104 protein-coding genes (2 of these 104 running past the window's edge) are annotated in these 114,307 nt (G+C 63.8%); 60 read left to right on the top strand and 44 right to left on the bottom strand.

Annotation, left to right across the window (positions count from 1 at the left end; translation table 11 throughout):
- A protein-coding gene (locus tag KLP42_RS17885; protein WP_252193072.1) for a LacI family DNA-binding transcriptional regulator crosses the window boundary here: on the bottom strand, window positions 1-925 show its 5' portion. Its footprint begins 128 nt before the window's first position; the window shows 925 of its 1,053 coding nt (coding positions 1-925); the start codon lies at window positions 923-925; its stop codon lies beyond the left edge, outside the window.
- A gap of 244 nt (window positions 926-1,169) precedes the next feature.
- Here KLP42_RS17885 and KLP42_RS17880 point away from each other — a divergent pair, with 244 nt between their 5' ends.
- The 12 genes from KLP42_RS17880 (at window position 1,170) to KLP42_RS17825 (ending at window position 15,159) form a co-directional block, all read left to right on the top strand.
- The gene (locus KLP42_RS17880) at window positions 1,170-2,246 is read left to right on the top strand and encodes an ABC transporter ATP-binding protein (protein ID WP_215568309.1); all 1,077 of its coding nucleotides are present in this window, start codon (window positions 1,170-1,172) and stop codon (window positions 2,244-2,246) included.
- A 105-nt stretch (window positions 2,247-2,351) separates the two neighbouring features.
- Window positions 2,352-3,584, top strand: a complete 1,233-nt coding sequence (locus tag KLP42_RS17875; RefSeq protein ID WP_215568308.1) for an ABC transporter substrate-binding protein — start codon at window positions 2,352-2,354, stop codon at window positions 3,582-3,584.
- 199 nt (window positions 3,585-3,783) lie between these two features.
- On the top strand, window positions 3,784-4,653 hold the full coding sequence (locus KLP42_RS17870) for a carbohydrate ABC transporter permease (RefSeq protein ID WP_215568367.1): 870 nt from the start codon (window positions 3,784-3,786) through the stop codon (window positions 4,651-4,653).
- Between the two features lie 3 nt (window positions 4,654-4,656).
- Window positions 4,657-5,511, top strand: a complete 855-nt coding sequence (locus KLP42_RS17865) for a carbohydrate ABC transporter permease (RefSeq protein WP_215568307.1) — start codon at window positions 4,657-4,659, stop codon at window positions 5,509-5,511.
- 5 nt (window positions 5,512-5,516) lie between these two features.
- Window positions 5,517-7,253, top strand: coding sequence for an L-arabinonate dehydratase (gene araD / locus KLP42_RS17860; protein ID WP_215568306.1), 1,737 nt, complete (start codon window positions 5,517-5,519; stop codon window positions 7,251-7,253).
- A gap of 11 nt (window positions 7,254-7,264) precedes the next feature.
- The gene (locus KLP42_RS17855) at window positions 7,265-8,071 is read left to right on the top strand and encodes an HpcH/HpaI aldolase family protein (protein WP_215568305.1); all 807 of its coding nucleotides are present in this window, start codon (window positions 7,265-7,267) and stop codon (window positions 8,069-8,071) included.
- A gap of 10 nt (window positions 8,072-8,081) precedes the next feature.
- Complete coding sequence (locus KLP42_RS17850) at window positions 8,082-8,966, top strand: SMP-30/gluconolactonase/LRE family protein (protein WP_215568304.1); 885 nt, start codon at window positions 8,082-8,084, stop codon at window positions 8,964-8,966.
- Window positions 8,967-8,977: 11 nt separating this feature from the next.
- A complete protein-coding gene (locus KLP42_RS17845) occupies window positions 8,978-9,742 on the top strand; it encodes an SDR family NAD(P)-dependent oxidoreductase (protein WP_215568303.1) in 765 nt (254 codons plus the stop codon).
- An 11-nt stretch (window positions 9,743-9,753) separates the two neighbouring features.
- Window positions 9,754-11,745 carry an alpha-glucosidase gene (locus tag KLP42_RS17840; protein WP_215568302.1) on the top strand — a complete coding sequence of 664 codons (1,992 nt, stop codon included), beginning with the start codon at window positions 9,754-9,756 and terminating at the stop codon, window positions 11,743-11,745.
- A gap of 2 nt (window positions 11,746-11,747) precedes the next feature.
- Window positions 11,748-12,518, top strand: coding sequence for a TSUP family transporter (locus KLP42_RS17835; protein ID WP_215568301.1), 771 nt, complete (start codon window positions 11,748-11,750; stop codon window positions 12,516-12,518).
- A 233-nt stretch (window positions 12,519-12,751) separates the two neighbouring features.
- Complete coding sequence (gene glpK, locus KLP42_RS17830; protein ID WP_215568300.1) at window positions 12,752-14,245, top strand: glycerol kinase GlpK; 1,494 nt, start codon at window positions 12,752-12,754, stop codon at window positions 14,243-14,245.
- A 92-nt stretch (window positions 14,246-14,337) separates the two neighbouring features.
- Window positions 14,338-15,159, top strand: coding sequence for an HpcH/HpaI aldolase family protein (locus tag KLP42_RS17825; RefSeq protein WP_215568299.1), 822 nt, complete (start codon window positions 14,338-14,340; stop codon window positions 15,157-15,159).
- Here the strand turns inward: KLP42_RS17825 and ocd are convergent.
- Window positions 15,153-16,229, bottom strand: a complete 1,077-nt coding sequence (gene ocd / locus KLP42_RS17820) for an ornithine cyclodeaminase (protein WP_215568366.1) — start codon at window positions 16,227-16,229, stop codon at window positions 15,153-15,155. The two genes, KLP42_RS17825 and ocd, sit on opposite strands and share 7 nt — an antisense overlap.
- Before the next feature lie 21 nt (window positions 16,230-16,250).
- On the bottom strand, window positions 16,251-17,171 hold the full coding sequence (gene rocF / locus KLP42_RS17815; protein ID WP_215568298.1) for an arginase: 921 nt from the start codon (window positions 17,169-17,171) through the stop codon (window positions 16,251-16,253).
- Window positions 17,172-17,292: 121 nt separating this feature from the next.
- Between rocF and KLP42_RS17810 the strand changes: the two genes are divergently transcribed.
- From KLP42_RS17810 to KLP42_RS17800, 3 genes are all read left to right on the top strand, one after another.
- Window positions 17,293-17,730: an Lrp/AsnC family transcriptional regulator gene (locus KLP42_RS17810; protein ID WP_215568297.1), complete on the top strand. Its 438-nt coding sequence runs from the start codon at window positions 17,293-17,295 to the stop codon at window positions 17,728-17,730.
- A 96-nt stretch (window positions 17,731-17,826) separates the two neighbouring features.
- The gene (locus tag KLP42_RS17805; protein WP_215568296.1) at window positions 17,827-18,438 is read left to right on the top strand and encodes a TetR/AcrR family transcriptional regulator; all 612 of its coding nucleotides are present in this window, start codon (window positions 17,827-17,829) and stop codon (window positions 18,436-18,438) included.
- 57 nt (window positions 18,439-18,495) lie between these two features.
- Window positions 18,496-20,094: a GMC family oxidoreductase gene (locus KLP42_RS17800; protein ID WP_215568295.1), complete on the top strand. Its 1,599-nt coding sequence runs from the start codon at window positions 18,496-18,498 to the stop codon at window positions 20,092-20,094.
- Between the two features lie 73 nt (window positions 20,095-20,167).
- Here the strand turns inward: KLP42_RS17800 and KLP42_RS17795 are convergent, their stop codons facing one another.
- Window positions 20,168-20,773: a LysE/ArgO family amino acid transporter gene (locus tag KLP42_RS17795; RefSeq protein ID WP_215568294.1), complete on the bottom strand. Its 606-nt coding sequence runs from the start codon at window positions 20,771-20,773 to the stop codon at window positions 20,168-20,170.
- A 98-nt stretch (window positions 20,774-20,871) separates the two neighbouring features.
- Between KLP42_RS17795 and KLP42_RS17790 the strand changes: the two genes are divergently transcribed.
- Window positions 20,872-21,795 (top strand): LysR family transcriptional regulator ArgP, encoded by a 924-nt coding sequence (locus KLP42_RS17790; RefSeq protein WP_215568293.1) that lies wholly within the window; start codon window positions 20,872-20,874, stop codon window positions 21,793-21,795.
- Between the two features lie 324 nt (window positions 21,796-22,119).
- On the opposite strand, the gene KLP42_RS17785 is transcribed toward KLP42_RS17790, so the two are convergent.
- The 3 genes from KLP42_RS17785 to KLP42_RS17775 all read right to left on the bottom strand — a co-directional run bounded on the left by KLP42_RS17785 (window position 22,120) and on the right by KLP42_RS17775 (window position 24,472).
- On the bottom strand, window positions 22,120-23,058 hold the full coding sequence (locus KLP42_RS17785; RefSeq protein WP_215568292.1) for a MerR family transcriptional regulator: 939 nt from the start codon (window positions 23,056-23,058) through the stop codon (window positions 22,120-22,122).
- Between the two features lie 420 nt (window positions 23,059-23,478).
- Window positions 23,479-24,303 carry a p-hydroxycinnamoyl CoA hydratase/lyase gene (locus KLP42_RS17780; RefSeq protein ID WP_215568291.1) on the bottom strand — a complete coding sequence of 275 codons (825 nt, stop codon included), beginning with the start codon at window positions 24,301-24,303 and terminating at the stop codon, window positions 23,479-23,481.
- Window positions 24,293-24,472, bottom strand: coding sequence for a hypothetical protein (locus KLP42_RS17775; RefSeq protein WP_215568290.1), 180 nt, complete (start codon window positions 24,470-24,472; stop codon window positions 24,293-24,295). Before KLP42_RS17775 ends, KLP42_RS17780 begins: the two co-directional genes overlap by 11 nt.
- Before the next feature lie 151 nt (window positions 24,473-24,623).
- On the opposite strand from KLP42_RS17775, the gene KLP42_RS17770 reads away from it, so the two are divergent.
- The 8 genes from KLP42_RS17770 (at window position 24,624) to KLP42_RS17735 (ending at window position 32,815) form a co-directional block, all read left to right on the top strand.
- Window positions 24,624-25,127, top strand: coding sequence for a MarR family winged helix-turn-helix transcriptional regulator (locus KLP42_RS17770; RefSeq protein WP_215568289.1), 504 nt, complete (start codon window positions 24,624-24,626; stop codon window positions 25,125-25,127).
- 187 nt (window positions 25,128-25,314) lie between these two features.
- The gene (locus tag KLP42_RS17765; RefSeq protein WP_215568288.1) at window positions 25,315-26,061 is read left to right on the top strand and encodes a FadR/GntR family transcriptional regulator; all 747 of its coding nucleotides are present in this window, start codon (window positions 25,315-25,317) and stop codon (window positions 26,059-26,061) included.
- Window positions 26,062-26,096: 35 nt separating this feature from the next.
- The gene (locus tag KLP42_RS17760; protein ID WP_215568287.1) at window positions 26,097-27,071 is read left to right on the top strand and encodes a sialic acid TRAP transporter substrate-binding protein SiaP; all 975 of its coding nucleotides are present in this window, start codon (window positions 26,097-26,099) and stop codon (window positions 27,069-27,071) included.
- A gap of 63 nt (window positions 27,072-27,134) precedes the next feature.
- Window positions 27,135-27,707 (top strand): TRAP transporter small permease, encoded by a 573-nt coding sequence (locus tag KLP42_RS17755; protein WP_215568286.1) that lies wholly within the window; start codon window positions 27,135-27,137, stop codon window positions 27,705-27,707.
- A 4-nt stretch (window positions 27,708-27,711) separates the two neighbouring features.
- Window positions 27,712-29,118 carry a TRAP transporter large permease gene (locus KLP42_RS17750; RefSeq protein WP_215568285.1) on the top strand — a complete coding sequence of 469 codons (1,407 nt, stop codon included), beginning with the start codon at window positions 27,712-27,714 and terminating at the stop codon, window positions 29,116-29,118.
- The gene (locus KLP42_RS17745) at window positions 29,118-30,176 is read left to right on the top strand and encodes an L-idonate 5-dehydrogenase (RefSeq protein WP_215568284.1); all 1,059 of its coding nucleotides are present in this window, start codon (window positions 29,118-29,120) and stop codon (window positions 30,174-30,176) included. The genes KLP42_RS17750 and KLP42_RS17745 overlap by 1 nt, the downstream gene beginning before the upstream one ends.
- A 9-nt stretch (window positions 30,177-30,185) precedes the next feature.
- The gene (uxuA, locus tag KLP42_RS17740) at window positions 30,186-31,412 is read left to right on the top strand and encodes a mannonate dehydratase (protein WP_215568283.1); all 1,227 of its coding nucleotides are present in this window, start codon (window positions 30,186-30,188) and stop codon (window positions 31,410-31,412) included.
- Between the two features lie 2 nt (window positions 31,413-31,414).
- Window positions 31,415-32,815 carry a mannitol dehydrogenase family protein gene (locus KLP42_RS17735; protein WP_215568365.1) on the top strand — a complete coding sequence of 467 codons (1,401 nt, stop codon included), beginning with the start codon at window positions 31,415-31,417 and terminating at the stop codon, window positions 32,813-32,815.
- Window positions 32,816-32,847: 32 nt separating this feature from the next.
- Here the strand turns inward: KLP42_RS17735 and recQ are convergent, their stop codons facing one another.
- Complete coding sequence (gene recQ / locus KLP42_RS17730) at window positions 32,848-34,710, bottom strand: DNA helicase RecQ (RefSeq protein ID WP_215568282.1); 1,863 nt, start codon at window positions 34,708-34,710, stop codon at window positions 32,848-32,850.
- A 62-nt stretch (window positions 34,711-34,772) separates the two neighbouring features.
- Here recQ and KLP42_RS17725 point away from each other — a divergent pair, with 62 nt between their 5' ends.
- The gene (locus tag KLP42_RS17725) at window positions 34,773-35,348 is read left to right on the top strand and encodes a DUF1349 domain-containing protein (protein WP_215568281.1); all 576 of its coding nucleotides are present in this window, start codon (window positions 34,773-34,775) and stop codon (window positions 35,346-35,348) included.
- A gap of 49 nt (window positions 35,349-35,397) precedes the next feature.
- Here the strand turns inward: KLP42_RS17725 and KLP42_RS17720 are convergent, their stop codons facing one another.
- The 5 genes from KLP42_RS17720 to KLP42_RS17700 all read right to left on the bottom strand — a co-directional run bounded on the left by KLP42_RS17720 (window position 35,398) and on the right by KLP42_RS17700 (window position 40,786).
- Window positions 35,398-36,249, bottom strand: coding sequence for a dipeptide ABC transporter ATP-binding protein (locus tag KLP42_RS17720; protein ID WP_215568280.1), 852 nt, complete (start codon window positions 36,247-36,249; stop codon window positions 35,398-35,400).
- Complete coding sequence (locus tag KLP42_RS17715; RefSeq protein ID WP_215568279.1) at window positions 36,246-37,097, bottom strand: ABC transporter ATP-binding protein; 852 nt, start codon at window positions 37,095-37,097, stop codon at window positions 36,246-36,248. The genes KLP42_RS17720 and KLP42_RS17715 overlap by 4 nt, the downstream gene beginning before the upstream one ends.
- A gap of 2 nt (window positions 37,098-37,099) precedes the next feature.
- Complete coding sequence (locus KLP42_RS17710; RefSeq protein WP_215568278.1) at window positions 37,100-38,008, bottom strand: ABC transporter permease subunit; 909 nt, start codon at window positions 38,006-38,008, stop codon at window positions 37,100-37,102.
- Window positions 38,009-38,023: 15 nt separating this feature from the next.
- Entirely contained in the window at window positions 38,024-39,028 is a 1,005-nt protein-coding gene (locus tag KLP42_RS17705; RefSeq protein ID WP_215568277.1) for an ABC transporter permease subunit, read from the bottom strand.
- Between the two features lie 162 nt (window positions 39,029-39,190).
- Window positions 39,191-40,786, bottom strand: coding sequence for an ABC transporter substrate-binding protein (locus tag KLP42_RS17700; RefSeq protein WP_215568276.1), 1,596 nt, complete (start codon window positions 40,784-40,786; stop codon window positions 39,191-39,193).
- Between the two features lie 587 nt (window positions 40,787-41,373).
- On the opposite strand from KLP42_RS17700, the gene KLP42_RS17695 reads away from it, so the two are divergent.
- The 7 genes from KLP42_RS17695 to KLP42_RS17665 all read left to right on the top strand — a co-directional run bounded on the left by KLP42_RS17695 (window position 41,374) and on the right by KLP42_RS17665 (window position 51,302).
- The gene (locus KLP42_RS17695) at window positions 41,374-42,441 is read left to right on the top strand and encodes a LacI family DNA-binding transcriptional regulator (RefSeq protein WP_215568275.1); all 1,068 of its coding nucleotides are present in this window, start codon (window positions 41,374-41,376) and stop codon (window positions 42,439-42,441) included.
- A gap of 179 nt (window positions 42,442-42,620) precedes the next feature.
- On the top strand, window positions 42,621-43,889 hold the full coding sequence (locus tag KLP42_RS17690; RefSeq protein ID WP_215568274.1) for an ABC transporter substrate-binding protein: 1,269 nt from the start codon (window positions 42,621-42,623) through the stop codon (window positions 43,887-43,889).
- Between the two features lie 103 nt (window positions 43,890-43,992).
- The gene (locus KLP42_RS17685; RefSeq protein ID WP_215568273.1) at window positions 43,993-44,889 is read left to right on the top strand and encodes a carbohydrate ABC transporter permease; all 897 of its coding nucleotides are present in this window, start codon (window positions 43,993-43,995) and stop codon (window positions 44,887-44,889) included.
- Window positions 44,886-45,707 carry a carbohydrate ABC transporter permease gene (locus tag KLP42_RS17680; RefSeq protein WP_215568272.1) on the top strand — a complete coding sequence of 274 codons (822 nt, stop codon included), beginning with the start codon at window positions 44,886-44,888 and terminating at the stop codon, window positions 45,705-45,707. The genes KLP42_RS17685 and KLP42_RS17680 overlap by 4 nt, the downstream gene beginning before the upstream one ends.
- A 9-nt stretch (window positions 45,708-45,716) precedes the next feature.
- Complete coding sequence (locus KLP42_RS17675) at window positions 45,717-47,960, top strand: glycoside hydrolase family 2 protein (protein ID WP_215568271.1); 2,244 nt, start codon at window positions 45,717-45,719, stop codon at window positions 47,958-47,960.
- A gap of 14 nt (window positions 47,961-47,974) precedes the next feature.
- Window positions 47,975-49,057 (top strand): ABC transporter ATP-binding protein, encoded by a 1,083-nt coding sequence (locus KLP42_RS17670; protein ID WP_215568270.1) that lies wholly within the window; start codon window positions 47,975-47,977, stop codon window positions 49,055-49,057.
- A gap of 217 nt (window positions 49,058-49,274) precedes the next feature.
- Window positions 49,275-51,302: a putative bifunctional diguanylate cyclase/phosphodiesterase gene (locus KLP42_RS17665; RefSeq protein ID WP_215568269.1), complete on the top strand. Its 2,028-nt coding sequence runs from the start codon at window positions 49,275-49,277 to the stop codon at window positions 51,300-51,302.
- A gap of 390 nt (window positions 51,303-51,692) precedes the next feature.
- Here KLP42_RS17665 and KLP42_RS17660 read toward each other — a convergent pair whose 3' ends face one another.
- The 6 genes from KLP42_RS17660 to KLP42_RS17635 form a co-directional block, all read right to left on the bottom strand.
- The gene (locus KLP42_RS17660) at window positions 51,693-51,839 is read right to left on the bottom strand and encodes a DUF1127 domain-containing protein (protein WP_215568268.1); all 147 of its coding nucleotides are present in this window, start codon (window positions 51,837-51,839) and stop codon (window positions 51,693-51,695) included.
- Between the two features lie 208 nt (window positions 51,840-52,047).
- Complete coding sequence (locus KLP42_RS17655) at window positions 52,048-52,707, bottom strand: helix-turn-helix domain-containing protein (RefSeq protein ID WP_215568267.1); 660 nt, start codon at window positions 52,705-52,707, stop codon at window positions 52,048-52,050.
- A gap of 143 nt (window positions 52,708-52,850) precedes the next feature.
- Window positions 52,851-54,158, bottom strand: a complete 1,308-nt coding sequence (glnT, locus tag KLP42_RS17650; protein ID WP_215568266.1) for a type III glutamate--ammonia ligase — start codon at window positions 54,156-54,158, stop codon at window positions 52,851-52,853.
- 82 nt (window positions 54,159-54,240) lie between these two features.
- On the bottom strand, window positions 54,241-55,569 hold the full coding sequence (locus KLP42_RS17645; RefSeq protein WP_215568265.1) for an FMN-binding glutamate synthase family protein: 1,329 nt from the start codon (window positions 55,567-55,569) through the stop codon (window positions 54,241-54,243).
- A gap of 14 nt (window positions 55,570-55,583) precedes the next feature.
- Window positions 55,584-56,270, bottom strand: a complete 687-nt coding sequence (locus KLP42_RS17640; protein ID WP_215568264.1) for a GltB/FmdC/FwdC-like GXGXG domain-containing protein — start codon at window positions 56,268-56,270, stop codon at window positions 55,584-55,586.
- 1 nt (window position 56,271) lies between these two features.
- Complete coding sequence (locus tag KLP42_RS17635) at window positions 56,272-57,177, bottom strand: class II glutamine amidotransferase (RefSeq protein ID WP_215568263.1); 906 nt, start codon at window positions 57,175-57,177, stop codon at window positions 56,272-56,274.
- A 240-nt stretch (window positions 57,178-57,417) separates the two neighbouring features.
- Between KLP42_RS17635 and KLP42_RS17630 the strand changes: the two genes are divergently transcribed.
- From KLP42_RS17630 to KLP42_RS17570, 13 genes are all read left to right on the top strand, one after another.
- On the top strand, window positions 57,418-59,733 hold the full coding sequence (locus KLP42_RS17630; protein ID WP_215568262.1) for a bifunctional salicylyl-CoA 5-hydroxylase/oxidoreductase: 2,316 nt from the start codon (window positions 57,418-57,420) through the stop codon (window positions 59,731-59,733).
- Between the two features lie 7 nt (window positions 59,734-59,740).
- Window positions 59,741-60,526, top strand: coding sequence for an SDR family NAD(P)-dependent oxidoreductase (locus KLP42_RS17625; protein ID WP_353844889.1), 786 nt, complete (start codon window positions 59,741-59,743; stop codon window positions 60,524-60,526).
- A gap of 22 nt (window positions 60,527-60,548) precedes the next feature.
- Window positions 60,549-60,968: an acyl-CoA thioesterase gene (locus KLP42_RS17620; protein ID WP_215568261.1), complete on the top strand. Its 420-nt coding sequence runs from the start codon at window positions 60,549-60,551 to the stop codon at window positions 60,966-60,968.
- On the top strand, window positions 60,961-61,356 hold the full coding sequence (locus KLP42_RS17615) for a RidA family protein (RefSeq protein ID WP_215568363.1): 396 nt from the start codon (window positions 60,961-60,963) through the stop codon (window positions 61,354-61,356). Before KLP42_RS17620 ends, KLP42_RS17615 begins: the two co-directional genes overlap by 8 nt.
- A 32-nt stretch (window positions 61,357-61,388) precedes the next feature.
- The gene (locus KLP42_RS17610) at window positions 61,389-61,814 is read left to right on the top strand and encodes a cupin domain-containing protein (RefSeq protein WP_215568260.1); all 426 of its coding nucleotides are present in this window, start codon (window positions 61,389-61,391) and stop codon (window positions 61,812-61,814) included.
- A complete protein-coding gene (locus tag KLP42_RS17605; protein ID WP_215568259.1) occupies window positions 61,814-62,662 on the top strand; it encodes a fumarylacetoacetate hydrolase family protein in 849 nt (282 codons plus the stop codon). The genes KLP42_RS17610 and KLP42_RS17605 overlap by 1 nt, the downstream gene beginning before the upstream one ends.
- Before the next feature lie 2 nt (window positions 62,663-62,664).
- Window positions 62,665-63,456 carry an SDR family NAD(P)-dependent oxidoreductase gene (locus KLP42_RS17600; RefSeq protein ID WP_215568258.1) on the top strand — a complete coding sequence of 264 codons (792 nt, stop codon included), beginning with the start codon at window positions 62,665-62,667 and terminating at the stop codon, window positions 63,454-63,456.
- A gap of 176 nt (window positions 63,457-63,632) precedes the next feature.
- Window positions 63,633-64,562, top strand: a complete 930-nt coding sequence (locus KLP42_RS17595) for an ArsR/SmtB family transcription factor (RefSeq protein ID WP_215568257.1) — start codon at window positions 63,633-63,635, stop codon at window positions 64,560-64,562.
- Between the two features lie 123 nt (window positions 64,563-64,685).
- Complete coding sequence (gene arfA, locus KLP42_RS17590) at window positions 64,686-66,197, top strand: arabinosylfuranosidase ArfA (RefSeq protein WP_215568256.1); 1,512 nt, start codon at window positions 64,686-64,688, stop codon at window positions 66,195-66,197.
- A gap of 7 nt (window positions 66,198-66,204) precedes the next feature.
- Entirely contained in the window at window positions 66,205-67,275 is a 1,071-nt protein-coding gene (locus KLP42_RS17585; protein WP_215568255.1) for an ABC transporter ATP-binding protein, read from the top strand.
- 85 nt (window positions 67,276-67,360) lie between these two features.
- Window positions 67,361-68,635, top strand: a complete 1,275-nt coding sequence (locus tag KLP42_RS17580) for an extracellular solute-binding protein (RefSeq protein ID WP_215568254.1) — start codon at window positions 67,361-67,363, stop codon at window positions 68,633-68,635.
- 73 nt (window positions 68,636-68,708) lie between these two features.
- Window positions 68,709-69,593 (top strand): carbohydrate ABC transporter permease, encoded by an 885-nt coding sequence (locus KLP42_RS17575; RefSeq protein WP_252193070.1) that lies wholly within the window; start codon window positions 68,709-68,711, stop codon window positions 69,591-69,593.
- Complete coding sequence (locus tag KLP42_RS17570; RefSeq protein WP_215568253.1) at window positions 69,590-70,417, top strand: carbohydrate ABC transporter permease; 828 nt, start codon at window positions 69,590-69,592, stop codon at window positions 70,415-70,417. Before KLP42_RS17575 ends, KLP42_RS17570 begins: the two co-directional genes overlap by 4 nt.
- A gap of 155 nt (window positions 70,418-70,572) precedes the next feature.
- Here KLP42_RS17570 and KLP42_RS17565 read toward each other — a convergent pair whose 3' ends face one another.
- Genes KLP42_RS17565 through KLP42_RS17550 form a run of 4 tightly spaced genes read right to left on the bottom strand, consistent with a single transcriptional unit; the run spans window position 70,573 to window position 73,959 of the window.
- A complete protein-coding gene (locus tag KLP42_RS17565; protein ID WP_215568252.1) occupies window positions 70,573-71,838 on the bottom strand; it encodes an ABC transporter substrate-binding protein in 1,266 nt (421 codons plus the stop codon).
- A gap of 1 nt (window position 71,839) precedes the next feature.
- On the bottom strand, window positions 71,840-72,886 hold the full coding sequence (locus tag KLP42_RS17560) for an aldo/keto reductase (RefSeq protein WP_215568251.1): 1,047 nt from the start codon (window positions 72,884-72,886) through the stop codon (window positions 71,840-71,842).
- Window positions 72,887-72,890: 4 nt separating this feature from the next.
- Window positions 72,891-73,235, bottom strand: a complete 345-nt coding sequence (locus KLP42_RS17555) for a TIGR04076 family protein (protein WP_215568250.1) — start codon at window positions 73,233-73,235, stop codon at window positions 72,891-72,893.
- 10 nt (window positions 73,236-73,245) lie between these two features.
- Window positions 73,246-73,959 (bottom strand): GntR family transcriptional regulator, encoded by a 714-nt coding sequence (locus KLP42_RS17550; protein ID WP_215568249.1) that lies wholly within the window; start codon window positions 73,957-73,959, stop codon window positions 73,246-73,248.
- Window positions 73,960-74,057: 98 nt separating this feature from the next.
- On the opposite strand from KLP42_RS17550, the gene KLP42_RS17545 reads away from it, so the two are divergent.
- From KLP42_RS17545 to KLP42_RS17525, 5 genes are read left to right on the top strand one after another with little or no spacing between them, the layout of a single operon-like run.
- Window positions 74,058-74,861, top strand: a complete 804-nt coding sequence (locus KLP42_RS17545; RefSeq protein ID WP_502941312.1) for an ABC transporter ATP-binding protein — start codon at window positions 74,058-74,060, stop codon at window positions 74,859-74,861.
- Window positions 74,858-75,601 (top strand): ABC transporter ATP-binding protein, encoded by a 744-nt coding sequence (locus KLP42_RS17540; RefSeq protein WP_215568248.1) that lies wholly within the window; start codon window positions 74,858-74,860, stop codon window positions 75,599-75,601. The genes KLP42_RS17545 and KLP42_RS17540 overlap by 4 nt, the downstream gene beginning before the upstream one ends.
- Window positions 75,598-76,509, top strand: coding sequence for a branched-chain amino acid ABC transporter permease (locus tag KLP42_RS17535; protein WP_215568247.1), 912 nt, complete (start codon window positions 75,598-75,600; stop codon window positions 76,507-76,509). The genes KLP42_RS17540 and KLP42_RS17535 overlap by 4 nt, the downstream gene beginning before the upstream one ends.
- Window positions 76,506-77,477 carry a branched-chain amino acid ABC transporter permease gene (locus KLP42_RS17530; protein ID WP_215568246.1) on the top strand — a complete coding sequence of 324 codons (972 nt, stop codon included), beginning with the start codon at window positions 76,506-76,508 and terminating at the stop codon, window positions 77,475-77,477. Before KLP42_RS17535 ends, KLP42_RS17530 begins: the two co-directional genes overlap by 4 nt.
- On the top strand, window positions 77,474-78,952 hold the full coding sequence (locus KLP42_RS17525) for an aldo/keto reductase (RefSeq protein WP_215568245.1): 1,479 nt from the start codon (window positions 77,474-77,476) through the stop codon (window positions 78,950-78,952). The genes KLP42_RS17530 and KLP42_RS17525 overlap by 4 nt, the downstream gene beginning before the upstream one ends.
- 56 nt (window positions 78,953-79,008) lie before the next feature.
- On the opposite strand, the gene KLP42_RS17520 is transcribed toward KLP42_RS17525, so the two are convergent.
- Complete coding sequence (locus tag KLP42_RS17520) at window positions 79,009-80,040, bottom strand: L-idonate 5-dehydrogenase (RefSeq protein WP_215568244.1); 1,032 nt, start codon at window positions 80,038-80,040, stop codon at window positions 79,009-79,011.
- A 15-nt stretch (window positions 80,041-80,055) separates the two neighbouring features.
- Window positions 80,056-81,003: a 2-hydroxyacid dehydrogenase gene (locus tag KLP42_RS17515; RefSeq protein ID WP_215568243.1), complete on the bottom strand. Its 948-nt coding sequence runs from the start codon at window positions 81,001-81,003 to the stop codon at window positions 80,056-80,058.
- Window positions 81,004-81,090: 87 nt separating this feature from the next.
- On the opposite strand from KLP42_RS17515, the gene KLP42_RS17510 reads away from it, so the two are divergent.
- The 5 genes from KLP42_RS17510 to KLP42_RS17490 all read left to right on the top strand — a co-directional run bounded on the left by KLP42_RS17510 (window position 81,091) and on the right by KLP42_RS17490 (window position 84,721).
- Window positions 81,091-81,846 carry an SDR family oxidoreductase gene (locus tag KLP42_RS17510; protein WP_215568242.1) on the top strand — a complete coding sequence of 252 codons (756 nt, stop codon included), beginning with the start codon at window positions 81,091-81,093 and terminating at the stop codon, window positions 81,844-81,846.
- The gene (locus tag KLP42_RS17505; RefSeq protein ID WP_252193069.1) at window positions 81,815-82,351 is read left to right on the top strand and encodes a gluconokinase; all 537 of its coding nucleotides are present in this window, start codon (window positions 81,815-81,817) and stop codon (window positions 82,349-82,351) included. Before KLP42_RS17510 ends, KLP42_RS17505 begins: the two co-directional genes overlap by 32 nt.
- The gene (locus KLP42_RS17500; RefSeq protein WP_215568241.1) at window positions 82,348-83,235 is read left to right on the top strand and encodes an NAD(P)-dependent oxidoreductase; all 888 of its coding nucleotides are present in this window, start codon (window positions 82,348-82,350) and stop codon (window positions 83,233-83,235) included. Before KLP42_RS17505 ends, KLP42_RS17500 begins: the two co-directional genes overlap by 4 nt.
- Window positions 83,232-83,564, top strand: coding sequence for a hypothetical protein (locus KLP42_RS17495; RefSeq protein ID WP_215568240.1), 333 nt, complete (start codon window positions 83,232-83,234; stop codon window positions 83,562-83,564). The genes KLP42_RS17500 and KLP42_RS17495 overlap by 4 nt, the downstream gene beginning before the upstream one ends.
- Before the next feature lie 140 nt (window positions 83,565-83,704).
- On the top strand, window positions 83,705-84,721 hold the full coding sequence (locus KLP42_RS17490; RefSeq protein WP_215568239.1) for a LacI family DNA-binding transcriptional regulator: 1,017 nt from the start codon (window positions 83,705-83,707) through the stop codon (window positions 84,719-84,721).
- A 64-nt stretch (window positions 84,722-84,785) separates the two neighbouring features.
- Here KLP42_RS17490 and KLP42_RS17485 read toward each other — a convergent pair whose 3' ends face one another.
- The 9 genes from KLP42_RS17485 to KLP42_RS17445 all read right to left on the bottom strand — a co-directional run bounded on the left by KLP42_RS17485 (window position 84,786) and on the right by KLP42_RS17445 (window position 94,821).
- A complete protein-coding gene (locus tag KLP42_RS17485) occupies window positions 84,786-85,766 on the bottom strand; it encodes a DctP family TRAP transporter solute-binding subunit (RefSeq protein ID WP_215568238.1) in 981 nt (326 codons plus the stop codon).
- Between the two features lie 15 nt (window positions 85,767-85,781).
- A complete protein-coding gene (locus KLP42_RS17480) occupies window positions 85,782-87,062 on the bottom strand; it encodes a TRAP transporter large permease subunit (protein WP_215568237.1) in 1,281 nt (426 codons plus the stop codon).
- Window positions 87,059-87,547: a TRAP transporter small permease gene (locus KLP42_RS17475; RefSeq protein ID WP_252193068.1), complete on the bottom strand. Its 489-nt coding sequence runs from the start codon at window positions 87,545-87,547 to the stop codon at window positions 87,059-87,061. Before KLP42_RS17475 ends, KLP42_RS17480 begins: the two co-directional genes overlap by 4 nt.
- A 269-nt stretch (window positions 87,548-87,816) precedes the next feature.
- Window positions 87,817-89,703 (bottom strand): bifunctional sugar phosphate isomerase/epimerase/4-hydroxyphenylpyruvate dioxygenase family protein, encoded by a 1,887-nt coding sequence (locus KLP42_RS17470; RefSeq protein ID WP_215568236.1) that lies wholly within the window; start codon window positions 89,701-89,703, stop codon window positions 87,817-87,819.
- Window positions 89,704-89,705: 2 nt separating this feature from the next.
- The gene (locus tag KLP42_RS17465; protein WP_215568235.1) at window positions 89,706-90,557 is read right to left on the bottom strand and encodes a shikimate dehydrogenase family protein; all 852 of its coding nucleotides are present in this window, start codon (window positions 90,555-90,557) and stop codon (window positions 89,706-89,708) included.
- A gap of 6 nt (window positions 90,558-90,563) precedes the next feature.
- A complete protein-coding gene (locus KLP42_RS17460; RefSeq protein ID WP_215568234.1) occupies window positions 90,564-92,102 on the bottom strand; it encodes a tripartite tricarboxylate transporter permease in 1,539 nt (512 codons plus the stop codon).
- 6 nt (window positions 92,103-92,108) lie between these two features.
- On the bottom strand, window positions 92,109-92,630 hold the full coding sequence (locus tag KLP42_RS17455; RefSeq protein ID WP_215568233.1) for a tripartite tricarboxylate transporter TctB family protein: 522 nt from the start codon (window positions 92,628-92,630) through the stop codon (window positions 92,109-92,111).
- A gap of 126 nt (window positions 92,631-92,756) precedes the next feature.
- Entirely contained in the window at window positions 92,757-93,752 is a 996-nt protein-coding gene (locus tag KLP42_RS17450; protein ID WP_215568232.1) for a Bug family tripartite tricarboxylate transporter substrate binding protein, read from the bottom strand.
- Between the two features lie 142 nt (window positions 93,753-93,894).
- Window positions 93,895-94,821 carry a LysR family transcriptional regulator gene (locus KLP42_RS17445; protein ID WP_215568231.1) on the bottom strand — a complete coding sequence of 309 codons (927 nt, stop codon included), beginning with the start codon at window positions 94,819-94,821 and terminating at the stop codon, window positions 93,895-93,897.
- Window positions 94,822-95,117: 296 nt separating this feature from the next.
- Between KLP42_RS17445 and KLP42_RS17440 the strand changes: the two genes are divergently transcribed.
- Window positions 95,118-96,989 (top strand): adenine deaminase, encoded by a 1,872-nt coding sequence (locus KLP42_RS17440; RefSeq protein WP_215568230.1) that lies wholly within the window; start codon window positions 95,118-95,120, stop codon window positions 96,987-96,989.
- Window positions 96,990-97,085: 96 nt separating this feature from the next.
- Here the strand turns inward: KLP42_RS17440 and KLP42_RS17435 are convergent, their stop codons facing one another.
- The 4 genes from KLP42_RS17435 to KLP42_RS17420 form a co-directional block, all read right to left on the bottom strand.
- Window positions 97,086-98,156, bottom strand: coding sequence for an ABC transporter ATP-binding protein (locus KLP42_RS17435; protein ID WP_215568229.1), 1,071 nt, complete (start codon window positions 98,154-98,156; stop codon window positions 97,086-97,088).
- Between the two features lie 7 nt (window positions 98,157-98,163).
- Window positions 98,164-98,952, bottom strand: a complete 789-nt coding sequence (locus tag KLP42_RS17430; protein WP_215568228.1) for an ABC transporter permease — start codon at window positions 98,950-98,952, stop codon at window positions 98,164-98,166.
- 4 nt (window positions 98,953-98,956) lie between these two features.
- On the bottom strand, window positions 98,957-99,784 hold the full coding sequence (locus KLP42_RS17425; RefSeq protein ID WP_215568227.1) for an ABC transporter permease: 828 nt from the start codon (window positions 99,782-99,784) through the stop codon (window positions 98,957-98,959).
- 190 nt (window positions 99,785-99,974) lie between these two features.
- Window positions 99,975-100,943: an ABC transporter substrate-binding protein gene (locus KLP42_RS17420; protein ID WP_252193081.1), complete on the bottom strand. Its 969-nt coding sequence runs from the start codon at window positions 100,941-100,943 to the stop codon at window positions 99,975-99,977.
- A gap of 598 nt (window positions 100,944-101,541) precedes the next feature.
- Between KLP42_RS17420 and repA the strand changes: the two genes are divergently transcribed.
- The 3 genes from repA (at window position 101,542) to repC (ending at window position 105,284) form a co-directional block, all read left to right on the top strand.
- The gene (gene repA, locus KLP42_RS17415; protein ID WP_215568225.1) at window positions 101,542-102,729 is read left to right on the top strand and encodes a plasmid partitioning protein RepA; all 1,188 of its coding nucleotides are present in this window, start codon (window positions 101,542-101,544) and stop codon (window positions 102,727-102,729) included.
- 72 nt (window positions 102,730-102,801) lie between these two features.
- Window positions 102,802-103,785: a plasmid partitioning protein RepB gene (gene repB, locus KLP42_RS17410; RefSeq protein WP_215568224.1), complete on the top strand. Its 984-nt coding sequence runs from the start codon at window positions 102,802-102,804 to the stop codon at window positions 103,783-103,785.
- Window positions 103,786-103,946: 161 nt separating this feature from the next.
- Window positions 103,947-105,284: a plasmid replication protein RepC gene (gene repC / locus KLP42_RS17405; RefSeq protein WP_215568223.1), complete on the top strand. Its 1,338-nt coding sequence runs from the start codon at window positions 103,947-103,949 to the stop codon at window positions 105,282-105,284.
- Between the two features lie 34 nt (window positions 105,285-105,318).
- Here repC and KLP42_RS17400 read toward each other — a convergent pair whose 3' ends face one another.
- The 4 genes from KLP42_RS17400 to bglB form a co-directional block, all read right to left on the bottom strand.
- On the bottom strand, window positions 105,319-106,389 hold the full coding sequence (locus KLP42_RS17400) for a Gfo/Idh/MocA family protein (RefSeq protein ID WP_215568222.1): 1,071 nt from the start codon (window positions 106,387-106,389) through the stop codon (window positions 105,319-105,321).
- Window positions 106,386-107,408, bottom strand: a complete 1,023-nt coding sequence (locus tag KLP42_RS17395; RefSeq protein ID WP_215568221.1) for a Gfo/Idh/MocA family protein — start codon at window positions 107,406-107,408, stop codon at window positions 106,386-106,388. The genes KLP42_RS17400 and KLP42_RS17395 overlap by 4 nt, the downstream gene beginning before the upstream one ends.
- 268 nt (window positions 107,409-107,676) lie before the next feature.
- The gene (locus KLP42_RS17390) at window positions 107,677-108,957 is read right to left on the bottom strand and encodes an ABC transporter substrate-binding protein (RefSeq protein WP_215568220.1); all 1,281 of its coding nucleotides are present in this window, start codon (window positions 108,955-108,957) and stop codon (window positions 107,677-107,679) included.
- Window positions 108,958-109,081: 124 nt separating this feature from the next.
- A complete protein-coding gene (gene bglB, locus KLP42_RS17385) occupies window positions 109,082-110,200 on the bottom strand; it encodes a beta-galactosidase BglB (RefSeq protein WP_215568219.1) in 1,119 nt (372 codons plus the stop codon).
- Window positions 110,201-110,389: 189 nt separating this feature from the next.
- Here bglB and kdgR point away from each other — a divergent pair, with 189 nt between their 5' ends.
- Window positions 110,390-111,196 carry a DNA-binding transcriptional regulator KdgR gene (gene kdgR / locus KLP42_RS17380; RefSeq protein ID WP_215568218.1) on the top strand — a complete coding sequence of 269 codons (807 nt, stop codon included), beginning with the start codon at window positions 110,390-110,392 and terminating at the stop codon, window positions 111,194-111,196.
- Window positions 111,197-111,221: 25 nt separating this feature from the next.
- Here the strand turns inward: kdgR and KLP42_RS17375 are convergent, their stop codons facing one another.
- Both KLP42_RS17375 and KLP42_RS17370 read right to left on the bottom strand, forming a co-directional pair.
- A complete protein-coding gene (locus KLP42_RS17375) occupies window positions 111,222-112,376 on the bottom strand; it encodes a catalase family protein (protein ID WP_215568217.1) in 1,155 nt (384 codons plus the stop codon).
- Window positions 112,373-114,307 carry the 3' portion of a xanthine dehydrogenase family protein molybdopterin-binding subunit gene (locus KLP42_RS17370; protein WP_215568216.1) on the bottom strand. It continues 333 nt past the right edge of the window, so only the last 1,935 of its 2,268 coding nucleotides appear in the window; the start codon falls outside the window, past its right edge — the gene reads right to left on this strand; its stop codon occupies window positions 112,373-112,375. The genes KLP42_RS17375 and KLP42_RS17370 overlap by 4 nt, the downstream gene beginning before the upstream one ends.

Below are 114,307 nucleotides of genomic sequence, written 5' to 3'. Positions count from 1 at the left end.
GGATGGTGGTAAGGGGCGGATTGCAGGCGGCGCTGAAGCTGAGATCGCCGAAGCCCACCACCGCCAGCCTGTCCGGCACGGCAAGGCCGAGCCGCTCGCATTCGAACAGCACGCCCAGCGCCACATGGTCGTTCGAGCAGGTCACCCCGTCGGTGGAGGGGTGCTGCTGCAGTGCCTCGGCAATCAGCATGGCGCCGACCTCCGCCGAAGCGGGTGCCGGATGCTGGATGACATCCACGCAGACACCGGCCTCCTGCGCCGCCGCAATGAAGCCGTCGCAGCGCAGCCGCGCACGACGGTCCTCGTGCATGCGCGCCCCGAGATAGGCGAGATGCCGCCGGCCCTGCTGGATCAGATGGCGCGCGGAGGCCGCTCCCACCTGCTGGTGATGAAAGCCGATGGCCGTGTCGATCTGCGGCCCGCCGAGTTCCCAGATCTCGATCACCGGCACGGTGGTCTTGCTCAGCATGCGCCGGGTGGCATCGCTGTGCGAGAGGCCGGTCAGCACGATGGCCGCCGGCGCCCAGGACAGCGCCGTGCGCACCAGATCCTCCTCCTCGCGCTCGTCATATTCGGTATGGCCGAGGATCACCTGCAGACGCTCCCTGCGCAGCGCCGCCTGCATGGCAGACACCGTTTCGGCGAAGAAGGCGTTGCGCACCGACGGCACGATGATGGAGACGGCGCGCGACGATGCCGCGGCAAGTCCGCCTGCCACAAGGTTCGGCACGTAATTGAGTTTGTCGATGGCCCGTGCAATCGCACTGCCGGCGCTTGCAGATACCGCCTCCGGCCGACGCAGGTAGAGCGAAACGGTCGAAGGCGAAACCTTGGCCAGTTCCGCCACGTCGGCCATGGTGATGCTCTGCATCTTGCGACGGCGTCGCACCGGACGCTCGTGTTCCGGCCTGATCTGGTCTGCCATGTCTCCCCCACGTAGCGCTACGATGGGAAAATCTACTCTTTTCCCCGTGTGACAGCAATCGGATTTTCCACAATATGTCACGTACTTGATGTAAAATAACGCTAATTTCCGCGATAGGCATGCCATTCTGCACTTCGTTTCTCGAAAAACAGATAGGGCATTGCATTTATCAATCGTAGCGCTATGATCCGCGCCATTGGAATGCGGCAGGGGGAGGATCGCCCCTTGTGTAGGGGAGGAACGAATGGCGTCTGTCAGCCTTCGCAAACTTGAAAAGAGCTACGGCTCGCTCAAAATCGTCAAGGGTATCGACCTGGACATTCAGGACGGCGAGTTCGTCGTCTTCGTCGGCCCTTCGGGCTGCGGCAAGTCCACGACGCTGCGCATGGTCGCGGGCCTCGAATCGATCAGCGGCGGCGAGATCCGCATCGGCGAGCGCGTCGTCAACAAGCTTGCGCCGCGCGAGCGAGACATCGCCATGGTGTTTCAGGATTACGCGCTTTATCCGCACAAGACCGTGCGCGAGAACATGGGATTCAGCCTGAAGGTGCGCGGCGTGTCCATGAAGGATGCCGAGGGTCGCATCAACGAGGCGGCCGAGATGCTCGGCATCGCGCATCTGCTTGACCGTCGTCCCGGCCAGCTTTCCGGTGGCCAGCGCCAGCGCGTCGCCATGGGTCGCGCCATCGTGCGCCGCCCGCAGGTCTTCCTGTTCGATGAGCCGCTGTCCAACCTCGATGCCAAGCTGCGTGGCCAGGTGCGCACGGAAATCAAGCGCCTGCACCAGCAGATCGGCACCACCATCATCTATGTCACGCATGACCAGGTCGAGGCCATGACGCTGGCCGATCGCATCGTCATCCTGCGCGGCGGCGATATCGAGCAGGTCGGCACGCCGGACGAGGTCTACAACCAGCCGCAGAGCGTGTTTGTCGGCGGCTTCGTCGGTTCGCCGGCAATGAACTTCGCCCGGGCGAAGGTCGATGGCGATGCTCTTTCCTTCGCCAGTGGCGATCGCCTGCCCTTGGCGCAGCTGGCGCGTGGCCGGCAGGGCGCCATGGCCGGTCGCGATCTGATCGTCGGCATCCGTCCGGAGCATTTCGTCACCGTGGCCGATCCGGCCATGACGCTGACCGCGAGGGTTCAGGTCGTCGAGCCGCTCGGCTCCGATACGCTTGTGCATTTCCTGATCGGTTCGGACATGCTGACGGCGCGCCTGCCGCCGGAAATCCGTCCGGAGCCGGGCGCGGAGCTGCATCTCGGCCTCGATCCGTCGAAGGTTCATCTGTTCGATGCCGCAACGGAGCGTGCCATTCACTGAGATCGCGCAGGCCGCGCCAGGGGCCCGGCCTTCGCCGCAAGTCGTCAATGCTCCGCACGCGGGGGAGTTGGAGCCCGCGCAAAGGCTGTCACTCTGGGAGGTTCCATGAAAAAGACATTGCTCACCGGCCTGCTGTTTTCCGCCAGCATGCTTGCCCTGTCGGCTCCGGCGTTTGCCGAAGAGCTGAAGGTCTATATTTCCAGCCAGCACCAGCCGCAGGTCTGGCGCCAGGTGCTCGACAAGTTCGAGGCAGCCAATCCCGGCACGAAAGTGACGATCGAGACCGGCGGCAACACGTCGGAAGCGCAGGCCCAGTACCTCAACACCATCATGTCGGCCAAGGACTCCTCGCTCGACGTGCTGATCCTCGACGTCATCCGCCCGGCGCAGTTCGCCGCGGCCGGCTGGACGAGCCCGTTCGAGGGCAAGGACATGTCGGTTTACCTGCCGGCCTATGCCGAAGCCAATACGGTGGACGGCAAGGTCGTGGCGCTGCCTGCCTTCGCCGATTCGATGTTTCTCTACTACCGCAAGGATCTCCTGGAAAAATACGGCATTGAGCCCCCCAAAACCTGGGACGAGCTGAAGGCGGCCGTCAAGAAGATCAATGGCGGCGAAAACAATGCCGACCTGCAGGGCCTCTCCTTCCAGGGCAAGGCGATCGAAGGCGCGGTCTGCACCTTCCTGCTGCCCTACTGGAGCCAGGGCAAGTCGCTTGTCCAGAACGGCAAGCTGACCTTCGACAAGGATGCCGCCGTCAAGTCGCTGAAGCTGTGGAAGAGCTTCGTTGATGAAGGCATTTCCAAGAAGAACATCGCGGAGGTGGCGACCGACGATACCCGCAAGGAATTCCAGGCCGGCAACGTCGTCTTCGCCGTCAACTGGTCGTACGCCTGGGCACAGTCGCAGGGCAAGGATTCCGCCGTGGTCGGCAAGGTCGGCGTGACGCGTCTCCCGGCCATGGCCGGCGGCGACCAGGCCACCTGCCTCGGTGGCTGGGAATGGGGCGTTTCCGCCTATTCCAAGCATCAGGAAGAGGCCAAGAAGCTGGTGGAATATCTCTCCAGCCCGGAAAGCTCCAAGTTCATGGCAATCAACGGTTCGCTGCTGCCGACCTATCCCTCGCTCTATCAGGATGCCGAGGTTGTGAAGGCCGCGCCGTGGTTTGCCGATGCCAAGCAGGTTGTCGAAACCGCCAAGCCGCGTCCGGTCACGCCGCGCTACAACGAGGTCAGCGAAACGATCCGCACCACGGTGAACGCCGTGCTGGCCGGCGTCATGACCCCGGAAGATGGTGCGACCCAGATCGAGAGCCGTCTGAAGCGCATCCTGCGCTGAAGGCTGCGCCCTCAAACATGACCGGAAGGGGCGCGGTTTTTCCGCCCCTTCCCTCCTGGACATTGAACGGCGCGGCCATTTCCGCTGCGCCGACGGATGTCCGTTGACTGATGACCCTAGCGCCGGAGTTGCGACGGTGACCACCTCCACCCTCACCACCACCCAAAGGATCGAAAAAGAGCCGCCCGCCTGGACCAGGATGCTGGACCTGAGCGACCGGGCGCTGGCCGTTCTGCTTCTGGCGCCGGCCGCGATCCTGCTGTCGCTGATCATCGTCTATCCCGTGGCGCGGCTGGCCTATACCAGCTTCTTTTCCCTGTCGCTGACCTCCGGTCTGCCTGCCGAATTCGTCGGCCTCGAGAACTACCAGCTGATGATCGAGGATCCGGTCTTCTGGGAAACCACCTGGAACACGGTGCTGATCACGCTGATCACCGTGCCCGGCGCGCTGGTGGTCGGCATGGGGCTGGCCCTGCTTGCCAACCTGCCCTTCCGCACGCAATGGCCGGTGCGTCTTTCGCTGCTCATCCCCTGGGCGCTGCCGCTCTCGTTTGCGGGCCTGATCTTCGCCTGGTTCTTCCATTCCGAATATGGCGTGGTCAACGATGTGTTGAACCGCTTCGGCATCGAAGGCGTGATCTGGTTCAACTCTCCGGACCTCGCCTTTGCCGCGATCTGTCTGACGATCATCTGGAAGACCTCGTCCTTCATGGCGCTGATCATCCTCGCCGGCCTGCAGACCATTCCGCGCTCGCTCTACGAAGCTGCGGACGTGGATGGCGCCGGGCGCCTGCGCCAGTTCTTCGAGATCACGTTGCCGCTCCTGAAACCGGCGATCGTCGTTGCGCTGATCTTCCGCACCATCACCGCACTGCAGACCTTCGACATTCCCTACATGATGACCGGCGGCGGCCCCGGCACCTCCACGGCGACGCTCGCCATGTACATCCACCAGAACACCGTCTCCTTCCTCGACCTCGGCTACGGCTCGGCGCTGGCGGTCGTGATGTTCCTGCTCTCCATGTGCGTCACCGTCGTCTACCTGCGCATCATCCGGACCAAGGAGTAAGCCATGAGCCACGTTACTGCTGAAGGCCCCGCATCCTTCTTCTCCGGCAAGCCGCTGCGCTTCATTGCGGCCACCATCCTCCTGGTCAACGGCATGTTCCCGGCGCTGTGGATCCTCTTCACCTCGCTGAAGACCGAAGCGGAGCTGACGGTAAAGCCGATCACCTGGTTTCCGCATGCCCCGACGGTTGCCAACTACATGCAGGCCTTTTCCGACCAGCCGTTGCACATCTTCCTGTTCAACAGCTTCATGGTGGCGTTGTTGTCCACCTGCACGACACTGCTGGTCTCCGTATTGGCGGCCTATGCGCTGGCCCGGCTGAACCTCAAATACCGGGGCCTCATTCTGTCGGCCATCATTGCGGTCTCCACGTTCCCGCTGGTGACCTTGCTGGTGCCGCTCTTCGAGATCATGCGGGCGCTGAACCTGCTCAATACCTGGATCGCGCTGATCCTGCCCTACACGGTGCTCTCGCTGCCGGTCTGTACGCTGATGCTCGTCTCCTTCTTCGAAGGCATTCCGCGCGACCTCGAAAATGCCGCGATGATCGATGGCTGCACGCGGCTTGGCGCGCTTTTCAAGGTCGTCGTGCCGCTCTGCGCGCCGGGTGTCTTCACGGCGGGCATTCTCGCCTTCGTCAATGCCTGGGACGAGTTCCTGCTGGCGCTGTCCTTCAACTCCAATCCGGCGCTCAGAACCCTGCCGGTCGGCATCCAGCTTTATCAGGGCGAATTCGCCTTCCCCTGGCCGGTGATTTCCGCAGCCCTCGTCGTCGGCATCGTGCCGGTCGCGATCCTTATCGTGATCTTCCAGGAGCGCGTCGTCTCCGGCCTCACCGCAGGCGGCATCAAGGGATAACGCGCATGACACGCAGAAAAGAACTGTCCGAATTGCGCAGCCAGCGCTGGTTTGCCTCCGATGACATGCGCGGTTTCGCGCATCGCCAGCGCACCCAGCAGATGGGCATGCGACGCGAGGAGTTCATGGGCCGGCCCGTGATCGGCATCATCAACACCTGGAGCGAGATGAGCCCGTGCCATGCGCACCTGCGCGACCGCGCGGAAGCGGTGAAGCGCGGCGTGTGGCAGGCGGGCGGTTATCCGGTGGAAATGCCGGCGCTTTCCGTGGGCGAGGTGATGGTGAAACCCACCACCATGCTCTACCGCAACTTCCTTGCCATGGAATGCGAGGAACTGCTGCGCTCGCACCCGATCGACGGGGCCGTCCTGCTCGGCGGTTGCGACAAGTCCACGCCCGGCCTGCTGATGGGCGCCTTCTCGATGGATATCCCGGTGATCTATTGCCCGGCAGGCCCGATGGCGAACGGCCAGTGGCGCGGCATCAAGACCGGCGCCGGCACGCATACCAAGAAATACTGGGACGAACTTCGCGCCGGCAATATCACCAAGGATGACTGGGTGGATCTGGAAAGCCGGATGACCCGCTCCGCCGGCACCTGCAACACCATCGGCACGGCCTCGACGATGACCTCGATTGCCGATGCGATGGGCATGACGCTGCCCGGCGCATCCTCCATTCCCGCCGTCGATTCCGGCCATCCGCGCATGGCGTCCGCCTGCGGCGTGCGCATTGTCGAGATGGTCTGGGAGGATCTCAAACCCTCCGATATCCTCAACAAGGCAAGCTTCGAGAACGGCCTTGTCGCCTATATGGCCATGGGCGGTTCCACCAATGCCGCGGTGCATCTGATTGCCATGGCGAACCGGGCGGGTGTCGCGCTGACGCTCGACGACATGTCGGCGATGGCCGCGAAGGTTCCGGTGGCCGCCAATGTCTTCCCCTCGGGCGAATACCTGATGGAGGATTTCTATTTTGCCGGCGGCCTCAACGCGCTGCTGAAGAAGTTCTCGCATCATCTCGATCTTTCGCGGCCGACCGTCAACGGCAGGACGATCGGCGAGAACATCGCCGATGCCGAATGCTGGAATGACGAAGTGATCCGCGATGAGAGCAATCCGGTGGTACCTCTGTCGAAGGGCAAGACGCTGGAAGTGCTGCGCGGCAATCTGGCACCAAACGGCGCGGTGATGAAATCCTCCGCCGCCAACCCGAAATTCCTCAAGCATGTGGGTCCGGCGATCGTCTTCGATGATCCGGCAACGATGAACAAGACGCTCGACAAGCCGGACGTGGACGTGACGGAAGACACCGTCATCATTCTGCGCAATGCCGGGCCCGTCGGCGCACCCGGCATGCCGGAATGGGGCAACCTGCCGATCCCGAAGAAGCTTCTGAAACAGGGCGTGCGCGACATGGTGCGCATCTCGGATGCGCGCATGAGCGGCACGCATTACGGCACCTGCATCCTGCATGTCTCGCCGGAAGCCGCTGTCGGTGGCCCGCTGGCTCTGGTGAAAACCGGCGATCTCATCGAACTGGATGTCGCCGCCGGCACCATCAACATGAAGGTTAGCGACGAGGAACTGGCGGCACGCCGTGCCGAATGGAAACCAACGGCGCGCATCTACGAGCGGTCCTTTGCGGCACTCTACCAGAGCCACGTCAGCCAGGCTGACCAGGGCTGCGATTTCGATTTCCTGAGTGGCCCGGCGAAAGTGCCGGACCCGGTCATTTTCTAAAGGACGAGCCCATGAGTACGCTGAACCCCTTCAAATCCTGGCTCTCCGACAAGACTCGCGCGACGCCGCTCGGCACCTGGCTGATGGCGGCGGCGCCCGCCAGTGCCGAAGCGCTCGGGTACGCCGGCTTCGATTTCCTGGTCGTGGACATGGAACATGTGCCGATCGAAGTCTCCGATCTTGCCCATATCCTGCGTGCCATCGGCTGCACGCCGGCCGATGCCGTCGTTCGCCTGGCCTGGAACGATCAGGTCCTCGTCAAGCGCTGCATGGATGCAGGCGCCCGCACCGTGATGCTGCCCTTCGTGCAGACGGCCGAAGAAGCAAAAGCCGCCGCCTCTTATACCCGTTATCCGCCCCATGGCATTCGCGGCGTTGCTGCCGTTCATCGCGGCTCGAAATTCGGCACGATCCCGAATTACCTGAAGAACGCCAATGACGATGTCTGCACCATCGTGCAGCTGGAAACGCCGGAGGCGATCGAGCGCCTGCCGGAAATCGCCGCCGTGGATGGCATCGACGCGCTCTTTGTCGGTCCGGGCGATCTGTCGGCCGCCATGGGCCATATCGGCAACATCGCGCATCCCGAGGTCCAGGCGCTGATCGAAAAAGCAGCGAAGGACGCCCATGCGGCCGGAAAGCCGATCGGCATTGTCGGCCCGAACCCGGACATGGTGAAGCGCTTCATCGGTTACGGGTACGACTACGCGGCAATTGCCTCCGACATCGCCATGATGACTGGCCGCGCCAATGACTGGCTGGGCCAGATGAAGGGCGAAGCAAAGCCGGCCGCCGCTGCCCCAAGCGCAGCGTATTGAGGAGATCTAGGTGGCAACCGGCTTCGATCTCGTTCTCGATGCGAAATGTGCGCTTGGCGAATGCCCGCTCTGGTCGGTCGCCGAACAGGTGCTCTATTTCGTCGACATCAAGCATAAGCGCATTCACCGTTTCGATCCGGCTGACGGTTCGCTCGGCACCATTGATCTGCCGGAAGAGGTGGGCTGTATCGGCCTGGCAAAGGACGGCGGTTTCGTGGCCGGCTTACGCTCCGGCATCTGGCTGATCTCGTCGACCGGTCAACTGCTGCGCAAGCTGGCGGACAATCCGGAAGACCAGGCGGTGAGCCGCTTCAATGACGGCATGGTCGATCCGGCCGGCCGCTTCATCGCCGGCACCGTGGATGAGACGCGCGAGCGGGGTATTGCCAGCCTCTATCGCTACGACATCCACGGCCTACATAAGATTGCCGGAGAGCTCTTCACGTCGAATGGCGTGGCGTTCTCGCCAGATGGCAAACGGCTCTACCATTCCGATACGCTGCGTTATTCGCTCTACACCTACGATTATGATGTCGAGACCGGCGCGGCGACCAATCGCCAGCTCTTTGCCAGTTTCGGCTCCGAGACAGACAAGGGCCGCCCGGATGGCGGCGCTGTCGATGCTGACGGCTGCTACTGGACCGCACTCTTCGAAGGCGGTCGCGTGCAGCGTTATGCGTCGGACGGTCGGCTTCTCGCCGAATACCCGGTGCCGGCAAAATGCCCGACCATGGTGACCTTCGGCGGGCCGGACATGCGCACCCTCTACTGCACCAGCGCCAGCATTGGCCGGCCGGATGCAGAACGCGCCGAATACCCGCTCGCCGGCGCGCTGTTTGCCATGCGCACGGAAATCCCCGGCCTTCCCAAACCCCTCTTTAATCCCGAAATCTGAGACGAAGCAGAATGTCCGCCTTCTACGATAGCGTCCGATACCAGTCACTTTCCGACCGCCATGTCCTGATCACCGGCGGTGCATCCGGCATCGGCGAGGAAATGGTGAAAGCCTACCGCGCGCAGGGTGCGCGGGTCTCCTTCGTCGACATCAACGAAGAGGCCGGGCGCGCGACGGCGGAGGCGACGGGTGCGATTTTCAAGCCCTGCGACGTCACCGATATCGCAGCGCTTCGCGAGGCCATTGCAGCATTCGAAACGGAAAATGGCGCGATCCAGGTGCTCGTCAACAATGCCGGCAAGGACGACCGCCACGCCATGGATGAGGTCGAGCCGGACTACTGGCGGCGGGCCCTGGCACTCAACCTCGACCACCAGTTCTTCGCCACGCAGGCCGTCGCCAAGGCGATGGCCGCGACCGGCGGCGGCTCGATCATTATGTTCAGTTCGATCTCCTGGATGCGTGGACGCCCCGGCATGGTGGGCTACACCACCTCGAAGGCAGCCATCAACGGCCTGACGAAGACGCTCGCCCGCGAGCTTGGCCCCTCGGGCATTCGCGTCAACTGCATCGTACCGGGCGCCATCGTCACCGAACGGCAGCTGAAGCTCTGGACCACACCGGAGCAGAACCAGCAGTTCATCGACCTGCAGGCGCTGAAATTCCGCCTCGACGCCAGCCATGTGGCGCGCCTTGCGCTGTTCCTCGGCTCTGACGAAAGCAATGGCTGCACGGGTGCCAATTTTGTCGTCGATGCCGGTCTGACCCAGAACTGAAAGTCTTCTTCATGCAACTCGATCTCATCCCCGGCGGCTTCACTCTCTCGCTCGAAGGCCGCGAAATCCTGCGTCATACGGAGGCAGCTCCGGCCCTCTTCGTTGGACGGGGCGAAGAGCGGATGGATATGTATCGCGGCAACTTCGAGATCGAGGACTATGTCGTGGAGCGCACCGCGCTTGGCCATGTCGAGGTTGGCGGCAATCGCGTGGAGTTTGCCGCAGCAAGGGGCCAGGCGCCCCGCTTTGCGTTGACCGTCGATGGAAACCAGCTGCTGACCGAGGCGCTCGATGGCTGCATCAACCGCGTCTGGATCCGCATCCAGGCGGAGGCGGACGAACATGTCTGGGGTGGCGGCGAACAGATGTCCTACTTCGACATGCGCGGCCGCCGCTTTCCGCTCTGGACCTCCGAACCGGGCGTCGGGCGCGACAAGACGACCGAGATCACCTTCAAATCGGACGTGACCGGCAAGGCGGGCGGCGACTACTACAACACCAACTATCCACAGCCGACCTATGTGTCGTCGCGCCGATATGCGCTGCATGTGGAAACGAACGCCTATTCCGTCTTCGACTTCCGCCGCGACGGTTTTCACGAGATCGAAGTCTGGGCGGTGCCGCAGCGGCTGGAATTCTTCGCCGCGCCGACCTTCGTCGATCTCGTCGGCCAGCTGTCGCTGCGCTTCGGACGTCAGCCTGAGCTTCCAGAATGGGTTTATGGCGGCGCGATCCTCGGCCTGAAGGACGGTGAGAATTCCTTTGCCCGCATGGAGAAAATGCGGGCAGCTGGCGTCAAGGTCTCCGGCCTCTGGTGCGAGGACTGGGTCGGCCTTCGCCACACCTCCTTCGGCGCGCGCCTGTTCTGGGACTGGCAGGCAAACGAGACGCGCTATCCCAGATTGCGCGAAAAGATCGCCGAACTGAACAGGGACGGCATCCGCTTCCTCGGCTACGTGAACCCCTATCTCTGCGTCGATGGCCCGCTCTATCCGGTCGCCGACGAGAAGGGATATTTTGCCAAGGGCGAGGACGGTCGCACGGCGCTCGTCGATTTCGGCGAGTTCGATTGCGGTGTCGTCGACTTCACCAATCCGGCAGCCGCTGCCTGGTTTGCGGAAGAGGTGATCGGCAAGAACATGCTGGATTACGGTCTCTCCGGCTGGATGGCCGATTTTGGCGAATATCTGCCGATCGATGTGAAGCTCGCCAACGGCATTGATGCGAAATTGATGCACAATGCCTGGCCGACGCTCTGGGCCGAGGTGAATGCAAGGGCGGTGGAAAGCCGCGGCAAGACCGGTGACGCCCTGTTCTTCATGCGCGCCGGCTTTACCGGCGTGCAGGCGCATTGCCCGCTTTTGTGGGGTGGAGACCAGTCGGTCGATTTCTCGCGCCATGACGGGCTGGTCACCGTCATCTGCGGTGCGCTCTCCTCCGGCCTGCTCGGCAATGCCTATCATCATTCCGATATCGGCGGCTATACGAGCCTGTTCGGCAATGTACGCACGCCGGAACTCATCATGCGCTGGGCGGAAATGGCAGCCTTCACCGCCGTCATGCGCAGCCATGAGGGCAACCGACCGCGTGACAACATCCAGATCGATCAGGATGCAGAAGTGCTTTCGCACTTCGCCCGCATGACGGCGATCTACGTGCATCTGGCCCCCTATCTGAAGGCGCTCTCCGCCGAGGCGGCGCAGACCGGCCTGCCGGTGCAGCGCCCGCTGTTTCTCCATCACGAGGACGACCCGGAAACCTACGCGGTGCAGGATGTCTATCTCTATGGCCGCGACCTTCTCGTGGCGCCGGTCTGGCAGGCCGCCCAGAGCGAGCGCATGGTCTATCTGCCGAAGGGCGAGACGTGGGTCCATGTCTGGTCGGGCGAGGTTTTCGACGGCGGCCAGACGGTGACGGTGCCGGCTCCCCTTGGCCAGCCGGCGGTCTTTGCCCGAAAGGGCGCGGCGCAGGCTGCCCTGTTTGACGGGTTGCGGACGCTATGACCATGGCGACAAGCAGTCTCGCCGTCCTTCTGCTCATCGCAGCCTTCGCCGCCTATACCCAGACGCTGACCGGTTTCGCACTCGGCCTCATCATGATGGGTGGCGTCGGCTTGAGCGGCGTCATCCCGCTGACCGATGCCGCGGTGCTGGTCAGCATCCTTGTCATCGTCAATGCGGTGCAGGTGCTGGCCAGGGGCTGGCGGGACATTGCCTTTCGCCAGTTCGTGCCGGCGCTGGCCGCCAGTCTGCTGTTCCTCGGGCTTGGCTACGGCCTGCTGAACCTGATGGCGGCTGCTTCGCTCGACTGGCTGAAGGTGGTGCTGGGCGTAGTGATCGTCCTTTCCAGCATCCAGCTGTCGCTGAAGCCGGCGCCGCTCGAAACCATGTCGGGGCCTGCCTCTTTCGCCGGCTTCGGCGCCGTGGCGGGCGTGATGGGCGGGCTGTTTTCCACGGCCGGGCCGCCACTGATCTATCACTTCTATCGCCAGCCGCTGAGGCCGGCATCGGTGCGCGAAACGCTGGTGGCGATCTTCGCCATCAACGCGGCGATCCGGCTCGTGATGGTGGCCGGTGCGGGGCAATGGCCTTCCGCCGGCTTCTGGTGGGGATTGCTGGCCGTTCCGGTGGTCGTGCTGGCGACCTGGGCGGCGCGACGCTATCCGCCGCCGCTGTCACCGCTTGCCATGCGCCGCGTTGCCTTTCTGCTGCTGTTCCTCTCCGGTCTGTCGCTGGCCGTTCCCGCCATCCTGAAGCTGACGGCGGGGCCGGTGTGAGTACCGCCGGGGCGGCTGCAAAAGGGGCTTCGAACGAAGAACAACTGTGATACCAAGGGGCAATAGATCGGGAGGACGATGCGACCGAAGGCCGAAGCGGGGCTAGCGCGGCAGAATGCCGGCGCGGCGCGCAGCGGTTCGCCTCGCTCACCCCTGCCCTGTTCTCGCAGGTCGGCCGGAACGACGGCCGGCACTCATGATCTGAATGCCATGACGGAAACGGGATCTGCCGCATGAAGGACTTCATTCTCGCCATCGACCAGGGGACGACCTCCACCCGCTCGATCATCTTCGACCGCACCTACAAGAGCCGCGGCGCAGGCCAGCTGGAATTCACGCAGCATTTCCCGCGGTCCGGCTGGGTGGAGCATGAGGCGGAAGACCTGTGGACGACGACAGTCGAGACGGCCCGGCAGGCAATGGCAGCCGCCGGCGTGACCGCAGCGCAGATCGCCGCAATCGGCATCACCAACCAGCGCGAAACGGCGCTCGTCTGGGACCGCCGCACCGGCAAGGCGATCCACAGGGCGATCGTCTGGCAGGATCGTCGCACCTCCGAGCGTTGCGCGGAACTGCGTGCCGAGGGGCATTCGCAACTGGTCGCCGAGCGAAGCGGCCTCCTGATCGATCCCTATTTCTCCGCCACGAAGGTGGCGTGGCTGCTGGACAACGTTCCCGGCGCGCGGGATGCCGCCGAACAGGGGCATCTCGCCTTCGGCACGGTCGACAGCTGGCTGATCTACAGGCTGACCGGCGGGCGCCGGCACGTGATCGACGTGACCAACGCGTCGCGCACCATGCTGTGCAACATCGGCACCGCCGAATGGGACGAGGATCTGCTGAAGCTCTTCAACATTCCGCGCAGCATGCTGCCGGAGATCCTCAGCAATATCGACGGTTTCGGCGAGACGGATCCCGAAATCTTCGGCGGCGCAATCGCCATCCGCGGCGTTGCCGGCGACCAGCAGGCGGCGGTGATCGGCCAGGCCTGCTTCACGCCAGGCATGATGAAATCCACCTATGGCACCGGCTGCTTTGCCCTGCTGAACACCGGCACAGACCGGGTGGCCTCGAATAACCGCCTGCTCACCACCATCGCCTATCGCCTGAACGGTGAGATCCACTATGCGCTGGAAGGGTCGATCTTCATCGCGGGTGCGGCTGTTCAGTGGCTGCGCGACGGGCTGAAGATGATCGGCAAGGCCTCCGAGACGGCCGTGCTTGCCGCCAAGGCCGATCCCGGCCAGCGCGTTTATCTGGTGCCCGCCTTCACCGGTCTTGGGGCGCCCTGGTGGGACGCGGAGGCGCGGGGCGCCATGTTCGGCATGACGCGCAACACTGGGCCGGCGGAATTTGCCCGTGCGGCGCTCGAATCGGTCTGCTTCCAGACCCGTGACCTGCTGGGGGCGATGCGCAAGGACTGGCCGGGCAATGCCGACACGCTGCTGCGTGTCGATGGCGGCATGTCGGCGAATGACTGGACCATGCAGCGGCTGGCCGACATTCTGGGCGTTGCAGTCGATCGCTCCGCCTCGACGGAAGTAACCGCTCTGGGCGCTGCCTGGCTTGCCGGCCACGGCGCGGGCATCTGGCCGGATCAGAAAGGCTTTGCCGCGGAATGGCATCTGGAGCGGCAGTTCGTGCCCGCCATGGCGGCGAACGAGCGCGCGGATCTGTTGACGGGCTGGGATTCGGCCGTGCGGTGCACGCTGGGCTTCGGCAAGTAGAAAGGGGGATAGGCGGGCGCCGCTTGCGCGGCTATGGTTCCCCCATCCGTTGCCCGGCCGTGCGGCCGGACCTCTGTCTGCTGGAGTGCGCGATGTTCAAGCCCAATCACCTGAAAGCCCGGTTGCTGGCCGGCGAAACCGCCTATGGCTGCTGGGTTGGTGGCGGCACGCCGACCAATGCCGAGATCCTTGGCCATCTCGGCTTCGATTTCCTGCTGTCCGACCACGAGCACGGCGCGGGCGAAACCCGGGAAATCACCGAGGCGCTCCGGGCGATCGAGACCACGCCGACGCCTGCCGTGGTGCGGGTGCCGTGGAACGATCATGTGTTCCTGAAGCGCGTCATTGATGCGGGCGCGCAGTCGGTGATGATCCCTTCCGTCGATACGCCCGAGGCCGGGCGTGAGGCCGTCAGGGCCTGCCTTTATCCGCCGCAGGGCATTCGCGGCTATGCGGCAAGCGTGGTGCGCGCCTCCGGCTATGGCACCGAGCCTGGCTATGTGGAACAGGCCAATGCCAATATGATGGTCATCCTGCAGCTCGAATCCTACACTGCCGTGGAAAATGCGGCCGGGATTGCCGCCATCGAGGGCGCGGACGTGATCTTCATCGGTATCAACGATCTTGCCGGTTCCATCGGGCGGCTTGGCCAGACCGGCCATCCGGAAGTGCAGGCGCTGGCGCGCCGGGCCGAGCGCGAGATTCTCTCAGCCGGCAAGGTGATGGGTACCGTCCCGAATGCCGGCGCCAATGTGCACGAGTTGCTGGAACGCGGCTACCGCTTCATTCCCGGCCCCTATGACGTGGCGCTGCTGCGGGAAGCCGGTTTTGCCGCAATGGCGGAATACCGCACCATTCAGGAGGCCCGTGCCAGGGGCGAGGCGCCGCCGGTTGCAAGCGCCAGCTCCTACTGAGCCGGGGGCTCGCGGCGGGAGGCGGTCAGCGGCTGCCGTCGGAGCAGCATGCCGAACAGATCGCGCGGCTCGTCGGGATCGGCGAGCAGATCGAGCGTGTCGAAGCGCCCGGTTTCGTTGAGCTTGTCGCGGACATAGCGCAGTGCCGAGAAATCCTCGGTCGCGAAGCCGACGCTGTCGAACAGAGTGATCTGGTCGCCGCGCGCGCGGCCGGTGGCGTTGCCCGCAATCACCTGCCAGAGTTCGGTCACCGGGTGGTCGGGCGCAAGTTGCTGGATTTCTCCCTCGATCCGGGTCTGTGGCGGAAATTCCACGAAGATGTCGGAGCGCAGCAGAATGTCCCGGTGCAGTTCCGTCTTGCCGGGGCAGTCGCCACCGACCGCATTGATGTGCAGGCCGGCGCCGATCATGTTGTCGGTCAGAATGGTGGCATTCTGCTTGTCGGCGGTGGCGGTGGTGACGATGTCCGCCCCTTCCACGGCCTGTTCTGCCGAGGCGCAGATCTCGATGGTGAAGCCAAGGCCGGAGAGATTGTCGCGGCAGCGCCGGCTGGCGGCCGGATCGATGTCGTGGAGGCGCAGCCGGTCGATGCCCAGCAACGCCTTGAAGGCGAGCGCCTGGAATTCGCTTTGCGCCCCGTTGCCGATCAGCGCCATGCAGCGAGCATCGCTGCGGGCGAGATGCCGCGCCGCGACCGCCGAGGTGGCCGCCGTGCGCAGCGCCGTCAGGATGGTCATCTCCGTCAGAAGGATCGGATAGCCGCTGTCCACATCGGAAAGGACCCCGAAGGCGGTCACCGTCTGGCGGCCGCTTCTGGTGTTCTTCGGGTGGCCGTTGACATATTTGAAGCCGTAGAGCCGGCCATCGCTGGTGGGCATCAGCTCGATCACGCCGTCGCGCGAATGGGAGGCGACGCGCGGCGTCTTGTCGAAGCTTTCCCACCGGCGGAAATCGGCCTCGATATAGCCGGCCAGTTCCCGCAGGAACCGTTCGGTGCCGATGGACAGCACGAGGTCCATCATGGCTTCGACGCTGACGAAGGGAACGAGGTTCAGGTTCTGCGGCATGATGTCTCCCAGGGGCTGCGGGTTCTAGTAGCTTCGGGTGGGACGATCCATGACCTTGCGGCCCATGAGGCTTGCGGTAAGATCGACCAGCAGGATGGCGGTGCGGCCGCGCTCGTCGAGGAAAGGGTTGAGTTCCACGAGATCGAGGCTTGTCACGAGACCGCTGTCATGCAGCATCTCCATCACCAGATGAGCCTCGCGGAAGGTCGCCCCGCCCGGCACGGTGGTTCCGACCGCCGGCCCGACGGCGGGATCGAGAAAGTCGACATCGAGGCTGACATGCAGCAGGCCGTTGGCGGCCCGCACCTCTTCCAGGAACCCGCGCAACAGGGCCGCCACCCCGTGTTCATCAATGGCGCGCATGTCGTGTACCGTCACATCTGTTCGGGCAAGGGCTGCCCGTTCGGCGGGATCGACGCTGCGGATGCCGAGCATGCAGACATGGGCGGCCGGCACGACGGCAGCGAGATCCGGAAGATAGGGCGAAAAATCCGGCTGTCCGGTGAAATAGGCGACCGGCACACCATGCAGGTTGCCGCTTTGCGTGCTGTCGAGCGTATGGAAATCCGTATGGGCATCGAGCCACAGGACGAAGAGCGGGCGCCCCTCCGCCGCCGCCCGGCGTGCAATGCCGCTGACGGAACCGGCCGAGAGCGCGTGGTCGCCTCCGAGGAAGATCGGCATGCCATCGGTGCTTTCCCGATAGGCCGTTTCGGCGATTGCCTCGATCCAGCCGCGGATGACGGCAAGGTTGCGCACGGCGGGATTCGGATGCGCAACCGTTTCCAGCGGACGCGGCACGAGATTGCCGAGGTCGGATACCCGGTGGCCGAGCTCAGTCAGCGCCCCGACGATGCCGGCGGTGCGAAGCGCGCTCGGTCCCATCTCGCAGCCCAGTTGCGAGGCGCCGTCCTGCAGTGGAACGCCGATCAGTTTGCAATGCATGGCCTGTCTCCTTCATGAACAGAAAAACACGGTGGGGTGGCAGTTCGAAGCCGGTGATTTGTCAATTTCAGCAGGATACTTTACCAATATGGCGGTTATTCCAGCCAAATCGGAGGTTGCCTTGGACGATCTGGACACCCGGCTGATCACACTGCTGCGGCATGATGCCCGCCGCAGCGTCTCCGATCTGGCGATTGCGCTGGGTGTATCGCGTGCGACCGTGCGGGCGCGGATGGAACGTCTGGAAGCCAGCGGCCGCATCCTCGGCTATACCGTCATCCTGCGGGCCGACACGGTGGACCTACCGGTGCGCGGCATCATGATGATCGAGATCGAGGGCCGCGTGACGGACCGCGTCATCAATGCCCTGGGCGGCTTTCCCGAAGTCTCCGAGATCCACACCACCAATGGCCGCTGGGACCTGATCGTGGAACTCGGTGCGGCAAGCCTTGCGGAATTCGACGCCGTGCTGCGGCGCATCCGCCTGGTTCCCGGAATTACGGCCAGCGAGACCAATCTTCTGCTGGCGACGCCGCGCAGCACGCGCGCGCGACTGTGACTGGCCGGCCCTTTGCCAAATATTGCCTTTGCTTATAATGGACGAGGAAGCGCGGCGAGAGCGCGCAACCCGGCAAGCAGCGAGGTCGGCATCGAGATGGAACACAGGTCCGGCAGCAGGCGCGAGGAGAACCGACAGCGCAACCGCGATGCCATCAAGGCCGCGGCATGGACCGTTTTTGCCACCAAGGGGCTCGATGCCTCCACCGTGCGCGATATCGTTGCGGCGAGCGGCGTCTCCATCGGAACCTTCTACAATTACTACGGAACCCGCGAGGCGGTGTTTCACGAGATCCTCGACAATCTGGCCGAGCAGATCCGGCACCTGAGCGGCGAGGCCCGCAGCCGTGAAAGCGAGATCGAGCCGATGCTGGCGCACAGCTATCGCTGCTTCCTCGATTTCATTCTCGGTCTGGAGGGAGCGCTCGATTTCTGCGCCCTCAACCAGCATCACATCCGCGCACGGCTGTTTACCCTGACCGGCACCGGCGGGCTTCTGGGGGATATCGAGGGCGACCTCCTGCGGGTGATGCCGCAGGCCACGTTCTCGCCCAGCGAACGCACGCAGGTGGCCTGTCTGATCGTTGCCAATGCGCTGGAGGTGCTGTTGCAGTCGCGCAACGGCCAGCCGCTCGACGTCGCGGGCACCAGCCGCTTCATCACCCGCCTCATCGTGCGCGGCATCGGCAGCTGGGCCGATCAAAAATAAAATTGACGCATCCGTCATTTTTGCTAACCTTCCATCCAGGTGGGAGGATGCAAGGACATGGACGAGGCGGATTACATCATCATCGGTGGTGGACCGGCGGGTGCCGCGCTGGCTGCCCGCCTCGCGGCGGCCGCGGTGGCCCCGAAGATCATCCTGGTGGAGGCGGGCGGCAGGCGCCCCTCGCTTCTGTCGCGGATACCGGCAGGCATCGCGCTGAGAGTGCCGTTGCGCAATCGCGAGAATTACGCGCTGCAGACGCTGCCCCAGCCGGGCCTGAACGGGCGACGCGGCTATGTGCCGCGCGGCCGCGGTCTCGGCGGTTCCAGCCTGATCAATGCGATGATCTATGTGCGGGGCCAGCCGGAGGACTACGATCACTGGGCAAGCCTCGGCTGCACGGGCTGGAGCTTTGCGGAGGTGCTGCCGCTGTTCCGCCGTGCGGAGGCCAATCGGCGCGGCAGCGATGCCTGGCACGGGGCGGAAGGACCGCTCGCCGTTGCCGATCCTGCCTCGCCAAGCCCGGTCTCGCGTGATTTCATCCGCGCAGCGCGGGCTTGCGGCCTTCGCGAGAACGCGGATTTCAACGGGCCTGACCAGGAAGGCGTCGGCTTCTATCAGGTGCTGCAGAAAGATGGCCGAAGGCTTGATGCGGCCCGAGCCTATCTGGGCGATCCGCCCTACCCCGCGCATCTGCAGGTGCTGACGGAGACGAGAGCGTCGCGCATCGTCCTCGCCGACGGACGCGCCACCGGGGTCATCGTGGAAGGGCCTGCCGGCCAGCGCGCGCTCAAGGCGCGGCGCGAAGTGATCCTCTGCGGCGGCGCGATCGCTTCTCCGCAGCTTCTGATGCTGTCCGGCATCGGACCAGCGGCGCATCTCGCCGGCCTTGGCATTCCGGTGATCCGCGATCTGCCGGCGGTTGGTGAAAACCTGCAGGACCACCTTGATTATACCCTGAACGCGGCGATGCGCGGCCAGGGGCTGCTCGGCTACACGCCGGCAGTGCTTGGCGAGATCCTCCGCGGTGCCCTGCCCTATCTGCGGCACGGGACCGGCATTCTGTCCAGCAACGTGGCGGAAGCCGGCGGTTTCATCCGCAGCAGCCCGATGGCCGACCGGCCGGACCTGCAACTGCATTTCTGCACCGGGCTGGTGGACGATCACGGCCGCCGGTTCCACGCGGCAACGGGTATCGCGCTGCATGTCTGCGTGCTGAGGCCGCAGAGCCGTGGCAGGGTCCGGCTTGCTGCGGCCGATCCCAGGCGACCGGTGGAGATCGATCCGCGTTTCCTGTCCGCTCCCGCCGATCTCGATCTTCTCGTTGCCGGTGTCCGGATGGTGCATCGCATCCTTGCTGCCGAACCGCTGGCGCGCCATCATGGCCGGATCCTCCATCCGGTGGATGTGGCGGACGAGGAGGCACTGCGGGCGATGATCCGCGCCCGGGCCGATACGATCTATCATCCGGTCGGCACCTGCCGGATGGGCGCCGATCCGGCCTCCGTCGTTGATCCGCAACTGCGGGTGCGCGGCATTGCCGGGCTTCGGGTGGCCGACGCCTCGATCATGCCGACGCTTGTCAGCGGCAACACCCAGGCGCCGACGGTGATGATTGGCGAGAAGGCGGCGGATCTGGTGCTTCAGGCCGGATCGTGACCGGCACGACGAGATGGCGCGATCATCCGGCAGCGGGCCTGTCACCGCCGCCATGCCCGCGCCGCAAGAAGGCTCACGCGCCGAAAACCAGCTTCAACGCGATCAGCCACATCACAAGCCCGATCACGGTCTCCAGCACCCGCCAGCTTGCCGGCTTCTGGAATACAGGACGCAACCGGCCCGCACCGAAGCCGAGCGCAAGGAAGAAGATGAAGGAGGCAAGCGTCGCGCCAGCGGCGAAGGCGGCCTCCTCCCCGGCAAAGCGCGTGGAAATCGTGCCGAGCAGTACCACCGTATCCAGATAGACATGCGGATTGAGCCAGGTGAGCGCGAGGCAGGTGGCAAGCGTCGGCCAAAGCCCTCCGCTGGCGGCACCATCGGCCCGCAATGCTGCGGTGGAGTGCCAGGCCGACCACAGGCTGCGGGCGCCGTAGACCAGAAGGAAGGCTGCACCACCCATCCGCATCGCCGGATCCAGCCAGGGCAGAAGCGCGGCGATCTGCCGGAAACTCGTCACGCCCAGCGTGATGAGCAGCGCATCCGAGACCGCGCAGGCAAGGCAGACGGCCAGCACATGCTGTCTCAACAGGCCCTGGCGCAGCACGAAGGCATTCTGGGCGCCGATGGCAAGGATCAGGCTGAGGCCGGTGCTGAAGCCGGTTGCTGCGGCAGTTATCATCGATCCGAGGTCCTCCGTTGACGCAACCTGCCATAGCGCCCGGCGCACTTTCGAGCTACTTAATCCTCCTAACCATGATGAAGCGGAGCTAATGTCTGATGCTGGATTATCCCTCGCTGCGCGCAGTCGCCGCCGTCATCCGCACCGGCAGTTTCGAGCGTGCGGCACGGCTCCTGAATGTCACGCCATCGGCGGTGTCGCAGCGGGTCAGGCATCTGGAGGACCGGCTCGGGACCGTGCTGGTGGTACGCGGCGTGCCCTGCACCGCCACGGAAAGGGGCGCCTGGCTCTGCCGGCACATGGACCAGGTGGCCATTCTGGAGAGCGATCTTCTGGAAAAACTGCCGGCGCTCGACGGCGGCACGGCCGGGACGGGGCCGGTGACGGTGCGGATCGCGACCAATGCCGACAGTCTGGGCACGTGGTTTCTGGAGGCCGTGTCCCGTTTTACCCGCGAGACCGGCTATCTGGTGGACATTGCCGTCGATGATCAGGACCATACGGCCGCCTGGCTGGAACGGGGCGAGGTGCTGGCCGCCGTCACCGGTCTTGCCCGGCCGGTGCCGGGATGCCGCCAGAGCCCGCTCGGTATCCTGCGCTACCGGGCAACGGCGGCGCCTGCCTTTGTTTCCCGGCATTTTCCCCGGGGCGTGACGGCTGAGGGGCTTGCCCTTGCCCCGGCGCTCACCTTCAATCGCAAGGACGGGCTGCAGACCCGCTGGCTGCGCGAGAATGTCGAGTTCGATACGCTGCCTCCCACCCACTGGCTGCCGTCCACGCAGGGATTTGTCGACGCCTGCCTGTCCGGCATGGGCTGGGGCATGAACCCGGAGCGGCTGGTGGCCGATCATCTGGCCGCCGGCCGGCTGGTTGAACTCGTGCCCGATACTCCGGTGGACGTGCCGCTGTTCTGGCAGGTGAGCCGACTGGCCGCCACGCCGCTGGAGGCGCTGAGCCGGCATGTGCTGTCGGTCGCCCGCCTCTCGCTGGCGGCACCGACCGTGCCGGCGATGCCGGATTGATCACTGCGTCCGCGCGGTCGGCGGGTTACGGGCGATCCTGCGCCGCTGCGGGGAGCGCAGCCGGCCTGCGTGAGGACCGCAGGACAATCCATCGTAATCGATGCTTGCTGGGCGGGGCCAACTGGAAACTGCATAGGCTGCGATGTTTTTCGGGCGCCACGATCTTGCCGACCACGCCGGACGTATTTCGATGTCGCCGTGCATGCCCCTGCCTCTCTCCCTGTCCCGGCGCCAGCGCCGGGTTGCCGCAGCACGGATGATCGTGGGCGGCCGGGCCGCCCGGAGTGCAGGAAATGGCGCCTTGATGTCGGAAGATCGGTTGGCTCAGCCGTCAGCGGTCGAGGCGGTGTAGCGGGCAACGAGATCGCGTGCTGCCTCCTCGAAGCTTGCGACATCGGCGAAATACCGTATGCCTTTCATCTGCTTCAGCTCCGCGAAGCCGGGGCCGCCCACCCAGAGTTCCGTGGTGTCGGCAAGCCGGTCGCGAAGATCGGCGAGCCTCGGCTCCAGCACACGCAGCCGCCCATAGAGGCTGCTCAGACAGACGATACGGGCATTCCATGTCCTTGCCGCCTGGGCAATTTCGCTCGCGGGAAGATCCGGACCCAGATAGAGTGCGCCAAGTCCCACCTGCCGGGCCAGAAGGGTGATCAGCATGGAGCCGATTTCATGCTGATCACCCTCCATGGTGGTCACGACGGCCCGCACCGCCATCGGTTCGGCCGGCAGGGCAGCCAGACACCCGGAAAGCATGCCGCGCACCTCGGCCGACGCCATGTGTTCGGCGGCAATCGACAGCGCGCCGTCGCTCCACTGACGGCCGACTTCGCGCATCAGCGGGGCAATCGTGTTCTTGGCGAAATCCGCCGGCCCCTCTTCCTGCAGGTGCTCGGCCAGAAGGCGTCGCATTCGCGGCAGGTCCATCTGCTGGATTGCCTCCAGCAGCGGGGTGAGAGCAACCAGTTTCGCATGGCCGCGGACCAGTGCACGCAGTTCCTCCGGCGGAAGGTCGATGATCGAGCCGATGCGATGCCCGGCATCGGTGCACTGCTTGAGAAGTTTCAGGTGCTCCACCTGTCGCGGCGTGAAGTAGCGGCGGCCGGTTTCGGTGCGGTCGGCCAGGTGCCGCTCATATCGTCGCTCCCAGGCATGCAGCACCAGCTTGCTGATGCCCACCATCCGCAATCCATCTGCCATGCTGATGCGGCGTGCGAGCGTTCCGCCGCCCGCGCCGATTGGCTGTCCCTCTTCGGGTTCCTGCACGCAAACTCCCCCGAACCTCATGCCGATTCCGGTCTAGCTTATTGGGTCGAACGACCGATTCCAGAAAGGGAAGGGTGGTGGCGATCGGCGACTGTCGAGGTCCGCCAAAGCCGTCCATCTTTCCAGCCCCCAAGACGAACCGGTTCAGCGCCTCATAACGTGCCATCGTCAATAAGGTTTCAATGCAACTGTTGAATTTTTCGGAGGCGCGCGGTGCGGGGATGAAGACCCGGTACGAGCGCCGAACCGGGATCGCATTGGGGGTTGCGCAGAGATTGCGCGGAGGTTGGACGGGCGCGCGCCAGTGGCGCGGTGTTCGGCGCCTTGTTGGAACGCCTGTCGCCGCCGGAGGGATCCCCGGCTGCGACGGTTGGTCGGCTCGATGGCAGTCGTGGTTGCCGGGCGGACCGGGCGGCGGCCTTAGCCGCGCGACTTGTCGTAGGCGCCGAGGCCCGGCTTGTAGCTCTTCTCGTCGATGAACTGGCGGATGCCCTCCTTGCGGCCCTGCGGGTCGTAGGAATTGGCCGCCTCCTGGGCGCGCACCAGATAGTCCTCGGCCTCGTCATAGGTCATCACCCCGACGCGACGCACGGCATCCTTGGTCGCCTTCAGGGCCACCGGATTCTTTTCGAGAAGCTTGCGGGCAATTTCCGTCACCCGTGCCTCAAGCTCGGACAGCGGCAGGCTTTCGTTGACGAGACCCCATTCGGCGGCCGTCTTGCCGTCGATCGGTTCGCCGATGAGGGCGTGATACATGGCCTTGCGGAACGGCAGAAGCTCGACCGCCACCTTGGTTGCCCCGCCGCCCGGCAGGATGCCCCAGTTGATTTCGGAGAGGCCGAACTTGGCTTCGTCCGCCGCAAAGGCGAGATCGCAGGCGAACAGCGGGCCGTAGCCGCCGCCGAAGCACCAGCCGTTGACCATGGCGATCGTCGGCTTCTGGTACCAGCGCAGCCGGCGCCACCAGCCGTAGCTTTCGCGCTGCGAGCGGCGCACGCCCTTCAGCCCCTCGCCTTCGCTCTCGCGGAAATATTCCTTGAGATCCATGCCGGCGGTCCAGGCGCTTCCTTCGCCGGTCAGCACCAGCACGCCCACATCCTCGCGGAACTCCAGTTCGTCCAGAACCTCCATCATGGTGCGGTTCAGCGTCGGGCTCATGGCATTGCGCTTGTCCGGACGATTGAAGCGCACCCAGGCGATATTGTCGCGCACTTCGAAGGCTACGGTATCGACATCATTGGCCATTGTCTTTGTCCTTGTTCATCTGTTCGGTTGAGAGGCATCGGGCCATCCGGCTGCCGACGCCCGGCCGGTGACGCAAGCGCCCGGCCTTGCTGACGGGATCGCAACCCGCGCCCGCGCCGCAGTCGACGCTGCGGAACACCGCCTGGCGATCCTTGAAAATATGTTCCATCCCGTGAGACATAGGTCTCGATGTGCGCGTGCCGCTCCTCCCCAGGCTCGGGTCACCCGAAGCGGACCGGATACCGGTCGAGGCCTCGATTGACTGCTATGCTGCATAACAATATTGTCGAGATGAGGAAGCGGCGTCAAGAGGAGAAACGATGGACGAGACAACTTCGCGGCCGGACGCCATGCCGGAGCCGGAAACCGCCGCCGCCCTCAAGGATATCCGGCAGACGCTGAGCCAGCTGGTCGGCTATCACCTGCGGCGTGCCTCCGTCTATGACATGAACGGCGCGGTGGCGGCGCTGGAGCCGGTGGACGCGCGCCCGATCACCATGAGCGTCCTGACCTCGATCGTCGAGCAGCCGGGTCGCACCTCTGCCGATATCTGCCGGATGCTGGCGATCAAGCGCGCCAACATCGTGGGGCTGCTGCAGGCGCTGGAGGCGCGCGGCCTGTTCACCCGCCGCGACGACCCGGCCGACCAGCGACTGCAGCGCCTTTACCCGACGCCGGAGGGGGTCGCTGCGGCGCGCCAGTGGCTGCACCTGGTGCAGGAGCATGAGAACCGCATTCTCTCGCGCCTCTCACTTGCAGAGCGGGCGGAACTGCGCCGGTTGCTGGCCCTGGTCTGGGCCGATGAGCGGGCGGAAGAGGGCTGACGATCTCCCGCGCGACCGCGGTCTCTCGCATCGCCTTTTCGATTGAAGCGTGTCGGTGTCACAGGCAAATGGTGTCACCGTGCCGCCGCTTGACAGAAACGTGATCGGGGGTCTACAACGTGGATATTGGTATGACCACTTGGCCACCTGCCGGCTTACTGCCGGCTGTCACGGGATCGATGGGACGATGATCTTCTCTGCCGTGGAATCGCGCCGCCTGTATCGTCAGGTTGCCGACCAGATGCGAGGCCTGATCGAAAGCGGCGAGCTTGCCGAGGGATCGCGCCTGCCGGCCGAGCGGGAACTGGCGCAGATGCTGGGCGTGTCGCGGCCGACGGTGCGCGAGGCACTGATCGTGCTCGAGGTGGAAGGCTTCATCGACATCCGCATGGGCTCCGGAATCTATGTCAATCCGCGCAAGCGCAGCGGTTTCGACGTGCCGCCGGATGATTTCGAGGGGCCGTTCGAACTGCTGCGCGCCCGCGCCGTGGTGGAATGCGCCGTGGCCGAAGAGGCGGCACGGCTTGCCCAGCCCCAGCATGTGGCGGAACTCGATGCCAATCTGGCAGGCATGGAGGCGGCACTGGATGATCGTCGTGAAGCGCTGGCGCTCGATCGCGGTTTTCATGTGATCGTCTCCGGCATCATCGCCAATGCCACGCTCAACCGCTTCATCGGTGACATCCACGACATGCGCATGACCCCCTATTTCGAAAAGCTCGCCAGCTATTTCGAGAACCGGGAGACATGGCGCGCGGCGATGGAGGAGCACCGGGCCATTCGCGACGCGATTGCCGAACGCGATCCCGTCGCTGCACGGGCAGCGATGCGCGCGCATCTCGACCAATCGCAGATTCGCCTGTCGAAGAGCTTCGAGGAGGATGCCTTCGACAATTCGATACCGGCCGCGTGGAGGCGTGCCGGGGGCGGCTAGCCCGCCCGCCGACTTCAACATGGGAGGAGAGAGTGATGAAGTTCAGACTGACCGCATTTTTGGGAGCAACCGCCGCCATCCTGGCGTCCGCTCTGGCCGCGCAGGCCCAGACGGCGTTGAAATGGGCGCATGTCTACGAAACCTCGGAGCCGTTCCACACCGAATCGGTCTGGGCGGCCAAGGAGATCGAGAAGCGTACCAATGGCCGCTACAAGATCGACGTGTTTCCCGCCTCGCAGCTCGGCAAGGAAGCTGACCTCAACCAGGGCCTGAAGCTCGGCACCGTGGACCTGATCATCTCGGGCTCCAGCTTCGCCGCCCGCGAATATGCGCCGATCGGCGTGACCTATTATCCCTATACCTTCCGCAGCCCCGAGCATCTGATCGCCTACACCAAGAGCGATGTCTTCAAGCGGCTGGCGGCCGGTTACGAAAAGGCCTCCGGCAACCACATCACCGCCGTCACCTATTACGGCACGCGGCACACGACCTCCAACCGGCCGATCAGCAAATGCGCCGACATGGCCGGGCTGAAGATGCGCGTGCCGGATGTGCCGGCCTATCTCGCCATGCCGCGCGCCTGCGGTGCCAACACCACGCCGATCGCCTTTGCCGAAGTCTACCTGGCCCTGCAGAACGGCACGGTGGAAGCCCAGGAAAACCCGCTGACCACCATCGAGGCCAAGAAGTTCTACGAGGTGCAGAAGCACATCGTGCTCACCGGCCACATCGTCGACCATCTCAACACGCTGGTGTCCAAGTCGCTCTGGGCCAAACTCTCGGACGAGGACAAGAAGATCTTCACCGAGGTGACACAGGAGGCCGCCGAGCGCAGCACCAAGATCATCGAGGAGCGCGAGAAGGGGCTGGTTGCCACCTTCAAGGAAAAGGGCATCTCGGTGACCGAGATCGACAAGGCCGACTTCGAAGCCAATGTCCGCCAGAAGGTTGCGCTGAAGGACTTCGGCTACAAGCAGGAAGACTGGGACGCGATCCGCGCGATCAAGTGAGCCGTGCGTGCCGGCGGCCGATGCCGCCGGCACTTCCCTTCACCATTTTGCCGGATATTGATCATGACCAATGAGGTTCACACGCCGGTCACGGCGGAGGAGCTGGCGCATTCCTTCGAGGAGGCCGCGCCGGTTGCCGATATTTCGGGCTATGCCTTCGAGGACTGGGCGGCGCTGGCGATTTTCTGGGTGATGACGGCCTGCGTCTTCCTGCAGTTCTTCACCCGCTACGTGCTGAACAATTCCTATGCCTGGACGGAGGAGATCGCCATCAACTGCCTGATCGGCGTCGTCTTCATCGGCTCGGTGATGTGCGTGCGCGTCTCGCGCCACATCCAGGTGGACGTGCTCTACCACTATCTGCCGCAGGCGCTGGCGCGCGGGCTGGCGGTGATGGTCGATCTCGTGCGCATCGCCTTCTTCGCCTATGCCTGCTGGCTGATGTGGCGCTATGTCTCCATCGTCGCCGACGAGCGCATGGTGACCGTCGATCTGCCGCGCAGCATCGTCTTCTACAGCGTCATGGCCGGTTTCGTGCTCATGCTGCTGCGTTCGATCCAGGTCTTCGTCGAGAACCAGCGCCGCGGCTACTCGGTGCTGGAGCGGCCTGACGCCTTCCTGCCGCAGGAGGACTGAGACCATGCTTCTGCTTGTCGGGTCCTTCATCGGCTTCATGCTGGTCGGCGTGCCGGTGGCCATTGCCATGGCGGTGGCGTCGGTGCTCTACCTCATCTTCTACGGCGTCGCGCCGGATATCATCGCCGCCCAGCGCATGATTGCGGGCGTCGAGAGCTTCCCCCTGCTGGCGGTGCCCTTCTTCATCCTGGCCGGCAACCTGATGAACACGGCGGGCGTCACCGGCCGCATCTATGCCTTTGCCGTGGCGCTGGTCGGCTGGATGAAGGGCGGCCTCGCGCAGGTCAACATCATCGGCTCTGTGATCTTTTCCGGCATGTCCGGCACCGCGCTTGCCGATGCGGCCGGCATCGGCACCATCGAGATCAAGGCCATGAAGGATCATGGCTATCCCGTGGAGGCCGCCGTCGGCGTCACGGCTGCCTCGGCGACGCTCGGACCGATCTTCCCGCCGAGCCTGCCCTTCGTCATCTATGGCATGATGGCCAATGTCTCGATCGGTGCCTTGTTCATGGCAGGCATCGTGCCGGGCGTGGTGATGACGGTCCTGATGATGCTGACGGTCGCGCTGTTTGCCTATCGTCGCGGCTGGGGGTCGGATTCGCCCTTCGAGATCCGCCGCCTGCTCTCCGCCTCGCTGGAGGTGGTGATCGTGCTGTCCTTCCCCGTTGCCGTCTATCTGTTGATGGCGGCCGGGCTGTCGATGAACCTCGCCGTGGGGCTCGCCCTCGTCGTGCTGCTTGCGCTCGACTGGTACTTCGACTTTTCCGCCGTCATGGCGCTGATGACGCCGGTCATCCTGATCGGCGGCATGACCATGGGCTGGTTCACGCCGACGGAAGCGGCGGTGGCGGCCGTTCTCTGGTCGCTCTTCCTTGGCCTCGTCCGCTACCGGACCATGACCTTTGCCAGCCTTGCCCGCTCCACCTTCGACACCATCGAGACGACGGCCTCGGTGCTGTTCATCGTCACCGCCGCCTCGATCTTCGCCTGGCTCCTGACCGTCAGCCAGGCAGCGCAGCTGCTCTCGGATGCCATTCTCAGCATTACTACCAACAAGTGGGTCTTCCTGCTTCTGGTGAACCTGCTGATGCTGTTCATCGGCTGCTTCCTCGATACCATTGCCGCGATCAGCATCCTGGTGCCGATCCTGCTGCCGCTGGTGGCCAAGTTCGGCATCGATCCGGTGCATTTCGGCCTGATCATGACGCTGAACCTGATGATCGGACTCCTGCATCCGCCGCTTGGCATGGTGCTGTTCGTGCTGTCGCGCGTGGCAAAGCTCTCGGTGGAACGCACGACGATGGCGATCCTGCCCTGGCTGGTGCCGCTCTTCGTCGCGCTGCTGCTGATCACCTTCGTGCCGTCCATCACCCTGTGGCTGCCGAAGGAACTGGGGCTGATCCGCTGATGGAGGACAGGGCACGACAGACCCGCGTTGCGCGGCTTCACGACACCCGCGACATCCGGGTGGAAACCATGGCGCTTGCCTCCCCCGGCCCGGGGGAGGTGCTTCTGAAGATGGCGGCCGCCGGCATCTGCGGCTCCGACCTGCATTACTACCAGGACGGCGGCTTTGGGCCGATCCGCGTGCGCGAGCCGATCATTCCGGGCCACGAGGCCGCCGGCCATGTGGCGGCGCGGGGGGATGGCGTCTCGCATCTGGCGCCGGGAGACCTGGTCGCCATCAATCCGAGCCAGCCCTGCGGTCACTGCCGGTTCTGCGCGGAAGATCTTCCCATTCATTGCCTCGACATGCAGTTCATGGGCAGCGCCATGCGGCTGCCGCATGCGCAGGGGCTGTTTCGGGACTGGATGGTCGTGCCGGCCCGCCAGTGCCTGCCGGCCGGCGCACTGGTCAGCCCGCAGGAAGCGGCCTGCGCCGAGCCGCTTGCAGTCTGCCTGCATGCGGTGTCGCGCGCCGGCGATCTTTCCGGAAAGCGGGTGCTCGTGACCGGCTCCGGCCCCATCGGCGCGCTGGTGGTGGCGGCGGCCCGGCATGCGGGCGCCGGGGAGGTGATCGCCACCGATCTGGCCGATGCCGCACTTCAGCGCGCGCTGGCCATGGGCGCGACCGGCATCATCAACGTAGCCGAGCGGCCGGACCTGCTCTCTGCCTACGAGGCCGACAAGGGACAATTCGACGTGGTCTTCGAATGCTCTGCCGCCGAACCGGCGTTGCGGGCCGCGATCGCTACCGTGCGCCCGCGTGGCACCATCGTGCAGGTGGGCGTGACGGGCGATATCAGGCTGCCGCTCAATGCCCTGGTCGGCAAGGAGATCACCATGATCGGCTCGCAGCGCTTCGACAGCGAGTTTGCCGAGGCCGTTGGCCACATCGCCGCACGCCGCATCGACGTGCGGCCCATTCTCTCCCACAGCTTTGCGCTGGAAGAGGCCGATGCCGCCTTCCGGCAGGCGGGCGACCGCACGGTGGCCTGCAAGGTTCAACTGCATTTTCTCTCCTGAGGTTTTCTGATGAGACATACCTGGCGCTGGTTTGGCCCGATCGACCGGGTGAGCGTGACGGATGCGGCGCAGGCGGGTGCTGTCGGCATCGTCAGCGCCCTGCATCACATTCCGACCGGCGAGGTCTGGCCCGTCGAGGAGATCGCCCGCCGTCAGGCGGAGATTGTCGCGGGCGGGCTCGTCTGGGACGTGGTGGAAAGCGTGCCGGTATCGGAAAGTATCAAGACGCAGACCGGCGAGTGGCGCCTGCATGTCGCCAACTGGCAGGAAACCCTGCGCCGGCTGGGGGCGGCCGGCATCCGCACGGTCTGCTATAATTTCATGCCGATCCTCGACTGGACGCGCACGGAGCTGCGCTGGAGCGCCCGCCACGGTGCGAGAGCCATGCGTTTCGACCGCATAGACTTCGCGGCCTTCGACCTGCACCTGCTGCAGCGCCCCGGCGCCGAAGGCGATTACGACGCAGACACGCGCGCCGAGGCAGCGGATCGCTTCGGCGCGATGGACGAGGCACGCCGCACTGCCCTGTCGCGCAATATCGGCGCCGGCCTGCCCGGCTCTGCCGATGGCTACAGCCTGCCGCAACTGCTCGGCCTGCTCGAAACCTATGCCGGTATCGACCGGCAGCGCCTCAAGCGGAATCTCTTCGATTTCCTGGCCGAAGTGGTCCCCGTTGCCGAGCAGGCGGGCATCAACATCTGCGCGCACCCGGATGATCCGCCATGGGCGCTGCTCGGCCTGCCACGGATTCTCTCGACCGCAGAGGATTATGCCGAGATGCTGGCGGCCGTGGATCATCCCGCCAATGGCATGACCTTCTGCACCGGTTCGCTCGGCGCGCGCGCCGATAACGACCTGCCGGCGATGGCGCGCCGTTTCGCCTCGCGCATCCACTTCGTCCATCTGCGCAATGTGCGCCGCGAGGAAGAGCGCACTCCCTGCTCCTTCTTCGAGGACGAGCACCTGGAAGGCGATACGGACATGGTGGCGGTGATCGCCGAACTCCTGGCCGAGGAGGCTCGGCGCAAGGCGGAAGGTCGCACTGATCACCAGATCCCCATGCGCCCGGACCATGGGCAGGAAATTCTCGACGATCTCACGCGCAGCGCGCAGCCTGGCTATCCCGCCATCGGCCGCCTCAAGGGACTTGCCGAACTGCGCGGCATCGAACGCGCCCTCTCCCACCGGGCCTTCGGCCTCGCCGCCACCGGCCAAACCGCATCAGGATTGTCATGAGCATGCAGCCCCTCACCTCCGCCACACCCCTGCCCGCCGGCGTTCTGTCCCCGGGCTTCGACCGGCAGCGGCTGAAGCCCGGCATCGTGCATCTCGGTTTCGGCGCCTTTCACCGTGCCCATCAGGCGGTCTATACCGACCTCGCGCTCGCCGAGGAGTTTGGCGACTGGGGCATCATCGGGGTCAGCCTGCGCTCGCGTCAGGCGGTGGAGGATCTGCGCCGGCAGGACCATCTGTTCACCGTGACGGCGCGCGATGCGAGCGGTCCACAGATGCGCCTTGTTGGTTCGGTCATCGGCGGCATCTCGGCAGCCGATGAGCGCGAGAACCTGCTCGCCCGCCTCGAAAGCCCCGACACGCGGATCGTGACGCTGACGGTGACGGAAAAGGCCTATGGCCTCGATCCCGTCACCGGCGGGCTCGACCTTGCCCATCCCGCCATCGCAGCCGATCTCGCCGATCCGGAGGCTCCAACCGGAGCGATCGGCTTTCTGGTCGAGGGGCTGGCGCGGCGGCGGCGGGCGGGCACCGCGCCCTTCACCGTTCTCTGCTGCGACAACCTGCCGACCAATGGTCGCGTCGTGCGCCGGCTGGTGCTGGACATGGCGACCCGGCGCGACCCCCTCCTCGCGGACTGGATTGCCGCCGAGGGCGCATTCCCCTGCACCATGGTCGACCGCATCGTGCCGGCCGCCACCGCGGAAACGCTGTCGCGGGCGGCCGAACTGCTGGGCGCCGAGGATCGGCTGGCGCTCGATACCGAGCCCTTCCTGCAATGGGTGATCGAGGATCGCTTCGCCAGCGACCGCCCGGCCTGGGAAAAGGCCGGTGCCCTGTTTGTGGAGACGGTCGAGCCCTATGAGAAGATGAAGCTCCGGCTTCTCAACGGCGCCCACTCCATGCTCGCCTATCTCGGCCAGTTGAAGGGTCTTGCCTTTGTGCGCGACGTGATGGCGGTGCCGGAACATGCGGCGCGCGTTCGCCGCCACATGGCAGCCTCGGCCCGCACGCTGGATCCGGTGCCGGGCATCGATCTCGATGCCTATCAGGCGGAACTGATCGCCCGCTTCAGCAATCCGACGATTGCCCACAAGACCAAGCAGATCGCCATGGATGGAAGCCAGAAGATGCCGCAGCGCATCTTTGCCGCCACCGTCGATGCGCTGGCGCATGGTGATCAAGCGGTGGAATTTGCCGAGGCAACCGCGTTCTGGATCGACTACATCCGCACCACCGACCTTCTGGAGGACCCGCGGGCGGACGAGCTTCGCGCCGCCGGTCGCCGCTCGGCCGAGACCGGCTCGCCGGATGCCTTTTTCGCCCTGCCCGGCCTGTTTCCGGAAGCGCTGGTTCAGAATGCCGCCTGGCGGGAGCGTGTGGCGGAAGCGCTGACGAGGATCTGACCGCAGAACGATCAGGTCGCGGCGCTGCCTTGTCAGGCGCCGCCATGCTCCCGGATGAGGTCAAGAAAAGTCTCGCCATAGCGTTCGAGCTTGGAAGGGCCGACGCCGGAAATGCTGAGCATGTCGTCCGGCGTCATCGGGCGTTCCTTGGAGAAGGCGACCAGCGTGGTGTCCGGAAAGATCAGGTAGGGCGGTACGGCAAGCTCGCGCGCCAGCTCCATGCGGGCGGCGCGCAGCGTTTCGAACAGCGCCATGTCGTCGCCCTCGAGCGCCGAGCGGGCATTGGCTGAACTCGCCGAAGCATTGCGGGCAGCCTTGCCCTTGGTCGGGCGGTCGACGCGGAAACGCACCTCCCGTTCCCGCTTGAAGACGGCGCGGGCGGATTCCTCCAGCTTCAACGCGCCGAAGGCCGCATGGTCGACGCTGATCAGCCCCGTCGCCAGCAGCTGGCGGAATACCGATTGCCAGGTCTTGGCCGCGAGATCCTTGCCGGCGCCGAAAACCGGCATGTCCACATGGCCGAAGCGAGTTGTCTTCTCGTTGACGGTGCCGAGCAGCACGTCGATCAGGTGTCCGGTGCCGAAGCGTTCGCCGGTGCGATAGATGGCGGCGAGCGCCTTGATCGCGGCGTCCGTGCCATCCCAGGTTTCGACCGGTTTCAGGCAGGTATCGCAATTGCCGCAGCGGCCGGCATGCGCCTCGCCGAAATGCGCGAGGATCGCCTGCCGGCGGCAGCCCGGTGTCTCGCAGATGGCAAGCAGCGCGTTCAGCTTGGCGCGTTCCACCCGCTTGATGTCGTCGCTCGATCCGCCCTCGTCGATCATGCGTCCGCGCTGGATGACATCGGCCATGCCGTAGGCCATCCAGACTTCCGAGGGCAATCCGTCGCGGCCGGCGCGGCCGGTTTCCTGGTAATAGGCCTCCACCGAGCCCGGCAGGTCGAGATGGGCGACATAGCGAACGTTCGGCTTGTCGATGCCCATGCCGAACGCGACGGTTGCCACGAGGCAGAGATCTTCTTCCTTCAGAAAGGCATCCTGATGCGCGTCGCGCTTCTCCCGCTCCATGCCGGCATGATAGGGCAGTGCCCGGATGCCCTGCGCGTTCAGCCAGTCGGCTGTGTCTTCCACCTTGGCGCGCGACAGGCAGTAGACGATGCCGCTCGATCCCTTGTGGCGCGACAGGAAGCGCAGCAATTGCTGGCGTGGCTGGTCGCGTTCGACGATCTCGTAGGTAATGTTCGGCCGATCGAAGGAGGTGGTAAACACCTGCGCGCCCTGCAGCGCCAGCCGTTCGATGATATCCTCGCGGGTATGCGGATCGGCGGTGGCCGTCAGCGCCACGCGTGGCACGCCGGGATAAAGCCTCGCCAGCTGGCCGAGTTCACGATATTCCGGCCGGAAATCATGGCCCCATTGCGAAACGCAATGCGCCTCGTCGATGGCAAACAGGGCAATCTTCGTCTGGTCGAGCATCTCGCGGAAGCCCGGCGTCACCGTGCGCTCCGGTGTCACGTAGAGCAGGTCGAGTTCCCGGCGGTCGAGCGCGCGCCGCACCGCGACGTAGTCCTCCCGGGTCAGAGACGAGTTCAGCGCCGCAGCCCGCACGCCGAGCTGCTTCAGCGCTTCCACCTGATCGCGCATCAGGGCAATCAGCGGCGAGACGACGATGCCGACGCCCTCCCGGCAGAGCGCCGGGATCTGGAAACACAGCGATTTGCCCGCCCCTGTCGGAAACAGCACCACGGCATCGCGTCCTGCGGTGACCGCGGCGACCACCTCCGCCTGCCGCCCGCGAAAGGCCGTATAGCCATAGACTTCGCGCAGCACTGCGAGCGGATGCCGCAGGCCATCGGTCTCGAAAAGGCGGTCGGTCTCTGTCTGGTGTCGGGGCATGGCTTCGCTTTCGTCACGAGTCAGTGTTTATGTACATCAGCAAACGGCGAGGGAGGAAAGACATGTTCGAGGCCTGCGAATGGCTGAACGTGCCGCAGAACTGGTCCCTAACGGAAAAGGGCCTGCACGTCACGACCGATGCGAAGAGCGATTTCTGGCAGACGACCTATTACGGCTTTGCGCGCGACAGCGGACATTTCTTCGGCCTTGCCCGCACCGGCGGCTTCGCGGCCCAGATGCGGATCCGGGCGCGTTATGACCAGCTCTACGATCAGGCCGGCCTGATGGTGCGCATCGACGAGAACCACTGGCTGAAGGCCGGCATCGAATTTTCCGACGGCGTGGCCTGCCTCGGCAGCGTGCTGACGCTCGGCCAGTCCGACTGGGCGACCGGACCCTATGCCGGCGATCCGTCCGACCTCCATTTACGGGTGACGGTCGATGCGGGCTGGCTGAGGCTGCAATATTCCGCCGATGGCCGGCACTGGCCGCTGATGCGTCTCTCGCCCTTCCCGGTTGCCGAAACCTATCGGGTCGGTCCGATGTGCTGCACGCCGGAACGGCAGGGGCTCGAAGTTCTGTTTTCCGATTTCACGGTGACCGAGCCATCGGGCAAGGATCTGCACGATCTCACCTGAGTGAGGTAGAAGCCGGCGACGGAGGCCGCCGGCTTCCGAAAGGCGTCGATCAGGCGTTCGCCTTCTTGCGTGCGATGCGGGCGCGGATCGACTCGACGTCCGCCCGTGGCGTTGCGGCAAACAGGGTGCGCGTATAGGCGTGGCTCGGTGCCTCGAACACCGCCTCGCGGCTGCCGTATTCCACCGCCTCGCCGTAATACATCACCATCACCTCGTCGGCGATGTACTTCACCACCGAGAGGTCGTGACTGATGAAGACATAGGTCAGGCCGAACTCTTCCTGCAGGTCGGCAAGCAGGTTCAGCACCTGTGCCTGCACCGAAAGATCGAGTGCCGAGACCGGCTCGTCCAGCACAAGAAGCTTCGGGTTCAGCATCAGCGCGCGGGCAATCGCGATGCGCTGGCGCTGGCCACCGGAGAACATGTGCGGATAGCGGTTGTAATGCTCCGGGCCGAGGCCGACCTTGACCAGCATTTCGGTCGCCCGCTCGCGGCGCTCCGCTGCCGACATCTTGGTGTTGATGGCGAGCGGTTCCCCCAGAACATCGCCGATCTTCTGGCGCGGGTTCAGCGAGCCATAGGGGTTCTGGAAGACGATCTGCACCTTGCGGCGCATCTCGGCCGAGAGATGCCCGGGGCGGGTATCGACCGGCTTGCCCTCGATCAGCAGTTCGCCGGCCGTCGGCTGGTCGATGAAGGTGAGGATGCGCGCCAGTGTCGACTTGCCGCAACCGCTTTCACCGACGATGGCGAGCGTCTTGCCGGCGTCGAGCTTGAAGGAAACGCCCTTCACCGCATGCACGACCTTCTCCGGTTTGAAGAGGCCCTGCGGCACGTGGTAGTCCTGCTTGATGTTGCGGATTTCCAGCATGGGAACCGCGTTGTTTTCCGTCGCCGTCATCGTGTGCCTCCGGCCAGTTCGTCCGCCGTCATGAAATCCGAAACCGTGCTCAGGCGCTCGCCGGTGGCATTTTCCGGCAGGGCGGAGAGCAGTGCGCGGGTATAGGCGTTCTTAGGCGCCTCGAAGAGCGAGAGCACGTCGGCCTCTTCCATCTTGCGGCCCTTGTACTGCACGATCACCCGGTCGGCGGTTTCTGCCACCACGCCCATGTCGTGGGTGATCATGATCAGGCCCATGCCGTGTTCGGCCTGCAGCGACATCAGAAGATCAAGGATCTGTTTCTGGATCGTCACGTCGAGCGCCGTCGTCGGTTCGTCGGCGATCAGGAGTTTCGGATTGCAGGCAATGGCGATTGCGATCATCACGCGCTGGCACTGGCCGCCCGACATCTGGTGCGGGAAGTGGTTGAGGCGTTCCGCCGGGTTCGGAAGGCCGACCTGGGTGAAGAGCTCGATCGCCCGGGCACGGCGTTCCTTTTTGCCCATCCCCATGTGGATGCGCAGCACTTCCTCGATCTGGAAACCGACGGTGAAGCAGGGATTGAGGCTGGCGATCGGCTCCTGGAAGATCATCGCCATGTCCTTGCCGATCAGCTTGCGTCGTTCGCCATCGGAGAGCGCGCGGATATCGCGCCCCTGGAAGAGCATGCGGTCGGCGGTGATCTTCGCGGTCCAAGGCAGAAGGCCCATGACGGCGAGCATCGAGACCGACTTGCCGGAGCCGCTTTCGCCGACGATGGCCAGCACTTCGCCCTCGTCGACCGAGAGCGATACGCCGTCCACGGCCTTGAACCAGCCGGTGGCGGTTTCGAATTCGACGGTGAGGTTTTGAATGTCGAGAAGCGCCATGATCAGGACCTCTTCATTTTCGGATCGAGCGCATCGCGCAGGCCGTCGCCCATCAGGTTGATGGCAAGAACGGTGATGAGGATGGCAAGCCCGGGGAAGGTGACGACCCACCAGGCCCGCAGGATGAACTCGCGGGCTTCCGCCAGCATCGTGCCCCATTCGGGCGCCGGCGGCTGGGCGCCCATGCCAAGGAAGCCAAGCGCTGCCGCATCGAGAATGGCGTTCGAAAACGAGAGCGTCGCCTGGACAATCAGCGGCGCCGTGCAGTTCGGCAAAATGGTGCGGAACATCAGGCGGAACGGACCGGCGCCGGAAATGCGGGCGGCGGTCACGTAGTCCCGCGTCAATTCCGCCATCACCGCCGCACGGGTCAGGCGCACGAAATGCGGCTGCAGCGTCAAGGCGATCGCGATCATGCCGTTCGTCAGGCTGGGTCCGAGGATCGCGACGAGCACGAGCGCCAAAAGCAGCGACGGGAAGGCGAGGATGATGTCCATCAGGCGCATGATCACCGTATCGACCCAGCCGCGGTAATAACCGGCGATCAGGCCGACCAGGATTCCGCCGGTGAGCGACAGCGTGGTGACGAAGAGGCCGATGAACAGCGAATATTGCGCGCCATAGATCAGGCGCGAGAGGATGTCGCGGCCGACCGCATCGGTGCCGAGCAGGTAGGTGGCACTGCCACCTTCCAGCCAGGCCGGCGGCACGAGAACGGCATCGCGATACTGTTCGAAGGGCGAATGCGGCGCAATCACGGAGGCGAAGACCGCGACGAAGATAAGTGCGACGAAGACGAAGAGGCCGATGACCGCGCCGCGGTTTTCGGAAAAGTAGAACCAGAATTCGGCGAGCATCTGGCGTCGAAGCGCCGCGCTGCTTACCGGCTGGGCCTTAGTTGTGTCTGCCATGGGATTTCTTCCTTCTTAGTGGCGGATGCGTGGATTGATGAGGCCGTAGAGCACGTCCACGATCAGGTTCACCACCATGATGATGCCGGCAATCAGGAGCAGGCCGCCCTGGATGACGGGGTAATCGCGGCGGAACACGCTATCCACCATCCACTTGCCGATGCCCGGCCAGGAGAAGATGGTTTCGGTCAGGATGGCGCCGGCGAGCATCACGCCGATCTGCAGGCCGATCGTGGTGATGACCGGGATCATGGCATTGCGCAGCGCATGCAGGCTGACGACGCGAAACGGCGAAAGCCCCTTGGCGCGCGCCGTGCGGATGTAATCTTCCGACAGCACTTCCAGCATGGCCGAGCGCGTCTGCCGCGCGATGACCGCAAGCGGGATCGTGGCCAGTACGATCGAGGGCAGGATCAGGTGGCTGACGGCCGAGGAGAACGCACCCTTCTGGCCGGAGAGCAGCGCGTCGATCAGCATGAAGCCGGTCACCGGCTTGAAGAAATACATCAGCGAAATGCGGCCGGAGACCGGGGTCCATTGCAGGATGCCGGAAAACAGGATGATCAGCAGCAGGCCCCACCAGAAGATCGGCATCGAATAGCCGACAAGGGCAATGCCCATCATCGACTGGTCGATGGCCGAGCCGCGCTTGATGGCGGCGATCACGCCGGCGGGAATGCCGATCACCACGGCAATCAGGATGGCGCAGAAGGACAGTTCCACGGTGGCGGGAAAGAGCGCCATGAACTGGGTGAGGATCGGTGTCTTGGAGACGATGGAGGAGCCGAAATCGCCCTGCAGCACGCCGCCCAGATAATCGAGATACTGGACAATCATCGGCCGGTCGAGGCCAAGCTGGGCGCTGATCTGCGCGTGACGCTCCGGAGACATGACCCGCTCGCCGGACAGCAGTGCCACCGGATCGCCGGGCAGCAGCCGGATGAAGGCGAAGGCGATGATCGACACCCCGATGAAGGTCGGGATCAGCACGGCGAGGCGCCGCAAAAGGAAGCCAAACATGGATGGACCTGTTCTTTTTTCTGAGAGCTGGGTCTGGTCGGCCCGCCATTCGCCGGGTCCTCGTCCAGCCCCGGATCGTGCGCCTTTCCCTGAGCGCCGATCCTTGAGGAAAAGCCGCGGAATGTCGCCATTCCGCGGCCTGTCTTTGTCCGGTGAAGCGGATTACTCGGTGATGTCGACGTTTTCGAAGGTGAAGTCGCCAAGCGGGCTCTGGACGAAACCGGTGACTTCCTTGCGCATCGGAACGATCGACAGCGAGTGGTCGAGCGTGGCCCAGGGGGCTTCGCGCTTGAAGACGACCTGTGCCTGTTCGTAGAGCTTGGTGCGCTCGGCCTGGTCGGAGGTGACCTTGGCCTTCTTCACCAGTTCGTCGAACTCCTTGTTGCACCACTGGGCGCGGTTGTTGCCGCCGACGGCATCGCAGCCGAGCAGCGTGTCGAGGAAGTTGTCCGGATCGCCGTTGTCGCCGGTCCAGCCGAGCATGGCGGCACCGTCACGGTCCTTTGCCTTCGAACGCTGCAGGTATTCGGCCCATTCGTAGGAGACGATCTCGACCTTCACGCCGATCTTGGCGAAATCATCCTGGATGATTTCGGCGGCGCGACGGGCGTTCAGCATGTAGGGACGCGAAACCGGCATCGCCCATACCTTCATCGACAGGTCCTTGACGCCGGCATCGGCCAGCATCTTCTTGGCAGCGTCGAGGTCGTAGGTATCGTCTTCGACCTTGTCGTTGTAGGACCACATGGTCGGCGGGATCGGGTTCTTGGCGGGCGTCGCCATGCCTTGGAACACGGCGTCAACGATGGCCTTCTTGTTGATGGCCTTGTTCAGCGCCTTGCGCACTTCCGGCTTGTCGAACGGCGCCTGGGTGGTGTTGTAGGCGAGGTAGGCGACGTTCAGGCCTTCCTGCTCCATCACCTTCAGGTTCGAATCCGACTTCATCGACTTGACGTCGGCAGCGTTCGGATACGGCATCAGGTGGCATTCGCCGGCCTTCAGCTTCTGGTAGCGAACGGCGGCATCCGTGGTGATGGCGAAGACGAGGTCGTCGATCTTCGGTGCCTTGCCCCAGTAGTCGGCGTTCTTCTGGTAGCGGATGACTGCATCCTGCTGATAGCCGATGAAGGTGAACGGACCGGTGCCGACCGGCATCTGGTTCAGCTGTTCCTTCTTGCCGGCCTTGTCGAGGCTGTCGGCATATTCCTTCGACATGATCGAAGCGAACGGCATTGCGAGGTTGGCGAGGAAGGGCGCTTCCGGACGGTTCAGCACGAACTTCACCGTCAGGTCATCGACCTTTTCCACCGACTTGATCAGCTCCGGGAAGCCCATGCCGGCGGCATATTCCCAGGAGGTGCCGGGCACGTACTGGTTCCACGGATTGTTCTTGTTGATCTGGCGATCGATCGAGAAGACGACGTCGTCGGCCGTCAGCGTGCGGGTCGGCTTGAAGAAGTCGGTGGTCTGGAACTTCACGCCCTTGCGCAGCTTGAAGACATATTCCTTGCCGTCCGGCGAGACGGTCCAGCTTTCGGCAAGCGCCGCAACGGGCTTGGTCGTGCCCGGTTCGAACTCGAGGAGGCGGTTGTAGACCGGGTGCGCCGAGGCATCGAAGGTGGTGCCGGCGGTGTAGAGGCCCGGGTCGAAGCCTTCCGGCGAGCCCTCGGAGCAGAAGACGAAGGTCTTGGCGCTCGCGGCGGTGGACAGGAAGGATGCTGCCAGCAGCGCGGCAGCGAAACCGAATTTGTATTTCATGAAGTTGTCTCCCATCGGCCGGAAGGCGGATTCGCGCCCTTGCCGTTTATGTGGATATGGATATGGCGCAGCTTGTACGTTCTTATATTTTCCTTGGGCGCTGGCTCACCAATTGACTTCTGTTTAGCCATGCCAGCGGACGATTCCGGCCGGAATGCCGGGTCCCCCGTTCGCTGACAGGCTTTTCTCATACCATTAGGCCGGGCTTGTAAAGACGGCATCAGCCATCACAGCGGGTCAATAGTACTATTTTTTTGGGTACTTTCCATACCCGAAAAGAATGGTGACGCCGGAGAAATAAAATTTCGCACTCTTCGGCAGTGCAGCAAAAACATCGCGCCAGCCGCGGCCCGGTGAGAATGAAGGATGCCGCCATGACTGAGGGACGGAAGGTTCTGCCGCCGGGGACGCCGCTTGCGGCGTGCCGGTCTGGGGGCGGTCTGAGCCTGTCGGTCTGGGAGAGACCGGAATTTTTGCCGCTGCCGTTCGCCGGGGCTTTCGACATGCGGCTGACTTGCGCTAAGGACAGGATGGGAAAAATTTACTAAATGCGGTGCGGTGCGGTCCGCAACCTGCCGGACAAGACAATGGTGACGATCAAGGAGATTGCGAAGGCCGCGGGGGTTTCTCCTGCCACGGTGTCGCGCGTGCTGAACTATGATCCCTCGCTCTCCATCTCGCCAGCCAAGCGGCAGGCGGTGATCGAGACGGCGGAAGCGCTGAACTACGACACGCCGCGCAATCGCAACCGTGCGCTGGCCGGACCGTTGCAATTGCCGAGCCGGGTGCTGTCCATTCCGCGCATCGCGATCGTGCATTTTCTCGAACCGGCCGAGGAACTGGCCGATCCCTATTATATCGGCGTTAGGCTCGGCATCGAGAACCGCTGCCGGGAAATGCGCATCGAGCCGGTGAAGGTGTTCCATTCGCAGACGCTGGCGGCCGACGCGCTGCTGGAGAGCGTGTCGGGAGTGATCGCGGTCGGACGGCATTCGAGCGCCGAGATCGACTGGCTGTCGCAGCACTGCCAGCATCTGGTTTTTGCCGATTTCGTGCCGCGCCGCGAGACGATCGATCACGTCTGCTGCGATCTCGGCCTTGCCACCCGAAAGATCCTCGACGGACTGTTTACGGCCGGATACCGCCGGATCGCCTTCATCGGGGCGCATGATCCTGTCAGCGCCGATGGCCGAAGGTTCGGCGAGCGGCGCTGCAGCGCCTATATCAACTGGCAGCGGGAGCGCGGACTTTTCGACGCGCGGCTGATGGCGCTGGCCGATCATGGCGACCATGGCCAGAATCTGCGGCTGGAGGTGGGATATGAACAGGCGAAGGTGGTGCTGTCGCAACCCGAGCGGCCGGATGCCCTGATCACTGCCAACGACAACATGGCGATTGGCGCCTACCGGGCCATCCAGGAGGCCGGGCTGTCGGTCCCGGCGGATATTGCGGTCGCCTCCTACAACGATATTCCGGTCGCGCAATTCCTCAATCCGCCGCTGTCCACCATGCGCATCCTCAGCGAGCCGATCGGCGAAACGGCCGTGGACCTGCTGATCGAGCGGATCCAGGGGCGTTGCTACCCCAAGCATGTGGTCATTCCGACCGAAATGGTCTGGCGGGAAAGCTGCCGGCGGCCCGAGGCCGTCTGCTGAGGCGCAGATGCCTCTCGCAGCGGAAAGGGGCGACAAAGGCTCTGGCTGCGCTGCCGCAGCGGCCTTCGCGACTGCAAAAAATATTTAGTAAAAGTTTTCTTGCGTCTGCTCAGTTTTTCCGCTTAGCTCGCGGCTGACGGGGAGGAGTTCCGTCACTGTCGGTTTTCTGGGAGGGAAACATGGATTACGTGACTTGGCGCAGCCATGGCCTGCGCGCAGCCCTTGCGGGTGTGGGTCTGATGGCGGCGGCACCCGCCTTTGCTGCGGAGATCACCATCTGGTGCTGGGATCCGAATTTCAATGTCGCCATCATGCGCGAGGCGGGCGAGCGCTATACGAAGACGCATCCGGATGTGACATTCAATATCGTGGATTTCGCCAAGGCCGATGTGGAGCAGAAGCTGCAGACCGCGCTTGCTTCCGGCACCGCCAGCGCGCTTCCCGATATCGTGCTGATCGAGGATTACGGCGCACAGAAATATCTGCAGTCCTTCCCCGGCGCCTTTGCGCCGATGAGCGACAAGGTCGATTATTCCGGCTTCGCGCCCTATAAGGTCGAGGTGATGACCGTCGACGGCAAGGTCTATGGCATGCCCTTCGATTCCGGTGTGACGGGCCTGTTCTATCGCCGCGACTATCTGGAACAGGCCGGCTTCAAGCCGCAGGACCTGCAGAACATTACCTGGGACCGCTACATCGAGATCGGCAAGGCCGTGGAGGCCAAGACCGGCAAGAAGATGACGACGCAGGACCTGAACAATGGCGGCATGACCCGCATCATCATGCAGTCCGGCAATGCCTGGTATTTCGACAAGGACGGCGAACTGGCCGTGGAAGGCAATGCGGCGCTGAAGGGTGCGCTGGAGGCGCAGGCCAAGATGGTGAAGGCCGGGATCGTCAAGCCCGCGACCGGCTGGAACGATTACGTGAAGGCCTTCACCTCCGGCGATGTGGCCTCCGTCGTCACCGGCGTGTGGATCACGGGAACGATCAAGGCCCAGACCGATCAGTCGGGCAAATGGGGCGTGGCGCCCATTCCGAAACTGGACATCCCGGGGGCTGTCAGCGCCTCCAATCTCGGCGGCTCCAGCTGGTACGTGCTGGCGAAGTCCAAGCAGAAGGATGCGGCGATCGATTTCCTCAATGCGATCTATGCCAAGGATCTGGACTTCTACCAGAAGATCCTGACCGAGCGCGGCGCTGTCGGCTCGCTGATGGCGGCCCGCACCGGCGATGCCTATCAGAAGGCGGATCCCTTCTTCGGCGGTGAAAAGGTCTGGCAGCAGTTTTCCGACTGGCTGGGCAAGGTGCCGGCGGTCAACTACGGCATCTTCACCAACGAACTGGACAATGCGGTGACTGCCAACATGGCGGATCTGACCGGCGGCAAAGCGGTGGATGACGTGATCAAGGCCATCGACGAGCAGGCCAAGCTGCAAATTCAGTGAGATCCGCTGCGGCTTCGCATCGGCTCCTCCCCGGGCATGGCGGTGCACGTGCCGCCTGCCCGGAAGCCTTTGTCCCAAGGCTGACGCCCCACCAGGAACTGCGATGGCAATGGCAAAATCCGGCGGTCTGAAGCGCTATTACAATGTGAACGGCTGGCTGTTCGTCGCGCCTGCGCTGGCGCTGATCGGGCTCTTCATGATCTATCCGATCCTCAACTCGCTGATGCTGTCCGCCTATTCCGGGCGCGGCATGATGATGCGCTTTGCCGGTTTCGGCAACCTCGTGCGCCTCTACAACGATCCGATCTTCTGGAAGGCGCTTTCCAACACCATCGTCTTCTTCATCATCCAGGTGCCGATCATGATCGTGCTGGCGCTGTTGATCGCCAATGCGCTCAACAATCCGCGCCTGCGCTTTTCCGGCCTGTTTCGCACCGCGATCTTCCTGCCCTGCGTCTCCTCGCTGGTCGCCTATTCGATCCTGTTCAAGAGCATGTTTGCAGTGGATGGCGTGGTGAACCGCACCTTCATGGCGCTCGGCCTTATGGAACAGCCGATCAGCTGGCTGACCGATCCGTTCTGGGCGAAGGTTCTGGTGATCATCGCGATCACCTGGCGCTGGACGGGGTATAACATGATCTTTTATCTGGCAGCACTTCAGAACCTCGACCGCTCGGTGGATGAGGCAGCGCGCATCGATGGCGTGCCCTCCTGGGGCCGTTTCCTGTTTCTCACCATCCCTATGCTGAAGTCGGTGATCCTGTTTACCACCATCACTTCCACCATAGGCACGCTTCAGCTGTTCGATGAAGTCTACAGCCTGACCGAAGGAACGGGCGGCCCTTCCAACGAAACGCTGACGCTTTCGCTCTATATCTACAACCTCACTTTCCGCTTCATGCCGAATTTCGGCTATGCGGCCACGGTGTCCTACGTCATCGTGGTGCTGGTGGCGCTTCTCTCCTTCCTCCAGTTCTATGCCGTGAGGGAACGCAAATGAGCCCGCTTCTTGCCCGCAGAACCGCCAGCGCACTGCGTTACCTTCTGCTTTCCTTCGCCGCCTTTCTCTCCGTCTTCCCCTTCTTCTGGATGGTGATTGGCGCAACCAACACCACAGCCGACATCAACAAGGGCAAAGTATCACTCGGTTCCGCCCTTTGGGATAACGTGAACGGCTTCTTCACCGCCGTCGATGTGCCGCTGATCCTCTGGAATTCCACCAAGATCGCCATCTTCGGTACGGCGCTGACCATGCTTGTTTCGTCACTGGCCGGTTACGGTTTCGAGATGTTCCGCTCGAAGCTGCGCGAGCGCATCTACACGGTGGTGCTGCTGACGCTGATGGTGCCGTTTGCGGCGATCATGATCCCGCTGTTCATGCTGATGGCAAGCTCCGGCCTTATCAACACGCATATTGCCATCATCCTGCCGACCATCGCGTCTGCCTTCATCATCTTCTATTTCCGGCAGGCCTCGAAGGCTTTCCCGCGCGAACTGCACGATGCAGCCAAGATCGACGGGCTGAAGGAATGGCAGATCTTCCTGTTCATCTATGTCCCGGTGATGCGCTCCACTTACGCAGCCGCCTTCGTCATCGTGTTCATGATGAACTGGAACAACTATCTCTGGCCGCTGATCGTGCTGCAATCCAACGAGACCAAGACGATCACGCTCGCCATCGCCTCGCTTTCCTCCGCCTACTACCCCGATTACGGCACGGTGATGATCGGCACGATCCTCGCCACGCTGCCCACCCTCTTTGTCTTCTTCGCCATGCAGCGCCAGTTCGTTCAAGGCATGCTTGGCTCGGTGAAATAGGAATACACCATGCGTACAACGACCCTCTTCAACGACAACTGGATTTTCAGCGAAGGCTTTGGCAACGATGCCCTGACCGCCATGCGCGCTGGCGAAGCCGTGCGCCTGCCGCACAATGCAGTGGACCTGCCGTTCAACTATTTCGACGAAAAATGCTATCAGCGCGCCTTCACCTACCAGAAGGTCATCACCTGGCAGCCGGAATTCGAAGGCCGGGAAGTCTCCGTCGTTTTCGATGGCGCCATGGCCGATGCGGAGGTTTTTCTGAATGGCGAGCCGGTCATTGCCCATAAGGATGGCTATACGCCCTTCGAGGCGCGCCTGACCGGGCGGCTGAAACAGGGCGACAACCTGCTGACGGTCAAGATCGATGGCAGTGAAAATCCGGAAATCCCGCCCTTCGGCGGTCGCATTGATTATCTCACCTATGCGGGCATCTATCGCGACGCCTGGCTGAAGATCACGACGCCGGTTTCCATTCGCCACGCGAAGATCGAAACACAGGATACGTTGAGCGCCGCCAAGGGCGTGACGGTGCGCGTCGATCTTTGCAATCCTGCCGAACGGACCTTGTCCGGCACGCTGCATGTGACGCTGAAGGATGGCGAGAAAGTCATTGCCAGTACGTCGCAGCCCGTCAGCGCGGTGCGGCAGACATTCGCCTTCTCTGGCCTGACGGGCCTTTCGCTCTGGGAGCCGGAAAATCCGCAGCTTTATACAGCCGAAATCCGGCTGGAAACGGAAGCAGGCACTGATGAACTGAGCGCCACGTTCGGCTTCCGTACGGCTGAATTCACCGTTGAAGGCTTCAAGCTGAACGGCAAGCTTCTGAAGATCCGCGGCCTCAACCGGCACCAGGCCTGGCCCTATTCCGGCTATGCCATGGGTAGGCGCGCGCAGGAGCGGGATGCGGAAATTCTGAAAAACGACCTCAAATGCAATCTCGTACGCACCTCGCACTATCCGCAATCGCCCTGGTTCCTCGATCATTGCGACCGCATCGGTCTTCTTGTGTTTGAGGAAATTCCGGGATGGCAGCATATTGGCGGCGATGAATGGAAGGCGGAATCCGTGCGCAATGTGGAGCGCATGATTACCCGCGACTGGAACCATCCCTCGATTATTCTGTGGGGGGTGCGCATCAACGAATCGCAGGATTCCCACGACTTCTACGCGGAAACCAATCGTGTAGCGCGTGAGACTGACCCCACCCGCCAGACCGGCGGGGTTCGTTTCATCACCGAGAGCGAATTCCTGGAAGACGTCTATACGATGAACGACTTCTATCTCGGCAGCGAGGAGATGCCGGGCGCCAACCACTCCCGCACGCCCCTGCGGGACCAGCAGGTCTGCACCGGCCTGCCGACCAAGGTTCCCTATATGGTGACCGAGTTCAACGGCCACATGTACCCCACCAAGCGGCATGACCAGGAGCAGCGGCAGGCCGAACATGTAACCCGTCACTTGCAGGTGCTGAATGCCATGTATGGCGACCGCTCCATTTCGGGCGCCATCGGCTGGTGCGCCTTCGACTACAATACGCACAAGGATTTCGGCTCCGGCGACCGCATCTGCCATCATGGCGTGATGGACATGTTCCGCGAGCCGAAATTCGCAGCCTTCGCCTATGCCAGCCAGTGCGAGCCGGACGATGGCGTGATCCTGAAGCCGGTCACCTTCTGGGCGCGCGGCGAGCGCAATATCGGTGGCATCATGCCCTTGATCGTGCTGACCAATTGCGACGAGGTGGAGTTCGTCTACGGCCCGCATCTTCGCAAGCGGGTCGGGCCGGATCGGGAAACCTATCCGCATCTGCCGCATCCGCCGGTCGTCATCGACCGCCGCCATTTCTCGGCGCAGGAACTGGGCAGCTGGGGCATGGCCTGGGAGGATGGCGAAATCATCGGCTATATCGACGGCAAGCCGGTGGCATCCGTGACGTTTGCGGGCGGCGCGGTGCCGACACGGCTCGAGGTTGCGGCGGACGAGGAGACACTTCCCGCTGCCACCAAGGATCAGCTTCGCATTGTGGTGCGGGCGCTCGACCAGATGGGCAATCTGCTGCCTTTCCTCGATGAGCCGGTCAGCGTGCACGTGAACGGCCCGGCAAGGATCCTCGGCCCCGCGACTCTGGTTCTTTCCGGCGGCTCTTCCGGCTTCTGGCTGGAATCGACCGGCGGGACCGGCCCTGTCGAGGTGACCGTTTCTTCGCCGCGCTTTGCCTCGCAGACGATCCGCGTGACGGCGGTCTGAGGAAGGGAGACACCATGGAGGCGCTTTCCCTCAGGGGCATTCGCAAGAGCTACGGGTCGCTCGAAGTCATCAAGGGGGTCGATCTTGCCATAGAGCCGGGGGAATTCACCGTCTTCGTCGGCCCGTCCGGCTGCGGCAAGTCCACGCTTTTGCGCATGATCGCCGGTCTGGAGGATATTTCCGCCGGCGAGCTGACCATCGGCGGCGCGCGGATGAACGACGTCGATCCTTCCAGGCGCGGCATCGCCATGGTGTTTCAGTCCTACGCGCTCTATCCGCACCTCACCGTGCGGCAGAACATGGGCTTTGCCTTGCGGTTTGCGGGTGTTGCCAGGGCGGAAATCGAGCGGCAGGTCATGGAGGCTGCCCGTATTCTGGAACTGGAGCCGCTGCTGGATCGCAAACCGGGCCAGCTTTCCGGCGGTCAGCGCCAGCGCGTCGCGATCGGGCGCGCTATCGTGCGGCATCCGAAAGTGTTTTTGTTCGATGAGCCGCTTTCCAATCTGGATGCGGAACTGCGCGTGCATATGCGTTTCGAGATCGCCAAGCTGCACAAGAAGCTTGGCACCACGATGATCTATGTCACCCACGATCAGGTGGAGGCCATGACGCTGGCCGACAAGATCGTGGTGATGCGGGCGGGCATCGTGGAGCAGGCGGGAACCCCGCGCGCGCTTTACGCCGACCCGGACAACCAGTTCGTTGCCGGCTTCATCGGTTCGCCACGGATGAATTTTCTGCCCGGCGAAATCGTTGCCGGCGGTGGCGACAGCATGATGCTGGGCCTGGAAGGCGTCGATGCACCGCTTCCCCTGCCTGAACTGCGGACTGCCCTTGCGGTCGGCAGGCGGCTTGTCGTCGGCCTTCGTCCGGAGGCCTTTCGCGCCGATGGCGACAGCGTCATGACACTTGCCGTCGAGATGGTCGAATATCTGGGCGGCGAGACGCTGGTGCACGGCCGCGCCACTGCGGCCGGCGACATCGTTACCGCCAAGGCCGGCGGTAATGAGGCATGGGTCGGGCGGGAGCAGGTTCGCCTTGGCTTCCATGCACGTGACCTTCTCCTGTTCGATGGCGAGGGACAGCGCATCCGCTAGCATCTCCTTGTGGAGTGGCGAGCCTTGTCCATCCAAAATTTAGAATGTTCTGGAATAAACGGCCATGCCGCTGAAGACATGTTGCGGGAGCGGCGCCGATTGGTCAGAACTGTATTGGCGCATCTGTTGTCTGTAACGCCAACCGCGCGTCTGTGGTATAAGGTAAAACCGCGTCTGGCGCGGATGAGGGGACAGGCTCAGAAGGACTGCGCAAGGTTTGACGACGCAGAACAACCACACGAACGGCGTTATCACCACTTCCATTGATGAATGGGTGGATGCACATCTTCTTCGGCTGGCGTTTCGCAACAACTTCGCCAATATCAGCGTCAATCTTGCAGCCGCCATCGGCATGTTTCTCGTCGTTCCGGCCTCCTCCGGGCGGGCAACCGGCTTCGGTGCCGTGTGGCTCGCCTCGATCCTGGTGCTGTCGCTGTCGCGCTATGCCCACTCCATCTGGGTGACACGGCGTCTTCGGGAGGAGCCGTTTCTCTTCGGTTCGCAGCAGAGGAGCTATCTGGCCGGCTATGCCGCCGGTCTCCTGATGGCCGTCTGCCTGTGGGGGGCGATGACGGGCGTTGCGATCAGCAGCAACATGACCGAGATCCGCTACGCCGTGCTGGTGATCATTTCCGCCCTTGCGGCGGGCGCCACGGGCATTCTGGCGCCGCAACTGGTGGTCGGGCGCATTTATATTGCCGCGATGCTGCTGCAGGGATCCGCAGCGCTGATGTTCTCGGACCAGCCTCATTATCTGCTGGCCGCGCTCGGGGCGATCTTCACGGTGGTGATGCTCATTTCCCACCGCAACAACCATCAGGTTCTGCGCCAGAGTTTCGAACTGCAGTATCGCAACAACGAGCTTGTGGCGCGCCTCAAGACCGAGCGCAACCTGCTGGAAGAGCTGAATGCGACGCTGGAGACGCGGGTGCGCGACCGCACCGCCGAGCTCAAGGCGCTGGCCGAGCAGGATCCGCTTACCGGCGTGCTGAACCGCAACGGCCTGATGCGGTGGTGCGAGGAGGCCGATGTGGCGGCACGGGAGCGGGGTGCGCCGGACCTCGTGGCGATCTTCATCGACCTCGACCGCTTCAAGCAGATCAATGATGGGCTCGGGCATACGATCGGCGACCGGGTGCTGGTGGAAGTGGCGAGGCGATTGCGGGTGTCGCTGGGTGATCATGGCGCACTTGGCCGCTGGGGCGGCGACGAATTCGTAGCGATCGTCACGGCCCCGCCGGGTCATCCGCTGGACTGGGCCAGCGAGCTGGCAAGCCGGATGCGCTATGCCGTGGAAGAGCCGATCCATGTGGCAGGCCGCCAGCTGCTGATCGGCTTCAGTGCCGGCGTGGCGGTAACGGCCGGGGAGCGCACCAGCATCGGCGATGCCATTCATTATGCCGATCTGGCGGCCGGGGATGCCAAGCGCAAGGGACGCGGGCTGACGCAGGTCTACAAGGAGAAGCTGCTCGCCGAGCAGGAGCGGAATCTCGCAATCTGCCAGGCGCTGAAGACCGCCATTGCCCAGAACGAACTTTCCGTGCTGTTCCAGCCCGTGGTGGCGGCACCGTCACGGGCGGTGGTTGCCTATGAGGCGCTGTTGCGCTGGAACAGCCGCGAGTATGGGCCGATCAGTCCCGATGAGTTCATTCCGATGGCCGAGGATACCGGCGATATCGTGCCGCTCGGCAATTTCGTGCTCGATGCCGCACTCGGCCAGCTGGTGCGCAGCGGCTACCATGCCAATCCGCTGAAGATGGCGGTCAATGTTTCGCTGCGCCAGCTGATTGCGCCCGGCTTCCTGGAGGCGGTGCGCTTGAGCCTCGACCGGCACGCGGTGCGCCCGGCCGATCTCATTCTGGAGGTGACGGAAACGATTTTCGACACCCGCCAGCAGCCGATCATCAGCTTCGTGCTGCATCAGCTGAACTCCTATGGCGTCGAGATTCACATCGACGATTTCGGCACCGGCTATTCCTCGCTCTCGCGCCTGCACGAACTGCCCATTCACGCGCTGAAGATCGATCGCTCCTTCGTCCATGCGCTCGATACGCACGGCACGGCGATCATCGAGGGAACGGCGCTGATCGCCCGCAAGCTGGGCATCCACATCATTGCCGAAGGGGTGGAAACGCCGCTGCAGGCCCGGCAACTGGAAGAGATGGGGATCGAGTACCTGCAGGGCTATCTGTTTGGCCGGCCGAGCCCGAAGCTTCTGGAAAGCCGGCACATCCAGAGTGCCTGACGGGCGCTGTTCATTCCTGACGCATATCCCGAAACGAAAAAGCCTGCCGCGGGAGGAGGTGCGGCAGGCTTTCCGAAAAGAACCGAACAGCGACTGGGAGGAGGAGTGTCGCTGTTCCCCGGGCGCCCCATGGGAGGAGGAGGAGTGGGTTGCCCGGACCCGAAGCGCTTCGGGAGGAGGAGTGTCGCGCTTCGTTGAAATGAGAGATACCCCCGATCGCGCTGCTTTCCTAGGCGCAATGCTGCAGTGCAGCTATGCGGAAAACGCAAACCTTTGCGGTGCTGTCCCGAAGCGGGACGAGTGCTGCCTGCAGAAGGTTGGTACAGACGCAAAACGCCCGCACATGGCGTGCGGGCGTCCGGCGGAGTTTCTGGGAGATGGGCGCGCCAATCAGAGAGCGACCGAAGCGCGAGCGATCCGGTGGATGTCGCTGCGGGCAATGCCGAGATCGTTGAGTTCGCGGTTCGACATGCGGCCGAGTTCGGTCACGGTCTGACGATACTTGCGCCAGTTGTTCAAGGTGCGTGCTACGTTCATGATGATCCCCTTTCCTGAGGTTCGCTTGACGTCAGCAACCCGTTTGGTTCCGGCGTCGTTTGATGTCCCGAATATAAGCGTTTCCTGTGCCTAAAACAGACACGATGCCTCATGTCACCCATGCGTGAAGTGCAATCCTTGGGATGTTCCTGTGCCGATCTGCACCGCGATGCGGCAAAGTCTCCGCCCGGCCCGGCTGGAAACGGAGTCAGCCCTGTTGCGGATAGGAAATGATCGAGAGATAGCGCGCGGGAAGCTTCACCAGAACCTCAGGCCCATGCGGGGCATCGGCATCGAAGAACAGGCTGTCGCCGGGCTCCATCCGATAGAGGCTGTCGCCATGGCGATACACCACCTCGCCCTCCAGCATGTAGAGGAATTCCATGCCGGTGTGCTGGAAGGTGGGGAAGATGTCGGACTCGGCATTCAGCGTGATGAGGTAGGGTTCCACCGTCACGCCGGCGGTGTTGTTCTCCACATAGCCGAGCAGGCTGTAATGGTGGCCGGCGCGTGTGCCGCGCCGTTCCAGATGCACGCCCTCCCCCGCCTTGACGAAGCTTGCGCTCTTCGGCTCCTCGAAGCCGCGGAAGAAGGCGGTCATCGGCACGCCGAGCGCGCGGGAGAGGGCTTGCAGCGTGGTCAGCGACGGCGAGATATTGCCGTTCTCGATCTTGGACAGCATGCCGGCCGACATGCCGGTCGCCGCCGCCAGGTCGGAGACGGTAATGCCCAGCGTCTTGCGATAGGTGCGCACCTCATGGCCGATGGCCATTTCCAGCGTGTTGACGCGCGGCTCGCGCACGGCATGCGGATCCTGCGCCAGCGCGGCTGTCGCGGCGCGGCTGCGCTCGGTGGTGCGCTTGGCCATCGGGTTCCTCCCCTTGTGCGTGCATCCGTCGGGCCAGGCCGAGCGGCCCGGTTGTCCTGCAAGGAGCCCTGCTTAAGCACGCTGCACGTGCAGAGCGCAAGCCCTCATCCCGCCGCGCGCCGCCCGTCCTGTCCGCCCAGACCTCATACATCCAGCGTGTTGTCATGCTCCCAGCGGCTGAAATGGGCGCAGTAGCGGCTCCATTCCCCGTGCTTGAGGGTGAGATAGGCGCTGCAGAGCTCCATCCCGAGGGCTGATTGCAGCGCAGTATCCGCCTCCAGCGCCCTCAGCGCGTCGAGAAGGTTGAGCGGCAGGCGCGGCGCATCCTTCACCAGATGGCCGTCACGATACATGTCGATGTCGTGGTGCGGGCCGGGGTCCGCGCCCGTCTCCAGGCCGCCGAGACCGGCCGCGATGATGACCGCCTGCAGGAGATAGGGATTGACCGCGCCATCCGGCAGGCGCAGTTCGAAGCGGCCGGGGCCTGGCACGCGCACCATGTGCGTGCGGTTGTTGCCGGTCCAGGTCACCGTGTTGGGCGACCATGTGGCGCCCGAAAGCGTGCGCGGTGCATTGATGCGCTTGTAGGAGTTGACGGTGGGATTGGTGATGGCGGCCATGGCGGCGGCATGGCGCATGATGCCGCCGAGGAAGGTCTTGCCCCTGGCCGACAGGCCGAACGGCATGGCGGGATCGGCAAAGGCATTTTCCCGGCCCTGCGCATCCCAGACCGATACATGGCAATGGCAGCCATTGCCGGTCAGCCCCTCGAAGGGCTTGGGCATGAAGGTGGCGCGCAGCCCGTGCTTTTCCGCGACCGATTTCACCATGAACTTGAAGAAGGAGTGCCTGTCGGCCGTCGTCAGCGCATCGTCGAATTCCCAGTTCATCTCGAACTGGCCGTTGGCGTCCTCGTGGTCGTTCTGATAGGGCTTCCAGCCGAGTTCGAGCATGTAGTCGCATATTTCGGCGATTACGTCATAGCGGCGCATCAGCGCCTGCTGGTCATAGCAGGGTTTTTCCGCCCGGTCGAAGCCGTCGGAAATCCGCTCGCCATCTGCGGCGATCAGGAAGAACTCGGCCTCGACGCCGGTCTTGACGCTGAGGCCGAGCCGGGCCGCCTTCTCCACCTGCCGCTTCAGCACCACGCGCGGCGCCTGTTCCACAGACCTGTCGTCCATCACGCAATCGGCGGGGACCCAGGCAACATCGCGCTTCCACGGCAGCTGGATGACGCAGGCCGGGTCTGGCATCGCGAAGAGATCCGGATGCGCCGGCGTCATGTCGAGCCATGTGGCGAAGCCCGCAAAACCCGCGCCGTCCCGCTGCATGCCGGCGATGGCCGCGCTCGGCACCAGTTTGGCGCGCTGGGCACCGAACAGGTCGGTATAGCTGATCATGAAATAGCGAATGCCGCGCTCGGCGGCGAAATCTGCAAGATGCTGTGTCACGTCGTTCCCCTGTTTTTATGGATTGAGACACAATCAGCGATGAAAAAGGCCGCCTTCCCGAGGGAAAGGCGGCCGGCAGTGGTCAGAAACCTCCCTTGCCCGGATACCAGTCGGTGCCGGCCAGCGGCACCTTCGCCATGGCGGCGGCCTCCATCGTCAGCGCGCAGAGATCTTCCGGTTCCAGATTGTGCAACCGGTTCTTGCCGCAGGCGCGGGCGATCGTCTGTGCCTCGAGCGTCATGACCTTGAGATAGTTGGCGAGACGCCGACCGGCCGTGACCGGATCGAGCCGGGCGGCAAGCTCGGGGTCCTGCGTGGTAATGCCCGCCGGGTCCCTGCCTTCGTGCCAGTCGTCATAGGCGCCGGCGGTGGTGCCGAGTGCGCGGTACTCCTCCTCCCATTTCGGGTCGTTGTCGCCGATGGCAACGAGGGCGGCGGTTCCGATCGAGACCGCATCGGCACCGAGCGCCAAGGCTTTTGCCACATCGGCGCCGGAGCGGATGCCGCCGGAGACGATCAGCTGCACCTTGCGGTGCAGGCCGAGATCCTGCAGCGCCTGCACCGCGGGGCGGATGCAGGCGAGCGTCGGCATGCCGACATGCTCGATGAAGACGTCCTGGGTTGCGGCCGTGCCGCCCTGCATGCCGTCCAGCACCACCACATCGGCGCCGGCCTTCACGGCAAGCGCCGTGTCGTAATAGGGACGCGCGCCGCCGACTTTCACGTAAATGGGCTTTTGCCAGTCGGTGATCTCGCGCAGTTCAAGGATCTTGATTTCCAGATCGTCCGGCCCGGTCCAGTCCGGATGCCGGCAGGCGGAGCGCTGGTCGATGCCTTTCGGCAGGGTGCGCATCTCCGCCACCCGGTCGGAAATCTTCTGCCCCAGCAGCATGCCGCCGCCGCCGGGCTTCGCCCCCTGCCCTACGACGATCTCGATGGCGTCGGCCCGGCGCAGGTCGCGCGGATTCATGCCGTAGCGGGAGGGAAGATACTGGTAGACCAGCAGCTCGGAATGGCCGCGTTCCTCGTCGGTCATGCCACCGTCGCCGGTCGTTGTGGAGGTGCCGGCCAGCGTCGCGCCGCGCCCCAGCGCCTCCTTGGCATTGCCGGACAGCGCGCCGAAACTCATGCCGGCAATGGTGATCGGGATCTTCAGTTCGATCGGCTTCCTGGCGAAGCGGGTGCCGAGCACCACCGAGGTCTCGCACTTCTCGCGGTAGCCTTCCAGCGGGTAACGGGAAATCGAGGCGCCGAGGAACAGCAGGTCATCGAAATGCGGCACCTTGCGCTTGGTACCGCCGCCGCGGATATCGTAGATGCCGGTCGCCGCCGCCCGGCGGATTTCCGCCAGCGTGTGATCATCGAAGGTGGCGGACTTGCGCGGCGGGGTCAGCGGATTGTGATAGCTCATGAAAACCCCTCGCCTCAGTATGCGTCGGCATTGTCGATGTGGAAATTGTAGAGCTTGCGGGCGGAGCCATAGCGCCGGAACTCTTCCGGCTTCACGCCGGTGACACCCGCTTTTTCCAGAAGCTCAGCCAGCTTTTCCAGATGCTTCGGCTTCATCCGCTTTTCGATGCAATCGGCGCCGAGGCTCTTCACCGAGCCGCGTACGAAGAGCTTCGCCTCATAAAGGGAATCGCCCAGCGCTTCGCCGGCATCGCCACAGACGACGAGATGGCCGGACTGGCCCATGAAGGCCGACATGTGGCCGATCGAGCCGTGCACGACGATGTCGATGCCTTTCATCGAGATGCCGCAGCGCGAGGCGGCATTGCCCTTTATGACCAGCAGGCCGCCGCGCCCGGTGGCGCCCGCATATTGCGAGGCATCTCCCTCGACGATGACGGTGCCGGACATCATGTTTTCCGCCACCCCCGGCCCTGCCGAACCGTGAACGGTGACGGTTCCGCCGTCATTCATGCCGGCACAGTAATAGCCGACCGACCCATGCACCTCGACCGAAACCGGACTGTCGATGCCCACCGCGACCGCATGATGCCCGCGCGGGTTCACCACCTCGAAGCGGGTGTCGTTCGTGCCCGGCTCCAGCCCGTGCAAGGCACTGTTCAGCTCCCGGAGCGGGGTCGTGGAGAGATCGAAAACGGGCATGTCAGGCGGCCTTCTCGTGATCCCAGAAATAGACGGTGGCAGGCTCCGGCTCCCAGACGCGCGCCGTCTCTATGCCGGGCAGGTTGGCGAGCGCCCGGTATTCCGAGCCGAAGGCGACGTAACGTTCGGTTTCGGCCATCACCGCCGGCTTGCAGGCAATCGGGTCGCGCAGCACGCCGAAGCCGGTCCGGGTGCCGACGACGAAGGTGAAGAAGCCGTCGAGGTCATCGAGCGCGCCGGTCAGCGCCTCGCCCAGATCCTTGCCGGATGCCATTTCGGCGGTGAGATAGGCGGCTGCCACTTCGGAATCATTGTCCGTCTCGAAGGTCATGCCGCCGCGCAGCAGCGCACGGCGCAGATTGTTGTGATTGGAGAGCGAGCCATTGTGCACCAGGCACTGGTCCGGACCGGTGGAAAAGGGATGGGCGCCGAGCGTCGTGACGGCGCTTTCGGTCGCCATGCGCGTGTGGCCGATGCCATGCGTGCCGCCCATGGCCCGCACGCCGAAGCGGGAGATGACGTCGCCCGGCAGACCTACTTCCTTGAAGATCTCGACGCTCTCGCCGGCGCCCATGATGCGGACCGACGGCCGCAAACGGGTGAGCAGTGCGCGAATCTCGCCCTGACGATCCGCGGCGATCTCGATCACCGCATGCGTGTTCTTTTCCGTCACGCGTGCCGGCAGCCCCGCTCCGGAAAGATCGGTGGCCAGATTGGCAAAATCCGCGGTCGGGTTCGGCGATTGTGCCGTGACCTTGGCAAGGCCCGTTGCCGGGGCACCATAGATCGCGATCCCCGCAGAATCCGGCCCGCGGTCCGTCATGGTGATCAGCATGTCCGAAAGAAGCTCCCCCAGCCGGGGTTCGAGGCTTCTGTCCTTGAGGAACAATCCCACAATGCCGCACATCCGCGCTCTCCCTGAAACCGTCCCCCAAGGCGTAGCAGTGCGCCGCAACAAAATCAATCAGGAAGAATAAAAGTTGCCTTTAAGGAATTTAACGCGGCCACTGGCAAAGGCCTTGATGGTCGGGCGCCGGAGGGTCGGACCGGCTGCAGGGCAGTTGACAGGCTCACGGTTCGCAGATACTTTAACCTTAAAATAAATAAGGCCCCTCCGTGATCGAGGGGTATGACCACGGAGGGTGTCATGCGTATCGTCTGCATCGGCGGCGGGCCGGCCGGGCTCTATTTCGCGCTTCTGATGAAGAAGCTGCATCCCGAGCATGAGATCACGGTGGTGGAGCGCAACCGTCCCTATGATACCTTCGGCTGGGGCGTGGTGTTTTCCGATGCCACCATGGTTTCGATGCGCGCCTGGGATCCGGAAAGCGCGGCGGAAATCCAGCAGGCCTTCAATCACTGGGACGATATCGAGCTTCTCTTCAAGGGCACGCGCCAGCGCACGACAGGTCACGGCTTCGTCGGCATCGGGCGCAGGAAGCTGCTCAACATCCTGCAGGCGCGTTGCGAGGCGCTCGGCGTGACGCTGACATTCGAGACGGATGTCGATAGCGACCTCGATTTCCCCGATGCGGATCTGATCATCGCATCGGACGGACTGAATTCCAGGATCCGCAACAGATATGCAGAGGTGTTCGAGCCCGATCTGGTGGTGCGTCCGAACCGCTATATCTGGCTTGGCACCAACAAGCTGTTCGATGCCTTCACCTTCGATTTCCGCAAGACCGACCACGGCTGGTTCCAGGCGCATATCTACAAGTTCGACGAGAACACCTCGACCTTCATCGTGGAAACCACGGAGGAGGCCTATCAGGCCCATAAGCTCGGCGAGATGTCGCAGGAGGAGTCGATCAGGTTCGGCGAGGGCCTGTTTGCCGAGACGCTGGAAGGTTCGTCGCTGATGACCAATGCGCGCCATCTGCGCGGCTCGGCCTGGTTGAATTTCAGCCGTCTCATCTGCGGCAAGTGGAGCCATTTCAACGGCAATTCGCATGTCGTGCTGATGGGCGATGCGGCCCATACCGCCCATTTCGCCATCGGCTCGGGCACCAAGCTTGCCATCGATGACGCCATCGAGCTTGCCAACCAGTTCAATATTGCCGGCCATGGCAAGGAGGCCATTCCGGCCGTTCTCTCGACTTACGAGGAAATCCGCCGCGTCGACGTTGCGCGCATCCAGAATGCGGCGCGCAACGCCATGGAATGGTTCGAGGTCGTCGGACATCGCTATGCCGACACGCTGGAGCCGGAACAGTTCATGTATTCCATGCTGACGCGCTCGCAGCGCATCAGCCACGAGAACCTGCGCCTGCGCGACAAGGTCTGGCTGGAAGGCTATGAGCGCTGGTTCGCCGCCCGGCAGGGGCTCAACGTGAAGGACGGCGAACGCTGCCTGCCGCCGATGTTCACGCCCTACAAGGTGCGTGACCTGACATTGCCGAACCGCATCGTCGTCTCCCCCATGGCCATGTACTCGGCGAAAGACGGCCTCATCGACGACTTCCATATGGTCCATCTCGGCAGTCGCGCGATGGGTGGCGCCGGCCTCGTGTTTGCGGAAATGACCTGCGTCTCGCCCGATGCCCGCATCACGCCCGGCTGCCTTGGCCTGTGGAATGACGAGCAGGCGGCCGGCTGGAAACGCCTCGTCGATTTCGTCCACGCCAACAGCGCGGCCAAGGTCGGCATCCAACTCGGCCATGCCGGGCGCAAGGGCGCAACCAAGCTCGCCTGGGAGGGCATCGATCAGCCGCTGGAGGATGGCGGCTGGCCGCTTCTGTCCGCCTCCGCGCTGCCCTATCTCAAGCACAGCCAGGTGCCGAAGGCGATGGATCGCGCCGACATGGACCGGGTCAAGGCCGATTTCGTCGCCGCCACCCGGCGCGCGGCCGAGGCCGGTGCCGACTGGCTGGAGTTCCACGCCGCCCACGGTTATCTGATGTCATCCTTCCTGTCGCCGCTCACCAACCGGCGCGAGGACGAGTATGGCGGCAGCCACGAGAACCGGGCGCGCTATCCGCTCGAGGTCTTCAAGGCCGTGCGCGAAGCCTGGCCGGCCGACCGGCCGATCTCGGTGCGCCTCTCCTGCCATGACTGGTTTGAAGGCGGCAACACGCCGGAGGATGCGGCGATCTTTGCGCAGATGTTCAAGGAGGCCGGTGCCGATCTGATCGACTGCTCGTCGGGTCAGGTGTGGAAAGAGGAGCAGCCGGTCTATGGCCGCCTGTTCCAGACACCCTTCTCCGACAAGATCCGCAACGAGATCGGTATTGCGACCATCGCGGTCGGTGCCATTTCCGAAGCAGACCACGCCAATTCGATCATCGCGGCTGGCCGCGCCGATCTCTGCGCGGTTGCCCGCCCGCATCTGGCGGATCCCGCCTGGGCGCTGCACGAGGCGGCGAAGATCGGCCTGAAGAGCGTTGCGTGGCCGAAGCAGTACATGTCCGGCAAGTATCAGTACGAGGCGAATCTTGCCCGTGCGGCTGCACCGGCAAAGTGAGGCGACCGTGGGAAAACCGCTTCAGGACAGGCATGTTCTTGTCACGGGTGCAGGGTCGGGCATCGGCGCTGCCATTGCGCACCGGCTGGCGCAGGATGGGGCGCTGCTGACGCTGGCCGGGCGGCGCGCTGAGCCGTTGGAGGCCCTGGCGGCCGAACTCGGTGTGGCATGCGCCATTGCCGTTTCCGGCTTCGACGTTACGGCTCCCGAGGCGATTGCTACGGGGCTGGAGAGGGCGCGGGCAAGGTTCGGCGCCGTCTCGATCCTCGTCAACAATGCCGGCGAGGCGCCGAGCGCATCCTTTGAGAAGACGAGCCTCGATCTCTGGTCGAAGGTGCTGGCGGTCGATCTGACCGGCGTCTTTCAGGTAACGCAGGCGGTTCTGCCGGATCTGAAGGCGCATGGACTGGGTGCTCGCATCATCTCCATCGCCTCGACGGCGGGGCTGACGGGCTATGCCTATGTCTCGGCCTATTGCGCCGCCAAGCATGGGGTTATCGGCCTGACACGGGCGCTGGCGCTGGAGCTTGCCCGCAGCGGCATCACGGTCAACGCGGTCTGCCCCGGCTTCACCGATACACCGATCATTGCCAGATCCATCGAGACGATCATGCAGAAGACGGGGCGCAGCGCCGAGGAGGCGCTCGCCGAATTCACCCGCGCCAATCCGCAGGGACGCCTTGTCGCGCCCGAGGAAGTGGCCGACAGCGTGGCCTGGCTCGCCTCGCCGGGCGCCTCTGCCGTGACCGGGCAGGCGATCGCGATCGCCGGCGGCGAGATCATGGCCGGATAACAGGAAAAGCGGAAGAAACCCCATGCCCTTCACCATGTCCAAGCCGATGCGGTTCGGCGATTGCGACCTGACCGGGATCGCCTATCACCCGGCCTATCTGTCCATGCTGGTCGATGTGAACGAGGCGATGTTCGCCTCCTTCGGCATCACCTGGAAGGAACTGATGTTCGAGCGCCGTCTCGGGCTGCCGACGGTGACCCTGAACCTGCAGTTCATGAAGCCTGCCGTCTATGGCGACGTGCTGGATTTTAGCGTGCATGTGCGCGCAATCGGCCGCGCTTCGCTGGACCTCGAAACCGTGGTGACCGTCGAAGGCGAGACCATCTGGACGGTGCGTCAGCGCATCGTGATGACCTCGCTCGACACCCACAAATCCCATCCGTGGCCGGACGATGTGCGTGCCGGCCTGACGCGCTATCTGGAGCCCCATCATGATGCATGAAATCATCCAGCCCGAGGGCTGGGCAAAGCCCATCGGCTATTCCAACGGGATCAGCGCCCGGGGCCGCATCGTGCAGGTGGGCGGGCAGATCGGCTGGGATGAACAGTGCCGGTTCCATTCCGACGACTTCGTCGATCAGGTGCGCCAGACGCTGACCAATATCGTCACCGTGCTGGCGGCTGCGGACGCGAAGCCGGAACATCTGATCCAGATGACTTGGTACTTTACCGATCGCGACGCCTATCGCTCGCGCATGCGCGAGGTCGGCGAGGTCTACCGCGCCATCATCGGCCGGCATTTCCCGCCGATGGCCGCCGTGCAGGTGGTGGCGCTGATGGAAGACCGCGCCAAGGTCGAGATCCAGGCGCTCGCCGTCGTGCCGGACTGAGCGCCGATACCCATCAACCAGAGGAGGAAGACATGAATACCAAGGTTATGCCCGTCGTGACCCGCAAGGGTCAGGAGGACAAGGGAACCGGCCAGTCCGGTGGCTGCGTGCGCGTTTCCGGCGTCGGTCCGCAGCACACGCCGGCCACGAAGATCTGGTTCGGCAAGGTGTCCAACGAGCCAGGCTACCGCTCCTATCCGCATCACCATGGCGAGGCCGAAACCGGCGGCTATGTGCTGAAGGGCAAGGGGCGCATCTATTTCGGCGAGAACTGGCAGGAGTATCTCGACATGGAAGAAGGCGACTTCATCTTCGTGCCGCCGAACTGGCCGCATATCGAGGTCAACATGTCGACCACGGAAGAACTGGTCTGGCTGACCACCCGCACGCCGGACAATATCGTCGTCAACCTGCCCGACGTCGATGACTCGATCCTCGTTGGCTACAGGCGCGCCTGATGAAACTCCTCCGTCATGGTCCGGCGGGCGCCGAAAGGCCCGCCCTTCTCGACACGGACGGCAAGATCCGCGATCTCTCCGGGGTCGTCGCGGATATCGCCGGCGAAACGCTATCCGACGAGGGGCTCGCGCGGCTGCGCGCCATCGATCCGGCGAGCCTGCCCGAGGTAAAGCCCGAGCGCATCGGCGCCTGCGTCGCCCGGCCCGGCAAGTTCATCTGCGTCGGCCTGAACTATGCCGACCACGCGAAGGAAACCGGCAAGGCGCCACCGGAGGAACCGATCCTGTTCATGAAGGCCACCTCTGCCGTGGTCGGTCCGAATGACGATATCGAGATTCCGCACGGTTCGCAGAAAACGGACTGGGAGGTGGAACTCGGCGTCGTGATCGGCACGCGCGCCAAATATGTCTCCGAGGACAAGGCGCTCGAACATGTGGCAGGCTACTGCGTGGTCAACGACGTGTCCGAACGCGCCTTCCAGTCGGAGCGCGGCGGCCAGTGGACCAAAGGCAAGAGCCATGACACGTTCGGCCCGACCGGCCCCTGGCTGGTGACGCGCGACGAGGTGGCGGACCCGCAGAACCTCGCGCTCTGGCTCGACGTGGACGGTCTGCGCCGGCAGACGGGCTCCACCGCCACGATGATCTTCGGGGTTGCTCATCTCGTCAGCTATATCAGCCAGTTCATGACGCTGGAGCCCGGCGACATCATCGCCACCGGCACGCCGCCCGGCGTCGGCATGGGCATCCGCCCCGAGCCGGTCTTCCTGAAGCCCGGCCAGGTCATCACGCTCGGCATCGAAGGTCTGGGCAGCCAGCGTCAGACGACCATCGAAGCGAGGGACTGACCATGGCCGATCTTGCAGGCAAACTCGCCATCGTGACCGGCGGCGCGCGCGGACAGGGCGAGGCAGAGGCCCGGCTCCTGTCGGCGAAGGGTGCGGCCGTGCTGGTGGCGGACGTGCTGATCGCCGAAGGCGAGGCGCTGGCGGCCGAACTTCAGGCGGCGGGCCGGGAGGTGCGTTTCCTGCCGCTCGACGTTTCCGAACCGAAAAGCTGGGCGTCTGTCGTCGAGGCGGCACGCGACTGGAAGGGTCGCATCGACATCCTCGTCAACAATGCCGGCATCATCAATCGCACGCTGGTGGAGACGACGGTGCTGGAGGCCTGGGAGCGGGTGCTGAAGGTGAACCTCACCGGCGCCTTCCTCGGCATTCAGGCGGTGGCCCCACTGATGGTGGAGAGCGGTGGCGGCTCGATCATCAACATCTCGTCGAACAGCGGCTTTTCCGGCCATTACGATCCGGCCTATACGGCGAGCAAATGGGGCCTGCGCGGCCTGACCCGCAGTGCCGCCATGGAGTTTGCCACGAAGGGCATTCGCGTCAATGCGATCTGCCCCGGTCTCGTGGTGACCGGGTTGAACGCCGGCAGCCCGCATCTGAAGCCGATGATCGGGATGACGCCGATGAAGCGCAGCGGCAGGCCGGAAGAAATCGCCGAACTGGTGCTGTTCCTTGCTTCGGACGCTTCCCGCTTCATCACCGGCGAGGACTTCGTCATTGATGGCGGCTTCACCGCGGGGGCGGCCTACCGGCGCGTTGCCGTGGAGACCGGCATCTACAGGGACGAGACCAGCTGAGCCCCCTGCCGGCGGACGGATCCTGTCCGCCGGCGATCATCGGCCGGGCGCGCTGCGGGCCTTCTCCGCCGGCAGCGAAAAAAGCGATTGCCCCGTGCACAGCTGATCGACAGCGGCCATCCGATCCATTAAATCAGATAGTTCGATACACATCTGTCTGGGCCGGATAACAACGCATGACCCCCAATTTTCTGCTGATCGATGCCGAGAAGGAATTCGATGTCCTGAAGGCCGCCGCCTCGCTGGTGCGCGTCCAGATCCTCAAGGTGCTGCATGAATCCAACGGCCTCAATGTCAACGAGATCGCCGAGCGGCTGCAGCAGCCGCAATCTTCGATTTCCGCCAGCGTGGCGGTGCTGGAGGCGGCCGGACTGGTGCGCACCGAAACGCGTAAGGCCCGCAAGGGCAGCCAGAAGATCTGCTTTGCCACCTGCGACGAACTGATCATCTCGTTCCACAAACCGGAAAAGGCGGCGGATGCCAATCTGATCAGCGTGTCCATGCCGCTCGGCCTCTATACCCAGAGTTCCGTCACCGCGCCCTGCGGCATCTGCTCGCCCGACGGCATCATAGGCCTTCTCGACGTGCCAGATACCTTCATGGACCCCGACCGGATGAAGGCGGCGCTGCTCTGGTTCACCTCCGGATATGTGGAGTACCAGTTTCCCAACAATGCCAAGATCCAGGGCCGCACCATCGAGGAGATGGAGTTTTCCATGGAGGTGAGTTCCGAAGTGCCGGGCACGCACAGCAACTGGCCCTCGGATATCACGCTATCGGTCAATGGTGTCGAACTGGGCGTCTGGACCTCGCCCGGCGATTTCGGCGACAAGCGCGGGACCTACACGCCCGACTGGTGGAAGCTCTCCGGCTCGCAATACGGCATGCTGAAGACCTGGCGGATCACCAATGACGGCGCCTTTGTCGATGGCAAACGCATCTCCGATGTCTCTCTGAGGCATCTCGATCTGTCGGCGCATCGCTCCATCCGCCTGCGCATCGAGGTCAAGCAGGATGCCCGCCATCCGGGCGGCCTCAACATCTTCGGGCGCGGTTTCGGCAATTACGACCAGGAGATCCTGCTGCGGCTGCGCACCGCCGCGTGAAATCCGACAATCCATCAAAAGTATGATTTTAGTCGTTGACATCAGGCCGACCTCCGATAACAATATCACAAAATAAAGTCTGTACCAAAATATTCGATACAGATTTGCATGGGAGGAGACCTTATGAAAGCGCGTGTTTCCGTCCACCGGGATTTCCGGATTGGGCGCATTGACGATCGTCTGTATTCTGCCTTCATCGAGCACATGGGCCGCGCCATCTATGGCGGCATCTATGAGCCGGGCCATCCGGAAGCCGATGCGAACGGCTTCCGCAAGGACGTGCTGAAATTTGTCCAGGACCTGAAGATCCCGGCGATTCGCTATCCCGGCGGCAACTTCGTCTCCGCCTATCGCTGGGAAGACGGGATCGGCCCGCGCGACCAGCGCCCGATCCGTCTCGATCTTGCCTGGCGCTCCAAGGAAACCAACCAGATCGGCATCAACGAGTTTGCCGAGTGGGCCGGCATGGCCGGCATCGAGATGATGCTTGCCGTCAACCTCGGCTCGCGCGGGCTGGATGATGCACGCAACTTCCTCGAATATGTGAATTTCCCGGGCGGCACGACGTTGAGCGACCTGCGCCGCAGCCATGGCGCCAACGAACCGCATGGCGTGAAGATGTGGTGCCTCGGCAACGAGATGGACGGCCCCTGGCAGATCGGCCACAAAACGGCGGTGGAATATGGCCGCCTCGCCAACGAGACCGCCAAGGCCTTCAAGGGCTTCGACCCGACCATGGAGGCCATCGTCTGCGGCAGCTCGAACGACCGCATGCCGACCTATCCTGAATGGGAGCGCGAGGTTCTGGAGGAGTGCTACGAGAATGTCGACCACATCTCGCTGCACAAATATTTCGGCAACAACAGCCGAGACACGCTGAACTATTTCGGCAAGATCGAGGAAACCGGCCGCTACATCCAGACCATCGGCGGCGTGATCGATTATGTGAAGGCGAAGAAGCGTGCCAAGAATGATGTCGGCATCTGCTTCGACGAATGGAACGTCTGGTATCATATCCGCGAGGAAGACGGGCAGCGCATCAAGAGCTGGGACTGGCCGGAAGCCCCTGCCCTGCTTGAGGAAACCTACAATTTCGAGGATGCGCTCTTCGTTGCCGGTCTGCTGAACGAGTTCATCCGCCGGTCCGATCGTGTCCGCATCGCCTGCATCGCCCAGCTCGTTAACGTGATTGCGCCCATCCGCGCCGAAAAGAATGGTCCCGCCTGGCGCCAGACGATCTACTATCCCTACCAGTTCGCCTCGCTCTATGGCCGCGGCGATGCGCTGAACGTCGCCGTCGATTGCCCGACCTATGATTGCAGCACGGCCGATGACGTGAAGTATCTTGACGTGGCCGGCGTCTACAATGCGGACGAAGGCGTGGTGACGCTGTTCGTGCTGAACCGTCATCTCACGGAGACAGCCGAGCTGGATGTCAGCCTGATCGGCTACGCCAGGCCGGAGCTTTCCCTGCATCTTGTCATGGAAGGCCATGATCTGCGCATCGGCAACGGTCCGGATGCACCCGACCGCGTCGTTCCCGTGACGGGCAACGGCGTTGCCGTGGAGGATGGTGCGCTGAAGGGCCGGCTTGCGCCGCTTTCCTATCATGTGCTGCGCGTGAAGGTTCAGTGAGGCGGCCATGGGTGTCCGCCTCACAAATGTCGCCAAGTCCTTCGGCAGCTTCCAGGCGCTTAAGGATGTTTCGATGGAGATTCCGACGGGCAGCTTTGCCGTGTTCGTCGGACCCTCCGGCTGCGGCAAGTCCACGCTCCTGCGCATGATCGCGGGACTGGAGGAGACGAGCGGCGGCCAGATCGCCATCGACGATCGGGATGTCACGGCGGTGGAACCCGCCGACCGCCAGGTGGCGATGGTATTCCAGAACTACGCGCTCTATCCGCATCTCTCCGTGTTCGAGAACATGGCCTTCAGCCTGCGGCTCGCGCGCCGGCCGAAGGAGGAGGTGAACCGGCGGGTGCAGGAGGCGGCGCGCATCCTGCAGCTGGAGGATCATCTTCCGAAGAAGCCCTCGCAGCTTTCGGGCGGCCAGCGCCAGCGTGTCGCCATCGGCCGGGCCATCGTGCGCCAGCCCAAGGTGTTTCTGTTCGACGAACCGCTGTCCAACCTCGATGCGGAGCTGCGGGTACAGATGCGCCTGGAACTGACCAGGCTGCACCGCAAGCTCGGCGCCACGATGATCTATGTCACCCATGATCAGGTGGAAGCCATGACGCTGGCGGACCGGATCTTCGTGCTGAAGGGCGGCGTCGTGCAGCAGGCCGGGGCGCCGCTGACGCTCTACGACGATCCGGACAACCGGTTCGTGGCGGGCTTTATCGGCTCGCCGGCCATGAACTTCCTGCCGGCTGTCATCGAGGCCCGTGAGGGCGAGCGGGTGACGCTCCGGCTGGAGGGCGGCGACCATCGGTTCGAGACGCAGCTTGCAGGCGATGCCGCTCTCGGCCAGCCGGTCGAGATCGGGGTCAGGCCCGAGCACCTGCAGATCGCCGACAACGGTCTGCCGGTGCAGGTGGAGGTCGCCGAGGAGCTTGGCGACGTGTCCTATCTCTATGCCCGCACGGCAACCGGGCGGGAAATCGTGGTGCAGCGCCAGGGTTCGCGCGACCGGCTGGATGGCCAGACCGTGCAGCTTTCGGCCACGCCGCGCAACGTGCTGGTCTTCGATGCCGGAGGTGCCAGGCTTCGCTAGACGCAGGGAGGCGTCCGGTGAACAGGGATGACTGCCCGGATCGGACCGGGCGGCGTCGTATTTGGGAAAAACGGGAGGAGAAACGATGCGACTGATCAAGACCATACTGCTGGGCACGGCGCTCAGCCTTGCCGCGCTGCCGGCACTTGCCAGGCAGGACGTCATCTGGTGGGACTTCCTGTCGGGCGGCGATGGCGTGCGCATGAAGGCGCTCATCAATGCCTTCAACCAGGAACATCCCGACATCCAGATCAAGGGCACCACGCTCGAATGGGGCGTGCCCTTCTACACCAAGGTGCGCACCGCGGCGGCCGTCGGTGAGGGGCCGGACGTGATGACCTACCATCTGTCGCGCGCGCCGCTCGGCCTTGAGGAGAAGGTGCTGAGCGAGATCACCCCGAAGGATCTCGAGGAGGCCGGCCTCAAGACCGGCGATTTCTTCGAGGCGCCGATCAAGGCCGCGACCCATGACGGCAAGCTCTATGCCGTGCCCTTCGATATTCACGCGCTGGTTCTCTATTACAATGCCGACATGCTGAAGGGCTCACCCTATCTGGATTCGGCCGGCAAGCTGACCGGTATCAAGAGCATGGCGGATTTCGAGGCGGCGCTGGCCTGGCTGAAGAACAAGGGTGTTCCGACCCCCCTCACCTACCAGTCCGGGGGCGATGCCGGCGTCTGGCGTGTGTTCTACACGCTGCTCGCACAGCAGGGCGGCGAATTTGTCACCAATGGCGAAGTACTGGCCGGCGACAATGCCGAGAAGGCCGCAAAAGTCATCGACATCATGTCCAACTGGCGCGAAAAGGGCTGGGCGCCGGAACAGGCCGAATATGAAGCCTCCGTCGCGCTGTTTTCCGCCGGAAAGTCGGCGTTCCAGCTGAACGGCGTGTGGGAGGTTCCCACCTACAAGGATCTGGAAAAGAGCGGCAAGCTGGGCTTCACGTGGAGTGCCGTGGAAGTGCCGCCCTTCATGGGCAAGCGCGCCACCTGGGCGGATTCGCATGCCTTCGCCATTCCCAACGAGGGCGACAAGACGATTTCCGGCGAAAAGCGCGCCGCCGTCATGAAGGTGATCGGCTGGATGGAAAAGCATGCGATCGGCTGGGCCGATGCGGGTCATATTCCCGCCTATCGGCCGGTGACGGAAAGTGCCGAGTACAAGGGCATGCAGCCGAACGCGACCTATGCCTCGCTCGCCGAGGCGGCCGCCTTCGATCCGCAGACCACGATCACCGGCGTTGCCTCGCCGGCCTATGACGCCGCCCTCAACATCATCGCCCCCGCCATTCAGGGCTATATGAGCGGTGCCGATGCCGTCCAGCAGATCAAGGATGAGCTGCAGGGCAAGCTCAAGTGATCTGCCGTCGCCCTCCGGTTCCCTTCGCCGGAGGGCGTTTTCCATCTGCCGAGACATGCTGGAGGTCGAAACCATGGCAATGATCGAAAACCGGCGCAGGAAGTCGCTGATTGCCCTGACCATGGTCACACCCTTCGTGGTGACCTTTTCCGTCTTCTTTCTTTATCCCATGCTGGAAATGGTGCGCATGAGCTTCACCGACGCGCCGCTGATCGGTGGCGGAAAGTGGGTGGGGCTCGACAATTACCTGAAGCTGTTCAGCGACAGGCTGTTTACGATCTCGCTGAAGAACAACGCCTATTTCGTGGCTCTGACGGTGATCCCGACGACAGCGATCGCCCTGCTGATCGCGCTTGCCATCAGCCGGCTTTCCGGTGTCCGGCAGACGGTGGTGATGAGCCTCTTCTTCCTGCCTTACGTTCTGCCGGTTTCGGTGGTCACCGAGATCTGGGCCTGGATGCTCGACCTGCAGTTCGGCATCCTGCAGCCGGTCATCTCGCTGATCGCCGGCAAGCCGGTGGCCGTGTTCAAGAATCCCTACTGGGTGATGCCGATGGTGGCGGTGGTGACGATCTGGTGGACCAACGGCTTCAACGTGCTGCTGTTCATCGCCGGCCTGCGCAACATTCCGGCCGAGCTTTACGAGGCGGCCGCGCTGGATGGCGCCACCACCTGGCAGAAGTTTTCGCGCGTCACCTGGCCGCTGCTCTGGCCGGTCACCGCGCTGGTGCTGACGCTGCAGCTCATCCTGCAGCTGAAGATCTTCGACCAGATCTATCTCCTGAGTGGCGGCGGCCCGTTCAATTCGTCCTATGTGCTGCTGCTGAAGGTCTATCGCGAGGCCTTCCAGTCGAACAATGGCGGCTATGCCTCGGCGGTGGCAACAGTGCTCTTTGTCCTGATCGTGGTGATTTCCGTCCTGCAATTCCAGCTTCTTCGCATCCGGAGAAATGCATGAGCCCGATGAAGCGCATCGAAAACACCGTTCTGACCGTGCTGACACTGCTGGCGGCGCTGGTGTGGATCTTTCCGCTCTACTGGACCTTCGTCACCTCGATCCGCTCCGACGAAAACGTGGCCGGCAACACCTCGATCCTGCCGGACGAGTTCCAGTTGAAGGCCTATCTGGATGCCATATTCAACACCAAGCTGACGGTGTGGTATGTCAACTCGATCGGCACGGCGGTGATCGTGACCGTCCTCGTCGTGCTGATCTCGATGCTGTGCGCCTATGCGCTGTCGCAGATCCGCTTTCCCGGCCGGCGACTTCTCTATGGCATCGTGCTTGGCAGTTTCATGGTGCCGGCGCAGACGCTGGTCGTCACCCAGTTCGTCCTGATGAACGACCTCAACCTCATCAACAGCTGGGCGGGCATCATCCTGCCGCAGCTCATCGCGCCGGTCGTCATCATCGTCTACAAGCAGTTCTTCGACAGCGTCCCGAAGGAGATGCGCGAGGCCGTGGTGCTGGACGGCGGCGGCGAGTACACCATCCTGTTCAAGGTGTTCCTGCCGCTCAACTGGGGGATTACCACCGCCATGTCAATCGTCACCTTCATCGGCGTCTGGAATGCGTTCTTCTGGCCCTTCCTGGTGGTGACATCGGAAGACATGATGACCATTCCCGTCGGCATCACGCAGGTCAACGATGCCTTCGGCGTTGCCTATGCGCGGCTGATGGCCGTTGCCATGCTCGCGGCGCTGCCCGTCATCGTCACCTATATCATCTTCCAGCGCCGCGTGACGGAGGCGATCATGATCTCGTCCGGCGTGAAAGGATAAAACGGCGCATCCCCGTTGCTCACAGGTGTCGCCTATGGGGGCGCCTGCAGTCATGCCGGTTCCGGGCGGATGCGCTCTCGGGTCGGGGCGCCAGGGCAGGGCAAAGAAAACGGGGGCCGCAAGGCCCCGGTCGATGGTTTCTGGCTTGGCCTGCCTCAGTTGGCGAGCTGCGCCTTGATCTTCGTGACCTCCTCGGCGCTCATTTCGCCGATGGTGGTGACCGCGCCGTCCTTGATCTTCCACAGGCGGAACGGACCGGTGATATCGCCATATTTGTCGAAGGAAACCGGGCCTATCACACCTTCGTACTTGATCGGCTTGCCCTCCTTGATCAGTTTCAGTGCCTTTTCGAATTCCGCCTTGCCGGCATGGATCGGCGTTCCGCCTTCGGCCACTACCTCGGAAATGGCGGTCTTGATGGCCGCCCTGTCCGCCTTGCCTGCCTTGGCGATGGCGAGCGCCACGATAGCACCGGCATCATAGGAGCGGTCGGCGGCAGGAGCACCCGGCGAGATGCCGCCCGAGAACTTTTCGTAATTGGCGTTGAAATATTCGGTCGAGGCCGTCGGTGAGGTGCCGGACGAGGTGCCATAGGCGTCGTTCAGATACTGTGCGCCGACGCTTTCGATGAAGTCCTTGGAATTCATGCCGTCATTCAGCAGGAATTTCGCGGCGCCACCGCCGGAGAGCCAGGCGCGCGCGATCGTTGCGCCGTCCACCGGCGTGCTGACGAGGTAGAGCGCATCCGGATCGCCCTTCATCGCAGCACTCGCTTCGGACGAATAGCTCGCCTGCTTCTCGTTATAGGGCGTCGTGGAGGTGATCGTACCCCCGAGCTTGGCATAGGCGGCGGAGAACTCCTTCACCATGTTGACGCCGAAATCGTTGTTGACATGGATGATGGCGATCTTCTTCAGGCCCTGGTCGAGGGCGTATTTCGCCGCCGCCGTGCCCTGCAGTGCATCCGACGTGATGGTGCGGAAGAACACGCCGTTCGTCTTGCCGTCGCGGCCAAGTGCCGTCAGGGTCGGCGAAGAGGAGGCGGGCGACACCTGCACGACGCCGGCCGGTGCCGTGACGGAGGTCAGGATCGGGATCGACACCGACGAAATGATCCCGCCGATGATGACCGGCACCTTCTTGATGTTGACGAGCTGGGTGGCCTGATCGACAGCCACCGTGCCCTGGCTCTGGCTATCGCGGGTGTCCATCACCAGCTTGCAGCCGCCGACGCCACCGGCCTCGTTGAAATCCCTGAAGGCCATTTCGACGGATTTTGCGCCCGCCTTGCCATATTCGCCGGCCGGACCGGTGAGTTCCATCACGACCCCGACCGTGATGTCGCAATCGGCGGAGAAGGCCGGAAGGGCCGATACGGCAAGCCCTGCCAGCATGGTGGATGCAAGAACCAGTTTTTTCATGTCATTCCCCTTTGTTCAGATTGTATTTCATGATGCTGCCGTGACGTCCGTTGCGGTCGCGTTCGAGCGTGTAGACGTCACCCTCCAACTCCTTCGCCTCGGCCATCACGGCTTCGATATCGGAGAGATCCTTGTCCGACAGGGTGATGTCGGAAATGGCGAGATTTGATGCCAGATGATCGCGGTTGCGCGCGCCGACGATGACGGCGGCAACGCCCGGACGCCGCAGCATGGCGGCGCTGGCGATGGTGGCGATATCGGTGTGGTGGCGGTCGGCGATGCGCCGCAGTGTTGCGAGCAGCGCCTGGAACAGGTCCCAGCCGCCGATATCGTCGATGATCAGCTTGTATTTGGTGAGCGAGCGGTTTTCGAGCGGGTGCTGCGGCTCGGCGATGCCCAGCCATTTGTCGCTGAGAAAGCCGCCGGCCACCGTGCCGTAGCAAAACAGCGCAAAATCATGCTGGGCGGCGAGCGACACCATGCGCTTTTCCGGCCGCCGGTCGAGCAGCGAATATTGCAGCTGCAACGAGGCAAGCGGAATGCCGGCGGCAATGAGCGCGTCGATATGGTCGCTGTCGAAATTGGTGCCGCTGACCTTGTCGATCTTGCCGGCCTGCTGGAGTTCCTTCAGCCAGCCGGCCGTCTCCAGCCAGCCGTCGATGTCATAGGCCCACCAGTGGAACTGCACGAGATCCAGCCGATCGAGGTTCAGCCGCTTCAGCGAGGTGTCGATGACGCCTTCCACGTAAGCCTTGCTGATGGTGGGCAGCACGGCGAGATCCGGCACGAATTTGGTGTGCACGCGAATGCGGCTGAGTGCTTCTTCGCCGCGCAAGTTGCGATAGGCCAGGCGGAACCGGCCGATGAGCTCCTCGACGCCGGTATAGATATCGGCGCAGTCGAAGGTGGTGATGCCGGCATCGGCAAAAGCCACCATGTCGTCGACGGCCAGGGCCGGATCGACGGCGCCGTGCCCGCCGGCCAGTTGCCAGCCGCCGCGGATGATGCGGGAGATTTCGTAGCCGGGGGCGAGCGCGATGCGTTGCATGGTATCAGTCTTCTTTCAGGGGGACGGCAGTGGTTTCGGCATGGCTGAAGCGGCGAAGCCCGGTGCGGCGGATGCGCAGCCGCGTCGCGCAGTTCGGATCGGGGCAGGCAATGTCCGCATCCGTCGTCATCCAGTCATGTGGATGCGTGGGGCGCTGCTTGGCGGCGAGCAGCGGCAGCACGGAGGCGAGCGAATAGATCGAGATGCCCTGCCCAGGCGGCAGATGCAGCATCTCGCCCTTCAGCTCGAAGTAGTCGCCGGGCCTGGCGCCGCAATAGACGGGGCCGTCTTCCGGCACCACGACCTCCACGCGCAGGTCGAAGAGGTCAAAGCTGTCATCCTTGCTCATCGGGCTCTCCTCACGCTGCCTGTTCGCCGGCATCGATCCGGGCGCGGACGAGATCGAAGGAACGGCCGATATCGTTGGCAAGCGCCTGCATGGCGGCCTCCGCATCACCTGTCTCGATTGCCGCGATCATCGCCCAGTGATGGTCGGTGGCGGCAAGGCCGCCCTGTTCGTCATGGATCTGCGCGGCGGCGCGGACCACCGGGCCGGATTGCAGCCACAGGCTTTCCACGATCGGAATCAGCACCTGCGAGCCGGCGGCGCGGTAGATGTGGAAGTGGAAGCGCTGGTTGAACTGCGAGGTGACGGGACCGATGTCCTGCCCGTGCTCCTCGAAGGCCTGATCGCAATCGTGGTTGACCTGCTTCAGGAACGCGATGTCTTCGGCGCTCAGATTCGGTAGCGCCAGCTGGACGAGGCGTCCCTCGATCAGCACGCGGGCGCGCTCCAGATCGTCCAGCCGCTGGCGGGTGATCAGCGGCACGCGCACGGTGCGGTTCGGCATGGCTTCCAGCGCCTGCTCGGAGACGAGACGGCCCAAGGCCTCGCGCACCGGCATGGTGCTGGTCTGCAGCCGTTCGGCGAGATCGACGATCCGCAAGGGGTCGCCGGCGGCAAAGCCGCCATTGATCAGGGTCTGGCGCAACTGGCCATAGACGCGGTCCTGCACGGTTTCCCGCCCAACCGGCGTCAGCGCCTCGACGCTGTTCATCTGTGTTTCCGTCATCCCTGCCTCATGCATCAGCCGTTCGAATTTTCCGGTTGATTTTCTTTTAGGCTTAAAGTTTGATCAAACATCATACATCAAATCAAGACCCAATTTTCATGATGACCGCAAGCGCAATTTCCAGAAGTCCCGCACAGCCTCCCCCGGTCATCGATGCCCGGCGGCTGACGAAGCGTTTTGCCGGCATGACGGCGGTGGACAGCATGTCATTGACGGTGGGGCGTCAGGAGATGGTGGGGCTGATCGGGCCGAACGGGGCCGGCAAGACGACGATGTTCAGCCTGATTGCCGGAAGCCTGCAGCCGACCTCGGGCGAGCTGTGGATTTCCGGGCACGAAGTCTCGCGCGAGGCGCCGGAAAGACGCATCGGCCATGGTCTTGCCCGCACCTTCCAGATCCCGAAACCGTTTGCCGAAATGAGCGTGCTGGAAAACCTGCTGGTCGGTGGGCAGCGCCAGCAGGGCGAAGGCCTGATCGCCAACTTCCTGAAGCCGGCTGCGGTGCGTGCTGAGGAAAAGGCGCTGATCGAAAAGGCACGCGGCCTTCTTGACTTCGTCACCCTCTCCCATCTCGAACATCAGCCGGCACGGGTCCTGTCCGGCGGCCAGCGCAAGCTTCTGGAACTCGCCCGCGTGCTGATGGCCGATCCGGACGTGATCCTGCTCGATGAGCCGGCAGCGGGCGTCAATCCGGCGCTGCTGGAAATCATTATCGAGCGCGTCATCGCGCTCAACAAGCAGGGAAAGTCGATCCTCCTGATCGAGCACAACATGGATATGGTCTCGCGGCTCTGCTCGCGCGTGGTCGCCATGGCGCTCGGCAAGCTTCTGGCGGAAGGCACGCCTGCGGAGGTGGCCTCCAGCCCGGCGGTGATCGAAGCCTATCTCGGAGGCGGCGCATGACGGGCCCCATTCTTTCGACCAGTGGATTGGTCGCCGGCTATGAGCCGGACCTGCCGATCGTGCGCGGCATCGATTTTTCCGTTTCAAGCGGCGAACTGGTGGTGCTGCTCGGTCCGAACGGCGCGGGCAAATCCACCTTCGTCAAGGCCATCGCCGGGCTGGTGCCGATCCATGCCGGCACGATGATGCTGAACGGGCGCGACATCACCCGTGTTGCCCCGCACCGCAAGGTGGCGGAGGGCCTCGCCTTCGTGCCGCAGACGGAAAACGTCTTTGCCACCATGAGCATTCTGGAAAACCTGCAGATCGCGGTTGCCCATCTGCCGAAGGCAAAACGTGGCGCCGCCATCGAGGCGCTGTTTACCCGCTTCCCGGATCTGGCCGCCCGCCCCTCGCGTCTTGCCGGTGCGCTCTCCGGCGGGCAGCGGCAGATGCTGGCGGTGGCGCGCGCGCTGGCGCTCGATCCGCCGGTCATCATTCTCGACGAACCCTCGGCCGGCCTTTCGCCGAAAATCGTCAGCGAGGTCTTCGAGATGCTGAGGGCGATCAATGCAAGCGGCGTGACCGTGCTGCTGGTGGAGCAGAATGTGAAGGCGGCGCTCGCCATTGCCAGCCGCGCCGTCATCCTCGCCGAGGGGCGCATTGCCCATGAAGGCCTGCCGGAAGAGCTCGCCAGCGATCCGCTGGTCGGAAAAATCTACCTCGGAACCGCGCATGGCCATCAGGGGGCGCCCGCATGAACCCGCAATTCATCATGGACGGTCTGATTGCCGGTGCGATCATCGGCCTTGGCGCGGTCGGCGTCACGCTCACCTATTCGATCCTGCGCTTTTCCAATTTCGCCCATGGCGAACTTCTGTCGTGGGGCGCCTACCTGGCGCTCGCCGTCGCCGGTGCGCTCGGCTTCCTGTCGGCGGGGCTGACAAAGCCCATCGCACCCTTCTCCTTCGGCTGGGCGCTGCCGATCTCGACGGTCATCGCCATCGGCCTCACCGGGCTTCTGGCGCTGGCGGTGGATGCGCTCCTCTTTTCCAGCTTCCGGCGGCGTGGCAGCGCGATCATCATCATGGTGATGGCAAGTTTCGGGGCGTCGCTGGCGCTGCGCAGCCTTCTCGAATTCCTGTTCACCTCCCGGCCCGCCTATTTCACCAAGGCGTTGCAGATTGCCATGAAGCTGGGCGGCGGCTTGCGCGCCACGCCCGATCAGTTACTGATGCTGGGCGTGGCGCTGGTGGCGGTCATCATCGTGCATCTTTTGATGACGCGCACCGATATCGGCCGCGCCATGCGGGCGGTCAGCGAAAACCCGGCGCTGGCCAGCATTGCCGGCATTGATGTGCGCCGCGTGATCCGCACCGTCTGGTTCCTCGGTGCTGCTCTCGCTTGCGTCGCCGGCATCATGAGCGGGCTCCTGATCCAGATCCGTCCCTATCTCGGCCATGATCTGCTGTTGCCGCTGTTTGCCGCAGCCATCCTCGGCGGCATCGGCTCGGTGCCGGGCGCCATGCTGGCGGGCCTCATCATCGGTCTCTGCGAGGCGCTCGCCGTGCAGGCGGTGGGGGCGGAGTGGCGCGCCGCCGTCTCCTTTGTCATCCTCATCGCCGTCCTCCTCGTGCGTCCGCGCGGCCTGTTCGGGAAAGCGTCATGACCCTCGATATCCTTGCCTATGCCGCCTTCTTCCTGTCGATGGCGCTGACCTATGCGATCATCTGCCTCGGCCTCAATGTGCAATGGGGGATGACCGGCCTGTTCAATGTCGGCATTGCCGCCTTCGTCGCCGTCGGGGCCTATACCTCGGCGCTTCTCACCACCCCGCCAAGCCCGGATCGCTTTGGCGGTTTCGAGTTGCCGATCTTCGTCGGCTGGCTGGGTGCGGCGATCACCTCCGGTCTGCTGTCCTGGGCGGTCGGGGCGCTGACCATCCGGCTGCGGTCCGATTACCTGGCAATCGCAACCTTCGGCATCGCCGTCACGGTACAGCTTTGCATGCTGAACCTGCAGCCGATTACCGGCGGCGCCTTCGGCATCGGCTTCATTCCGCGGCCGTTCGCCGTTTTACAGGAGAATGCGCTGCTGTTCAGCCTCGCCAATTTCGCCGTCATGGCGGTGGTGGTGCTTGCTCTCTATCTGGCGCTCGAACATCTTGCGAAAAGCCCATGGGGCCGCGTGCTGCGTGCCATCCGCGAGGATGAAATGGCGGCGCAGGCGCTCGGCAAAGGGCCGATCCGCTTTCGGCTTCAGGCCTTTACGCTCGGCGGCGCCATCATGGGACTTGCCGGTGCCGCACAGGCGCATTTCATCGGCTTCATCGCGCCTGACAATTACATGCCGATCCTCACCTTCCAGGTCTGGGCCATGCTGATCGTCGGCGGCTCCGGCAACAATCGCGGCGCAATTGCCGGCGCCATTCTCATCTGGGGGCTTTGGGCGCTGTCTGCCGCCGCCGTCTCCACCTTCGTTCCGGCAGAACAGCAGGCGCGTGCCGCCTCGCTGCAGATCGTCGCCATCGGCGTCGGCCTCTGCCTCATGCTTCTCTGGCGCCCGCGCGGCCTGTTCGGCGAGGTCAGCCCGCTGACCCGCCTGAAATCGTTGCGCGCCGCCCCATCCAAGGAATGATTGCCATGCAAGCCCATCCCGAACGCACCCTTCTTGCCCCCGGTCTGGAGATCAGCCGCCTCGTCTGCGGCCTCTGGCAGGTGGCCGATATCGAGAAGGATGGCACGATCATCGATCCCGAACAGGGCGCCGATGCGCTGGAGGCCTATGCCCGCGCCGGTTTCGACACCTTCGACATGGCCGATCATTACGGCTCGGCCGAAATCATCACCGGACATCTGCTGAGACGGTTTCCGGCAGTCGGCTCCAGACCGCGGGCCTTCACCAAATGGTGCCCGGAACCGGGTCCAATGACGCGCGACATTGTTCGTCGTGGTGTGGAGGAACGGCTCCAGCGCCTCGGCGTCGACAGGATCGATCTCTTGCAGTTCCACTGGTGGACCTTCGAGCATCCGGCCTGGCTGGATGCGCTGCACGAGATGCAGGCGATGAAGCAGGAAGGCCTGATCGGCGCGCTTGGCCTCACCAATGTCGATGCAGCGCACCTGGCGCTCGCACTGGCGGACGGTATCGAGATCGCCAGCAACCAGGTCTCCTTCTCGCTGGTCGACCGCCGCGCCGCCGGTGCCCTGTCGGATCTCTGCGCCACAAGCGGCGTGAGGCTGCTCGCCTATGGCACGCTCTGCGGCGGCTTTCTTTCGGAAAAGTGGCTCGGCCAGCCGGAGCCCGCCTCCATTCCCGACTGGAGCCGCTCGAAGTACAAGCGTTTCATCGATACGGCGGGCGGCTGGGAGCCCTATCAGGCCATTCTGCGGGCCGCCTCCGAGATTGCGAGAAAGCACGGCGTGTCGCTGTCGAATGTCGCGAGCCGCTGGGTGCTGGAGCATGAGGCGGTGGCGGCCACCATCATCGGCGCTCGGCTGGGCGAAAGCGAGCACCGCGACGACAACCTCAACGTCTTCCGTTTCGCGCTGGATGCAGAGGATCACGCCCTGCTGGATGCAGCTTTCGCTGAGACGAAGCCCATTCCCGGCGATTGCGGCGACGAATACCGCAAGCCTCCCTTCCTGACGGCCTCGGGCGATCTCAGCCATCACCTCGACGCCATCCCGTCCGTCTATCAGGCCGAGCCGGTCCCCGGTCGCCCGGGCCGGATGCGCGTGTCCTCCGGCAGTATCTGGGAGCCGATCGCCGGCTACAGCCGCGCGGTCAGGATCGGCAATCGCGTACTCGTCTCCGGCACCACGGCGACGCATGGCACGGACCGGTGCGTGGCGCCCGGCGATGCCGGCGCGCAGGCGACCTACATTCTCGACAAGATCGCGGCCTCCCTTAATCCGCTGGGGGCGAGGATGGAGGATGTGGTGCGCACCCGCATCTATCTGAAGGATGCGTCCAGATGGGAGCCCGTGTCGCGCGCTCATGGCCGGGTATTCGGCGCTGTCCTGCCGGCCAACACGCTGATCGAAGCCGGCAATCTGATCGGCGACTATGAGGTGGAAATCGAGGCCGAGGCGGTTATCGACGAAGCCTGAGCCGGGTTTGGCAAGTGTGCCTCTTCCCGCCGCGATGACAGGAAGAGGTCCAGGGCTCAGGAAAAGGCGATCTGCGCCTTCATGGCCTGGCTGCGATCCGAGGCGATTTCGAAGGCCGAAATCGCCTCGTCCAGCCCGACCGTATGGGTGATGAGCGGTTTCACGTCGATCAGCCCCTTCTGCATCAGCGCCACGCCGGTGGCGAATTCCTCGTGGAAGCGGAAGGAGCCGCGCAGATCCAGTTCCTTGGCGGTGATCGCCATCATCGGCAGGCTCATGTCGCCGCCCAGGCCGAGCTGCACGATGACGCCGCGCGGGCGAAGTGCTGCAATGCCGGCGGCAAGCGCCGGAGCCGCGCCGGAGCACTCGTAGAGCACGTCGAACGTGCCCTTGTCGGCGCCATAGGCGGACAGCGCATCCGGCTCCATCCGGCTGTTGATGGTGCGGTCCGCACCGGCCCGTGCCGCAAGTGCCAACGTGAAGTCGGAGAGGTCGGTTGCGACAATCTCGGCGGCACCGGCGCGCCGGGCCGCGAGGATCGCCAGTACGCCGATCGGTCCGCAGCCGGTGACAAGCACGCGCTTGCCCAGCATCTCGCCGGCGCGGCGGGTGGCATGCAGCACCACGGCCAGCGGTTCGGCCATAGCCGCTTCGCCGGGGCTCAGGCCGTCGGCCGGCACGCATTGCAGCACGTCTGCCACCAGGCTTTCGCGGAACGCGCCCTGAATGTGCGGAAAGGGCATGGCGCTGCCGTAAAAGCGCATGTTGAGGCACTGGTTGTGCAGACCCTGCTGGCAATAGCGGCAGCTGCGGCAGGGCCGCGATGGCGAAACGGCCACCAGCTGGCCGACAGAAAGCCCGCTCGTCTCCGGTCCCAGTTCCTCGACATAGGCGGATACCTCATGGCCGAGGATCATCGGCTCCTTGAGACGCACCGTGCCGAAGCCGCCGTGGTTGTAATAATGCAGGTCGCTGCCGCAGACCCCGCCGGTGGCAAGCCGCAGGCGCACCTCTCCCGGGCCCGGCCGCTCATCCGGCCGTTCCTCGATCCGCAGGTCTCTTGCGCCATGCGCGACGATTGCTCTCATGTGTCGTCCTCCCTTTCAGATCACCGGCGTCAGCAGCGGCTGTCCGGCAAAGTGCGCCGACAGGTTGTCGCGCACCAGCTTTCCCATGGCCTGCCGCGTCTCGATGGTGCCCGATGCATGGTGCGGCTGCAGCAGCACGTTGTCGAGCGCGAGGAAACGGGGGTTGAGCTTCGGCTCGCCCTCGAAGACGTCGAGCGCTGCCGAACCGAGCCGTCCCTCTTCAAGGGCCGAGAGCAGGGCCTCTTCATCAATGTTGGAGGCGCGCGAAATGTTGATCAGCATGCCCTCCGGCCCCAGCGCCTCGATCACCTGTCTGCCGACGATATGACGGGTCGCCGCGGAGGCGGCGAGCGTCACGAACAGAAAGTCGCAGCCGGCCGCCAGCGCGACGGGATCGGCGACGAACTGCATGTCGGATGCGTAATCCTTCGCGGCCACGTCCGAGTAGGAAAGCTGCATGTCAAAGCCCTTCAGGCGCTTGGCGACCTCGAAGCCGATGCGGCCAAGACCCAGGATGCCGGCCCGGCGACCCCACACGCGCCGCTGCAGCGGATAGAGACCGCGCGTTGCCCAGCTGCCGTCCCTCACCCATCGTTCGGCGCCGATCATGCCGCGCGACAGGTTCAGCATCATGGCAACGCCCAGATCGGCGACGTCGCTGGTCAGCACGTCCGGCGTGTTGGTGACGCGGATGCCCGCGGCGCGGGCAGCGTCCAGATCCACTGCATCATAGCCCACGCCGTAGACGGAAATGATTTCCAGGTTCGGGCAGGACTGGATCATGGCGCGCCCTGCACCAAGTTCTCCGCGTGTGGCGATGCCGCGAATGTGCGGCCCGACGTCCTGCAGGAACCGCTCCTTGTCTGCCGCCTCGAAATAGCGGTGGACGACGAAGGCCTCGTTGAGTGGCTTTTCGTCCCAGTCCGGATAAGGTCCGACCTGCAGGATATGGGGCTTGGTCATTTCGGTGTCTCCGTCCCTTGACATCATATGTTATCGATAACATAAACAGGGCAGCTCGACTTGTCGAGATGCTGTTCGGGAGGAAAAATGAGCGTTCAACTGTTCGATCTGACGGGCAAGCGTGCCCTGGTGACCGGCTCCTCGCAGGGCATCGGACTTGCCCTGGCGCGCGGGCTGAAGGCCGCCGGCGCCGAGGTGGTGCTGAACGGCCGCGACGAGGCAAAGCTGAAGGCCGCCGCCGAGGATGTGGGGACGGTCCACCGTCTCGCCTTCGATGCCACGGACCATGCGGCCGTCAAGGCGGCGGTGGATGCCTTCGAAGCGGAGACCGGTGCGATCGACATCCTGGTCAACAATGCCGGGATGCAGCATCGCACGCCGCTTGAGGATTTTCCGGTGGACGCCTTCGAGAGACTGATGCGCACCAATGTCTCCACCGTCTTCAACGTGGGGCAGGCCGTCGCGCGGCACATGATCGGCCGCGGACGCGGCAAGATCATCAACATCGCCAGCGTGCAGACCGCGCTGGCGCGGCCGGGCATTGCGCCCTACACCGCCACCAAGGGCGCGGTCGCCAACCTGACCAAGGGCATGGCAACCGACTGGGCGCGCCACGGCCTGCAATGCAATGCGATTGCGCCCGGCTATTTCGATACGCCGCTGAATGCCGCGCTGGTGTCCGATCCTGCCTTTTCCGCCTGGCTGGAGAAGCGCACTCCCGCCGGTCGCTGGGGCAAGGTTGAAGAACTGGTCGGCGCCTGCATATTCCTAGCCTCGGATGCCTCCTCCTTTGTGAATGGACACGTGCTTTATGTCGATGGCGGAATCACAGCTTCTCTCTGACTTTCCAAGACGCATGGTGCTGATGGGTGTTGCCGGTTCCGGCAAGTCCACGGTGGGCGAGGCGCTGTCCGCCCGCACCGGCGCCCGGTACTTTGACGGCGACGACCTGCATCCGCCGGCCAACATCGAGAAGATGAGCCGCGGCGAGCCGTTGACCGATGCGGACCGCTGGCCCTGGCTGACGCGGGTGGGCGAGGCGCTGGGAAAGGTCGAGACGCCGCTGGTGATCGGCTGCTCGGCTCTGAAGCGCATCTATCGCGATCACATTCGCCAGACGGCGGGCGGGCCGGTGATCTTCGTGCATCTGTCCGGCGCGCGTGAGGTCATTGCCGGGCGCATGGGCGCCCGTACCGGCCACTTCATGCCGACCAGCCTGCTCGACAGCCAGTTTGCCGCCCTCGAGCCGCCGCAAGCCGACGAGCAGGCGGTCACCGTCGACATCGACCAGCCGCTCGAGGATGTGGTGGAAGACATTCTGCGCCAGTTGAAGGATCTGAAGCCATGACAAACAAGGTGGCGCTGATCGGCGCTGGAGCCATGGGCGGTGCCATCGGCACGCGGCTTGCCGAAACCGGCAACCGCCTCGTCGTTTTCGACCTGGATGCGGAAAAGGTTCAGGCGCTTGTCGACAAGGGTGCGATCGCTGCGCCGTCTGCGGCCGAGGCGGCGGCGCAGAGCGATTGCGTCATTCTCAGCCTCAACTCGCCCGGCATCGTGCGCCGGGCGGTGTTCGGCGAGACGGGTGTGGCAGAGGGCGCGCGACCGGGCACGCTGATCATCGACATGTCGTCGATCGATCCGGAAGCCACCCGCCAGCTTGCGGCGGATGCCGCAGCCAGGGGCCTGCGCTGGGTGGATAGCCCGCTCTCCGGCGGCGCGCCAAAGGCGCTGATCGGCCAGTTGACGCTGATGGCGGGCGGAACCGAGCAAGACGTGGCCGATGCCCGTGCGGTCCTGCAGCATGTGGCCAGCAACTTCACCCATATGGGGCCTGTCGGCGCAGGCCAGACCACCAAGCTCATCAACCAGGTTCTGTGCGGGCTGAATTTTCTGGCGGTCGCCGAAGCCACGCAGCTGGCTCTTGATGCGGGCGTGGATGCGGCCAAGATCCCGCAGGCACTCAAGGGCGGTCGCGCCGACAGCGCCGTCCTGCAGGAATACATGCCGCGCTTCGTTGCGAAGGATTACCGCCGCACGGGCCGCATCGACAATATGGTCAAGGATCTGAACGGCGCGCAGGATCTGGCGCGGCGAACCAATACCGCCATGCCACTGACGGCCACCTGTGCCGAAGTGCACCGCATGCTGACCGCTGCCGGACTGGGCGGCGAGGATCAGGCAGCCTTGATGGAATATTTCCGGGGACCGAAGAGGGAGAATTTCGAATGATCACCCGTTATGCGCTGTTCGAAGGCAAGGTAAAGGAGGGGCAGACCGAAGCCTTCCGCCAGGCGGTCATCGAACGCATCCTGCCGAAATGGAAGGCCTTCCCGCATGCGACCGACGTGCGCATTTCCTTTGCCGAGGCGCGCGACGACGGGGCGCCTGAACTGCCGATGATTCTTGCCATCAACTATCCGAGCCTTGCTGCTGTGGACGAGGCGCTCGCAAGCCCGGTGCGGGCCGAGGCCCGCGCCGCGACGGAAGCGGTGCTGGCAGAATTCTTCGACGGGCGCATTCACCACCATGTGACCCTTGCCAACGAATACGCGCTCTGAACGACGCCATTGTCCGGCGGGCGGCATCGACAGGTGCCGCCTTTTCTGTTGGCGGCCGCAAAGACACAGCCGGCACGGCTTGCCATCCACTCGCTTTCAGCGTGTAGTGGGGCTGGTAACGATAACATGATGATTGTCCGATGAGCCGCAAGCCACCCACCATGGCCGATATCGCCAAGGCCATAGGGGTTTCCCCGATGACCGTTTCCCGTGCCTTCAAGAGCGACAGCTCGGTGAGCCAGGAGACGCGCGAAGCCATTCTGCGCGCAGCCGAAGATCTGGGTTATGTCTTCGACAGCACCGCCGCCAACCTGCGCTCACAGAAGACGGATTTCGTCGCCGTCACCATTCCTTCCATCAACAATGCCAATTTTGCCGAAACCGTCCGGCAGTTGTCGGATGGACTGTCGCGGCGCGGCCTGCAGATCCTCCTCGGCTACACCAATTACGACATTCTGGAGGAGGAGCGGCTCGTCGAGCAGCTGTTGCGCCGCAAGCCGCAGGCCATTGTGGTGACCGGCGGGCGCCATACGCCCCGTGCACGCAAGCTTCTGTCGAATGCCGGCATTCCGGTGGTGGAAACCTGGGATCTGCCCGAACAGCCGATCGGCCATGTCGTCGGCTTCTCCAACACGCTCGCCATCGGCGAGATGGTTCGCCATTTTGCCGATGCCGGCTATCGGCGGATTGCCTTCATCGGCGGTGATGCCGACAACGACACCCGCGGCACCGAACGTCGCGCCGGCTTCGTGGCAGCCATGCAGGCGGCCGGGCTGGATGCGTCGCGGCTTATTGCCTGCGGTGCTCCGCCAATCGGCATGCGGGAAGGTGCCGTTGCCATGGCACATCTGCTGCAGAGCCTTCCGGATACGGAGGCGGCAATCTGCGTCTCCGACCTCTCCGCCTTCGGCGCGCTGACCGAATGTCAGCGGCGCGGCATCAGGGTGCCGCAGGACATGGCGCTCGGCGGCTTCGGCAATTACGATATCGGCGCAATCTGCGTGCCGACGCTGACCACGATCAATGCCTTCGCCGGCGACATCGGGGCAAAGACCGCCGAACTCATCGGCGATGTTCTGGAAGGCCGCTTCGAACCCGGCCTGCCGCAGACGATCCGCTTCACGCCCGTGCTGATTGGGCGCGAAAGCAGCCGCTGACGACAAAAAAAGGCGCGGGAGAAAAACTTCCCGCGCCTTCGTTCCGGGTGGGACGGTGCCTGCGTTATTTGGCCGCGTCGACGATCTGGTTGACCAGCGTATCGCCATTGGCCTTGATGAAGCCTTCCCATACCGGGCGGACGGCTTTCTGGAAGGCAGCCGAATCCACGTCGCGGTTCACCTTCATGCCCTCGCCTTCCAGCTGGGCGATCATCTTTTCTTCCTTGGCCACATTCATCTCGCGCTGCCTGGCGATGGCGTCCTTCGCGACCTCGACAAGGATTGCCTGTTCTTCCGGCTTCAGGCTCTTCAGCTTCCTGTCGTTCATCACCATGGCCAGCGGCGAATAGGCGTGCTGGGTGAGCGACAGATATTTCTGCACCTCGTTGAACTTGAAGGACACGACGATGCCGACCGGATGATCCTGAGCGTCGACAACGCCGGTTTCCAGCGCGGTATATAGTTCCGCGACCGGGATCTGCTGCGGATTGGCGCCGAGCAGGGCGAACATGTCGTTCAAGGCGCGCGAATTGTTGACGCGCATCTGCAGGCCCTTCAGATCCTCCGGCTTGTGGATGGGGCCGCGATTGTTGGTGATGTTGCGATAGCCGTTTTCGGGATAGCCGAGCACCTTCAGGCCATACTGTTCGAACTGGGCGGAAATCCCCTTGCCGATCTCGCCGTCCAGCACCTTGTAGGCCACGTTGCGGTTGGGGAACATGAACGGCAGTTCGAAGACGCCGGCCTGCGGCACGAGGCCGGTGAAGTTGTTGAGGCCGGAAATGACGATGTCGATGATGCCGGAGCGTGCCCCATCGATCATCTGCGCATCATTGCCGAGTTGCCCCTGCGGGAAGATCGTGACCTTGATCGCGCCCTTGGAGCGGGCTTCGACCTGCTCCTTGAAATACAGCGACATGGTCTGCTGGAGATCGGTCTCCGGCGCGGCATGTGCAAGCTTGAGCTGCGTTTCGGCAGAGGCGGCAAAAACGCTGCCGAGCAGTAGAGCGGCGGTGACGCCGAGGGTGTGGATCAGTTTCTTCATGGCATTCCTCCCTGGTTAGCCTGCGAAAAACTTCATGGGCACGATGATGAGCGATGGGAAAATCACGAACAGAACGAGCAGGGCCACATAGGCGGCGATGAAGGGCAGCGCCCCGCGAACCGCCGTGCTCATCTGTGCCTTCCCGACGCCGCACACCACGTTCAGAACGGTGCCGACCGGCGGCGTGATCAGGCCGATCGAGGTGTTGATGACGAACATCAGCCCGAAATAGACCGGGTCGATGCCCGCCAGCTTCACGATGGGCATGAAGAGCGGCACCAGGATCAGGATCGTCGGACTCAGGTCCATCACCATGCCGACCAGAAGCACGATGAGCATGATGACCGCCATCAGCACGCGCGGATGCTCCACCAGCGGGCCGAGGATCTGGGCAAGTTGCTGCGGCAGTTGCGCAACCGTGATCAGCCAGGCCGCCACCATGGCTGCGCCGACCAGGAACATCACCATGGCTGTCGCACGACCGGCGCCGATCAGAATGTGGTAGAAGCCCTTCAGCGTCAGCTCACGGTAGATGATGGCCGAGACGGTGATGGCGTAGACGGCGGCAACGACCGCCGCTTCCGTGGGCGTGAAGATGCCGAAGCGGATGCCGCCGATGATGATGAGTGGCAGCAGCAGCGCCCACACCCCGTCTTTCAGGGCCGCCAGACGCTCGGCACCGGTTGCCTTCGGCGTGGTGTCCACCGTCTGCCGGCGCATGAGCAGCCACCAGACCAGCATCAGGGCCGCGCCCATCATCAGACCGGGGGCAATGCCGCCGAGAAACAGCTTGGCAATCGAGATGTTTCCGGCCACGCCGACGATGATCAGCGGCAGCGACGGTGGAATGACAGGGGCAATGATGCCGCCCGATGCCAGAAGACCGATTGACGGCCCCTCCGGATAGCCGGACTTGCGCATCATCGGATAAAGGATCGAGACCAGTGCGGCCGCATCGGCCACGGCCGAGCCGGAAAGGCCGGCCAGCAGCACGGAGGTGATGATCGCCACGTAGCCGAGACCGCCCTTGCGATGCCCGACCAGTGTCGAGGCGAGCCGGACGATGCGGCGCGACAGGCCGCCATTGGCCATGACCTCGCCCGCCACCAGGAAGAAGGGCACCGCCAGCAGCGGAAAGCTGTCGACGCCGTTGATCAGCGACTGTGCCAGGATGTCGGCGCTGAACAGGTCCATGTGCAACATGAGCGCGATCGAGGAGAGCAGCAGGGCGAAGGCGACCGGCAGACCGAGGAGAATGCTGACGATCAGGACGCCGAGAAACAGAACGAGGGTCACCGGCGTTCCTCCTCGAGGGACTGGACGTAATCGGGCGAACCGAAGATGCGCACCAGCGCAACAAAGACCATCATCAGGCCTGAAAGGACACCCGAGAGATACATGAGACCGGTCGGCAGGCCGGTAAGCGGTGATATGTTCTGCCAGTTGGCGATTGTCTGCTTCTGCGCGCCCCAGAACAGCATCACCGCGCAGACGAGGATGATCAGCCAGGCAAGCCGTCTGAGCGCCGGCACCGCCTTCGGCAGAAAGGCCTCGGAAAACTCGGTGACCGCGAGATGCTCGCCCCGGCGCAGCACGACGACCGCACCCAGCATCACGACCCAGACGAAGCCGAGACGCGACAACTCCACCGATACCCGCAATCCCGACGAAAAGCCGTAACGCATCACCACATTGGTGAAAACCAGCGCGATCATCGCGCTCATCAGGGCCGCCATCGCGACATCGATCCACGTCCAGAGCAGCGACACAAGTCGGCCCATGGCACACTCCTCCTCGATTTCCTCCACCCGCAACGCCCTGCTGCGGGTCGGTGACTCCATTCACCTGAAGAATTGTTATCGATAACATTCTGGTGGGTCAAGAGGCTGTCGCGGCGAAACGCGGGCGCAAGGCGCTGGCGGGGGCGCGTCGTTCAGGCTGACCTTTGCGCTGCCGACGCAGGCTGCCGGAGCCGGTCGGCCATGACGTGCGCGAAATCTCCGCGATGGTGCCGTCCGCCTCTCGCGCTGGATGCGGCAGGCGCCGGGGTCTACTGTCTTGGCAGGCCCGCCGGGGTTGCCAGGCGCTTCTGGGCCGCGATCCGGAACATCGCGTTGGTGGCGCCATAGCCCTGATAGCCGTTGCGGCGCTCGACGATCTCGAAGAAGAAGCCCTCGCCGAAGGTGCGGCTGTAGAGCTGGAAATACTCCCCCTCTCCGTCCCGGTCATAGAGCAGACTGTTCTCCCGCAGCCTTTCGACAAAGTCCGGCAGCAGGCCAAGCCTTGCCTCCAGATCATCATAGTAGTTGCGGGAAATCGGCAGCGGTTCCAGGCCGCAGGTCTTCAGGGCCGTGACGGTAGCGAAGATGTCGTCGGTCGAGAAGGCTATATGCTGGATGCCGGCGCCAAAGCCTTCCGTCAGGAAATGGCCGGCGAAGGTCTTGCGATTGTCGGCGCCGTTGATGGTGATGCGCAGCCCGCCCGAGGGGTTCTGCACTGCCTGGCTGCGCACCAGGCCGGCGGGATCGGCAACATCCACCATGCCGGACCGGTCGAGATCGAAGATCGAGGTATAGAAGAGCAGCAGGCTCGGCATCTCATCATAGCGCGTCGTCTGGGCGAGATGATCGATATGGGTGAGGCCGGCGGCGGCGTTGCCGGCCGCCACCGGCTCGAACTCGGTCGGCCAGATGCGGTCAAGGGCTTCGCTGCCGTCGATGAAATAGATGATCTCGCCCCCCGTCGCGACGATGGCAGGCACCGCAACCTCGCCCGGGCGCCGCGGTTCGGCAAAGGCTTCGGCGCCCATCGCGGTTGCCCGTTCCACGGCGCGGGCGGCATCCGGCACCCTCAACCCGAAGGCATAGGCGTTGACGCCATGGATCGAGTAGGAGGAACCGGCGAGCCCCTCGCCTTCGGTGTTGATGACGATGCGGATATCGCCCTGCTGGTAGAGGGCCACCTTGCGGTTGCGATGCTGTGCCGTGCGGGCAAAACCGAGTGTCGACAGAAGGGCAACCAGGTCGGCCGCCTCTTCCTCCGACGCGGTGAACTCCACGAATTCCACGCCCTTGACGGTCGTGCGCGCCGGCGCGGCGGGAACGGCGATGCGCAGATCGGGTTCGCTGCGCCGCACCTGATCCATCAGGTTGAGCAGCGAGCGGTGACCGTCTTCGGCAATCAGCCGGGCCGAGCCGCTGCGGAACTGGTCGTTGAAGATCTCCAGCGAAAGGGGCCCCTGGTAGCCGGTGGCGGCAATGGCCGACATGAAGTCCACCAGCGGCAGATCCCCCTCCCCCGGCATGTTGCGGAAGTGGCGGCTCCAGTAGAGCAGGTCCATGTCGATCTTCGGCGCGTCGGCAAGCTGTACGAAGAAGATCTTGTCGCCCGGAATGGCGCGAATGCTGCCGACATCGATGCGGCGGGACAGCGTGTGGAAACTGTCGAGAATGAGACCGATCTGGGGATGATCGGCGCGCCGGACGATCTCCCAGGCGTCGCGATGGTCGTGGATGTGGCGACCCCAGGCAAGCGCCTCGTAGCCGACCTTCAGCCCGCGCCTGGCCGCCCGCTCGCCCAGCGCGCGAAAATCGTCGGCCGCGCGGTCGACACCGCCGAGAGAAACGGGCGACACATTCGAGCAGACGAGCATCAGGTCGGTGCCGAGTTCCCCCATGATGTCGAACTTGCGTTCCGCCCTGTCGAAACCGCGGCTGCGATAGGGCTCCGGCATGCCCTCGAAGTCGCGGAACGGCTGGAAGAGCGAGATCTCCAAGCCGTGATCGCGCACCATCCGCCCCACCTCTTTCGGCGAGGCGTCATGCACCAGCAGGTCGTTCTCGAAAATCTCCACGCCGGTAAAGCCGGCCTTGGCGATGGCCTGGAGTTTTTCGGGAAGGTCGCCGCTGATGGAAACGGTGGCGATCGAGGTCTTCATGGTCAGGGCGCTCCTTCGCTGTCCTTGAGTTGTCGCCGCAGGGCCTGCTGGTCAACCTCCTCGCCGGTGAACAGCCGGAAGGCATCGACGCCCTGGTAGAAGAAGAGTTCATAACCGCTCATGATGGCGAGCCCGGCGCTGCGCGCCGCCACGAGGAACTGCGTGTCGACGGGCGTGTAGACCGCATCGAAGGCCCAGCGCGCAGTCTTCAGCGCGCCGTCGGGCACGGCAGAGCCGGGATAGCCCACCATGCCGACCGGGGTGCAGTTGATCAGGCCGTCGGCCGCATCCGTTGCCTCTTCGGCCGAAGCGCAGACATCCACCGTCAGCCCCTCGGCGGCCTTGCGCACCGATTGCGCCAGCCCTTCGGCGCGCGCCTGATCACGGTCGAACAGGCGGATCTGGCGGCAGCCCAGCTGCGCAAGACCGAAGGCCACCGCCTTGCCGACCCCGCCCGCGCCGATCATGGCGACCCGGCCCGGCTGCGTGCCTGCACCGAAGCTGTTGCGGAAGGCGGCCACGAAGCCGGTGAAATCCGTGTTGAAGCCGCGGGGCGGATCGCTCGCAAACAGCACGGTGTTGCAGGCCCCGACGGCGGCAATCGCCGGATCGGGAACCGTCAGACGCGCGACCACCCGCTCCTTATAGGGATAGGTCACGTTGATGCCCGTGAAGCCGTCGGCAATGCAGGCATCGAAAACCTCATCGAAGGTCTGGCCGCGCCTGGGCGGCACCAGCCGTTCATAGGTCACCTTCAGTCCCGAAAGCCGGCCGGCGATTTCATGCAGGCGCGGGGATTGGGAACTGGCGATGTTGTCGCCGATCAGGCCGAGGCGAATGCGCGTGTCTTGCATCTGCGGTCATCCCTGTCTGGCGCTGGCGCCGGTGTTGTCGGCAACCGGGGCCTCGGTGCGGGCGCCGAAGCGGGCCTTCCACCAGCGGGTCTGCGTGAAAAGCACGAAGACGATGATGGCAAGCAGTGTCGCCGACAGCGGGCTGGTGAGGATGCCGAGCGCGAAATCGCCAAGGCTGTCACGCTCGGAAATGATGGCGCGACGCCAGTTGTCGTCCATCAGGCGGCTGAGGATGATGCCGAGAATGACCGGCGCCACCTGATAGCCGTAGAGCTTCATGAAGTAGCCGAACACGCCGAAGCCGAGCATCCACCAGACATCCGTGACGGAATTGTTGATCGAATAGGCCCCGACCACGCTGAGCAGCAGGATCAGCGGGAAGAGCACAGCCTTCGGGCATTCGATGATCTTGGTGAAGATGCGAATGCCGGTGAGACCGAAGGCTAGCATGAAGATATTGGCCAGCACCAGATTGCCGACGGTAAACCAGAACATGTCCGGCTTTTCCATCAGAAGCAGCGGGCCGGGGTTCAGGCCGTGGATGAACAGCGCACCGATGATGACGGCGGTGACCGCATCGCCCGGAATGCCAAGGGTCAGCATCGGGATATAGGCGCCGCCGACGGCGGCATTGTTGGCACTCTCGGGCGCGATCAGCCCTTCCTTGGCGCCCTGGCCGAAGGGAACCTCCGGGTTCTTGGTCACGCGCTTGGCGTGGTCGTAGGCCATCAGCGCGGCAATGTCGCCGCCGGTGCCGGGCAGCGCGCCGATGATGACGCCGATGCCCGAGGACTGCAGGCTGAGCGAAAGATAGCGCTTGATGTCGCGCCAGACCGGAATGATGCGGTCGATCTTCTGCTTCACCGCCTCCTTCTGAAGGTGGTGCAGCTGCAGCAAGGCTTCCGATACGCCGAACATGCCGATCATCAGGGCGATCGGCGAGATCCCGTTCATCAGCGACACGGTGCCGAAGGTGAAGCGCTGCTCCGCCGTCATCGGATCGAGGCCGACCGTGCCGAGCAGGATGCCGAATGCCCCGGCAAAGATGCCCTTGGCGAGGCTTTCGCCGGAAAGCGCTCCCACCAGCAGGATGCCCATGATGCCGATCAGCATGTAGTCGCGCGGCTGGAACTTGATGGCGAATTCGCTGACGGCCGGGGCGGCAAGCGCCAGCACGATGATGCCGACCATGCCGCCGATGAAGGACATGACCGTGGAAAGGCCGATCGCCTGACCGGCTTCGCCCTTCTGCGCCAGCGGATAGCCGTCGAGCGCGGTGGCGATGGCGGCCGGCGCGCCCGGGATGTTCAGCAGAATTGCGGTGCGCGAACCGCCATAGACGCCGCCCATGAAGATGCCGTTCATCAGCGCCAGAGCCGGGTTCACCTCCCAGCTGAAGGTGAACGAAATCAGGATCGACACCGCCATGGTGACGGAAAGACCTGGGATTGCCCCGATATAGATCCCGGCAAAGGTGCCGATGGCGGTCAGCGCCAGCAATTCGGGCTGCAGCCAGGACGAAAAGAGATAGGTAAGTGCATCCATGGCCGGTCAGTTCCTCGCGGCAAAGAGATCATGCAGCCAGGCCATGATGGCGCGTTCGGGAACCAGTCCCTCCGGCAGCACGACCTGGAAGATCAGGCGGAAGACGATATAGACGCAGACGATGGCGATGACGGAAAGCAGCAGCGCCCTTGCGAACCGTCCGCCCTGCAGGAAGGTGATGGCCGAGAGCAGGAAGAGGAAGGACGACAGCAGGAAGCCGAGCGTTTCCAGCACCACGCAATAGGCGAGGATCAGCAGCGAGAAGACGACGACGGCCGGCGGCAGGATCTCGGTGCGCAGGCGCAGCAGAGCCTGGCTCGGGCCGGGAAGGCGCAGAAGGCGGATGAATACCACCGCAGCGGTCGCCACCATGGCGGCGGACATGGCCATCGGAAAGGCGCCCGCCGAACTCATCGAGGAGAAGCCGGAAATGCCGTAGGCCTGCCACAGCAGGAAAAGGCTGCCGGCAAGGAGGATAAGCGTAAAGACAAGTTCGCCTGGGCGGCGCACGGTATGCTGGTCTTGCATTGTGAAAGGCTCCCGCAGAGCCCGGGCAGAGCATCCGTCTTGCCCGGTATCGCTGATCAAGGATGTATGGCCTCCTGATCGAGGCGGCGGCGGCCGGGTTCGAACCGGCCGCACGTCTCAATCGCATCAGGGCTTCGGAATGCCGAACTCGTCCGGCGATTTCTTGCCCATGCCGGCATCGTAGACAACCCAGGACGTTGTCGACTGCCACTTCTTGAGGAAGGCATTGGCCTCGTCACCGGCAATGTTCATCGAGACATAGCCACGGTCGGAGAGGAGCTTCTGGAAGGCCTCGCTCTCGGCGCCCTTCTTGAAGGCGGAAACCAGCTTGGCCTTGACGTCATCCGGCGTGTCGGCCTTGACGAAGACGCCGAAGAAGGGCCCCCACGGCAGCAGGCTCTCGAACTGCGGATAATCGGCTGTGATCGGGCGGGCATCCGGCAGAACCGGGCTCGCCTGCTCGTCGAAGATGCCGAGGATCTTGATGCGGCCAGCCTTCACATGCTCGACGGCAGCGCCGAGTACGGCGGGCATGAAGTCCACGGCACCGCCCTGCATGGCCGTCAGCGCCGGACCGTCGCCATCGAAGGGAACGGCCGTCACCTTGAAGTTGGCGAGCTTGCTGGAGAGCATGGCGCCCACCACCGACGGCAGGCCGCCGGGACCGGTGGAGCCCATGCGGACCTTGCCCGGATTGGCCGTCACGTAATCGACCAGTTCCTTCACCGAATTGAACGGGGCATCCTTGTTGGCAACGAGCACGGGAACGCCGCGTGCCAGCACGTTGACCGGGTAGAAGTTGGCATAGTCCAGATTGGACAGGCCCATGATCTTGTAGAGCTGCGGATTTTCCGCGCTCATCAGCAGCGTGTAGCCGTCCGACGGCTGGGTCGAGACGAACTGCGTGGCAATGACGCCGACGCCGCCCGTCTTGTTGGTCATGACGATGCTGCGGCCGAGTTCCTTCTCGACATGCGGTGCGACCGAGCGCATCACCAGATCGGTGCTGCCGCCAGCGCCCCACTGGATGATGCCCTGCAGATCCTGCTTCGGGAAATCATCCGCCATGGCAAACGACGCGATCATGCTGAGGGCGACTGCCCCCACGAGCTTCTTCAGCATTGTGTCCTCCTCCCGTACCCCCGGGCTATGATGGTGTGTCTTGCCGCGGATCCTCCTCCGCGGGGGAATGTCACCTGCTTCTGCAGGTCGACGCATGATTTGCAAAATCTTGACATAACGCAAATACCATTTTGAGCGTGGTTCATGCCGAAATGTTATGTGTCGGCGTCTGTGTCAGCATGTGATCCTCCATCACCCCTCTGAGCAGCCGGACGAAACGCTCCGCATAACTGGAGAGAGCCGCATCCGCCCGATAGGCGACGTAGGTCTGGAATGTCGTTTCCTCCTCGATCGGGATGATCGCAAGCCTGTCATCGGCGATATCGGCCACCGTGAAGGCATCCAGCACCGCAATCCCCAGATTATGTTCGACCAGGCGACAGACGGTGGTGCCGAAGCGGGCGCGGATGGCGATCTCATAGTTCAGGCCCTGGCGGGCAAAGATATCCGCCATGATGGCCCCATAGGGATCCTTCGGATCGATGCCGATCAGCGGATGGCGGATGATCTCGCGGGCGGATATGCTTTTCAGCGCCGCGACGGGGTGGGCACTTGAGGCGATGCAGACGAGGCGGCCATGCGCCAGAGGTTCGAACACCAGGGAAGGATGGTCGAGCCTGTAGCTCATCACGACCACCTCCCCCTTGCCGAGCAGAAGATAGTCGATCGCCTCCTCGATCTTGAGGATTTCGAAGTTCAGCTTGATCTGCGGGTAATGCCGGAAGAGCCGCGCCACGGCGCGCGGCACCATCACATTGGCAATGCTTGGCACCGAGCCGAGCGACAGTTCCACGTCGCGCCCGCGCTCCAGCTGCGCGATGGAAAACTGCAGCTGGTCGATCTTGCGGTGCACCTCCTCGATCTGGACGAAGACATCGCGCGCCTCGGTGGTGGGCACGTAGCGCCCGCCCTTCTTGACGAACAGCTTGATGCCGAGCGAGGCCTCGATGTGCTTGACGGTGCGGCTGACACCGGGCTGGGCGACATTCATGAGGCGCGCGGCACCGGCAATGGTGCCTGCCACCATGATGGCACGGATGACTTCGATCTGGCGCAGGGTCAGCGACATGAATGACAGGACCTCCCTCGATGCAGGCCCGGCGGTCTCGCCTTCCCGCCGCCGTGCCTCGCCCGGACCATGGCAAGTTCGGCGCAGTCTTGCACGCCTTTTTGCGGTTAAAACCGTCCCCTGGCGCGGGACGCGGGCCCCGGAAGGCGCATTGCGGACCGGGCCGCGCATCAGGATGCAGGAAGCCGGTTGCAGCGCGGGACGGCTGGGGCTATGCCGAAGCAAAGGCCCCGGCGGCATGATCCGCGTCGTTCCTCCCGGTTTTCCTGTTCCCTCCCCTGCAAGAAGAGGTCGCCATGCGCCCTGTCGCCGTCAATGTCGATATCAATCCCGACGCCGCCACCGAAATCTCCATTCGCCAGCACCTCACCCTTGTTGCACTCGGCAAGGAACCGGCGGATGTGGCGCTGCGCGTCGGGCGGCTGCTGGACGTTGCGACCCGTTGCTGGGCCGAGGATCAGGAGATCGTCATCAAGGACCGGCGCATCGCCTATGTCGGCCCGGCCGGCAGCTATCCGGGCGAGGTGCAGCTTCGGGTGCATGAGCCGGATCTTTCGGCGGTGCCGGGACTTGGCGAGGTGCACAAGCATATCGAAAGCTCGCATCTGACGCCGGAATGGGAGGCGGCGCTGGTGCTGCCGCGCGGCAATACCTGGACCTGCGAGGCAAGCCACGAGTTTTCCAATGTCAACGGCGGCAAGACGCTGGAATTCTGGCTGAAGGCCCGCGAGGCGGGCTCGCCGCTGAAGATCTTCCCTCTGCCCGGCTCGGCCGTGCCGCCCACGGGCTATGAGCATGGCGGCGGATATCTCGGCTATGACGAACAGAAGGCCTTCCTGAAACAGAGCCTGATGGTGGCGGGCCTCGACGAGGTGATGGATTGGCCGGCGGTGTGGAACCGCGACAATCCCTCCTATGAGCGTCTCTGGGGCATGATCCGCGCCACCTTCGAGCAACGCGGCGTGGTTGAGGGGCATGCGGCCGGCATTCGCGACCTGCCGACCATCAATGCCTTTGCCGCCGCCGGCCTCGCCTCCGATCACGAGGCGTGGACCGTCGAGGAGTTCTGGGACAAGCTCTCGCATGGCCTGTTCATGGAGCTGCGGCCGCACAGCCTGCCGGAGGTGATCAAGGCATTGCTGGAACGCGGATTGGCCGACTGGTCGCAGATCGCCTTTACCACCGACGACCGCAGCGCCTCCGATACACTGAAGCTCGGCGCCACCGATTACAACGTGCGGCTCGCCATCGAGGCAGGGCTTGCGCCCGAAATCGCCATCCAGTGCGCAACGATCAACCCCGCGCGCCACATGCGCCTCACCCCCTGGGTCGGCTCGATCGCGCCCGGCCGCTATGCCGACATCGTGCTTCTGTCGAATGTCGAGCGTTTCGAGATCGCCAGGGTTTGGGCCGACGGCCGCCAGGTCTCCGAGGGCAAGCGCTATCTGCCGGATGTGCCGCGCATCGACTGGCCGGACTGGGCGACGAAAACGGTGAACATCGGCCGGCCGCTTGTTGCCGCCGACTTTGCCATTCCCGCCGAGCCTGGCCGGACCACGATGCAGGCCGCCGTGCTGCGGCCCTTCCACTGGGCGGATGATTTTCTCGTTTACGAACTGCCGGTGGAAGAGGGGCAGGTGCAGCGGGACGCCAGCCGCAACATCACCAAATTTTCGGTGGTCGATCGCTTTTCCGGCAAGGCTGCCGTCTCGAAAATGTTCTGGGTCGGCTGCGGTCCGCGCACGCCCGACACCGCGCTTGCCTGTTCCATGGCGCATGACAAGCACAATATCTGGTGCGTCGGTTCCTCCGATGCGGCGATGGCGCTTGCCGTCAATGCGATTGCCGACAACGATGGCGGCTGGGCATTGGTGCGCGATGGCAAGGTGGTCGCCACCGTGCGCTACGAGGTGGCCGGCTTGATGACCTGCCGCGATCCGCAAGCCCTGCATGAGGAAATGCAGGCGCTCTATGCCGAGGGCGACAGGATCGACTGGATGTACGAGCCGACCTTCAGCCCGCGCTGGTTCCCCGGCTTTCCCGAGAGGCTGGCCTTTGCCACGCTGACTTGCGCGCCCTGGCGCTGGGTGCTGGTGGCGCCATCCGACTATGCGCCGCAGGGTCTCGTCAACGTGCAGACCGGTGCCGTCCAGCCGGTGGTGTTCTGACAAGCGAAAAAGAGGCCGTACGCTTTGGGCTCCTATCGAGAGCAAAAGCGCACGGCCTGTCGATCATGAAAAGGACGGGCGTTCGACGGCCCGGTGTCAGCCTTCCGGCGGCAGGATGCAGCATTGTTCCGGCACGGGCGCCAGGACTGCCGCGCTGCCCGGTTCCAGCGGTTCGCTCAGCGGACCGTTGCCGAGATAATCGCCGCCCGGCGTGCTGCACTGGTACTGATAGGCGCGGCCGAGATAGGTGCGGATGCCGAGCGTGACGGGAATGCCGGCCGGCGTCCCCTCCCCTGCCCGCGTGACCGCCAGACCGTCGGGCCGGGCTGCGAGCACGAAGCGATCCGGGATTGCGCCGAAGGCATCCTGCGACAGTGCCAGTGCGGCACCGGCTTCGGTGCGGGCCGTCACGTTGGCGCCGTCGCGTGCGCTCACCTGCATCGGGATCAGGTTCTCGAAGCCGACGAAACGGGCAACGAAGCTGTTGGCCGGGCGCTGATAGAGCACTTCCGGCCGGTCGAGCTGCATGATGCGGCCGGCATTCATGATTGCCACCCGATCGGAAATCGAGAAGGCCTCCTCCTGGTCGTGCGTCACATAGAGGGAGGTGGTGCCGTTTGCCCGCTGCAGCCGGCGGATCTCGACGCGCATGTCGATGCGCAGCTTGGCATCAAGGTTGGAGAGCGGCTCGTCGAACATCAGGAGCGGCGGTTCGATGACGAGGGCGCGCGCGAGCGCCACGCGCTGTTTCTGCCCGCCGGACAGGGCGGACGGCATGCGCTCGGCAAAGCTTGCCAGCCCCACCCGCTCCAGCATGGCGTCCGCCTTCTTCAGGCGCTCGGTTGCGCTAAGGCCGCGCTGCTTGAGGCCGAAGGCCACGTTGTCGCGCACGGACAGATGCGGGAAGAGGGCATAGTTCTGGAAGACGAGGCCGATATTGCGCTGGTGCGCGGGAAGGCGGGTCAGGTCCCGCTCGCCCAGCCGGATGCTGCCGCTGGTGGGCTCGAGAAAGCCGGCAACGAGCCGGAGCGTCGTGGTCTTGCCGCAGCCGGAGGAGCCGAGCAGCGAGACGAGTTCGCCCGCCTCGACGGCAAGCGACAGATCCTTCAGGACCTGGGTGGAGCCATAATGGGCGGTTACGGAATCGAGGGTCAGCGATACGGTCACGGGCAGGTCACTTTGTCAGGAAGGTCAGGCCGAGGGTGGCTTCGACGATGGCCATCACGCCGACCGTCAGAATCATCAGGAGCACGGACACGGAAGCGATGGTCGGATCGAAGAACTGTTCCATGTGGGCAAGGATCTGGATCGGCAGCGTGGAGATGCCGGGGCCTGTCAGGAACAGCGAGACGGAGACGTCATTCATCGAGGTGATGAAGGCGAGGATGAAGGCGGCAATCACGCCGGCGCTGATATTGGGCAGCACCACGGTGAAGAAGGTTTTCAGCGGCGGGCAGCCCAGGCTGATGGCGGCCTCCTCGATCGAGAAATCGAAGGACGCAAGGCTCGCCCCCACCACCCGCACCGCATAGGGCAGCACCAGCAGCGCATGGCCGAGCAGCAGCACGATGAACACCGGAAGCCCGAGGCTGATGGTGACGGATTTCAGCAGCGAGAAGCCGAGCACGATCTCCGGCACCAGGATCGGCAGCACGAAGACATTGGCAAGCCAGGACGGCAGGCGGATGCGGAAACGGTTCAGCGCATAGGCGGCGGGAATGCCGATCAGAAGGGCGAGCGCGGTGCCGAGCAGGGCGATCTGCAGGCTGGTGATTGCCGTGGTGCGGAAGGCGCTGATCTCGAAGATGTTGGTGAACCAGCGCAGGGTGATGCCCTGCGGCGGAAAGGTGAGATAGCTGGTATCGCTGACGGAAGCGCCCAGGATGATGAAGAGCGGCGCCACGAGGATCGCGAAGATCAGGCTGGCGGTGATGGTAAGGGCAGGATGCAGGCTGGTGCGCATGGGGTCAGGCCGCCATCGGGTTCAGGCGGCGTGCAAGCCGCGTCATGACGAGAACGATCGCGATGGTGACCACCACCATGATCGCGGCAACGGTGGAGGCGCCGGTCCAGTCGAAGGTCACCATGGCGCGCTGGTAAAGCAGGGTTCCCATCATCATCTGCCGCTCGCCGCCGAGCAGCTGCGGCGTTGCATAGGAGGTGAAGCTGCCGGTGAAGACCAGCACGGCGCCGACGATCAGGCCGGGCATCGCAAGCGGCAGGATGACCTGACGAAACACCGCGAAGGGCGCGGCGCCGAGCGAGCTTGCTGCCTCCAGCACATCCTTCGGAATGCCCTCGAGAACGCCGGAAAGCGTGAGGATCATCAGCGGCACGAAGAGATAGACCATGGCCGCGATCACCGCGCCTTCGGTGTAGAGCATGGAGATCGGCTCCGTGATCAGCCCCAGGGACAGAAGCGCGCTGTTGAGGATGCCGTTCTTGCCAAGCAGGATCAGCCAGGCGAAAGAGCGCACCACAACACCGGTCAGCAGCGGAAACACCGCGGCAATGATCATGATGCTTTTCAGCCGGCCCGGCATCTGCGCCACCACGTAGGCGGCAATGAAGCCGAGAATGACCGAGATCACGGTGGTGATCAGCGAGATTTCCACCGTGCGCCACAGCACGGTGCGACGAAAGCCGCTGTTGAAGAAGGCGAGATAGGGAGCTGCCCAGCCCTTCGCGTCGGCAAAGGTTGCCAGCAGCGTCGCGCCGACCGGCAGGATCAACAGGAGAAGAACCAGAAGGCTTGCCGGTCCGGCGAGAATCCAGGGGGTTAAACGTTTCACCATCGCTTGCTCAGACGGCTCATCCGGGACCGGATTGGGAGGGATGCAGCCTTGATTGGAATGTGGAATGAACTGTGGCGGGCGCGTTCCGGCTGCCCGTGGCGACACAATGGCGCAATTGCCCGTGTCATTCAAGCAGGCAGCCCGGCTTTTGCCGGGCCGGCCATCAGCGTTTTGCGGTTCCGTTTCTGGATCAGCGGCTGAACACTTCGTTCCAGCGGTCGATCCAGTCGGTCTTGGCGTCGTTGAGCTTCTGGTAGTCGAGACGGTTCAGCTTGCCGATCATATCCGGGCCATAGGTCCACAGCTTTGCCTGTTCCGGCGTCAGAACGACCTTGGTGGAGACCGGTGCATCAACGCCCTGCTCCGCTTCCAGCTGCTGCACATCCTTCGACAGGATGAAATTGATGAACTGATGGGCGAGGTCGACATTTTCCGATCCCTTCGGAATATTGACCGTGTTCAGCGTTGCGATGTCGCCGTCGGAGAGAGCGGCCCAGGTCATGGTCGGCACCGCGGCCTTCATTGAGGCGAGGGTGAAATCCTGCGCAATCGCGATCCTGGCCTCGCCGGTGGAGATGAGGTTCACCAGCTCGGAACCGGTATTGTAGTTCTTGGCGACGTTCGGCTTCAGGGCCTCGATGGCTTCGAACGCCTTGTCGGTATCGGTGAAGGCATCCGCGCCGGCATGCTTGGCCGATTGCAGCACGACCATCGGGCCGGCCGTTGTGGTGATGCCCGGCAGGCTGATCGCCGATGTCAGGTCTGCCCGCCACAGATCGTTCCAGGAGCTGATCGGCGGATTGACCTTTGCGGAGTCATAGACGATGCCGACACGGCCGATGGTGTAGGCCGGGCCATAACCGCCCTGCGGATCCTTGGCGAGGTCATAGAGATCGGCAAGGTTCGTCAGCTTGGCCGCGTCGACCTTCTGGAACAGGCCCTCGGCAATGCCGATCTGGGAATAGCTGTCGGTGAGATAGATGACATCGACGCCCTTGCCGCCGCGCAGCTTCAGCTTGTTCAGGCGGTCGGCATTGTTGCCGGTCTCGAAGACGATGTCGCAGCCGCAGATCTTCTTGAAGGGTTCGATGATGTTGGCGTTCAGCTTGTCGCCATTATAGCCCCACCAGGAAATGGTCAGTGTCTTGGCTTCAGCCATGCTAGAGGTCGCGGCAGCCAGCGCGACGCCGAACGCCAGGGCCGAGGCGCGCAGGCGGGTCTTTTCACTCATGTGCGTGTGTCCTTCTAAGGGGGAGTCAGCCAAAAGGCTCGCGGTTGCTGTCTTGCCCTCGGCGGCGCAATCTTAGCGGGGGCAATCGCAATTTCAAGCTCAAGAAGAAGGCATGCATAATTATCATGCACTCATTCCGTTCCGTCCCCGAGAGGCAGCTCTTTCAGGGTCGGGTGATCGATCGGCACGCATCGCGTCGGCAACGGGTCTCCCCCTCGCCCTCCGGCGTGAAAGATGCTTCGGGCCGCAATGGTGGCTGCTGGCCCTGCTGGTGTCCGAAAGCCGAATCGGCTGTAACTGATTCTGCCGAATCAGGCAGCGATTCGCAGTCGCCGGCCGGTCTGGCGGAGCGTCATCGGGGCCTATCAGTGCGAAATGGCCTGATTCCGGCTCCGATTCCTGTGCGAGTCCGCCTGCTGCCCCCGATTCCGCGGGCCTTCGTCTTGCGTCAGAAATGGAATCGGCTCAGAGTGACGATAATTCGTGGCTTATCGCCATAATATCGTGACTTGAGGCGAGCAGGAAAATGAACGTGACTAAGCCGATGCGCGAGCCTGTCCTCAGTTTTGCCGACACGATCCTCGATCAGGGGAGCGAAATCTCGACCAAGCTGGACATGCTGCGCATCGAGAAGTTTCCGCCAAATGCCCAAAAGACGCTTCGCCAGTTCTCGCTGGCGGAGGTGGCCGATTTCGTCGGTGTCTCGCAAAGCTATCTGAAAAAACTGCATCTGCAAGGCAAGGGTGTCGAGCCGGCGGTGACCTCCACCGGCCGGCGCTATTATACTGCCGGCCAGATGAACGAGTTGCGCGCCCTGCTCGACCGGGTTCCCCATCGTCGCCCGGGCGAGAAGCTGCAGGTGATTGCCGTCGTCAACTTCAAGGGCGGTTCGGGCAAGACGACCACCTCGGCCCACCTTGCCCAGTATCTGGCACTGCGCGGCTTCCGCACGCTTGCGGTGGATCTCGACCCGCAGGCCTCGATGACCGCCCTCTACGGCATTCAGCCGGAACTGGACGAGAAGCCCTCCTTCTACGAGGCGCTGCGCTATGACCAGCAGCGACGCTCGCTGCAGGAAATCATTCAGCCCACGAATTTCCCGAACCTCGACATCGTGCCGGCCAATCTCGAATTGCAGGAATATGAATACGAGACGCCGCTGGCGATGCAGCGCAAGGATTCCAGCGAAGGCAAGCTGTTCTACACGCGCATCGGCGCCGCCCTTGCCGAGGTGGAGGAGGATTATGACGTCGTCGTCGTCGATTGCCCTCCGCAGCTCGGCTATCTGACGCTGACGGCACTGACGGCGGCAACCTCCGTGCTGATCACCGTGCATCCGCAGATGCTCGACATCATGTCGATGTCGCAGTTCCTCCTGATGCTGGGAGATATCCTGAAGAGCGTGGAGAGCGCCGGCGTGACCGTCACGCTCGACTGGTTCCGCTACCTCATCACGCGCTACGAGCCGATGGACATTCCGCAGCAGCAGATGGTGGGCTTCATGCAGTCCATGTTCGCGCCGCAGATGATGAAGAACCACATGCTGAAGTCAACCGCCGTGTCCGATGCCGGTCTGACCAAGCAGACGCTGTACGAGGTAGAGCGTTCGCTGTTCACGCCGGCCACCTATGACCGGGCGCGCGAGGCGATGGATCTCGTCAATGCCGAGGTGGTGGATCTGATGCTGCAGGCCTGGGGACGGCGCGGCGCGTGACGTTGTCAGCCGTACAAATGAGAAATTTATCGTTGTCGATCAACGATTTGCAGATGAAGTGGATGAGATGTCATGGCGCGTAAGGATGTGTTCGCCAACATCAACAGTGCGGAAAGCCCGCGGCCGGAGCGCAAGGCTACCCCCGGCTATGCCACCCGTGGCGCTTCGCGCTCGATGATCAATTCGCTTGGCGAACTGGCCGAGAAGGCTGCCAAGGCCGAGCAGATCCTGCAGGGTGAGGCCGTGGTCGACCTCGATCCGGCGCTGGTCGACGCCTCCTTCGTTTCCGACCGCATGGAGGATGACGAGGCGGCCTTTGCCGAACTGGTCGATGCGATCCGCGAGCGCGGGCAGGACACGCCGATCCTGGTGCGTCCTCATCCCGCAGCCGAGGGCCGCTATCAGGTCGTCTTCGGTCATCGTCGCCTGCGGGCGGCTGCCCTTCTCGCCCGTCCGGTTCGCGCCGTGGTGAAGCCCGTCGTCGATGTCGATCACGTCATCGCGCAGGGGCAGGAAAACTCCGCGCGCGAAAACCTGTCTTTCATCGAGCGGGCAACTTTTGGCCAGCAACTGCTGGATCTCGGCTATGAGCGCCGCACCATCCAGCTGGCGCTGTCTGTCGATGCGCCGATGCTGACGCGCATGCTGTCGGTTACAGGCCGGGTACCGTCACGGGTCGTTGCCGCCATCGGCACCGCCAAGGCCATCGGCCGCGATCGCTGGCTGGAACTGGCGCAACTCATCGAGCATCCGGACAATGTGGCGCGTGCGACGGCCATGATCGCGGAAGAAGGTTTTTCCGCCCTGCCCTCGGAGCAGCGATTCGAGCGGGTTCTGTCGCAGCTGAAGAAGCCGAAGGTGCCGCCGCGCCGGACCGGCACGGTCTCGGCCTCCACCTGGCAGGCGGACGACAAGGCGCTGACCGCCGAATACAAGAATACCGGCAAATCCTTCTCGCTTTCGCTGAAGGCAAAGGATGCCGGGAAATTTGGACGTTATCTCTCGGAGAACCTTGAGCGCCTGTACCAGGAGTTCAAGGAGCGCGAGAGCCAGTAAGGAGACGGAAGCGGTAAAAGAAAAAGGCCCCCAAGCGACCGAGGTCGTGGAAGCCCTTCTCGTGTGTAGCAACTAGAGAATCGCATTTCCCCGAATCCCTGTCAAGTCTTCGCCGTCTGTTTGGCGGGCAGCTTTCTTTTGCCTTTTTGAGGTGAAGGAACATGGAGACGCATGCAATCACGACGCCCTTCGGGCGGCGAGCGGTTTCGCTTGCTCTGGTGAAAGGGCAGATGCAGACCGCGGAGATCCGCACCGGCAAGGTGGCGGACAAATGGAAGGTGTTTCGCGATATCTCGGAAGCACGCGTAAAGCTTGGCCTGCAGGATCGCAGCCTTGCGGTTCTGCACGCGCTTCTCAGCTTCTATCCGGAGACGGAACTCTCCGAAGACAAGGGACTGATCGTCTTTCCCTCCAACGAACAGCTCAGCCTGCGTGCCCATGGCATTGCGGGAACGACGTTGCGTCGTCATCTCGCAGCCCTGGTGGAGGCCGGCCTGATCCATCGCAAAGACAGCCCGAATGGCAAGCGCTACGCGCGCCGGGAAGCGGGCGGTGCGATCGAGCAGGCTTTCGGCTTCAACCTTGCCCCCCTTCTCGCCCGCATGGAGGAAATCGCGCATTTGGCGCAAACGGTGGCAGCCGAGCGCAAGGCTCTCATCGAGATGCGTGAACGGCTGACGATCTGCCGTCGCGATATCCGCAAGCTGATTTCGGCGGCGATGGAGGAAGGCCTGCCGGGAGACTGGAGCTTTGTCGAAAGCCAGTATGTGGCGCTTGTTGCCCGTCTTCCGCGCAAGGCAGAGGTCGAAACACTGCCGGATCTTCTCGACGAATTCGAACTGCTGCGTGAGGAAGTGATCAACCGACTGGAAATTCATGCAGATTTCGCAAAAACAGACAGCAATGCCGTCCAAGGTGGCTACCACATACAGAATTCAAATACCGAATCTTTCCATGAACTTGAACCTGCTTATGAAAAAAAGCAGGGCGGGAGGGCAGACGTCACAGACGAAGGCGGTACCGCAGGTAGCGGGACGCGAGTGGCCGAACCTCCGGCAGGAACCGGTGAGGTTGAAGGGACTGTCCGGGCAGTGCGCGAACTCGGGCAGGGCCGACCGGCCGGCGGGGGCAATGCCGCAGGCGGTGGTGTCAAACCCCTGCCCTTGCCCATGGTGCTGCGGGCCTGCCCGCAAATCCTCTGCTACGGGCCTGGGGGCGAGATTCTCGGCTGGCGCGACCTGATGGCGGCTGCTGTCGTGACACGCTCGATGCTGGGCGTCAGTCCCTCGGCCTATCAGGAAGCCTGCGAGGTGCTGGGACCGGAGACGGCGGCTATCGTGATGGCCTGCATTCTGGAGCGGGCCGGGCAGATCAATTCGGCCGGCGGTTACCTGCGCAATCTGACACAGCGGGCAAGGCGGGGAGAATTCTCGCTTGCACCGATGGTGATGGCGCTTCTGCGCGCGCAAGGGGACGGTGAAGGCCGCAGGGCAGGATAGACCGCGACAGCACAGCGACTGCCGCGGCGGATGATCAGGCCGGGATCCAGCCTTCGATAAGCGAATGATCCGCAGGAAGCGGCAGGCGGACGATCGTTCCGTCTCGGGCCGACTGGTACATGGCCGTGATCAGTTCGATCGAATGCAGGGCTTCGTCCGGGGAGGGCAGATAGCGTTCACTGCTGCCGGTCAGCCGGGCGTGGATATCGGCAAACTGTCCGGCAAAGCGCCAGCTTTCCTCCGCAAGGGCGTTGACCACGGCGTCGATGTCCGACTGGCGGGCGGGATCGCGGGCCTGGAAGGTCCAGGGGCCAGCCCCCACATGGTAGGGCTCGGTTCCGGATGTCATGGTGACGTGCTCGAAGACGGCCCGGAAGCGCGAGGTGCTGCCAGCAGCACCAAGCGTGATCGAGGAACTGACCAGCGCACCCTGATCTGTGCGCATTGCAATTGCTGCGCAGTCCTCCGTTTCGATCGGATTGACGCGCGTATCGAGGAAGGCGGCGACCTCGGTGATCGAGCCTGCCAAATGCGTCACCAGATTGTGGGCATGGATGGCGTGGCTGACGATTGCCCCGCCGAGTTCACCCTTCCAGGTGCCGCGCCAGCGTTCGGCATAGTAGACCGAGTCGCGGTCCCAGTGGGTTTCGAGCGCCAGGGCATAGGGCTTGCCGAGCAGACCGCGCGATTTCAGTTCATGGGCGGCGCGATAGCCGGGACCATAACGATACTGGTAGACCGGAAAGACCGAGCGGCCCGCGGCTTTGGCGGCGGCGATCACCCGGCGAACATCGGCAACTGAGCCGGCGAGCGGCTTTTCGCAGACGACATGCTTGCCGGCGGCCAGCGCCTTCAGCGTCATCGGCGCATGGAGGAGGGGCGGCAGGCACAGGTCGACCAGTTCCACCTCGGGGTCGGCAAGTACGGCGTCGAGATCGCCGATCGGCTGGCTGCCGGGCGCTTCGCGGGCTCCCTCTTGCGCACGCTGCGGATTGAGATCGCAGACATAGCGCACATCATAGAGGTCAGGCAGTTGCGCATAGCCGGTGATATGAGCCTTGCCGATGCCGGCCCCGGCGATGGCAACTCGGATGCGTCTGGTCATGGGCGGAGATCCTTTTCGGCAATCATCTGGGCAGTGAGGGCAAGTTCGGTGGCAAGAAAGGCGTGGGCCTGTGGCATGGCGGTCTCGCTGCGGTTTTCGACATCCTCGATCAGGCGGGCGAAGAAGGGCGTTCCGGCGCCTGCGGCCTGGAAGTGCTCGACCCCCTTGCCGTCGACGAGAAAGACGTGGTCCTGGCCGGGGCGACCGGCGATATCGACATATTTGCGCAGCTCGATATAGCCTTCCGTGCCGAGCAGCGTCATGCGTCCGTCGCCCCAGGTGGGAAGGCCGTCGGGCGTCAACCAGTCGACGCGGGCATAGCCGCGCCCGCCATCGCCTTCGAGCACAACCTCGCCGAAATCCTGGAAACCGGGCCGGTCCGGATTGGCGACATTGCCGACATGGGCGGTTACGACGCGGGCCTCGGTCGAGCCGGTGAAATGCAGGAACTGGTCGAACTGATGCGCGCAGATATCCGTCAGGATGCCGCCGAACCGGGCACGGTCCCAGAACCAGGCAGGGCGCAGCGCCGTATTGCGCCGGTGCGGCCCCAGTCCCACCGTCTGGACCACCTTGCCGATGCGGCCTTGCGAGACCAGACGGTCTGCCAGCGTAACGCTCTCGACCGTCAGACGCTCGGAGAAGCAGACGGTCCAGTGGCGCCCGGTCTCTTCCACCGTGCGGCGGATGGCGGCAAGTTGCTCCAGCGTCGTGCAGCCGGGCTTGTCGACCAGAACATCCTTGCCGTGCTGCATGGCAAGGATGGCGATGCCGGCGCGATCGCTGTTGATGGCTGCCGTCAGCACCATTGCGATGCTCTCGTCCTCGAGGATCTGTTCGGCGGAGAGACGCGGCGCCTGCGGATAGGAATCCGCAAAGACCTGGATCGTCTTCTCCGGCGTTTCCGGGCCGGTTGCCCAGCCGGCAAGCGTTGCGCCTGCGGCGAGAAGCCCGTTCACCATGCCATAGATATGATTATGATCGACGCCGATGACGCCGATCCGAAGGGGAATCGTCATCCAAATATCCTTCTTGCGTGGGGAAGCTGTACGTTGCGGAAAATGGGCGGCAATCGGCGTGGCGGCCTGGCCTTGTGCGGCCGGCAGGCCAGGCGAGCCGGGCGGGTGCTGCGGAGGCAATTCCGGTCTCTGATGAGCGGAAGGCAGCCTTCGACCGACGAGACGGCGGGATGGACGAAGGCACGGCGGGGCAGGGCATGGCGATCACGTCGATGACTGGACATGTGGGCTGCTGGCCGTGGCCGGCCAGCAGCGAAGGCTTTCGCCCTTACTGCGCGCGTTCGATGATCGCCTGCGCATCCTCGATGAAGCTCTTGGCAGCCGCCTTGGCGTCCATGCGGGCGAGCACAACTTCCGTTCCGGTGCGCATGAAGGCATCGCGCACCTCGCCGGCACCCTTGGGGGCTGGCAAGGGCAGCGGGCCGACCTTGCTCTGGATCGCATTGAAATAGTCGACCGACAGCTTCTCGACGGGGGTCAGCTTGGGCGCCAGCGCCTCGCGCACTTTCGGGGAGGCGGGAATGCCGCGTTCCAGGCCGAGGATCTGGGTAATCTCCGGATCATTCACCCAGTCGTTCATGTAGGTGATGGCGGCGGCGGGGTCCTTCGCATCGCGCGAGAGCGACATGAACATTGACGGCTTGATGAACTGGCCGGGCGCCCCGCCCTTCTTGTGCGGCACCATGGCCGCGCCGATCTGATCCTTGGAGACCGCCTGGATGCCGACAAGCTGGTTCGACCAGAAATGCGACATGGCCGTATCGCCCACCGCAATGCCGGATTCGGCAATCGGTGCATCGAGAATGACCGTCTTGTCCTTGCCGCGCACAACGTCGGCCTTGCGCAGATCCGCCCAGAACTGCCAGTAGCTGGCGACGTCCTCGGCAGTTGCGGCCACCTTGCCATCCTTGTCGTAGAATTCGCGGCCGTTCTGGCGCGCCCAGGATTCGAAGGTCTCGATCATCAGCGAAAGGTCGTCGGAGCCTTTCACCTTGCCGCCGGATTTGGCGGTGATCGTCTGGCAGGCCTTGGCGAAGTCGTCCCAGGTCCAGTTGATCATGTCTGCATCGACACCGGCTTCCTTGAAGACGCGGGTGTTGTAGACCATCACCTGGCTGTTTGAGCCGATGTTGAGCGCATAGAGCTTGCCATCAACCTTGCCGCCGGCCAGCGGACCCTGGTCGAAGGAACCGATCATCAGCGTCTTGTCGATATAGGGATCGAGCGGCAGAATCGCGCCGCGGCGCACATATTCGAACAGGAAGCGATAATCCATCTGCACCAGATCGGCCATGTTGCGGCCGGCCGTCTGGGTGGCCATCTTCGTCCAGTAATCGCCCCAGCCGATGGTTTCGCCGGAAACCTCGATGCCGGGATGCTTCTTCTGGAACAGGTCGATCACCGCGAAGGTGCGCTTGTCGCGCTCCGGATTGCCCCACCAGTAATGGCGGATGCGGGTGGCGGCGCGGGCGGGCAGGGCGCTGAGGGTTCCGGCGGCCAGCCCCGCGCCGATCGTGCCCAGAAGCCCGCGTCTTGTGATGTCGGTCATGATGTCCTCCTCCTTCGAAAAGCCGGCCTGCCTGCGGCAGCCGATCGTCTCCCGTTGATGTTCCTGCCACCGCGGCTGGGGTAGACGGCTCCTCCCGGTCCCCTAGGCGGTGGTCTGCTGCAGGCTAGATGTAGCTGTGCAGCAATTCCGTCAGGCAAAGCATGGCCATGGCCTGCCCGTAGGGCATGGATGTGCGCCGGATCTGCCGGTAGAAATCGAGATCGCTGCCCATGGCCGTCCCGAACGACACCTGCAGCAGTTCGCCCTCCGCGCTGATATTGTCCACGACGCCCTTCATCGCCCGCTCTGCCGTTTCCCGGTATTCGGGGCCGAGGTAACGTTTGCGCACGCCCTTCATCAGGCCGTAGGCAAAGCCTGCCGTGGCCGAGGCTTCGAGATAGCTTCCCGGATCGTCGATCAGCGTGTGCCACAGGCCGGATCCGTCCTGGTGCTCGCGCAGCGCGCTGGCCTGACGGCCGAACAGCGACAGCAGATGGCGGCGCAGCGGATCGCCCTCCGGCAGATCGACAAGCTCGATGAATTCCGGGATGGCGATGGTAATCCAGCTGTTGCCGCGCGCCCAGCGGGCCCGGGCGAAGTTGTGATTGCCGTCGAAGGTCCAGCCGTGGAACCACAGCCCGGTCTGGGTATCCAGCAGATATTGCGCGTGCACCAGGAACTGGTACTTGGCTTCGGCGACGAATTCCGGCCGCTTCAGCAAAAGGCCGATCTTGGCAAGCGGCATCACGCTCATCATCAGCGTGTCGTCCCAGAGCTGCTGGTCGTTCACGCTGTTGTAGACGATGTGCTGAAGGCCGCCTTCGCGGGTGCGCGGCATCTCGTGCATTACCCATTCGGCCCAGGTTTCCAGATAGGGCAGGAAACGCGGATCCGGGCTCATCTCGTAGAGATGGGCAAGCGTCAGGAACGGGGCGACGGTGTTGACGTTCTTGGTCGGTGTGCCTTCGGCAAGACGCGCCTCGAACCAGTCCCGGATGATGGTCATCGCCGTCTGATTGCCGGTCTGCTGCCAGTATTTCAGCAGGCCGTAGAGCGCGATGCCATGGGTCCATTCCCAGCCGGCCCAACCCTTGGTATCAATGACGCGCCCATCCTCAAGCCTGAGGAGAAATTCGCCCGTCTTGTCCTCGATATGGATGAGATTGTCGGCGAGGCGATCGATCAGGGCGCAGACGTCGTCACGGCCGATGAAGGTCGACCTCTGCCGCAGAAGCGGATGCATGCTTTCAACTCCTCCCCAGTTGAAAAATTTTCGGAACGATGTTCCAAAAAGCAGCAGATCACACTCCGCCACGCTTTTCAACGAGGATTCTCGCGCCCTTTCCGCTTTGGCTGGCCAGGCAAGGGTTGCTTGACAGGCGATGGGCGGAATTTCAGAATGCAGTTCCGAAAAAATGAGAAGAATGGATTCATGTCGGAAACGCCCTCGCGGCCGGAGCAGGCGGCCGCCGTCATCAAGGTCTTTGCGGTGCTGGAAGCGCTGGCCGGCGGGCGCCGTTCCAGCCTCGCCGAGCTTGCGGAGACGGCGGCGACCTCGAAGACCACGGCGCACCGTCTGCTGCAGACCATGGTCGATCTCGGCTATGTGGAACAGGATGGCGAGACGGAGAAATACGGGCTGACGCTGCGGCTGTTCAGCCTCGCGGCCCGTTCGTTGCACGAACGTGACGACCTGCTGAGGGCGGCCGACGGCCCCATGGGCAAGCTCTCGCGTGCCACCGGCGAATCCATCAATCTCGGCGTGCTGGACAGCCGCGAGCAGAAGGTCGTGTACATTCACAAATATGACGCGGCCTTCAGTCTTTCGATGACCTCGACGCTTGGCCTGCGCAATCCCCTGCACAGCACGGCGCTCGGCAAGGCGCTGCTTGCCTTTCGTGACGAGGAGGATGTGCAGGAACGGGTTGCCGGCATGGTTCTGGAGCGTCGTGCGCCGCGCACCATCACCGATCCCGCAGTGCTGGTCGAGGCGCTCCGACAGGTTCGCTCGCGCGGCTATGCGGAGGAGGTGGAGGAAAGCGAGGCGGGGGTGCGCTGCATGGCGGTGCCCGTATTCGACCACCTGCGACGGCCGATTGCCGCGATTTCGATCTCCTTTCCGCTGCTGCGCTTCGACGAGGCGCGCAAAGCTGACTATGTCCGCCTGCTGACCGATTGTGGTAAGGCCGTCTCGGAGGCTCTCGGCTGTCCCGCCGGGATCGCCGAACCGGCATCGTGAGACGCCGTGAACCGGGGGAGGGCGATCAAGGCTGCGGTCGCGATGCCCCGCCTGGCATGTACGAAGCGTTGCGGCCTCCCGCCTGATCGAAGGGACAGCGCGCAGGTTCACTCACCGGCGTCGGATTGCGCTCGGAGCGAAAGGCAGCGGAGCGTTCATAGGCGAGCCTGCGCAGCCGCATGATCTGGCCGAGCGGCTGGTGCGCGGCGATGCCGTTCCAGGGGGAAAACTTCATCCCGTCATCCACCCGTTCGGCGCGTTCCCTGCTCCAGGCGGTCTGCGGACCGGCAGTAATGGTCGCCACGGTGAAATAGGGACTCCTGTCCTCGTCCCACGGCGCCATCGGATCTTCCACCGGCATCGTCTCAAGATCGGTGCAGAGCTGGGCCTTCAGGTGCCACACCGCGGTTTGCGTCTCGAAGAACTCCTCGATGAGATGGCGATGGGCGTCCGGGTCATCCGTGACCCGCACCGGGCGGTCGACAAGATCCTTGAGGTTTGCCGAGGCCGGGACCACGCCGAGCTTGGCGATGAAGGCGCCGTAGCGCAGGGGAACCTGGGTGAAGAAGCTCTCGCCCAGAATGTGCGTCATCGGCTGTCCGCCCATCACCTTCAACGGGGTCAGTTCCTTGCCGACCTTTTCTGCCGCGCCTTCCACGCCGCGCAGGATCTTCGACAGGATCTTCTTGGCGCCTTCCACTCGGTCGGTGGTGGCGGCGAGGAGCTTCAGATTGGCAAGAAAGGCCTCGCCGCTCGGCGAGTTGAACACCTTGCCGTTCACCATCACGAAATCCTGGGAGGTGGATTGCTGCGCACCGGCAAGCCGTTCGCCGGGCACATCGAGGATCTTCAGGGCCATGCCGCGCGGTGCGGACACGCTGTCGTGCAGGATGTCGCCAGGCGTCGTGGAGATCCGGATGACTGCATCATAGGTGGCGGGGCGGGCAAACAGGCCCTGTGCCAGCTCCGGCGGCAGGTTGTCATGCACTTCGACCTCGGCGCCGAGCAGCGCATGGCTCTTGGCATGCACGCAGCGGATCGCATGCGCGCTGTCGGCATAGGTCCTGTGGGCGATCGACAGCATCGTGTCGCTGAGCGCCTTCGCAAGCTGCGGCTCGTCGGGATGAATGTCCTCGACGCCCTGGTGATAGCGGATCGGGTTTGCGGGCAGCCTCGTCATTCTGCAGCCTCCTTGGCGAAAAGCACCTTGTCGATGGTGATCGGGAAATGGCGGACCCGCGTGCCGGTCGCGTGATAGATCGCGTTGGCGACGGCTGCGGCGACGCCGACGATGCCGATCTCGCCAAGCCCCTTGACCCCGAGAGGGCTTGCCATGGCGTCGTGTTCCTCCACGAAGATCACGTCGATATCGGCAATGTCGGCATGGGCGGGGATATGATATTCCGCGAGATTGTGGTTCATGATGCGGCCGAGGCGGTGGTCCGTCATGCCTTCCTCGTGAAGGGCCATGCCGATCCCCATCACCACGCCGCCGAGGATCTGGCTGCGCGCCGTTTTCGGATTGAGGATGCGGCCGGCGGCCACGGCGATGACGACGCGGCTGACGCGGATCACCCCCACTTCGTCATCGATGCGAACCTCGACGAAAATGCCGGAATGGGTGTAGCTGACGAATGTCTTTGCCTGCGCCGCATCGGGCGCCACCTCGGCCTCCTCTTCGATGAAGGAGAGACCGGCCGCGTCGAGGATGTCGTCCAGCGCAACGCCCGCCTGGTCGTTGATCTCCATCACCAGACGTCCGCCGCGGATCGCGGTCTGTTCGACGCTCAGTTCAGCCAGCGGCGAGCCGGGCATCGTGCGGGCATGGCGGAGCAGCGTGGCCTGCACGGCCCTTGCAGCCGCCTGCACGGCCGAACCGGTGGACGCTGCGGTCCACGAGCCGCCCTCGACCGATGTCTTCGGCAACGACGAATCGCCGATCTCCACCGTCACCTGTTGCGGCAGCACGCCGAATGCATCCGCGCCCACCTGGGCAAGGACCGTCCATGTGCCGGTTCCGATGTCGGAGGCTGCAGCGGACACGGCGACCTTGCCCCCCTTGGAAAGCCGGGCGCGCGCCGTGGCCTGCGTCAGTGTCGCCTCCCAGATACCGGTCGCCATGCCCCAGCCGATCAGGTCCTGCCCGTCCCGCATCGAGCGAGGCTTGGGTGACCGCTGCGCCCAGCCGAAGCGGGCGGCACCCTCCCGGTAGCAGGCATGCAGCGCCTTGGAGGTCAGTTGCAGGTCCTCGTTCTGGTCGACATGAACGAAATTCAGCACCCGCATCTCCAAGGGATCGAGGCCGACTGCATAGGAGAGTTCGTCGATTGCGCATTCGAGGGCGACAAAGCCGGTCGCAGCCCCGGGCGCACGCATGTCGCCCGGCGTCGAGACATTCATCGCCGCCAGTTCGTAGCTCAGTTGCACATTGTCGCATCTGTAGGCGAGGCCCGACCAGTTCACGACGGTTTCCTGGTAATCCTCGTGAACCGACGTGGCCGCGATGGCATCGTGCAGGATGGCCACCAGATGTCCTTCGGCATCGGCCGCCATCTTCACGCTCTGCACCGTGGCCGGGCGCCAGCGCATGTAGAACATCTCCTGGCGCGACAGCTCGAGCTTGACCGACCGCCTGAGGTCGAGTGCGGCAAGCGTGGCGAGGAAAACCTGGTGGCCGGGGCGCAGGCCGGAGCCGAAGGCGCCGCCGACGAAGTAATTGTAAACGCGGACGTTTTCCGGCTGAAGTTCAAAGATCCCGCAGAGATAGCCCTGCACATTCTGCGAACCTTGCGTCTTGTCATGGACAGTCAGGCGGCCTTCGCCCTCGTAGATGACGGTCGAGCCGAACAGTTCCATGGGATTGTGGTGTTCGCCTTCCAGCCAGTATTCCGCCGAAATCCGGTGCGGCGCACGGTCATAGGCGGCCTGTGGCTCGCCACGCGGTGGCGGGGGCGGCGCGATACCGTTGCGTTTCTGCTTCGGCACATAGGCATCCTGGCGCGCGGCCGAAAGATCCGTTGTCGGCTCTTCGGCGGCGTAGGAGACGCGGATCAGCGCCGCCGCGTCGCGGGCCGCCTCGAAGGTCTCGGCGATCACGAGCGCCACCGGCTG

This window comes from Rhizobium sp. CSW-27 (assembly GCF_018760785.1).
Taxonomy (GTDB): domain Bacteria; phylum Pseudomonadota; class Alphaproteobacteria; order Rhizobiales; family Rhizobiaceae; genus Neorhizobium.
This window is presented reverse-complemented; position numbering and strand designations above follow the sequence as displayed.

Coding starts and splice junctions, on each gene's coding strand:
- KLP42_RS17840 (WP_215568302.1), top strand. CDS start 9,754: ATGCAACTCGATCTCATCCCCGGCGGCTTCACTCTCTCGCTCGAAGGC.
- KLP42_RS17460 (WP_215568234.1), bottom strand. CDS start 92,102: ATGGATGCACTTACCTATCTCTTTTCGTCCTGGCTGCAGCCCGAATTG.
- KLP42_RS17640 (WP_215568264.1), bottom strand. CDS start 56,270: ATGCCCGTTTTCGATCTCTCCACGACCCCGCTCCGGGAGCTGAACAGT.
- KLP42_RS17610 (WP_215568260.1), top strand. CDS start 61,389: ATGAATACCAAGGTTATGCCCGTCGTGACCCGCAAGGGTCAGGAGGAC.
- KLP42_RS17470 (WP_215568236.1), bottom strand. CDS start 89,703: ATGAAGACCTCGATCGCCACCGTTTCCATCAGCGGCGACCTTCCCGAA.
- KLP42_RS17540 (WP_215568248.1), top strand. CDS start 74,858: ATGACGGGCCCCATTCTTTCGACCAGTGGATTGGTCGCCGGCTATGAG.
- KLP42_RS17420 (WP_252193081.1), bottom strand. CDS start 100,943: ATGGCTGAAGCCAAGACACTGACCATTTCCTGGTGGGGCTATAATGGC.
- KLP42_RS17530 (WP_215568246.1), top strand. CDS start 76,506: ATGACCCTCGATATCCTTGCCTATGCCGCCTTCTTCCTGTCGATGGCG.
- KLP42_RS17600 (WP_215568258.1), top strand. CDS start 62,665: ATGGCCGATCTTGCAGGCAAACTCGCCATCGTGACCGGCGGCGCGCGC.
- KLP42_RS17565 (WP_215568252.1), bottom strand. CDS start 71,838: ATGAAAAAACTGGTTCTTGCATCCACCATGCTGGCAGGGCTTGCCGTA.
- KLP42_RS17645 (WP_215568265.1), bottom strand. CDS start 55,569: ATGAGCTATCACAATCCGCTGACCCCGCCGCGCAAGTCCGCCACCTTC.
- KLP42_RS17845 (WP_215568303.1), top strand. CDS start 8,978: ATGTCCGCCTTCTACGATAGCGTCCGATACCAGTCACTTTCCGACCGC.
- KLP42_RS17790 (WP_215568293.1), top strand. CDS start 20,872: ATGCTGGATTATCCCTCGCTGCGCGCAGTCGCCGCCGTCATCCGCACC.
- KLP42_RS17440 (WP_215568230.1), top strand. CDS start 95,118: ATGCGCCCTGTCGCCGTCAATGTCGATATCAATCCCGACGCCGCCACC.
- KLP42_RS17575 (WP_252193070.1), top strand. CDS start 68,709: ATGGCAATGATCGAAAACCGGCGCAGGAAGTCGCTGATTGCCCTGACC.
- KLP42_RS17455 (WP_215568233.1), bottom strand. CDS start 92,630: ATGCAAGACCAGCATACCGTGCGCCGCCCAGGCGAACTTGTCTTTACG.
- KLP42_RS17400 (WP_215568222.1), bottom strand. CDS start 106,389: ATGACCAGACGCATCCGAGTTGCCATCGCCGGGGCCGGCATCGGCAAG.
- KLP42_RS17670 (WP_215568270.1), top strand. CDS start 47,975: ATGGAGGCGCTTTCCCTCAGGGGCATTCGCAAGAGCTACGGGTCGCTC.
- KLP42_RS17545 (WP_502941312.1), top strand. CDS start 74,058: ATGATGACCGCAAGCGCAATTTCCAGAAGTCCCGCACAGCCTCCCCCG.
- KLP42_RS17880 (WP_215568309.1), top strand. CDS start 1,170: ATGGCGTCTGTCAGCCTTCGCAAACTTGAAAAGAGCTACGGCTCGCTC.
- KLP42_RS17855 (WP_215568305.1), top strand. CDS start 7,265: ATGAGTACGCTGAACCCCTTCAAATCCTGGCTCTCCGACAAGACTCGC.
- glpK (WP_215568300.1), top strand. CDS start 12,752: ATGAAGGACTTCATTCTCGCCATCGACCAGGGGACGACCTCCACCCGC.
- KLP42_RS17770 (WP_215568289.1), top strand. CDS start 24,624: ATGGACGAGACAACTTCGCGGCCGGACGCCATGCCGGAGCCGGAAACC.
- KLP42_RS17490 (WP_215568239.1), top strand. CDS start 83,705: ATGAGCCGCAAGCCACCCACCATGGCCGATATCGCCAAGGCCATAGGG.
- repB (WP_215568224.1), top strand. CDS start 102,802: ATGGCGCGTAAGGATGTGTTCGCCAACATCAACAGTGCGGAAAGCCCG.
- KLP42_RS17485 (WP_215568238.1), bottom strand. CDS start 85,766: ATGAAGAAACTGATCCACACCCTCGGCGTCACCGCCGCTCTACTGCTC.
- KLP42_RS17775 (WP_215568290.1), bottom strand. CDS start 24,472: ATGGAACATATTTTCAAGGATCGCCAGGCGGTGTTCCGCAGCGTCGAC.
- KLP42_RS17715 (WP_215568279.1), bottom strand. CDS start 37,097: ATGGCGCTTCTCGACATTCAAAACCTCACCGTCGAATTCGAAACCGCC.
- KLP42_RS17535 (WP_215568247.1), top strand. CDS start 75,598: ATGAACCCGCAATTCATCATGGACGGTCTGATTGCCGGTGCGATCATC.
- KLP42_RS17805 (WP_215568296.1), top strand. CDS start 17,827: ATGGAACACAGGTCCGGCAGCAGGCGCGAGGAGAACCGACAGCGCAAC.
- KLP42_RS17510 (WP_215568242.1), top strand. CDS start 81,091: ATGAGCGTTCAACTGTTCGATCTGACGGGCAAGCGTGCCCTGGTGACC.
- KLP42_RS17870 (WP_215568367.1), top strand. CDS start 3,784: ATGCTGGACCTGAGCGACCGGGCGCTGGCCGTTCTGCTTCTGGCGCCG.
- KLP42_RS17560 (WP_215568251.1), bottom strand. CDS start 72,886: ATGCAACGCATCGCGCTCGCCCCCGGCTACGAAATCTCCCGCATCATC.
- KLP42_RS17875 (WP_215568308.1), top strand. CDS start 2,352: ATGAAAAAGACATTGCTCACCGGCCTGCTGTTTTCCGCCAGCATGCTT.
- KLP42_RS17655 (WP_215568267.1), bottom strand. CDS start 52,707: ATGGCCAAGCGCACCACCGAGCGCAGCCGCGCCGCGACAGCCGCGCTG.
- KLP42_RS17675 (WP_215568271.1), top strand. CDS start 45,717: ATGCGTACAACGACCCTCTTCAACGACAACTGGATTTTCAGCGAAGGC.
- KLP42_RS17390 (WP_215568220.1), bottom strand. CDS start 108,957: ATGACCGACATCACAAGACGCGGGCTTCTGGGCACGATCGGCGCGGGG.
- KLP42_RS17865 (WP_215568307.1), top strand. CDS start 4,657: ATGAGCCACGTTACTGCTGAAGGCCCCGCATCCTTCTTCTCCGGCAAG.
- rocF (WP_215568298.1), bottom strand. CDS start 17,171: ATGCATTGCAAACTGATCGGCGTTCCACTGCAGGACGGCGCCTCGCAA.
- KLP42_RS17795 (WP_215568294.1), bottom strand. CDS start 20,773: ATGATAACTGCCGCAGCAACCGGCTTCAGCACCGGCCTCAGCCTGATC.
- KLP42_RS17605 (WP_215568259.1), top strand. CDS start 61,814: ATGAAACTCCTCCGTCATGGTCCGGCGGGCGCCGAAAGGCCCGCCCTT.
- KLP42_RS17705 (WP_215568277.1), bottom strand. CDS start 39,028: ATGTTTGGCTTCCTTTTGCGGCGCCTCGCCGTGCTGATCCCGACCTTC.
- KLP42_RS17430 (WP_215568228.1), bottom strand. CDS start 98,952: ATGCGCACCAGCCTGCATCCTGCCCTTACCATCACCGCCAGCCTGATC.
- KLP42_RS17445 (WP_215568231.1), bottom strand. CDS start 94,821: ATGTCGCTGACCCTGCGCCAGATCGAAGTCATCCGTGCCATCATGGTG.
- KLP42_RS17525 (WP_215568245.1), top strand. CDS start 77,474: ATGATTGCCATGCAAGCCCATCCCGAACGCACCCTTCTTGCCCCCGGT.
- KLP42_RS17825 (WP_215568299.1), top strand. CDS start 14,338: ATGTTCAAGCCCAATCACCTGAAAGCCCGGTTGCTGGCCGGCGAAACC.
- KLP42_RS17595 (WP_215568257.1), top strand. CDS start 63,633: ATGACCCCCAATTTTCTGCTGATCGATGCCGAGAAGGAATTCGATGTC.
- KLP42_RS17495 (WP_215568240.1), top strand. CDS start 83,232: ATGATCACCCGTTATGCGCTGTTCGAAGGCAAGGTAAAGGAGGGGCAG.
- KLP42_RS17800 (WP_215568295.1), top strand. CDS start 18,496: ATGGACGAGGCGGATTACATCATCATCGGTGGTGGACCGGCGGGTGCC.
- recQ (WP_215568282.1), bottom strand. CDS start 34,710: ATGCCCCGACACCAGACAGAGACCGACCGCCTTTTCGAGACCGATGGC.
- KLP42_RS17555 (WP_215568250.1), bottom strand. CDS start 73,235: ATGAGCAAGGATGACAGCTTTGACCTCTTCGACCTGCGCGTGGAGGTC.
- KLP42_RS17780 (WP_215568291.1), bottom strand. CDS start 24,303: ATGGCCAATGATGTCGATACCGTAGCCTTCGAAGTGCGCGACAATATC.
- KLP42_RS17720 (WP_215568280.1), bottom strand. CDS start 36,249: ATGACGGCGACGGAAAACAACGCGGTTCCCATGCTGGAAATCCGCAAC.
- KLP42_RS17680 (WP_215568272.1), top strand. CDS start 44,886: ATGAGCCCGCTTCTTGCCCGCAGAACCGCCAGCGCACTGCGTTACCTT.
- KLP42_RS17550 (WP_215568249.1), bottom strand. CDS start 73,959: ATGACGGAAACACAGATGAACAGCGTCGAGGCGCTGACGCCGGTTGGG.
- KLP42_RS17465 (WP_215568235.1), bottom strand. CDS start 90,557: ATGCAAGACACGCGCATTCGCCTCGGCCTGATCGGCGACAACATCGCC.
- KLP42_RS17835 (WP_215568301.1), top strand. CDS start 11,748: ATGGCGACAAGCAGTCTCGCCGTCCTTCTGCTCATCGCAGCCTTCGCC.
- KLP42_RS17700 (WP_215568276.1), bottom strand. CDS start 40,786: ATGAAATACAAATTCGGTTTCGCTGCCGCGCTGCTGGCAGCATCCTTC.
- KLP42_RS17635 (WP_215568263.1), bottom strand. CDS start 57,177: ATGTGCGGCATTGTGGGATTGTTCCTCAAGGACAGAAGCCTCGAACCC.
- repC (WP_215568223.1), top strand. CDS start 103,947: ATGGAGACGCATGCAATCACGACGCCCTTCGGGCGGCGAGCGGTTTCG.
- KLP42_RS17745 (WP_215568284.1), top strand. CDS start 29,118: ATGGAGGACAGGGCACGACAGACCCGCGTTGCGCGGCTTCACGACACC.
- KLP42_RS17395 (WP_215568221.1), bottom strand. CDS start 107,408: ATGACGATTCCCCTTCGGATCGGCGTCATCGGCGTCGATCATAATCAT.
- arfA (WP_215568256.1), top strand. CDS start 64,686: ATGAAAGCGCGTGTTTCCGTCCACCGGGATTTCCGGATTGGGCGCATT.
- uxuA (WP_215568283.1), top strand. CDS start 30,186: ATGAGACATACCTGGCGCTGGTTTGGCCCGATCGACCGGGTGAGCGTG.
- KLP42_RS17515 (WP_215568243.1), bottom strand. CDS start 81,003: ATGACCAAGCCCCATATCCTGCAGGTCGGACCTTATCCGGACTGGGAC.
- KLP42_RS17755 (WP_215568286.1), top strand. CDS start 27,135: ATGACCAATGAGGTTCACACGCCGGTCACGGCGGAGGAGCTGGCGCAT.
- KLP42_RS17760 (WP_215568287.1), top strand. CDS start 26,097: ATGAAGTTCAGACTGACCGCATTTTTGGGAGCAACCGCCGCCATCCTG.
- KLP42_RS17695 (WP_215568275.1), top strand. CDS start 41,374: ATGGTGACGATCAAGGAGATTGCGAAGGCCGCGGGGGTTTCTCCTGCC.
- araD (WP_215568306.1), top strand. CDS start 5,517: ATGACACGCAGAAAAGAACTGTCCGAATTGCGCAGCCAGCGCTGGTTT.
- KLP42_RS17450 (WP_215568232.1), bottom strand. CDS start 93,752: ATGCTGAAGAAGCTCGTGGGGGCAGTCGCCCTCAGCATGATCGCGTCG.
- KLP42_RS17750 (WP_215568285.1), top strand. CDS start 27,712: ATGCTTCTGCTTGTCGGGTCCTTCATCGGCTTCATGCTGGTCGGCGTG.
- KLP42_RS17615 (WP_215568363.1), top strand. CDS start 60,961: ATGCATGAAATCATCCAGCCCGAGGGCTGGGCAAAGCCCATCGGCTAT.
- bglB (WP_215568219.1), bottom strand. CDS start 110,200: ATGCATCCGCTTCTGCGGCAGAGGTCGACCTTCATCGGCCGTGACGAC.
- KLP42_RS17505 (WP_252193069.1), top strand. CDS start 81,815: ATGTCGATGGCGGAATCACAGCTTCTCTCTGACTTTCCAAGACGCATG.
- KLP42_RS17630 (WP_215568262.1), top strand. CDS start 57,418: ATGCGTATCGTCTGCATCGGCGGCGGGCCGGCCGGGCTCTATTTCGCG.
- KLP42_RS17765 (WP_215568288.1), top strand. CDS start 25,315: ATGATCTTCTCTGCCGTGGAATCGCGCCGCCTGTATCGTCAGGTTGCC.
- KLP42_RS17585 (WP_215568255.1), top strand. CDS start 66,205: ATGGGTGTCCGCCTCACAAATGTCGCCAAGTCCTTCGGCAGCTTCCAG.
- KLP42_RS17735 (WP_215568365.1), top strand. CDS start 31,415: ATGCAGCCCCTCACCTCCGCCACACCCCTGCCCGCCGGCGTTCTGTCC.
- KLP42_RS17375 (WP_215568217.1), bottom strand. CDS start 112,376: ATGACGAGGCTGCCCGCAAACCCGATCCGCTATCACCAGGGCGTCGAG.
- KLP42_RS17690 (WP_215568274.1), top strand. CDS start 42,621: ATGGATTACGTGACTTGGCGCAGCCATGGCCTGCGCGCAGCCCTTGCG.
- KLP42_RS17475 (WP_252193068.1), bottom strand. CDS start 87,547: ATGGGCCGACTTGTGTCGCTGCTCTGGACGTGGATCGATGTCGCGATG.
- KLP42_RS17580 (WP_215568254.1), top strand. CDS start 67,361: ATGCGACTGATCAAGACCATACTGCTGGGCACGGCGCTCAGCCTTGCC.
- KLP42_RS17500 (WP_215568241.1), top strand. CDS start 82,348: ATGACAAACAAGGTGGCGCTGATCGGCGCTGGAGCCATGGGCGGTGCC.
- KLP42_RS17725 (WP_215568281.1), top strand. CDS start 34,773: ATGTTCGAGGCCTGCGAATGGCTGAACGTGCCGCAGAACTGGTCCCTA.
- KLP42_RS17620 (WP_215568261.1), top strand. CDS start 60,549: ATGCCCTTCACCATGTCCAAGCCGATGCGGTTCGGCGATTGCGACCTG.
- KLP42_RS17710 (WP_215568278.1), bottom strand. CDS start 38,008: ATGGCAGACACAACTAAGGCCCAGCCGGTAAGCAGCGCGGCGCTTCGA.
- KLP42_RS17425 (WP_215568227.1), bottom strand. CDS start 99,784: ATGGTGAAACGTTTAACCCCCTGGATTCTCGCCGGACCGGCAAGCCTT.
- KLP42_RS17520 (WP_215568244.1), bottom strand. CDS start 80,040: ATGAGAGCAATCGTCGCGCATGGCGCAAGAGACCTGCGGATCGAGGAA.
- kdgR (WP_215568218.1), top strand. CDS start 110,390: ATGTCGGAAACGCCCTCGCGGCCGGAGCAGGCGGCCGCCGTCATCAAG.
- KLP42_RS17685 (WP_215568273.1), top strand. CDS start 43,993: ATGGCAATGGCAAAATCCGGCGGTCTGAAGCGCTATTACAATGTGAAC.
- KLP42_RS17660 (WP_215568268.1), bottom strand. CDS start 51,839: ATGAACGTAGCACGCACCTTGAACAACTGGCGCAAGTATCGTCAGACC.
- repA (WP_215568225.1), top strand. CDS start 101,542: ATGAACGTGACTAAGCCGATGCGCGAGCCTGTCCTCAGTTTTGCCGAC.
- KLP42_RS17570 (WP_215568253.1), top strand. CDS start 69,590: ATGAGCCCGATGAAGCGCATCGAAAACACCGTTCTGACCGTGCTGACA.